The organism is Halorubrum sp. CGM4_25_10-8A, from assembly GCF_005435025.1.
In the GTDB taxonomy this organism is placed as follows: domain Archaea; phylum Halobacteriota; class Halobacteria; order Halobacteriales; family Haloferacaceae; genus Halorubrum; species Halorubrum ezzemoulense.
In genome coordinates this window covers 167,507-276,549 of the sequence record NZ_SGTX01000001.1, presented here as the reverse complement: position 1 = coordinate 276,549, position 109,043 = coordinate 167,507, and the positions used below count along the sequence as shown (strand labels likewise).

General features: G+C 69.7%; 116 protein-coding genes and 2 tRNA genes (2 of these 118 running past the window's edge). 66 read left to right on the top strand and 52 right to left on the bottom strand.

Features of this window, described 5'->3' with window-relative positions:
- Positions 1-740, top strand: the 3' portion of a protein-coding gene (locus tag EXE52_RS01425) for a methylmalonyl-CoA mutase (RefSeq protein WP_089307824.1). The gene continues 961 nt to the left of window position 1, outside the view; only the last 740 of its 1,701 coding nucleotides appear in the window; its start codon lies off the left edge, out of view; it ends in the stop codon at positions 738-740.
- Between the two features lie 57 nt (positions 741-797).
- Here EXE52_RS01425 and EXE52_RS01420 read toward each other — a convergent pair whose 3' ends face one another.
- Positions 798-1,034 (bottom strand): hypothetical protein, encoded by a 237-nt coding sequence (locus EXE52_RS01420; protein ID WP_049930038.1) that lies wholly within the window; start codon positions 1,032-1,034, stop codon positions 798-800.
- Positions 1,035-1,146: 112 nt separating this feature from the next.
- Between EXE52_RS01420 and EXE52_RS01415 the strand changes: the two genes are divergently transcribed.
- The 13 genes from EXE52_RS01415 to EXE52_RS01350 all read left to right on the top strand — a co-directional run bounded on the left by EXE52_RS01415 (position 1,147) and on the right by EXE52_RS01350 (position 13,689).
- Complete coding sequence (locus EXE52_RS01415; RefSeq protein ID WP_086216481.1) at positions 1,147-1,911, top strand: phosphopantothenate/pantothenate synthetase; 765 nt, start codon at positions 1,147-1,149, stop codon at positions 1,909-1,911.
- Positions 1,912-1,965: 54 nt separating this feature from the next.
- A complete protein-coding gene (locus EXE52_RS01410; protein WP_006113217.1) occupies positions 1,966-2,415 on the top strand; it encodes an Lrp/AsnC family transcriptional regulator in 450 nt (149 codons plus the stop codon).
- Between the two features lie 126 nt (positions 2,416-2,541).
- Positions 2,542-3,699 (top strand): DUF63 family protein, encoded by a 1,158-nt coding sequence (locus EXE52_RS01405; protein ID WP_089307823.1) that lies wholly within the window; start codon positions 2,542-2,544, stop codon positions 3,697-3,699.
- Between the two features lie 667 nt (positions 3,700-4,366).
- Positions 4,367-5,545, top strand: coding sequence for a bifunctional phosphopantothenoylcysteine decarboxylase/phosphopantothenate--cysteine ligase CoaBC (coaBC, locus tag EXE52_RS01395; RefSeq protein ID WP_049930028.1), 1,179 nt, complete (start codon positions 4,367-4,369; stop codon positions 5,543-5,545).
- A gap of 84 nt (positions 5,546-5,629) precedes the next feature.
- Positions 5,630-6,763 (top strand): monovalent cation/H+ antiporter subunit E, encoded by a 1,134-nt coding sequence (locus tag EXE52_RS01390; protein ID WP_089307821.1) that lies wholly within the window; start codon positions 5,630-5,632, stop codon positions 6,761-6,763.
- Positions 6,756-7,031 carry a cation:proton antiporter gene (locus tag EXE52_RS01385; RefSeq protein WP_049930024.1) on the top strand — a complete coding sequence of 92 codons (276 nt, stop codon included), beginning with the start codon at positions 6,756-6,758 and terminating at the stop codon, positions 7,029-7,031. The genes EXE52_RS01390 and EXE52_RS01385 overlap by 8 nt, the downstream gene beginning before the upstream one ends.
- A complete protein-coding gene (mnhG, locus tag EXE52_RS01380) occupies positions 7,028-7,345 on the top strand; it encodes a monovalent cation/H(+) antiporter subunit G (RefSeq protein ID WP_049930022.1) in 318 nt (105 codons plus the stop codon). The genes EXE52_RS01385 and mnhG overlap by 4 nt, the downstream gene beginning before the upstream one ends.
- Positions 7,342-7,881, top strand: coding sequence for a DUF4040 domain-containing protein (locus EXE52_RS01375; protein WP_049930020.1), 540 nt, complete (start codon positions 7,342-7,344; stop codon positions 7,879-7,881). Before mnhG ends, EXE52_RS01375 begins: the two co-directional genes overlap by 4 nt.
- Positions 7,878-8,372 carry an MnhB domain-containing protein gene (locus tag EXE52_RS01370; protein ID WP_049930018.1) on the top strand — a complete coding sequence of 165 codons (495 nt, stop codon included), beginning with the start codon at positions 7,878-7,880 and terminating at the stop codon, positions 8,370-8,372. Before EXE52_RS01375 ends, EXE52_RS01370 begins: the two co-directional genes overlap by 4 nt.
- Complete coding sequence (locus tag EXE52_RS01365) at positions 8,369-8,728, top strand: cation:proton antiporter subunit C (RefSeq protein WP_049930017.1); 360 nt, start codon at positions 8,369-8,371, stop codon at positions 8,726-8,728. The genes EXE52_RS01370 and EXE52_RS01365 overlap by 4 nt, the downstream gene beginning before the upstream one ends.
- A complete protein-coding gene (locus EXE52_RS01360) occupies positions 8,721-10,199 on the top strand; it encodes a monovalent cation/H+ antiporter subunit D family protein (protein WP_089307820.1) in 1,479 nt (492 codons plus the stop codon). The genes EXE52_RS01365 and EXE52_RS01360 overlap by 8 nt, the downstream gene beginning before the upstream one ends.
- On the top strand, positions 10,196-11,875 hold the full coding sequence (locus EXE52_RS01355) for a cation:proton antiporter (protein WP_086215349.1): 1,680 nt from the start codon (positions 10,196-10,198) through the stop codon (positions 11,873-11,875). The genes EXE52_RS01360 and EXE52_RS01355 overlap by 4 nt, the downstream gene beginning before the upstream one ends.
- Positions 11,875-13,689 (top strand): Na(+)/H(+) antiporter subunit D, encoded by a 1,815-nt coding sequence (locus tag EXE52_RS01350; protein ID WP_089307819.1) that lies wholly within the window; start codon positions 11,875-11,877, stop codon positions 13,687-13,689. Before EXE52_RS01355 ends, EXE52_RS01350 begins: the two co-directional genes overlap by 1 nt.
- Positions 13,690-13,713: 24 nt before the next feature.
- Here EXE52_RS01350 and EXE52_RS01345 read toward each other — a convergent pair whose 3' ends face one another.
- The 4 genes from EXE52_RS01345 to EXE52_RS01330 form a co-directional block, all read right to left on the bottom strand.
- Entirely contained in the window at positions 13,714-14,073 is a 360-nt protein-coding gene (locus tag EXE52_RS01345) for a hypothetical protein (protein ID WP_089307818.1), read from the bottom strand.
- 120 nt (positions 14,074-14,193) lie between these two features.
- Entirely contained in the window at positions 14,194-14,547 is a 354-nt protein-coding gene (locus EXE52_RS01340; protein ID WP_049930010.1) for a MarR family transcriptional regulator, read from the bottom strand.
- Positions 14,548-14,621: 74 nt separating this feature from the next.
- On the bottom strand, positions 14,622-15,506 hold the full coding sequence (locus EXE52_RS01335; protein ID WP_089307817.1) for a metallophosphoesterase: 885 nt from the start codon (positions 15,504-15,506) through the stop codon (positions 14,622-14,624).
- Between the two features lie 89 nt (positions 15,507-15,595).
- Positions 15,596-16,420, bottom strand: a complete 825-nt coding sequence (locus EXE52_RS01330; protein ID WP_089307816.1) for an NRDE family protein — start codon at positions 16,418-16,420, stop codon at positions 15,596-15,598.
- Positions 16,421-16,525: 105 nt separating this feature from the next.
- Here EXE52_RS01330 and EXE52_RS01325 point away from each other — a divergent pair, with 105 nt between their 5' ends.
- From EXE52_RS01325 to EXE52_RS01305, 5 genes are all read left to right on the top strand, one after another.
- The gene (locus EXE52_RS01325; protein ID WP_086215345.1) at positions 16,526-17,596 is read left to right on the top strand and encodes a glucose 1-dehydrogenase; all 1,071 of its coding nucleotides are present in this window, start codon (positions 16,526-16,528) and stop codon (positions 17,594-17,596) included.
- Complete coding sequence (gene gfcR / locus EXE52_RS01320) at positions 17,583-18,218, top strand: transcriptional regulator GfcR (RefSeq protein ID WP_049930004.1); 636 nt, start codon at positions 17,583-17,585, stop codon at positions 18,216-18,218. The genes EXE52_RS01325 and gfcR overlap by 14 nt, the downstream gene beginning before the upstream one ends.
- A gap of 82 nt (positions 18,219-18,300) precedes the next feature.
- On the top strand, positions 18,301-18,645 hold the full coding sequence (locus tag EXE52_RS01315; protein ID WP_049930003.1) for a glutaredoxin: 345 nt from the start codon (positions 18,301-18,303) through the stop codon (positions 18,643-18,645).
- A 165-nt stretch (positions 18,646-18,810) separates the two neighbouring features.
- Complete coding sequence (locus EXE52_RS01310) at positions 18,811-19,380, top strand: hypothetical protein (RefSeq protein ID WP_049930001.1); 570 nt, start codon at positions 18,811-18,813, stop codon at positions 19,378-19,380.
- 103 nt (positions 19,381-19,483) lie between these two features.
- Entirely contained in the window at positions 19,484-20,197 is a 714-nt protein-coding gene (locus EXE52_RS01305) for a diphthine--ammonia ligase (RefSeq protein WP_137703400.1), read from the top strand.
- 30 nt (positions 20,198-20,227) lie between these two features.
- On the opposite strand, the gene EXE52_RS01300 is transcribed toward EXE52_RS01305, so the two are convergent.
- Both EXE52_RS01300 and EXE52_RS01295 read right to left on the bottom strand, forming a co-directional pair.
- A complete protein-coding gene (locus EXE52_RS01300; RefSeq protein ID WP_089307814.1) occupies positions 20,228-21,481 on the bottom strand; it encodes a Glu/Leu/Phe/Val dehydrogenase in 1,254 nt (417 codons plus the stop codon).
- Positions 21,482-21,678: 197 nt separating this feature from the next.
- A complete protein-coding gene (locus EXE52_RS01295; RefSeq protein WP_089307813.1) occupies positions 21,679-22,542 on the bottom strand; it encodes a CoA ester lyase in 864 nt (287 codons plus the stop codon).
- Between the two features lie 87 nt (positions 22,543-22,629).
- On the opposite strand from EXE52_RS01295, the gene EXE52_RS01290 reads away from it, so the two are divergent.
- Positions 22,630-23,106, top strand: coding sequence for a MaoC family dehydratase (locus tag EXE52_RS01290; RefSeq protein ID WP_089307812.1), 477 nt, complete (start codon positions 22,630-22,632; stop codon positions 23,104-23,106).
- A 5-nt stretch (positions 23,107-23,111) separates the two neighbouring features.
- Here EXE52_RS01290 and cyaB read toward each other — a convergent pair whose 3' ends face one another.
- Complete coding sequence (gene cyaB / locus EXE52_RS01285; RefSeq protein WP_089307811.1) at positions 23,112-23,690, bottom strand: class IV adenylate cyclase; 579 nt, start codon at positions 23,688-23,690, stop codon at positions 23,112-23,114.
- Between the two features lie 176 nt (positions 23,691-23,866).
- Here cyaB and EXE52_RS01280 point away from each other — a divergent pair, with 176 nt between their 5' ends.
- Positions 23,867-24,802 (top strand): peptidylprolyl isomerase, encoded by a 936-nt coding sequence (locus EXE52_RS01280; protein WP_049929994.1) that lies wholly within the window; start codon positions 23,867-23,869, stop codon positions 24,800-24,802.
- A gap of 150 nt (positions 24,803-24,952) precedes the next feature.
- Positions 24,953-25,213, top strand: coding sequence for a hypothetical protein (locus EXE52_RS01275; protein WP_049929993.1), 261 nt, complete (start codon positions 24,953-24,955; stop codon positions 25,211-25,213).
- A 22-nt stretch (positions 25,214-25,235) separates the two neighbouring features.
- Here the strand turns inward: EXE52_RS01275 and EXE52_RS01270 are convergent, their stop codons facing one another.
- From EXE52_RS01270 to EXE52_RS01255, 4 genes are all read right to left on the bottom strand, one after another.
- Positions 25,236-25,856, bottom strand: coding sequence for a transcriptional regulator (locus EXE52_RS01270; protein WP_086215340.1), 621 nt, complete (start codon positions 25,854-25,856; stop codon positions 25,236-25,238).
- A 104-nt stretch (positions 25,857-25,960) separates the two neighbouring features.
- A complete protein-coding gene (locus EXE52_RS01265; RefSeq protein WP_089307810.1) occupies positions 25,961-26,659 on the bottom strand; it encodes a P-loop NTPase in 699 nt (232 codons plus the stop codon).
- A 93-nt stretch (positions 26,660-26,752) separates the two neighbouring features.
- Positions 26,753-27,127, bottom strand: a complete 375-nt coding sequence (locus EXE52_RS01260; RefSeq protein ID WP_049929990.1) for a YlbF family regulator — start codon at positions 27,125-27,127, stop codon at positions 26,753-26,755.
- A gap of 69 nt (positions 27,128-27,196) precedes the next feature.
- Positions 27,197-27,856: an alpha/beta hydrolase gene (locus EXE52_RS01255; RefSeq protein ID WP_049929989.1), complete on the bottom strand. Its 660-nt coding sequence runs from the start codon at positions 27,854-27,856 to the stop codon at positions 27,197-27,199.
- 230 nt (positions 27,857-28,086) lie between these two features.
- Between EXE52_RS01255 and dph2 the strand changes: the two genes are divergently transcribed.
- Positions 28,087-29,130: a diphthamide biosynthesis enzyme Dph2 gene (gene dph2, locus EXE52_RS01250; RefSeq protein WP_086215337.1), complete on the top strand. Its 1,044-nt coding sequence runs from the start codon at positions 28,087-28,089 to the stop codon at positions 29,128-29,130.
- A 61-nt stretch (positions 29,131-29,191) separates the two neighbouring features.
- Here the strand turns inward: dph2 and EXE52_RS01245 are convergent, their stop codons facing one another.
- Together EXE52_RS01245 and EXE52_RS01240 are read right to left on the bottom strand one after the other, a co-directional pair.
- Positions 29,192-29,404, bottom strand: coding sequence for a hypothetical protein (locus EXE52_RS01245; protein WP_089307809.1), 213 nt, complete (start codon positions 29,402-29,404; stop codon positions 29,192-29,194).
- Positions 29,401-29,601, bottom strand: a complete 201-nt coding sequence (locus EXE52_RS01240) for a hypothetical protein (RefSeq protein ID WP_049929984.1) — start codon at positions 29,599-29,601, stop codon at positions 29,401-29,403. The genes EXE52_RS01245 and EXE52_RS01240 overlap by 4 nt, the downstream gene beginning before the upstream one ends.
- Before the next feature lie 235 nt (positions 29,602-29,836).
- Between EXE52_RS01240 and EXE52_RS01235 the strand changes: the two genes are divergently transcribed.
- Positions 29,837-30,913: a HAMP domain-containing sensor histidine kinase gene (locus EXE52_RS01235; protein ID WP_089307808.1), complete on the top strand. Its 1,077-nt coding sequence runs from the start codon at positions 29,837-29,839 to the stop codon at positions 30,911-30,913.
- Between the two features lie 6 nt (positions 30,914-30,919).
- On the opposite strand, the gene EXE52_RS01230 is transcribed toward EXE52_RS01235, so the two are convergent.
- Complete coding sequence (locus EXE52_RS01230; RefSeq protein ID WP_089307807.1) at positions 30,920-31,369, bottom strand: TIGR00725 family protein; 450 nt, start codon at positions 31,367-31,369, stop codon at positions 30,920-30,922.
- A gap of 136 nt (positions 31,370-31,505) precedes the next feature.
- Here EXE52_RS01230 and EXE52_RS01225 point away from each other — a divergent pair, with 136 nt between their 5' ends.
- The 3 genes from EXE52_RS01225 (at position 31,506) to EXE52_RS18375 (ending at position 34,888) form a co-directional block, all read left to right on the top strand.
- Positions 31,506-32,162, top strand: a complete 657-nt coding sequence (locus EXE52_RS01225; RefSeq protein WP_049929980.1) for an HAD family hydrolase — start codon at positions 31,506-31,508, stop codon at positions 32,160-32,162.
- A 109-nt stretch (positions 32,163-32,271) separates the two neighbouring features.
- Complete coding sequence (locus tag EXE52_RS01220) at positions 32,272-34,641, top strand: ATP-dependent DNA helicase (RefSeq protein WP_089307806.1); 2,370 nt, start codon at positions 32,272-32,274, stop codon at positions 34,639-34,641.
- A gap of 94 nt (positions 34,642-34,735) precedes the next feature.
- Positions 34,736-34,888, top strand: coding sequence for a hypothetical protein (locus EXE52_RS18375; RefSeq protein ID WP_167373063.1), 153 nt, complete (start codon positions 34,736-34,738; stop codon positions 34,886-34,888).
- A 69-nt stretch (positions 34,889-34,957) separates the two neighbouring features.
- Here the strand turns inward: EXE52_RS18375 and EXE52_RS01215 are convergent, their stop codons facing one another.
- The 3 genes from EXE52_RS01215 to EXE52_RS01205 all read right to left on the bottom strand — a co-directional run bounded on the left by EXE52_RS01215 (position 34,958) and on the right by EXE52_RS01205 (position 36,991).
- Complete coding sequence (locus EXE52_RS01215; protein ID WP_089307805.1) at positions 34,958-36,133, bottom strand: Xaa-Pro peptidase family protein; 1,176 nt, start codon at positions 36,131-36,133, stop codon at positions 34,958-34,960.
- Positions 36,134-36,208: 75 nt separating this feature from the next.
- Positions 36,209-36,820 (bottom strand): translation initiation factor IF-2 subunit beta, encoded by a 612-nt coding sequence (locus EXE52_RS01210; protein ID WP_049929975.1) that lies wholly within the window; start codon positions 36,818-36,820, stop codon positions 36,209-36,211.
- A gap of 96 nt (positions 36,821-36,916) precedes the next feature.
- Positions 36,917-36,991 (bottom strand) — tRNA-Met (locus EXE52_RS01205).
- A gap of 335 nt (positions 36,992-37,326) precedes the next feature.
- Between EXE52_RS01205 and EXE52_RS01200 the strand changes: the two genes are divergently transcribed.
- Complete coding sequence (locus EXE52_RS01200; RefSeq protein WP_089307804.1) at positions 37,327-38,943, top strand: long-chain-fatty-acid--CoA ligase; 1,617 nt, start codon at positions 37,327-37,329, stop codon at positions 38,941-38,943.
- Between the two features lie 39 nt (positions 38,944-38,982).
- Here the strand turns inward: EXE52_RS01200 and EXE52_RS01195 are convergent, their stop codons facing one another.
- Complete coding sequence (locus EXE52_RS01195) at positions 38,983-39,354, bottom strand: DUF5779 family protein (protein WP_049929972.1); 372 nt, start codon at positions 39,352-39,354, stop codon at positions 38,983-38,985.
- Positions 39,355-39,466: 112 nt separating this feature from the next.
- Between EXE52_RS01195 and EXE52_RS01190 the strand changes: the two genes are divergently transcribed.
- The 4 genes from EXE52_RS01190 to EXE52_RS01175 all read left to right on the top strand — a co-directional run bounded on the left by EXE52_RS01190 (position 39,467) and on the right by EXE52_RS01175 (position 44,032).
- The gene (locus tag EXE52_RS01190) at positions 39,467-40,144 is read left to right on the top strand and encodes a thioredoxin domain-containing protein (protein ID WP_089307803.1); all 678 of its coding nucleotides are present in this window, start codon (positions 39,467-39,469) and stop codon (positions 40,142-40,144) included.
- 102 nt (positions 40,145-40,246) lie between these two features.
- Positions 40,247-41,584 carry an MFS transporter gene (locus EXE52_RS01185; RefSeq protein ID WP_241988188.1) on the top strand — a complete coding sequence of 446 codons (1,338 nt, stop codon included), beginning with the start codon at positions 40,247-40,249 and terminating at the stop codon, positions 41,582-41,584.
- 182 nt (positions 41,585-41,766) lie between these two features.
- The gene (locus tag EXE52_RS01180) at positions 41,767-42,540 is read left to right on the top strand and encodes a prephenate dehydrogenase (protein ID WP_086215328.1); all 774 of its coding nucleotides are present in this window, start codon (positions 41,767-41,769) and stop codon (positions 42,538-42,540) included.
- Positions 42,541-42,565: 25 nt separating this feature from the next.
- A complete protein-coding gene (locus EXE52_RS01175; protein ID WP_089307802.1) occupies positions 42,566-44,032 on the top strand; it encodes a small ribosomal subunit Rsm22 family protein in 1,467 nt (488 codons plus the stop codon).
- Between the two features lie 61 nt (positions 44,033-44,093).
- Here the strand turns inward: EXE52_RS01175 and EXE52_RS01170 are convergent, their stop codons facing one another.
- Together EXE52_RS01170 and EXE52_RS01165 are read right to left on the bottom strand one after the other, a co-directional pair.
- Positions 44,094-44,822: an SOS response-associated peptidase gene (locus EXE52_RS01170; protein WP_089307801.1), complete on the bottom strand. Its 729-nt coding sequence runs from the start codon at positions 44,820-44,822 to the stop codon at positions 44,094-44,096.
- A gap of 25 nt (positions 44,823-44,847) precedes the next feature.
- Positions 44,848-45,561 (bottom strand): glycerophosphodiester phosphodiesterase, encoded by a 714-nt coding sequence (locus EXE52_RS01165; protein ID WP_089308091.1) that lies wholly within the window; start codon positions 45,559-45,561, stop codon positions 44,848-44,850.
- A gap of 145 nt (positions 45,562-45,706) precedes the next feature.
- Between EXE52_RS01165 and EXE52_RS01160 the strand changes: the two genes are divergently transcribed.
- Positions 45,707-46,477: a ribonuclease H-like domain-containing protein gene (locus EXE52_RS01160; RefSeq protein WP_089307800.1), complete on the top strand. Its 771-nt coding sequence runs from the start codon at positions 45,707-45,709 to the stop codon at positions 46,475-46,477.
- A 56-nt stretch (positions 46,478-46,533) separates the two neighbouring features.
- On the opposite strand, the gene EXE52_RS01155 is transcribed toward EXE52_RS01160, so the two are convergent.
- Positions 46,534-47,415, bottom strand: a complete 882-nt coding sequence (locus tag EXE52_RS01155) for a hypothetical protein (protein ID WP_199237861.1) — start codon at positions 47,413-47,415, stop codon at positions 46,534-46,536.
- A gap of 263 nt (positions 47,416-47,678) precedes the next feature.
- Positions 47,679-48,803, bottom strand: coding sequence for a polymer-forming cytoskeletal protein (locus tag EXE52_RS01150; protein WP_089307798.1), 1,125 nt, complete (start codon positions 48,801-48,803; stop codon positions 47,679-47,681).
- Positions 48,804-48,929: 126 nt separating this feature from the next.
- On the opposite strand from EXE52_RS01150, the gene EXE52_RS01145 reads away from it, so the two are divergent.
- From EXE52_RS01145 to EXE52_RS01120, 5 genes are all read left to right on the top strand, one after another.
- Positions 48,930-49,109, top strand: coding sequence for a DUF5786 family protein (locus EXE52_RS01145; protein WP_049929958.1), 180 nt, complete (start codon positions 48,930-48,932; stop codon positions 49,107-49,109).
- 116 nt (positions 49,110-49,225) lie between these two features.
- Positions 49,226-49,483 carry a hypothetical protein gene (locus EXE52_RS01140; RefSeq protein WP_049929956.1) on the top strand — a complete coding sequence of 86 codons (258 nt, stop codon included), beginning with the start codon at positions 49,226-49,228 and terminating at the stop codon, positions 49,481-49,483.
- Between the two features lie 107 nt (positions 49,484-49,590).
- Complete coding sequence (locus tag EXE52_RS01135; RefSeq protein WP_086215320.1) at positions 49,591-49,788, top strand: DUF5800 family protein; 198 nt, start codon at positions 49,591-49,593, stop codon at positions 49,786-49,788.
- 324 nt (positions 49,789-50,112) lie between these two features.
- The gene (locus tag EXE52_RS01125; protein ID WP_086215319.1) at positions 50,113-50,496 is read left to right on the top strand and encodes a hypothetical protein; all 384 of its coding nucleotides are present in this window, start codon (positions 50,113-50,115) and stop codon (positions 50,494-50,496) included.
- A gap of 2 nt (positions 50,497-50,498) precedes the next feature.
- Positions 50,499-50,711 carry a helix-turn-helix transcriptional regulator gene (locus tag EXE52_RS01120; RefSeq protein ID WP_049929951.1) on the top strand — a complete coding sequence of 71 codons (213 nt, stop codon included), beginning with the start codon at positions 50,499-50,501 and terminating at the stop codon, positions 50,709-50,711.
- A 35-nt stretch (positions 50,712-50,746) separates the two neighbouring features.
- Here EXE52_RS01120 and EXE52_RS01115 read toward each other — a convergent pair whose 3' ends face one another.
- The gene (locus tag EXE52_RS01115; RefSeq protein WP_089307797.1) at positions 50,747-52,048 is read right to left on the bottom strand and encodes a PQQ-binding-like beta-propeller repeat protein; all 1,302 of its coding nucleotides are present in this window, start codon (positions 52,046-52,048) and stop codon (positions 50,747-50,749) included.
- Positions 52,049-52,162: 114 nt separating this feature from the next.
- On the opposite strand from EXE52_RS01115, the gene EXE52_RS01110 reads away from it, so the two are divergent.
- Positions 52,163-52,363, top strand: a complete 201-nt coding sequence (locus tag EXE52_RS01110; protein ID WP_049929948.1) for a hypothetical protein — start codon at positions 52,163-52,165, stop codon at positions 52,361-52,363.
- 216 nt (positions 52,364-52,579) lie between these two features.
- On the opposite strand, the gene EXE52_RS01105 is transcribed toward EXE52_RS01110, so the two are convergent.
- The 4 genes from EXE52_RS01105 to EXE52_RS01095 form a co-directional block, all read right to left on the bottom strand.
- Complete coding sequence (locus EXE52_RS01105; protein ID WP_049929946.1) at positions 52,580-53,209, bottom strand: glycosyltransferase family 2 protein; 630 nt, start codon at positions 53,207-53,209, stop codon at positions 52,580-52,582.
- A 111-nt stretch (positions 53,210-53,320) separates the two neighbouring features.
- A tRNA-Trp gene (locus EXE52_RS18185) sits at positions 53,321-53,495 on the bottom strand.
- A gap of 118 nt (positions 53,496-53,613) precedes the next feature.
- Positions 53,614-53,838 (bottom strand): DUF5795 family protein, encoded by a 225-nt coding sequence (locus EXE52_RS01100; RefSeq protein WP_049929945.1) that lies wholly within the window; start codon positions 53,836-53,838, stop codon positions 53,614-53,616.
- Positions 53,839-53,947: 109 nt separating this feature from the next.
- Entirely contained in the window at positions 53,948-54,964 is a 1,017-nt protein-coding gene (locus EXE52_RS01095; RefSeq protein WP_089307796.1) for a DUF5794 domain-containing protein, read from the bottom strand.
- 525 nt (positions 54,965-55,489) lie between these two features.
- On the opposite strand from EXE52_RS01095, the gene guaB reads away from it, so the two are divergent.
- The 3 genes from guaB (at position 55,490) to EXE52_RS01075 (ending at position 59,803) form a co-directional block, all read left to right on the top strand.
- Positions 55,490-56,977 carry an IMP dehydrogenase gene (gene guaB / locus EXE52_RS01085; RefSeq protein WP_089307795.1) on the top strand — a complete coding sequence of 496 codons (1,488 nt, stop codon included), beginning with the start codon at positions 55,490-55,492 and terminating at the stop codon, positions 56,975-56,977.
- A 201-nt stretch (positions 56,978-57,178) separates the two neighbouring features.
- The gene (locus EXE52_RS01080; RefSeq protein WP_049929939.1) at positions 57,179-57,766 is read left to right on the top strand and encodes a HalX domain-containing protein; all 588 of its coding nucleotides are present in this window, start codon (positions 57,179-57,181) and stop codon (positions 57,764-57,766) included.
- A gap of 72 nt (positions 57,767-57,838) precedes the next feature.
- Positions 57,839-59,803 (top strand): DEAD/DEAH box helicase, encoded by a 1,965-nt coding sequence (locus EXE52_RS01075; RefSeq protein WP_089307794.1) that lies wholly within the window; start codon positions 57,839-57,841, stop codon positions 59,801-59,803.
- Positions 59,804-59,853: 50 nt separating this feature from the next.
- On the opposite strand, the gene EXE52_RS01070 is transcribed toward EXE52_RS01075, so the two are convergent.
- On the bottom strand, positions 59,854-60,915 hold the full coding sequence (locus EXE52_RS01070; RefSeq protein ID WP_089307793.1) for a phytoene/squalene synthase family protein: 1,062 nt from the start codon (positions 60,913-60,915) through the stop codon (positions 59,854-59,856).
- A 177-nt stretch (positions 60,916-61,092) separates the two neighbouring features.
- Between EXE52_RS01070 and EXE52_RS01065 the strand changes: the two genes are divergently transcribed.
- The gene (locus tag EXE52_RS01065) at positions 61,093-62,238 is read left to right on the top strand and encodes an acyl-CoA dehydrogenase (protein WP_086215960.1); all 1,146 of its coding nucleotides are present in this window, start codon (positions 61,093-61,095) and stop codon (positions 62,236-62,238) included.
- A 28-nt stretch (positions 62,239-62,266) separates the two neighbouring features.
- On the opposite strand, the gene EXE52_RS01060 is transcribed toward EXE52_RS01065, so the two are convergent.
- Together EXE52_RS01060 and EXE52_RS01055 are read right to left on the bottom strand one after the other, a co-directional pair.
- Positions 62,267-64,267, bottom strand: a complete 2,001-nt coding sequence (locus tag EXE52_RS01060) for a PH domain-containing protein (protein ID WP_089307792.1) — start codon at positions 64,265-64,267, stop codon at positions 62,267-62,269.
- Positions 64,264-64,728, bottom strand: a complete 465-nt coding sequence (locus EXE52_RS01055) for a PH domain-containing protein (RefSeq protein ID WP_049929933.1) — start codon at positions 64,726-64,728, stop codon at positions 64,264-64,266. Before EXE52_RS01055 ends, EXE52_RS01060 begins: the two co-directional genes overlap by 4 nt.
- A gap of 195 nt (positions 64,729-64,923) precedes the next feature.
- Between EXE52_RS01055 and EXE52_RS01050 the strand changes: the two genes are divergently transcribed.
- On the top strand, positions 64,924-66,219 hold the full coding sequence (locus EXE52_RS01050; RefSeq protein WP_049929931.1) for a Glu/Leu/Phe/Val dehydrogenase: 1,296 nt from the start codon (positions 64,924-64,926) through the stop codon (positions 66,217-66,219).
- Positions 66,220-66,264: 45 nt separating this feature from the next.
- Here the strand turns inward: EXE52_RS01050 and EXE52_RS01045 are convergent, their stop codons facing one another.
- A complete protein-coding gene (locus tag EXE52_RS01045) occupies positions 66,265-66,999 on the bottom strand; it encodes a YqjF family protein (RefSeq protein WP_089307791.1) in 735 nt (244 codons plus the stop codon).
- 67 nt (positions 67,000-67,066) lie between these two features.
- A complete protein-coding gene (locus tag EXE52_RS01040) occupies positions 67,067-68,020 on the bottom strand; it encodes a cation diffusion facilitator family transporter (protein ID WP_089307790.1) in 954 nt (317 codons plus the stop codon).
- Positions 68,021-68,193: 173 nt separating this feature from the next.
- On the opposite strand from EXE52_RS01040, the gene EXE52_RS01035 reads away from it, so the two are divergent.
- Complete coding sequence (locus EXE52_RS01035; protein WP_049929926.1) at positions 68,194-68,895, top strand: HD domain-containing protein; 702 nt, start codon at positions 68,194-68,196, stop codon at positions 68,893-68,895.
- Positions 68,896-68,955: 60 nt separating this feature from the next.
- On the opposite strand, the gene EXE52_RS01030 is transcribed toward EXE52_RS01035, so the two are convergent.
- Positions 68,956-69,702 (bottom strand): TetR/AcrR family transcriptional regulator, encoded by a 747-nt coding sequence (locus tag EXE52_RS01030; RefSeq protein WP_049929925.1) that lies wholly within the window; start codon positions 69,700-69,702, stop codon positions 68,956-68,958.
- Between the two features lie 166 nt (positions 69,703-69,868).
- On the opposite strand from EXE52_RS01030, the gene EXE52_RS01025 reads away from it, so the two are divergent.
- Both EXE52_RS01025 and EXE52_RS01020 read left to right on the top strand, forming a co-directional pair.
- Positions 69,869-71,575, top strand: coding sequence for a COG1361 S-layer family protein (locus EXE52_RS01025; protein ID WP_049929923.1), 1,707 nt, complete (start codon positions 69,869-69,871; stop codon positions 71,573-71,575).
- Between the two features lie 108 nt (positions 71,576-71,683).
- Positions 71,684-74,182 (top strand): RND family transporter, encoded by a 2,499-nt coding sequence (locus EXE52_RS01020; protein ID WP_086215966.1) that lies wholly within the window; start codon positions 71,684-71,686, stop codon positions 74,180-74,182.
- Positions 74,183-74,225: 43 nt separating this feature from the next.
- Here the strand turns inward: EXE52_RS01020 and EXE52_RS01015 are convergent, their stop codons facing one another.
- Entirely contained in the window at positions 74,226-74,648 is a 423-nt protein-coding gene (locus tag EXE52_RS01015) for a hypothetical protein (RefSeq protein WP_049929919.1), read from the bottom strand.
- 283 nt (positions 74,649-74,931) lie between these two features.
- On the opposite strand from EXE52_RS01015, the gene coxB reads away from it, so the two are divergent.
- Positions 74,932-75,708, top strand: a complete 777-nt coding sequence (gene coxB, locus EXE52_RS01010) for a cytochrome c oxidase subunit II (protein ID WP_049929918.1) — start codon at positions 74,932-74,934, stop codon at positions 75,706-75,708.
- Positions 75,705-78,203, top strand: a complete 2,499-nt coding sequence (locus tag EXE52_RS01005; protein WP_049929915.1) for a cbb3-type cytochrome c oxidase subunit I — start codon at positions 75,705-75,707, stop codon at positions 78,201-78,203. Before coxB ends, EXE52_RS01005 begins: the two co-directional genes overlap by 4 nt.
- Before the next feature lie 37 nt (positions 78,204-78,240).
- Here EXE52_RS01005 and EXE52_RS01000 read toward each other — a convergent pair whose 3' ends face one another.
- Positions 78,241-78,714, bottom strand: coding sequence for a hypothetical protein (locus EXE52_RS01000; protein WP_089307789.1), 474 nt, complete (start codon positions 78,712-78,714; stop codon positions 78,241-78,243).
- 79 nt (positions 78,715-78,793) lie between these two features.
- Here EXE52_RS01000 and EXE52_RS18370 point away from each other — a divergent pair, with 79 nt between their 5' ends.
- Together EXE52_RS18370 and EXE52_RS00995 are read left to right on the top strand one after the other, a co-directional pair.
- Positions 78,794-78,934 (top strand): hypothetical protein, encoded by a 141-nt coding sequence (locus EXE52_RS18370; RefSeq protein ID WP_167373062.1) that lies wholly within the window; start codon positions 78,794-78,796, stop codon positions 78,932-78,934.
- Positions 78,935-78,993: 59 nt separating this feature from the next.
- Positions 78,994-79,986 carry an NAD-dependent epimerase/dehydratase family protein gene (locus EXE52_RS00995; protein ID WP_089307788.1) on the top strand — a complete coding sequence of 331 codons (993 nt, stop codon included), beginning with the start codon at positions 78,994-78,996 and terminating at the stop codon, positions 79,984-79,986.
- 52 nt (positions 79,987-80,038) lie between these two features.
- Here the strand turns inward: EXE52_RS00995 and EXE52_RS00990 are convergent, their stop codons facing one another.
- The 3 genes from EXE52_RS00990 to EXE52_RS00980 form a co-directional block, all read right to left on the bottom strand.
- Entirely contained in the window at positions 80,039-80,788 is a 750-nt protein-coding gene (locus tag EXE52_RS00990; protein ID WP_049929911.1) for a GNAT family N-acetyltransferase, read from the bottom strand.
- A 71-nt stretch (positions 80,789-80,859) separates the two neighbouring features.
- Positions 80,860-81,519, bottom strand: coding sequence for a thiaminase II (gene tenA, locus EXE52_RS00985; protein ID WP_086215972.1), 660 nt, complete (start codon positions 81,517-81,519; stop codon positions 80,860-80,862).
- 165 nt (positions 81,520-81,684) lie between these two features.
- Complete coding sequence (locus EXE52_RS00980) at positions 81,685-81,960, bottom strand: cytochrome C oxidase subunit IV family protein (RefSeq protein WP_049929908.1); 276 nt, start codon at positions 81,958-81,960, stop codon at positions 81,685-81,687.
- Positions 81,961-82,115: 155 nt separating this feature from the next.
- Here EXE52_RS00980 and EXE52_RS00975 point away from each other — a divergent pair, with 155 nt between their 5' ends.
- Positions 82,116-82,634, top strand: coding sequence for a hypothetical protein (locus EXE52_RS00975; RefSeq protein WP_089307787.1), 519 nt, complete (start codon positions 82,116-82,118; stop codon positions 82,632-82,634).
- 56 nt (positions 82,635-82,690) lie between these two features.
- Here EXE52_RS00975 and EXE52_RS00970 read toward each other — a convergent pair whose 3' ends face one another.
- Positions 82,691-83,236: a halocyanin domain-containing protein gene (locus EXE52_RS00970; protein ID WP_089307786.1), complete on the bottom strand. Its 546-nt coding sequence runs from the start codon at positions 83,234-83,236 to the stop codon at positions 82,691-82,693.
- 147 nt (positions 83,237-83,383) lie between these two features.
- Between EXE52_RS00970 and EXE52_RS00965 the strand changes: the two genes are divergently transcribed.
- Positions 83,384-83,974 (top strand): hypothetical protein, encoded by a 591-nt coding sequence (locus EXE52_RS00965; protein ID WP_086219841.1) that lies wholly within the window; start codon positions 83,384-83,386, stop codon positions 83,972-83,974.
- 43 nt (positions 83,975-84,017) lie between these two features.
- Here the strand turns inward: EXE52_RS00965 and EXE52_RS00960 are convergent, their stop codons facing one another.
- Positions 84,018-85,166: an acyl-CoA dehydrogenase family protein gene (locus EXE52_RS00960; protein WP_137703399.1), complete on the bottom strand. Its 1,149-nt coding sequence runs from the start codon at positions 85,164-85,166 to the stop codon at positions 84,018-84,020.
- Positions 85,167-85,311: 145 nt separating this feature from the next.
- Here EXE52_RS00960 and EXE52_RS00955 point away from each other — a divergent pair, with 145 nt between their 5' ends.
- Positions 85,312-86,109 carry an RIO1 family regulatory kinase/ATPase gene (locus EXE52_RS00955; protein ID WP_137703398.1) on the top strand — a complete coding sequence of 266 codons (798 nt, stop codon included), beginning with the start codon at positions 85,312-85,314 and terminating at the stop codon, positions 86,107-86,109.
- Positions 86,110-86,140: 31 nt separating this feature from the next.
- Here the strand turns inward: EXE52_RS00955 and EXE52_RS00950 are convergent, their stop codons facing one another.
- From EXE52_RS00950 to EXE52_RS00930, 5 genes are read right to left on the bottom strand one after another with little or no spacing between them, the layout of a single operon-like run.
- Complete coding sequence (locus EXE52_RS00950) at positions 86,141-86,893, bottom strand: ABC transporter ATP-binding protein (RefSeq protein WP_044965613.1); 753 nt, start codon at positions 86,891-86,893, stop codon at positions 86,141-86,143.
- A gap of 8 nt (positions 86,894-86,901) precedes the next feature.
- Entirely contained in the window at positions 86,902-87,690 is a 789-nt protein-coding gene (locus tag EXE52_RS00945) for an ABC transporter ATP-binding protein (RefSeq protein WP_049929902.1), read from the bottom strand.
- Entirely contained in the window at positions 87,683-88,864 is a 1,182-nt protein-coding gene (locus EXE52_RS00940; RefSeq protein ID WP_004596316.1) for a branched-chain amino acid ABC transporter permease, read from the bottom strand. Before EXE52_RS00940 ends, EXE52_RS00945 begins: the two co-directional genes overlap by 8 nt.
- Positions 88,861-89,820, bottom strand: coding sequence for a branched-chain amino acid ABC transporter permease (locus EXE52_RS00935; RefSeq protein ID WP_004596315.1), 960 nt, complete (start codon positions 89,818-89,820; stop codon positions 88,861-88,863). Before EXE52_RS00935 ends, EXE52_RS00940 begins: the two co-directional genes overlap by 4 nt.
- Before the next feature lie 9 nt (positions 89,821-89,829).
- The gene (locus tag EXE52_RS00930; RefSeq protein WP_089307784.1) at positions 89,830-91,101 is read right to left on the bottom strand and encodes an ABC transporter substrate-binding protein; all 1,272 of its coding nucleotides are present in this window, start codon (positions 91,099-91,101) and stop codon (positions 89,830-89,832) included.
- Positions 91,102-91,282: 181 nt separating this feature from the next.
- On the opposite strand from EXE52_RS00930, the gene EXE52_RS00925 reads away from it, so the two are divergent.
- A complete protein-coding gene (locus EXE52_RS00925; protein WP_089307783.1) occupies positions 91,283-92,149 on the top strand; it encodes a proline dehydrogenase family protein in 867 nt (288 codons plus the stop codon).
- Between the two features lie 517 nt (positions 92,150-92,666).
- On the opposite strand, the gene EXE52_RS00920 is transcribed toward EXE52_RS00925, so the two are convergent.
- Positions 92,667-93,404: a helix-turn-helix domain-containing protein gene (locus EXE52_RS00920; protein WP_049929895.1), complete on the bottom strand. Its 738-nt coding sequence runs from the start codon at positions 93,402-93,404 to the stop codon at positions 92,667-92,669.
- A gap of 89 nt (positions 93,405-93,493) precedes the next feature.
- Between EXE52_RS00920 and EXE52_RS00915 the strand changes: the two genes are divergently transcribed.
- Positions 93,494-95,014 carry an aldehyde dehydrogenase family protein gene (locus EXE52_RS00915; protein WP_089307782.1) on the top strand — a complete coding sequence of 507 codons (1,521 nt, stop codon included), beginning with the start codon at positions 93,494-93,496 and terminating at the stop codon, positions 95,012-95,014.
- 42 nt (positions 95,015-95,056) lie between these two features.
- On the opposite strand, the gene EXE52_RS00910 is transcribed toward EXE52_RS00915, so the two are convergent.
- The gene (locus EXE52_RS00910; RefSeq protein ID WP_089307781.1) at positions 95,057-95,989 is read right to left on the bottom strand and encodes a DUF5821 family protein; all 933 of its coding nucleotides are present in this window, start codon (positions 95,987-95,989) and stop codon (positions 95,057-95,059) included.
- A 130-nt stretch (positions 95,990-96,119) separates the two neighbouring features.
- Between EXE52_RS00910 and EXE52_RS00905 the strand changes: the two genes are divergently transcribed.
- Positions 96,120-96,917 carry an aldo/keto reductase gene (locus tag EXE52_RS00905; protein WP_089307780.1) on the top strand — a complete coding sequence of 266 codons (798 nt, stop codon included), beginning with the start codon at positions 96,120-96,122 and terminating at the stop codon, positions 96,915-96,917.
- Between the two features lie 24 nt (positions 96,918-96,941).
- Here the strand turns inward: EXE52_RS00905 and EXE52_RS00900 are convergent, their stop codons facing one another.
- Entirely contained in the window at positions 96,942-97,991 is a 1,050-nt protein-coding gene (locus tag EXE52_RS00900) for a phosphotransferase family protein (protein ID WP_089307779.1), read from the bottom strand.
- A gap of 143 nt (positions 97,992-98,134) precedes the next feature.
- Here EXE52_RS00900 and EXE52_RS00895 point away from each other — a divergent pair, with 143 nt between their 5' ends.
- Both EXE52_RS00895 and EXE52_RS18365 read left to right on the top strand, forming a co-directional pair.
- A complete protein-coding gene (locus EXE52_RS00895; RefSeq protein ID WP_089307778.1) occupies positions 98,135-100,282 on the top strand; it encodes a hypothetical protein in 2,148 nt (715 codons plus the stop codon).
- A 67-nt stretch (positions 100,283-100,349) separates the two neighbouring features.
- Positions 100,350-100,499 (top strand): hypothetical protein, encoded by a 150-nt coding sequence (locus tag EXE52_RS18365; protein ID WP_017342927.1) that lies wholly within the window; start codon positions 100,350-100,352, stop codon positions 100,497-100,499.
- A gap of 46 nt (positions 100,500-100,545) precedes the next feature.
- On the opposite strand, the gene EXE52_RS00890 is transcribed toward EXE52_RS18365, so the two are convergent.
- From EXE52_RS00890 to EXE52_RS00880, 3 genes are all read right to left on the bottom strand, one after another.
- Positions 100,546-101,001 (bottom strand): DUF5799 family protein, encoded by a 456-nt coding sequence (locus EXE52_RS00890; protein ID WP_089307777.1) that lies wholly within the window; start codon positions 100,999-101,001, stop codon positions 100,546-100,548.
- Between the two features lie 73 nt (positions 101,002-101,074).
- Entirely contained in the window at positions 101,075-102,193 is a 1,119-nt protein-coding gene (locus tag EXE52_RS00885) for an o-succinylbenzoate synthase (RefSeq protein WP_089307776.1), read from the bottom strand.
- Positions 102,190-103,119, bottom strand: a complete 930-nt coding sequence (locus tag EXE52_RS00880; RefSeq protein ID WP_089307775.1) for a 1,4-dihydroxy-2-naphthoate polyprenyltransferase — start codon at positions 103,117-103,119, stop codon at positions 102,190-102,192. The genes EXE52_RS00885 and EXE52_RS00880 overlap by 4 nt, the downstream gene beginning before the upstream one ends.
- Before the next feature lie 217 nt (positions 103,120-103,336).
- Here EXE52_RS00880 and EXE52_RS18660 point away from each other — a divergent pair, with 217 nt between their 5' ends.
- The 7 genes from EXE52_RS18660 to ilvB form a co-directional block, all read left to right on the top strand.
- Positions 103,337-103,486, top strand: coding sequence for a carboxymuconolactone decarboxylase family protein (locus EXE52_RS18660; protein ID WP_233125168.1), 150 nt, complete (start codon positions 103,337-103,339; stop codon positions 103,484-103,486).
- A 273-nt stretch (positions 103,487-103,759) separates the two neighbouring features.
- Complete coding sequence (locus EXE52_RS00870) at positions 103,760-104,038, top strand: hypothetical protein (RefSeq protein WP_089307774.1); 279 nt, start codon at positions 103,760-103,762, stop codon at positions 104,036-104,038.
- 299 nt (positions 104,039-104,337) lie between these two features.
- Positions 104,338-105,315: an aliphatic sulfonate ABC transporter substrate-binding protein gene (locus tag EXE52_RS00865; protein ID WP_089307773.1), complete on the top strand. Its 978-nt coding sequence runs from the start codon at positions 104,338-104,340 to the stop codon at positions 105,313-105,315.
- Position 105,316: 1 nt separating this feature from the next.
- Positions 105,317-106,186 carry an ABC transporter permease gene (locus EXE52_RS00860; protein WP_086215682.1) on the top strand — a complete coding sequence of 290 codons (870 nt, stop codon included), beginning with the start codon at positions 105,317-105,319 and terminating at the stop codon, positions 106,184-106,186.
- A complete protein-coding gene (locus EXE52_RS00855; RefSeq protein WP_089307772.1) occupies positions 106,170-106,922 on the top strand; it encodes an ABC transporter ATP-binding protein in 753 nt (250 codons plus the stop codon). Before EXE52_RS00860 ends, EXE52_RS00855 begins: the two co-directional genes overlap by 17 nt.
- Positions 106,923-107,314: 392 nt before the next feature.
- Entirely contained in the window at positions 107,315-108,475 is a 1,161-nt protein-coding gene (locus tag EXE52_RS00850) for a LeuA family protein (RefSeq protein ID WP_179235213.1), read from the top strand.
- 370 nt (positions 108,476-108,845) lie between these two features.
- A protein-coding gene (gene ilvB, locus EXE52_RS00845) for a biosynthetic-type acetolactate synthase large subunit (RefSeq protein WP_086215685.1) crosses the window boundary here: on the top strand, positions 108,846-109,043 show its beginning. Its footprint extends 1,614 nt past the window's final position; only the first 198 of its 1,812 coding nucleotides appear in the window; its start codon is at positions 108,846-108,848; its stop codon lies beyond the right edge, outside the window.

The window sequence follows — 109,043 nt, the reverse complement described above, 5'->3', positions numbered from 1 at the left end:
AGGCGTCGAAACAGCTGAAGTTCCACACCCAGACCGCCGGGCAGTCGCTGACGGCCCAACAGCCGCTCAACAACGTCGCGCGCGTCACGATCCAGGCGCTCGCGGGCGTGCTGGGCGGCACGCAGAGCCTCCACACCAACTCGTTCGACGAGGCGCTCGCGCTCCCCTCCGAGCAGGCGGTCCGCGTCGCGCTCCGGACCCAGCAGATCATCGCCGAGGAGTCCGGCGCGGCCGACATCGTCGACCCGCTCGGGGGCTCGTTCGCGGTCGAGTCGCTCACCGACGAGACGGAGGCGGCAGCGATGGAGTACATCGAGGAGATCAAAGAGATGGGCGACGGCTCCGTACGCGACGGCGTCCTCCGGGGGATCGAGCAGGGGTACTTCCACCGCGAGATCCAGGAGTCGGCCTACGAGTACCAGGAGCGCGTCGACGAGGGCGACGAGACGGTCGTCGGCGTCAACGCCTACGAGATCGACGAGGACACGCGGCCGGACCTGCTGAAGGTCGACGAGACAACCCGCGAGCGACAGCTCGATCGGCTCGAATCGGTGAAGGCCGAACGCGACGACGACGCGGTCGAGAGCGCGCTCGACGACCTCCACGACGCCGTCGAGGCCGGGGAGAACGCCATGCCCGAGATCGTCGCGGCGGTGAAGGCGTACGCGACGATGGGCGAGATAATGGCGGTGTTCGAGGAGGAACACGGCACGTACCGCGAGCGGATCGGCGTCGCCTGACGCGAAAAACCGAGGGAGTCGGACCGACTGCGCTGCGCCGTCCCGACCGGTCGCTCGCTACGCCGTCTCGACCGGTCGCGCGGACTCCGCGCACCACGCGTTGCCCCGGCGGCCCGCCCGCCTGAGGTCGAGTTCGACGACCGAGCCGGCGTCGAGCGCGGACAGCTCGGCCTCCACGTCGGGGTCGTCGTACTCGACGACGTACAGCGTCCCGTTGCGCGGGTACTCGCGGAGCGTGATCGCCCCGTGGTCGTTGCACGCGTCGACGACAGTGTACTTGCCAGTGCGGTCCATCCCGTCCCGAGCTACGCCGTGGTTTATGTTAACAGTTGTGCGTGTGGACGCGCCGACCGCACGCGACGGCCGCGAACGGTCCACTTTAATCGGCGCGTCGCCTCGCTCGCGTATGACGGAGACGGAGATCCCCGAGGACCACCCGCGGTACGCGTCGCTCGTGACGCGCCACCGGATCGAGGCGGGCGTCGAGCAAGGGATCACCTCGAAGCAGGGGCTGATCGCGCAGGGGCGCGGCGAGGCGTTCGACTACCTCCTCGGCGAGCGCACGCTCCCGAGCGCCGACGCGGCCGCGCGCGCCGCTGCCGCGACGCTCCTGCTCGCGGAGCGGCCCGTGATCTCGGTGAACGGGAACGTCGCGGCGCTCGCGCCGGCGGAGACGGTCGACCTCGCGGAGGCGGTCGACGCGGACTTGGAGGTGAACCTGTTCAACCACACCGACGAGCGCGTCCGGCGGATCGCTGACCACCTCCGGGAGCACGGCGCCGACGAGGTGAAGGGGCTCGCCGGCGACGGCGAGATCCCCGGGCTCGACCACGCCCGCGGCGTCGTCGACGCCGACGGGATCGAGGCGGCCGACGCCGTCGTGGTCCCGCTGGAGGACGGCGACCGCGCCGCCGCGCTCGACGCGATGGGAAAGACGGAGATCGTGATCGATCTCAATCCGGGAAGCCGCTCGCCGCAGACCGCCGACGTGCCGATAATCGACAACCTGCTGCGCGCGGTGCCGAACGTCGCCGCTCACGCGCGCGACCTCGCGGACGCGACGCCAGCCGAACTGGAGCGGATCGCCGACGAGTTCGACGCGGATGCGGCCCTCGACGCCGCCGAGGCGGCGATCCGCGAGGGGTCGTTCGCCGACGGGGACGGGGCGTAGTCCGGGCACAACCCTCGCCGGAAGGCAAAAGCCTCCGCCGCTCCTAGCGGGAGTATGGAACTCGACGAGACGGACCGGGCGATCCTGCGGATCCTCCAGGAGGACGCGCGGACCCCGTTCTCGGAGGTCGCACGCCGGATCGACATGTCCAGCGCCACCGTCCACGACCGGGTCAGCCGCCTCGAAGAGGCGGGCGTCATCCGCGGGTATCACGCCGACATCGACCCGAAGGCGGTCGGTCACGGCGTCGGCGCCTTCGTCGGCCTGCGAGTCGAACAGGGCCGCGAGGAGGACGCGCTCGAACGGCTCCGGGGAATCGACGGCGTGCGCGAGATACACCTCACCACCGGCGAGTGGGACGTCATCCTCCGCGTCGTCGCGGCCGACACCGACCGGCTCCGGGAGCTGATGTTCGAACGGATCGCGGAGACCGAGGGATTCTCGCGCTCGCAGACGATGGTGATCCTCGGCACCGACTACGAGCAGCCCGGACCGCCGTTATAACTCGACCCGGGGCGGGGACAGTCGTCGGGACCGCTCGGTCGTGTCGGCCCCCGGTCGCTCGTTCGCGCCCGCCTCCGGCCGTCCGGGACCGGAACGCTCAACTCGGGACCTCTCCGAACGGTGACCATGAGCACAGCTGTCGCGGACGGGCTCGACCTGTCCCCGGAGCGCGCGTGGGCGGCAGTCGTCGGGGGGGTCACGGCGCTTTTGGCGATCGGGTCGGTCGTCTTCCCGCGTGTCGTCTACGACCGGTTCCTCTGGCGCTACTTCTGGGGACCGGTGGTCGCGGACGGCGAGGGCGCGCAGTGCGCCGTCCGCGAGGCGGGCGGCACCACGGAGCTGCTCGGCAGCAGCGCGGCGTGCCAGTCGGCGCGGAGCGCCGGCGAGGTCGTCGCCGCTCCGGGGTACACCACCCTCTCGACGGTGAGCTACGTCGTGATCCTGTTGGCGATGCTGGTCGGCGTCGTCTTCCTCCTCCGCCGGCTCGACATCGCGACGGAGCTTCGGTTCTTCTACGCGCTGTTCCCGTTCATGCTGTTCGGCGGGGCGATGCGGACGGTCGAGGACGCGGGGGTCGCGGCGACCGCCGCCGGCGCCGAGCCGCTGATCCCGTTCCCGGCGAGCGCGGTGTTGATCAGCCCGTTCATCTACTTCACCGTGTTCCTGTTCACGCTGGCGTGCGTCCTCGCGGCGTACGGGCTCGAACGGCGCGGCGCCGTCGACGACTACGCGCGCCCGCTGTTCGGGTCGGGCGCCGCGGGGCTCGCGCTCGCGGTCGGCTACCTCGCGTACCTCGCGGCCACGACCGGCTACGTCACGTTCTACCCGCAGGTGCTCGTCCCGACGCTCGCCGTTGCGACCGCCGCGACCGCGGGCACGTGGGCGCTCGCGACGCGCCAGATTCCGACGATCCGACAGGGGACCGGTGCGGCGGGGGTCGTGATCATCTGGGGACACGCGGTCGACGGCGTCGCGAACGTAATCGGGCTCAACTGGATGCCCGCACTGACCGGCACCGCGAACCTCGTCCCGAAACACGTCGTCAACGCGCTCATCGTCGATTGGACCGGGCGGCTGCTCCCCGATTCGATCCTCGCCGTCACCGGCGACGCGTGGCCGTTCCTCCTCGTGAAGCTGGCGGCCGCGACGTTCGTCGTCTGGGTGTTCAACGGCGAGATGAAGGCGGAGTCGCCGCGCTACACGCTGCTGTTGTTGATTACCGTGCTGGCCGTCGGACTGGGCCCCGGGACGCGGGACATGCTGCGCGCGACGTTCGGGGTTTAAATGGCGGGCGGTTAATCCCCGTAGTTCAGGACGCTCGCAGATCCGCTCGTTTATCCCGAGATCGGATTACTGGCAGTCGGAAACCGAATTTGACACAATGAACGGGCACGCCAGAATTATGCTTCTCGGAAGTCTCGGTCTGATTATTAGCGTCCCCATTTGGTATACGATTATATCCTCCGAGGAATTTTTACCGGACGTTTTCTTGAATCCGAGCCTGCTATTCTGGCTGATATTCGGGTTTGTCGTTTTCCTGTTCGGGTATTACAACACCGATGTAGAGTAATTCGGGTCCACTCACGAGGCGATCGTTCCCGAAGGCTCACTCGCTCATTTATAGATGGCTAACCGCGGATCAGTGGCGGACTCCTCCAAAGCCCCGCCCGCACAGCAACCGCGCCTCACGCCTCCCCAGCCTCGTCACCGGACGACGTCCGGTTGTAAGCGAGAGCGGGGCTCTCGCCCTGTCGGTGGTCCTCCGCTTCGCTCCGGACCACGGACTCCCTCGCGCGTCCTGTCTCGCGGCCGCCGGGGGCGGCCGCTCGCAGGCACGCGCCACCGCACCGCATGTTTATGAATGAATCTCGGGACACCACGTCGCGATCGGTCACTCGGGTCGCTCCGCAACGGCATCTTATAAGCCGTCGCGGGGGGAACGGTCTCGGTAATGCTGGACGGGGTCAACGTCGCGCTCGGCGTCTCGGGGAGCATCGCGGCGGTGAAGGTCGTCGAACTCGCGCACGAACTGCGCCGCCACGGCGCGAGCGTCCGCGCCGTCATGTCCCCGGCGGCGACGAACATCGTCCACCCGTGGGCGGTCGACTTCGCGACCGACGAGCCGGTCGTCACGGAGATCACCGGCAGCGTCGAACACGTCGAGTTATGCGGCCGGGAGGGGTGGGCCGACGTGCTCCTGCTCGCGCCCGCGACCGCCAACACCGCGGGGAAGATCGCCGCGGCCGTCGACGACACGCCCGTGACGACCTGTGCGACGACCGCGCTCGGCGCGGACGTACCGGTCGTGATGGCCCCGGCGATGCACGAGCCGATGTACGACCACCCGGGCGTCCTCGACGCCCTCGACCGCTTGGAGTCGTGGGGGATCCGCTTCGCGGACCCGCGTATCGAGGAGGGGAAAGCGAAGATCGCCGCCGAGGAAGACATCGTCACGGAGGTCGCCCGCGCGACGACGCCCCAGACCCTCTCGGACGCGCATATCGTCGTCACCGCGGGCGCGACGAAGGAGCGGATCGACCCGATCCGCATCCTGACGAACCGCGCGTCGGGGAAGACGGGCCGCGCCCTGGCGCGGGCGTGCTACGTCCGCGGTGCGCGCGTGACGCTCGTTCAGGACGGCCCCGAGGTCCCCTACGCCGACGTGGTCGCCGTCGAGACCGCCGACGAGATGATGGACGCCTGTCGGCGGACCGCCGCGACCGCGGACGCGCTGGTGTCCGCGGCCGCCATCTCGGATTTCACCGCCGACGCCGTCGACGAGAAGATCCGGTCCGGATCGCCGCTGTCGGTCGATCTCAGGCCGACGCCGAAGCTCATCGACTCGGTGCGCGAGGCGTATCCCGACCTCCCGATCGTCGGCTTCAAGGCCGAGACGTCGGGCGACGACGCGGCGATGGTGGCGGAAGCGGAGCGCATCCGCGACCGCGTGGGGCTCTCGTTCGTGGTCGCCAACGACGCGAGCGTGATGGGCGAGGAGGCGACGCGGGCGCTGCTCGTCGGCCGAGGGGACACCCGCGAGTTCGTCGGTGATAAGGACGGGCTCGGCGCCCGTGTCGCCGACGAACTCGCCGGCGTCCTCGGGCGATCCGAGAGCGAAACCGTGGGATAACGAAATAGTTTTGACTTTGCCATTGTTTTGCCACACTGGATAGTCTCGCGTTTTTCGCACGAAGACGTGAGAGACAGTTCACACATGTCAGACACAGACGCCCGCCGAATACTCGTTCCCGTCGGCGACTCGGACAGCCTCCGAGACACTGTCTCGTACGTCGTCGACTCGGCGACCGAGACGGCCCCGGCGCCGGTCGAGATTCACTTGGTCCTCGCGGCTCGGACGCAGGCCGTCAGCCCCGACGCCCCGACGGAGCTCGGCACAGCCCGCGAACAGTTGGAACGCGTCGCCCTCTGGGTCGAGGAGGAGACGGCCGAGGGGACGGTCGTCGCTCGGGAGGACCGAGAGGCGGACGCGGCGGGCGAGTCCGAGGCGGACGCGGACGGCGAAGCGCCCGCCGGTGCGGCCGATGCCCCCGGGTGGCTCACCGTCGTCACCGACACCGTCGGAACCGACCGGTACCTGTTCAGCCCGGGCGACTACGCCGACGCGCTCCTCGAGTACGCGGCCGCGGCAGGTATCGACCGGATCGTCGTCGACCCGGAGTACAAGCCCGGCGGCACCGCGTCGATGCTCCAGCCGATGTCGGTGGAGCTGGCCCGCGGCGACGTGCCGGTCGAGACGGCGCCGGTCGACCGACCGACCGAGGGGGCGGTGCTCGCCCGCGCGGCGTCGCTGTCGAAGTACCTCTCCGTCTTCGTCGTCTCGTACCTGTTTTACATGTCGCTGAGCGCCTGGAAGCCGCTCGACTTCTTCACCGGCTTCGTGACGGCGTCGATCGTCTCCCTCGTCCTCGCGCCGGTCGTGGCGAACCGCTCCGCGCCGCTCGGGGTGACGCTCCGCCGGCTGGCCCGACTGCTGGTGTACGCCCCGTACCTGGTCAAGGAGATCGCAGTCGCGAACCTTCAGGTCGCGTACGTCGTCCTCCACCCCGACATGCCGATCGACCCGGAGGTCGTTCAGCTCCGCGCCGCGGTCTGGGGCGACGGCGCGGTGACGACGCTCGCGAACAGCATCACCCTCACGCCCGGAACCTTGACCGTCAACGTCTCCGAGCGCTCGTTCGACATCCACTCGCTGACCGCCGACTCGCGCGCGGACCTCTTCGACGGCGGGTTAGAGCGCGCGGTTCGGTTCGTCTTCTACGGCCGCGCGGCAGCCCGGATCCCGACGCCGCGCGAACGCGGCGACGCCGGGGAGGGACGAGATGGTTGAGTTCGAGACCGCGCTGCTGGCCATCGCGGCGGCCTTCGTCCTCTTCGCCGTCGTCGCGCTGTACCGGGTGTACGACGGGCCGACGACCCACGACCGCGTCATCGCGGTGAACGTCGCCGGGACGAACACCGTCATCGCCATCACGCTCGTGGCCGCGGCGTTCCAGCAGTCGACGTTCCTCGACGTGGCGCTCGTGTACGCCCTGCTGAACTTCCTCCTGTCGATAGCGTTCTCGAAGTTCAACGTCGAGCGCGGGGGTGTGCTGTGACGCCGACCGAGTGGGGCATCGTCGCCCTCGCGCTCGCCGGGGCCTTCTTCGGCGGCGTCGCCGCGGTCGGCCTCGTCCGACTGCCGGACGTCTACACCCGTTCGCATGCCGCCTCGAAGAGCGACACGTTGGGGGCGATCCTCGCGATCGCCGCCGCCGCGCTCGCGCTCCAGTCGGGGCTCTCGACGGCGAAGTCCGTCTTCCTCCTGTTGTTCATGTTCATCACGAACCCGACGGCAGCACACGCCGTCGCCCGCGCGGCGCAGGACCAGGGAATCGAACCGTGGACCGCCGACGAGGGTGACGAGCCATGACGCTCTCGCTGATCGAAGCCGTGCTGCTGGTGTTCGTCCTCGGCTGCGCAGTCGGCGCGGCCCTGCTGAAGGACACGCTGGCGGCGGTGATGGCGTTCGCGGCGTACAGTCTCGGCGTCTCGGTGCTCTGGCTCGTGCTTCAGGCGCCCGACGTCGGGCTCACGGAGGCGGCCGTCGGCGCCGGCATCATGACCGTGCTGTTCCTGCTGGCGCTGTCGAACACCGCCTCGCCGGATGTCGACCGCCTGTTCGAGTCGATCGGGTGGCAGACGGCGGCGCTCGTCGCCGGGTTCGTCCTGCTCGTCGGCGCGACGGTCCCCGCGCTCCCGGCCATCGGCGACCCGAACTCGGCGGTCGTCGGCGGCGAGGTGACCCAGTACTACCTCGAGAACGCGTACGACCAGACCGAGGTCAAAAACGCCGTGACGGCCGTCCTCGCCGCGTACCGCGGCTTCGACACGCTCGGCGAGGGCGTGGTCGTCTTCAGCGCCGTCGTCGTCACGCTGTCAGTACTGCGCCGCGAGGTGGTGGCATGAGCACCGGCGACGCGGACCCGGCGGCGGGCGACGACGAGGGGCCCGGGCTGTACGTCGAGTCGACAATCATCATGACCACCGTCCGGTTGGTCGCCCCGTTCATCCTCACGTTCGCGCTGTTCATCATGTTCCACGGGGCCGACTCGCCCGGCGGCGGGTTCCAGGGCGGCGTCATCGCCGGGTCCGTGGTGATGATGCTCGCCTTCGCGTACGGCATCGACTCGACCCGTCAGTGGCTCGACGTCCGCGTCGTCTCCGCGCTGGCCTCCGGGGGCGTGTTCGCGTTCGTCGGGATCGGTCTCGGCGCGATGGCGCTCGGCGGACAGTTCCTCCAGTACGCGGAGTTCGAGGCGCTGTTCGGCCACGCGATCAAGTACGCAATCGAACTCGTCGAACTCGGCATCGGCGCCATCGTCGCCGCTGTCGCGATCGGGCTATTCTTCCTGCTCGCGGCCGGCTTCGACGGCGTCGCCGAGGGGGACTCCTCATGACACTCGACTTACTCACGACCCACTACAACTACTACGCGGTCGTCCTGCTGCTCGGGATCGGGCTGTACACCGTGATCGAATCCAGGAACCTCGTGAAGAAGGTGATCGGGATGAACGTGTTCCAGACCGGGATCTTCCTGTTCTTCATCACGCTCGCGTACCGCGCAGGCGGCAATCCCCCGGTCGTCACCGAGGGCGCCGGCCCGTACGTGAGCCCGCTGCCGCACGTGCTCATCCTGACCGCCATCGTCGTCGGCGTGAGCCTGACCGCGGTGGCGCTCGCACTGGTCGTGCGCGTCTACTCCGAGTACGGCACTCTCGACGAGCACACCCTGGAGGAACTCTACCATGATTGACCACCTGATCGTCCTGTTGGTCGTCCTGCCGATCCTCGGCGCCGCGGTCCCGCCGCTGGCCAGTCTCCGCTACGACCGCGTCGGCTGGGCGGTCGCGACGGCGACAGCCCTTGGGCACGCCGCGATGGCCGGCGCGCTCGCGTGGACCGTCTGGACCGACGGGGTCGTTCGGTACGCGGTCGGCGGGTTCGTCGCCCCCTACGGGATCGAACTCGTCGCCGACGGACTGACGATCCTGCTCGTCGCCCTCATCAGCGCGGTCTCGCTCGGCGTACTCGCGTACGCACGTCACGCGGGCCCCCACGAGAACTCGTTCTACTCGCAGTTCCTGCTCCTCGTCGCCGGCCTGTCCGGGATGACCGTGACCGGCGACGTGTTCAACCTGTACGTCTTCCTCGAGATCACCGGGCTCGCGGCGTACGGGCTGGTCGCGAGCGGCCCCGGAGCCCGGTCCGCCGTCGCGGCCCTGAAATACCTCATCATCGGAACCATCGGCGCGTCGCTGTACCTGCTCGGCGTCGGCTACGCGCTCGCCGCCACTGGCACGCTGAACATGGCGGACCTCAGCGACAAACTCGCCGCCGCGGGATACGACTCGACGCTCGTCTTAACCGCGTTCGGCCTGATCGTCGCCGGACTCTTAGTGAAGGTCGCGCTGTTCCCGATCCACACCTGGCAACCCGACGCGTACGCGGACTCGCCGGACAGCGTGAGCGCGTTCATCTCGGCGCTCGTCTCCACGGTCTCCGCGTACGCCCTGGCGCGCGTGTTGTTCTCCGTGTTCACGGTCGACTTCCTCGAGGCGGTTCCGATCGCGCGCCAGGCGCTGGTCGCCGTCGCCTGCGTCAGCATCGTCGCCGGGAGCGCCCTCGCCGTCGCGCAGTCCGACGTTCAGCGCATGCTGGCGTACTCGTCGGTGTCGCAGTTCGGCCTCGTGATCGCCGGATTCGCGATCGCGACGCCGCTGGCGGTCGTCGGTGCGACCGTCCACCTCGTCGGGCACGCGGTGATGAAGGGCGGCCTCTTCGCCGCGACCGGGATCATCGAGCGGAAGACCGGCGCGACGACGGTCGGCGGGTACGCCGGGATCGCCGGTCGCGCGCCGGCCGCCACCGGCGCCTTCACGCTGCTGGCGCTCGCGATGGTCGGCGTTCCGCCGGCCGTCGGGTTCATGGGGAAGTGGTACATCGTCCTCGGCGCGGTGAACGCCGGGTCCTGGCCGGTGGTCGCCGTCCTCTTGGCGAGCACGCTGCTGACGCTGGCGTACTTCGCGCGGCTCGCCGAACGGCTCTACTTCGCCGAGGCAACTATCGCGCCGGAGGCGGTCGCCGCCGACGGGGGTGAGCGCGTCTCGACGGCCATGATCGTGACCGTCGTCGTCGCCGCCGTCCTCGCCGTGGGACTCGCGGCCGCCGTCCCGGTGATAGACCAGTTGATCGACATGACCGTGTTCGAGCTGATGCTCCAATGACCGACGTCACCTCCCTTCGACCGTTGTTCGCCGTGCTCGTGTCGGCCGTGGCCATCCCCGTCATCCTCTCGCTCCGATCGCGGCCGAACGTCCGTGAGGGCGTCACCCTCACCGTCGCCGCGACGAAGTTCGCCCTCGTCGCCAGCATGGTCCCCGGCGTCCTCTCGGGGACCACCTACGTCACGCGGATCGGCGAGCTGGGCGACGGTATCTCGCTCGTGCTCCGCGCGGACCCCCTCGGGATCCTGTTCGCGCTGCTCGCGAGCCTCCTGTGGATCGTCACGAGCTTCTACTCCATCGGGTACATGCGCGGACTGAGCGAACACGCGCAGACCCGTTACTTCGCCTCGTTCGCCGCGAGCCTCGCCTCGGCCGTCGGGGTCGCGTTCGGGGCGAACCTCGTCACGCTGTTCGTCTTCTATGAGCTGCTGACGGTGTCGACGTACCCGCTGGTCACGCACGACGAGACCGACGAGGCCCGCGCGGCCGGCCGGAAGTACCTCACGTACACCTTCGGCGGCGGCGTGGCCGTGCTCGGCGGGACCGCGCTCGTCTACGTGCTGACGGGCACCACGGCGTTCACGCCGGGCGGGATCGAGGCGCTCGCCGGCGCGGACCCGACGCTGGCGCGCGTGGCGTTCGGCCTCCTCGCCGGCGGGTTCGGCGTCAAGGCGGCGCTGATGCCGGTCCACTCGTGGCTCCCCGACGCGATGGTCGCGCCGACGCCGGTCTCGGGGCTGCTCCACGCGGTCGCGGTCGTCAAGAGCGGCATCTTCGGCATCGCCCGCGTCGTGCTTGACGTGTTCGGCACGGAGACGATGGCGGAGCTGGGCGTGGCGGCGCCGCTCGCGGTCGTCGCCGCGATCACGCTCCTGACCGCGAGCGTCATCGCACTGCGGCAGGACAACCTCAAGCGGCGGCTGGCGTACTCGACGATCAGCCAGCTGTCGTACATCGTCCTCGGGCTCGCGCTGCTGGAGGGCGAGGCGCTCGTCGGCGGGCTGCTCCACATCCCGGCGCACGCGTTCATGAAGCTCACCCTCTTCTTCTGTGCGGGCGCAATCCACGTCGAGACCCACACGGACGACATCAGCGACATGGCCGGCATCGGCGACCGGATGCCGCTGACGATGGCGGCGTTCGCCGTCGCAGCCGCGGGGATGGCCGGCATCCCGCTGATAGCCGGGTTCGTCAGCAAGTGGTACATCGTCATCGGCGCCCTGGAGGGCGGCGGCCTCGTGTTTGCCGGCGCGCTGCTGGTGTCCGGCGTCCTCAACATCGCGTACTTCTGGCCGATCGTGTACCAGGCGTACTTCGAGTCACCGGACGGGCACGACAAGAAGCCGCTCGTGACCGCGGCGCTCGGCGGCCGCGGGAGCCCCCGCGCCGACGGCGGCCACGAGGCCGCGACGCACGCGAGCGCTGGCGAGACCGCAGCGCACGGCGATGACCACGAGGCGGCGACGCACGAGGGTCACGACGACCACCACGGCGGCCCGCCGGCGGGCGGGTGGGACGTTCGTGGCTGGCGCGGCGCCGAGAGCACGTGGTTCATGCTCGGGCCGATCCTGACGGCCGCGAGCCTCTCGGTCCTGCTCGGCGTCGTCCCGCGGACGGCGGTGTTCCTCCGGATAATCGAGACCGTCGTCGGTTCGCTCCCGGGGGTGATGGGCTGATGACCGCCGCGCTCACCGCCCTCCCGCCCGGTCCGGTCCTCCTCGTCATCGCCGCGCTGATCGCCCTCACGCCCCGCCGCGTCGGGCACGCGCTGGGCGTCGCCGCGTCCGGGGTCGCGGTGGCTTGGGCGTGGACCGTCCCGGCGGGCGCGCACCTCCAGGCCACGTTCCTCGGCTTCGACGCCGTCCTGCTCAACGTCGACGAGTTCTCGCGGCTCATGGGGCTGATATTCGGGATCATCGGCGTCGTCGCCGTCCTCTACTCGTACGCGAGCGAGGCCGAGAGCATTCAGACCGCGTTCGCGTTCTCCTACGTCGCGACGAGCTTCGGCGCGGTGTTCGCCGGCGACTGGCTCACGCTGCTGTTCTTCTGGGAGCTGATGGCCGTCACCAGCACGCTGCTCGTCTGGCACTACCGCGGCGAGGCGGTCCGGGCCGGCTTCCGGTATGCGCTGCTCCACGGCCTCGGCGGGACGCTGCTGATGGCGGCGATACTCGGTAACTACGTCGCGAAGGGAACCTTCCTGTTCGCCACGGTGCCGGGCGGCCCCGAGACGGCGGGGATCGTGGCAGGGCTCCCGGCCGCGCTCGCCGCCGTCGGCATTGGCGTCAACGTCGGGTTCATCGGCCTCCACGCGTGGCTCCCCGACACGTATCCGCGCCCGCACATCGCCGCCAGCGTCTTCCTCTGCGTGTTCACGACCAAGACGGGCGTCTACGGGATGTACCGGGCGTTCCCCGACGGGCACGTCGCGATCGCCTACATGGGCGGCGGGATGGCCGTGTTCGGGGCGACGTTCGCGCTGTTCCAGAACGACATGCGGCGGCTGCTCTCGTACCACATCCAGTCGCAGGTCGGCTACATGATCGCCGGCGTCGGCATCGGGTCGGCCCTGTCGCAGGCCGGCGCGTTCGCCCACGTGTTCAACCACATCCTCTACAAGGGGCTGCTCTTCATGACGGCCGGCGTCGTCGTCTACCGGACCGGCGAGGAGAGCCTGAAGAAGCTGGGCGGGCTGGCCCGCGACATGCCGGTCACCGCCGGCGCGTTCACGATCGCCGCGCTGTCGATCGCGGGGTTCCCCGGGTTCAACGGCTTCGTCAGCAAGGGGATCATCATCTCCGGGAGCCACTACACCTTCCCGAAGGGCCCGCTCCCGATCGGCGACTTCCATACGCTCGAATGGCTGCTCCTGCTCGGCGGGATCGGGACGTTCATGTCGTTCATCAAGTTCGGCTACTACGCGTTCTTCCACGGGAGCTACGACGGCGACGTGCGGGACGCCAACCGGGGGCAGAGCGTCGCGATGGGCGCGGTGGCGGTGCTCTGCGTCGCTTACGGCGTCCTCGTTCCCACCTCGCCGCTCGCGGCGGTCGTCCCGGCCGACGTGGGACTGTTCGGGATCCTCCCGTTCGACGTGACGAGCGAGGCCGTCGTCGAGAAGGTGTACAAGACGTACACCGTCGACCACCTGATCGAAGGCGTCGCCCTCGCCGTCCTCGGCCTGATCGGCTTCGCGCTCACCAAGAGGCCGCTCTCGAAGCTGGGGCGGGTCCCGGACGTCGACTCGCTGTACAACCCCGCCGTGTTCTACGGCACCCGCGGGCTCGTGGTCGGCGTCACGGATCTTTACGCCGCCGTCGACCGCGCCGTCGTCGGGCTCACGACGGCGACCGTCCGGACGGTCACCGACCCGCAGGCGGCCGTCCGACGCGTCGGCAGCGACGTCGAGATCAAGTCCGGGATCGGCCGCAGCGTGCTGATACTGACGCTGGCGGTCGGGATCGCACTGTTCGGAGTCCTGTTCCTCTGACCGCAGCCAAGCGCCGCCGCGGCCTCATTCTCCGCCGCCGCGACGGCGGCGCGCCTGTTCGCTGAGGGTGAGGAAGGCGACCGCGCCGAAGAACGCGATCACGAAGCCGAACACCGTCGCGTCGCCGCCGCCGGCGGACTGCGCGAACAGGATCGGGGTGACGCTCAGTCCGAAGAGGCCGACGCCGTACCCGAGCCTGTCGCTGCGGTCGTCGAACCGCGGTGCGGCGGCGAGCAGCGAGATGTCGAACGCGAAGTAGAAGTACGCCGCGCCGACGTAGACGGCGGCGGTTCCGAGCGCGGTCGGGACCGACGAGACCAGCGCGTACACACCGAGTGCGGAGACGACGCCGACGCCGAGTGCGAGCGGGAGGGCCCTGTTCATACGGGATCGATCCGGATCCGATCGAGTAAAACCCTCGGGGCAGCGGTGGGCTGCGAACGTCGATGAAACTGGCAGGACCGTATTCGAAGCGGGGCGGCGCAGAGTCGCCCGCCGCCGGCCTCAGTACTCCTCGTACGCGAGGTTCATCATCCACTGCGAGAAGGCGTCCGCCTGCGCGTCGACCTCCTCCTCGCCGATGAACGGCGAGAGCATGTCGTCGGCCATAAGCAGCGAGAAGTCGAGGTCGCGCGGGGCAGGCTCCAGGTAGTAGGTGTTGTGGCCGTTGTAGACGGTGTCCTCCCGCTGGATCAGGCCCGACTCCTCTAACGCATCGGCGATGCGGCTCCCCTTCCGCGACGAGACATCGAGTTCCTTCCAGAAGTCGCTCTGGTGGATGCCGCCGGTCTCGCGGATGAGTTCGAGACCGGCGCGCTCGTCCGCCGACAGGTCGGACTCGATTTCAGACGCGCTCATACTCTCTCACGCCTCCCGAATCGGTTAAAACTGGCCTTCCGCTCGGCCCGCCCCGAGCCCGCGCGAGCGCCGCCTCACCAGCGCGTGAACGCGAACTCTCCCCGCGCCGGGCCGACAGTCACGACGCCGACGCCGCGGAAGCCGAGGTTGAGCAGGTGCGGTCGACCGCCGTCGCCGTCACCGGGGTCGTACCCGAACGCGTGCGAGTGACCGCTGAACGCGGCGAACACGTCGTGGTCTCGGACCGCGAGGGCGAGCGCAATCGACCCGGTGTGGAGGTGCTCGCGGTCCGTCTCGCGCGTACCGACCGCGTGGTGGCGATCGAAGGACGTACCGAACGGCGGCACGTGCGTCGCGAGCAGCACGTCGGAACGGCGCCGCAGGCGGTCCGAAAGCCGCTCGTACGTCGTCTCGATTTCGGCCATTCCGCGGTGGAACGCGACCGCCTCCTCGTCCGCGATGCCCAGCGACGCGGCGACCTCCTCGGTCGACGCCGCTCCGCTGACGACGCGGTGACACGCGTCGAGCAGGTCGTCCGCGAGACGGTCGGCGGCGTGTCTCCGGTCCTCGCGAGGGGCCGTCCGCGGGTCGAGCGCGTCGAAGTCGGTCTGCGGGAGCGACGGGGCGAGCGACCGGCGCTCGCAGCCCCACCCGACCACGGTGAGGTTCCCGAGCGTCCGCGCGCTCAGGTGCTCCGCGGTGGCCCCGAGAGCGGTGTCGACCACTTCCCTCGGCATCGGCGCTGGGTCGTGGTTCCCCGGGACGTAGACGACCGGCACGTCCGGCGCGAGTCGCCCGATGAACCGGCGGGCCAGCTCGGCATCGTCGTCGCCCGCGCGGTGCGTGAGGTCGCCGAGGACGAGCGCGGCGTCGACGTCCGCCGGCGGCGACACCGCGGCGAGGTCGTAGTCGTCGGCCGCGGGCTTCAGGTGGAGGTCGCCGAAGACGAGGAGCCGCATGACCGCTACGTCTGTCTCCGAGGTAAAAACGTCCCGCCCGTCTCGGTACCGAGTCGCACGGCGGCCGGGGTACGCTCCGCTCCGCCCCGCTACGCCCGGCCCGTCGCGAAGTCGGCCGGGAGCGGCACCGCCTCGGCCGGCGTCTCGCAGGGCGGTCCGTCGGCGTACGCGACGGCGGGGTCGCCGCCGGTCCGGATCCGGGTGAACGAGCGCGTTCCGAACCCGTCGCCGTGGAGGCAGGCGCCGTACTCGTGGTCCGCGAGGACGGCGCTCGCGCGGTCGAGCCACGACGCTCCCGACTCCCCCGGCTCCGGGGCGAGCGCGGCCGCGATCTGCCTCGTGCTGTCGGCCCGCTCCTCGCCGAACGCCCGGCGTCGCTCGGGGACCGCGAACCGCTCCGTCCCGTTGACCACGCCGCCGACGTTGCCGATCACGTGGACGCCCGGGTCGAGCCGGGTCACGGCGAGGCCGCCGTCGTACGCCAAGAGGAACGCCGCGCGGTCGTCGGCGAGGACGAGGTTGAAGCCGTCGTACGCGCGCTCGTCGAGTTCGCGCTCGACGGTCCGCACCGCGTCCTCCGCGGAGGCGGCCGTCAGGCAGTCGCGCACGAGCAGCCCGCGGGAGCGGTCGCCCTCGCGGTCGGCGTCGAGCCAGCGGTTCGTGACGGCGACGACGAGACCGTCCTCGGAGAGGCCGATCCACGTACCGCCGGCCTCGGCGTCGCGCGGGGCCACGTACCGGCCGCCGCCGTCGAACCCCTCGCCGTCGTCTCCGCCGTCACCCTGCCCGCTATCGCCGTCGCCCTCTCGGAGTGCCGGCGGTTCGCTCGGGCGGTCGTGCGCCTCGTCGCGGGTGGCGGCGAGCGCGACGGGGGCGTCGCCGAACGTCCGCCACGCCAGAGTCAGTGTACACACGCCAGCGAGTACGGCCGACCGGGTGAAAACTCCACGGTGGAGTCCCCACGCGTGTTTACTCGAAATAAAAGAAATCTTTTGAGGGCCGACCGCTTGGGTCGTGGTATGGACGCGATTGCCGTCTACGAGGGAGCCGACGAACCGGTCGTGACAGAGAGACCGCGACCGGAGCCCGCGCCCGGCGAGGCGCTGGTTCGGACGCTCCGGGTCGGCGTCGACGGGACCGACCATGAGGTCATCGCCGGCGGACACGGCGGGGCGCCCGCGGGCGAGGACCACCTCGTGTTGGGTCACGAGGCCGTCGGCGTGATCGAGGAGCCGAACGACACGCCGTTCGAGGTCGGCGATGTCGTCGTCCCGACGGTCCGCCGCCCGCCGAACGGCGCCAACGAGTACTTCGCGCGCGGCGAGCCCGACATGGCGCCGGACGGCGAGTACCACGAGCGGGGCATCGTCGGGGCGCACGGGTTCATGGCGGAGTACTTCACCAGCCCGGCAGAGTTTCTCGTCGAGATCCCCCCGGCGCTCGCCGAGTGGGGCTTCCTCGTCGAACCGGTCTCGATCGCGGAGAAGGCGATCGAGCACGCGTACGCCAGCCGGTCGGCGTTCCACTGGGAGCCCGAGTCGGCGCTCGTGCTGGGGAACGGGTCGCTCGGCCTGCTGACCGTGGCGACCCTCGACGAGTCGTTCGACCGGATCTACTGTCTCGGACGGCGCGAGCGCCCCGACCCGACGATCGAGATCATCGAGTCGCTCGGAGCGACGTACGTGAACTCCAACGACACCGCGATCCCGGAGGTGCCAGAGGTGTACGAACCGATGGACCTCGTCTTCGAGGCGACCGGCTACGCGCCCCACGCCTTCGAGACGATCGAGGCGCTCGCGCCCAACGGCGTCGGCGCGCTCCTCGGCGTCCCGGGGGACTGGGAGTTCGAAATCGACGGCGGCCGGCTCCACCGGGAGTTCGTCCTCCACAACAAGGCGCTCGTCGGCAGCGTCAACTCCGGGTACGGGCACTTCGAGTCGGCCGTCGAGTCGCTCTCGCGACTCTCCGACGGGTTCCTCGATGATCTCGTGACCGGCGTCCACGGGCTCGACGACTTCGAGGCCGCGTTCGCGGATGACGACACGACTATTAAAACGGCGGTCGAATTTGCCGCGTATGAAGAACGTTGACGACCTCATCGACAGCGCTGCCGAGCTCGCGGAGCGGGGGCTCTCGAAGGGAGAGATCGCGGACGAACTGAACGTCTCCCGCGAGACGGCGAGCTGGCTGGTCGAGCGCGGCGGCGGCGCCGAGACGGACGAGGCGGCCGCGGACGCGGCGGCGTCGGCCGACATCCACGTCGACTGGTCGGCGCTCGGGCGCGACTCGACCCGCCTCGGCTTCGCGGCGAGCGCGATGGCGGACCTGCTGGCCAAACAGGGCGAGGCGGTCGACCTGACCGTCGGCATCGAGAAGGCGGGCGCGCCGCTCGCGACCGCGGTCGCCGACCGGCTCGACACCGACCTCGGTACGTACGCCCCCGCGAAACACCAGTGGGATGAGGGCGACATCGACGAGCACGGCGGCGGCTTCTCGCGGAACTTCGCCGCGATCCGGAACCGCGACTGCTACGTCGTCGACGACATCATCACCTCCGGGACGACGATGCGGGAGTCGATCGACGCGATCCGCGAGCAGGGCGGCGAGCCGGTCGCGTGCGTCGTCCTCGTCGACAAGATGGGGTACGACGACATCGACGGCGTTCCGGTCTACTCGCTCGTCGACGTGGTGCGCGTCGACCGCGAGGAGTAAGCGCCGAGCCGGTCGGCGGTCGGCCCGTCACGTCGCCCGCCCGTGCGGAACCCATTTGCCTCGGCGTCGCGTATCGAGCCGTATGACGTTCAGTCCCGAAGCCGACGCCGACGCCGAAGAGATCGAACAGCGAGTCGAGACGGTCCTCGCCGACAACGACGTGGTACTCTTCATGAAGGGGAACCGTCTGATGCCCCAGTGCGGCTACTCCCAGCGCGCCGTCGAGCTGATCTCCCAGCACGTCGAGGAGTTCGAGACGGTCGACGTGTTGCCCGCGCTGCCGCAGTACCGCGAGGCGCTGGAGTCTCACAGCGGGTGGGAGACGATTCCGCAGACGTTCGTCGACGGCGAGTTCGTCGGCGGCAGCGACGTGCTCGGCGAACTCGACGAGCGCGGCGAGCTCGCCGCGGAACTGGGCGCCGAGTGAGCCGTCGCCCCCGCCGTTGATCCTCCGGTCCGGGCGCGACGTGCACGCGGATCCTGACACCTCGAAGGGCAGTCCATATAAACCTACGGTGCGTAGCTACGGTAGGTGCGGCCGTTGCCGCCGCCGCCGTGACCACCGGTTCGACCCCACCGCATTCCACAAACAATGACAGGCCGCGTGTTCCGACTCCATTCGACGCTCGAACTGCCACTCGAAGACGTAGAGACGTACTTCGACGAAGACCCCGATCTGCCGGAGGAGATCGACGACATCGACATCACGCGTCGAAACAACACACTCATCATCAAGGCCCTGTCCGACGACGAGTCGATCAGCAAGTACACGCCCACGGCGCAGCTGAAGGCGTCGGTCACGGAGACCCGCGTCTGGGAGGAGGAGCCGCCCCGCGCCGGCGGCCCCCAGTGGATGGACGACGAGGAGGAGGAGATCCCCTCCGAGCTCGTCGAGTTCGCCTGCTTCAAGGGCGACCGCGAGACCGTCCTCCAGAACTCCGCGCTACAGTACCCGATGTTCCGCGTGCTCCGCAAGATCGCGACGCTCTCCGAGAAGGGGACGCTGACCGCGATCACGGAGGAGGACGGCGAACTGGAGGCGACCCGGATCGTCGAAGGTGAACCCCGCCCCGCCAGCATCGAGGTCGTCGAGAGCCCGCAGGGCGCCGGCGAGGGCGACGGCGGCGTCAACTGGCGCGACAACGAGTTCATCTCCGACTGAGGCGGCGCGTTCGCCGCGGCCGGTCCCGCGTGCGGCGTGCGATTCGCGGCTCCCTCGCCGTCCGACCGCCGACTCTTTATCCGCGCGACTCCCTCTCCCGCTCATGAGCAACTGGGTGAGCCTCTTCTCCGGCGGCAAGGACTCCTCGTGGGCCCTGTACCGCGCGCTGGAGGAAGGGCTCGATGTCTCGCGGCTGCTGACCGTCCACCCCGCCGGCGACTCGTACATGTACCACACGCCGGCGACCGAGCTCGCCGAACTCGCGGCCGAGAGCGTTGGTGTCGACCTCGTTGAGGTGTCGCCGGACGACTTCGGCGCCGCAGACGTCGACAACGCCGGCGCGCAGGGTGACGCGGAGCTGGAGCCGATGGAGGCGGCGCTCCGAGAGATCGCCGCCGCGGACGACCTCGACCTCGCCGGCGTCACGGCCGGCGCCGTCGAGAGCGAGTTCCAGACGGACCGGATTCGGGGGATGTGCGACCGGCTCGGGATCGACCTGTTCGCCCCGCTGTGGCAGCGGGACCCGGTCGAACTCGCGGAGGCGATGTTCGACGCCGACTTCGAGATCCGGATCATCCAAGTGGCGGCGTACGGGCTCGACGAATCATGGCTCGGACGACGGTACGACGCGGACGCGCTCGACGACCTGCTCGCGCTCCGCGAGGAGTACGGCGTCCACCCGCTCGGCGAGGGCGGCGAGTTCGAGACGTACGTCGTCGACGGCCCGCACATGTACCGCCGCATCGACCTGACGTACGACACGGTCTGGGAGGGTGACCGCGGTCACATCGAGGTCCGCGACGCGACGCTGGAGTAGAGCGCCCTTTGAAACGGCGAAAGAGTCCCGTTACGGCCAGTTTCCGGCCTGATCGTACGCGTCCACGATCCGACCGATACCGACGACGTACGCCGCGGTGCGGAGGTTGCGGACGTCGTTCGACTCGTAGGTGTCGACCAGCGTGTCGAAGGCCTCCGTGATCACGCGTTCCAGTTCCTCGTTGACGCGCGCCTCGGTCCAACTGAACCGCTGTCGGTTCTGGACCCACTCGAAGTACGACACGGTGACGCCTCCCGCGTTCGCGAGGATGTCGGGGACGACGTTGACGTCGCGGTCGGCGAGCACGTCGTCGGCGTCGGGCGTGAGCGGACCGTTCGCCGCCTCGACGATCAGGTCGGCGCCGACGTCCGCCGCGAGCTCGGCGTCGACCGCGTTCTCCAGCGCGGCCGGGACGAGGCAGTCGACGTCGAGCGTGAGCAGCTCGTCGTTCGTGAGGCCGTCGGCGCCGGGGTAGCCCGTCACCGACCCGGTCTCGGCCTTGTGCGCCTTCACGTCGCGGGGGTCGAGCCCTTCCGGGTCGCGGATCCCGCCGGCGGAGTCGGAGACCGCGACCACGTCGGCGCCGAGGTCGTCGAGCAGCGCCGCCGCGATCGACCCGGCGTTGCCGTACCCCTGAACCGCGACGGTCGCGTCCGCGACGTCGCGGTCGAGCCAGTCGAACGCCTCGCGGGCCGACAGCGCGACGGAGCGACCGGTCGCCTCGACGCGACCCTCGCTGCCGCCGGAGTCGAGCGCCTTCCCCGTGATGACGCCGGGGGCGGTGGTGTTTTCGAGGGTCTCGTAGGTGTCTTTGATCCAGTTCATCTCCCGCTGGCCGGTGTTGACATCCGGCGCGGGGATGTCGCGGTCCTCGCCGATCAGCGGCCGGAGTTCCGTCGCGAACGCCCGCGTGAGTCGCTCCAGCTCGGACTCGGAGTAGTCCGCCGGATCGATCGCGATGCCGCCCTTGCCGCCGCCGTACGGGACGTCGACGACGGCGCACTTGTACGCCATCCAGCCCGACAGCGCCTTCACCTCGTCGCGGGTGACGCCCGGGTGATAGCGGATCCCGCCCTTGTACGGCCCCCGGTCGCCGTTGAACTGCGCGCGGTACGCGCGCACCGTCTCCAGCGAGCCGTCGTCGCGCTCGAACGTCAGGTTCGTCTCCAACACCCGTTCCGGGTTCTTCAGGCGCTCGATGACGCCCGAGTCGGCGTCGACGACCGCCGCGGCGTCGTCTACCTGCTCCCGCAGGCTCTCGAACGGATTCGCCTCCGTAGTCATACGATCAGTCTCGGTGGGCGGTGGTTAACTGTGGCGACCGGTACGGAAATTGTGCGTGCCGACACCGTCCGAACGACGCGCATCGACGCCGATCGAGCGATGTCCGCCGACGCCGATCGAGCGATGCGGGTCGACCCCGTCCACAGCGACAGCCGGGCGGATCGCGACCCGAACGCCGGCCGGGCCACCGATCCGACTCAGCGGGTCCCGTCGGGCGCGCGGTCGAGGATCCGCTCCGCCTGCGCGATCAGCGGCGCGTCGATCATCTCGCCGTCCACCTGGAAGACGGCGCGTCCCTCCCCCTCCGCCTCGTCGCGGGCGTCGAGGACCGCCGCGGCCCACTCGACGTCGTCCGGGTCCGGGGTGAACGCCTCGGTGATCGGGCCTACCTGCGCCGGGTGGATCGCCAGCTTCCCGTCGTAGCCGAGCCGGCGCGCGAACGCGGCGTCCTCCCGGAGCCCCGACTCGTCCGAGAAGTCCGTGTAGACCGTGTCGAGCGCGTCGACGCCGGCCGCGCTCGCGGCGAGGACGACGTGTTCGCGGGCGTACAGCACCTCCGTCCCCTCGTCGGTCCGGGTCGCGCCCACGTCCGCGGCGAGGTCTTCGGCGCCGAACGCGACCGCGTCGGTCGCCTCCGCCGCCGCGATCGCCTCCGCCGCGAGGACGCCCGCCGCCGTCTCGACGAGCGAGAACACCGCGGGATCGCGGCCCCGCTCGGCGCACAGTTCGGCGACGCGCTCGACCCGACCCGCGCCCTCGACCTTCGGGAGCATCACCGCGTCGAGGGTGACCGCGTCGCCGCCCCCCTCTCTGTCGGTACCGATCACCCCGTCGAGGTCGGCCGCGGGCGACTCGGCGGTGAGCCGGACGCAGACCTCCGCGTCCGGGTCGAAGGCGGGGTCCGCGAGCACCTCGCGGACCGCCGCCCTCGCCTCGTCCTTCCGGCCGGGCGAGACGGCGTCCTCGAGGTCGAAACAGATCACGTCGGCGCCGGTTCCCGGCGCCTTCCGCATGAGTTCGGGGCTGTCGCCGGGCGAGAACAGCAGGCTTCGGCGTGGCATGTGCGGGGGTGCGCGGGCGGGCGGCTAAAACCCGACGGCCGCCCCGAGAGCGGTACCGATTTCACGCCGCCGGTCGAGCGGGGGCCCATGCCCGGACTGTACTACGAGGAGTTCGAAGTCGGCGAGACGATCGACCACGCGACGCGGCGGACGATAAGCGAGGCCGACAACCAGCGCTTCTGCGACATGACGATGAACCAGCAGCCGCTCCACCTCGACGCCGACTTCGCCGCGGAGACGGAGTTCGGCGAGCGACTGGTGAACGGACTGTACACGATGTCGCTCGCGGTCGGGATGTCGATCCCGGAGACGAGCGACGGCACCATCGTCGCGAACCTCTCGTACGACGGCGTCGAACACCCGAACCCGGTGTTCCACGGCGACACGATCCGCGCCCGCTCGACGGTCACCGACAAGCGTGAGACGAGCGACGGCGAGCGCGGCGTCGTCACCATGCGCGTGGAAGCGTTCAAGATCGTCGACGGCGACGACGACGTCTTAGTCTGCGAGTTCGAGCGGACGGTCCTCTCCGAGAAGCGGCCGACGGGGGACGGGGACGGCTGACTGCCTCAGTCGTCCTCGCCGGCGAGCAGCAGCCCGAGGTAGGAGGTGCGAACCTGGTCGTCGGCGTCGAGGCCGAGCCGGTCGAGCGCCTCGATCGCCGCCTCGCGCGCCGCGTCGACCTCGCCTTCGGACTCGACGGCGCGTTCGATCTCGACGTACTCGTCGAGCCCGGTGACGGCGTCGAGCGTCACGGTGAACCCGTCGTACGCCCAGAACTCGCGCCGCTTCTCCACCGTCGCGGCCGGCTCGAAGCCGAGCCCGGAGAGGGCCGCCGCGAGCGCCTCTCCGTCGTCGACGCCCGTCTCGTGTTCGGCGCGGGTCTTCGAGGCCTCGTCGAGGAGGGGTCCCTTATAGGTGATCGTCGCCGCCGGGTCGTCGGCGGAGGACGCCGACCCCTCGCCGTCCGACAGCGGCATCTCGCGCCGGATCCGGAGCGCCTCGTCCGTTTCGGCGAACTCGCGGTGCGGCGCGTCGTAGTACGTGTCGCGCTGTCGCTTGGCGGCGACGTGCTCGGCCCCGACCTCGCGGAGGCGCTCTCGCGTCGCGTCCAGGTCCGCCGGTACCTTGATCTCGACCTCGTACATGCCCGGCACTGCGGTCGGACCGCTCATAAGGAGCGCGGGACGCCGCCGTGCTCCGCGACGAACCGCCGCGACCCGTAGGCCGGCGCGTCGGCCGCCGAATCGCCGCTGTCGCCCGCTCGTCGGCGGGCTTCGGGCCGAACCGTGCTTCTTAAGGGTGTAACAGGTGACCTTCAGGTATGAGCGATCAGGAGCAAGCGGACGCGGCCGCCGAGGCCGAGGAGACCGAGACCGAGACTGACGCTGACGGACTCGAAGACGGCGACTTCGTCCGCGTCGCGTACACGATCCGAACGGCCGACGACGACCGCGTCATCGACACGACCGACAAGGAGACGGCCGAGGACGCCGAGATCGACGTCGACGAGTACGACTTCGAGCCCCGGATCATCGCGCTCGGTGCCGGCCACGTGTTCCCCTCCGTCGAGGAGGCGTTCATCGGCGGCGCCGTCGGCGACGAGGGAACGGTCGACGTCCCGGCCGACGACGCCTTCGGCGAGTACGACCCCGACGAGGTCGAGACCGTCAAGGCCGACAAGATCCCGGAGGACAGCCGCTACCCCGGCGCGCAGGTCCAGATCGACAATCAGCAGGGCCACCTCGAGACGATCATCGGCGGCCGCGCCCGCGTCGACTTTAACCACCCGCTCGCCGGCGAGGACCTCGAGTACGAGTACGAGATCCTCGAAGCCATCGACGACCGCGAGGAGCAGGCCGCCGGCATGCTCGGGATGTACCTCCAGGAGGCGCCCGAGGTCCGCATCGAGACGGAGACCGAGGAGGAGGAGACCGTCACGGAGGACGAGGACGGCGAGGAGACCGTCGAGACCGAGGAGGTCGAGAAGGACATCCTCTACGTCACCGCGACGCAGGCGATGCAGATGAACCAGCAGTGGATGTTCCAGAAACAGCAGATCGCGCAGGACCTCATGGACCGCCTCGACCTCGACCGCGTCGTGATCGAGGAGGTCATCGAGGGCGGCGGCATGGGTGGCCTCGGCGGCATGATGGGCGGCATGGGCGGCGCCGGCGCCGGCGATGTCGACATCGAGGAGGCGCTCGAGGACGTCGACGTCGACGCCGACGAGATCGTCGACGAGATCGACGAGGAGTAACGGACCCCGTCGCTGCCGAGTTTCGCTTCTTCGAGACGCTGGTGCCTCGAGCGGCCGCGCTACGCCGCCACTCACTCCGGTGGCTCAGCCCGCAGCGTCAGGTCGACCGACGAACGGATCGCTTTTGCCCGACGCCGCGCCCACACCGGTATGGAGATCGAACGGGCACGCGAGGACGCGCTCGTCGCCGCGGTCGCGGGCGCGACGACCGTCGCGGTCGCGTTGTTGTCGAGCTTCACCGCCGTCGTCTCGGTTGCGACGCTCCCGACGCTGGCGCCGCTCGCCGTGTACGCGTCGTACCTCTTCTCGCGGAAGGGCGGGCCGTACGGAGCGTTCGACACCGCGCGAAACTGGGCGATCGCTTCGGCCGTCGTCGGCGCGCTGACACTTCTCGCGTCCGTCGTGTCGTAGCCGAATCAAGCGATCGGCCGCGTCAGGCGATGTCGCGGCTCGTGTCGACGGCGACCTCGTCGGTTAGTTTCAGCTTCAGCGGCTCCTCCAAGGCGGCGCCGCCGCGGAACTTGGCGACGACGAGCCGGTTCGCGATCTCGGTCCCGGTGACCGTCGTCCGGAGGTCGAACACGATGTCCGCGACCTGTTCCGTGATCCGGCGCGCCTGCGGGTCCTCCCCGCCGCGGAGCGCGTGGAGCAGCGCGACGCCGTCGGCGTCGTCGACCCGAGCACGCACGCCGTCGAGGAACTCGGCGTACGCCGCCGGAGACGCGCCGCGCTCCAGCGGCTCCACGGAGTCGACGATCAGCGTTCCCTCCTCCGGGAGATCGGTCGTGAGCGACGCCGCCTCGTCGAGGTCGCCGACCTCGTCGGTGGCCTCCACCGTCGTCTCCCCGTCCCCGTCGCGGCTGAGCGCCGCCTCCACCGCCCCGGCCGATCGGACGGTCGTGAGGTAGCGGCACCTCCGAACGCGGGCGAACCGGTCCAAGATGAGCTCGGACTGGCTGTCGGGGTTCGCCTTCAACACGACGACGCTACCGCTCGGGAACCCCCCGCCGAACTGTCGGTCCAGCACCGAGACCCCGGTCGGAAGCGTCTCCATACGATCGCTGCCGCCCGTGGAGGTTTGGGTCTGTCGGTGGCGGCTCTCTCGACCGGTCTCGCCACCGAAATCCGCCGCCCCGGAGTCGGCCGCGTCCGTGATTCTCACGCGATCTGCCACCCGTCCGCCGCCGCCGTCTCGCCGAGTCGCCGAGCGAGTTCGTCGTACGCGCTCCGGACCGCGGGGTCGGACAGCGGCTCGGCTCCGCCGTCGGGAACCGCACCGAGGACGGGACAGCCGAGCAGCGTCGCAACCGAGTCCGGTACGCTCGCCTCGCCGACGGCGACCGCCCCGACCGGCGGGCAGTCGAGGCGGCGAGCGATCGCCGCCGTCTTCGCGGCGTCACGGAGCGCGGCGCGGCGGAGCGGCGTCGCGATCAGCGCGCGGTCCGCGGCCCGAAGCGGCGCGGCCGCGTCCGCCGACGCGCCCGCCGGGCAGTCGAGCAACACCGGCGCGCCGTCGGGCGTCGCGCCGTCGAGCGCCGCGAGCGCTCCGAACGCGTCGACCGATCGCGGCGCGTCCGGGGCGGCGAGAACGGTCGGCTCGGAGCGGTCGGGACGGACCGGAACGGTCCCGCGGACCGCGTCGCGGACCGTCGTCTCGTCCTCTGGACCGCCAGGGAGATCGGGATCGGCCGGACCGCCGTCGGTCGCGGTCTCCGCTGCGAGCCGCGCGAGGTTCGGCAGATCCCAGTCGGCGTCGGCCGCGATGGTCCGCGCGCCGCGCCGCGAGAGTGCGCGCGCGAGCCCGAGGGTGGTGGTCGTCTTTCCGCTTCCGCCCTTGCCGCCGGCGACGGCTATCACGGGGGTGGTGCGTCGGTATTCGTCATAAGGAGCGGGCCGGTCGCCGGGGGTGCGGGCGTTCGGCTCGCCGGAACGACGGGCGTAGTCCGCGAGTCAGTCCTGACAGCAGCCGCCGGCTTCCCCGCCGAAGTCGACCGCGAGGGGCTCCGAGATGGCTTCGTTGATCGCTTCGAGGGTCTCGTTCAGCTCGTCTTGCGCGTCGAGGTACTCGCTCATCACCGGCATCGAGTGGAGCTCGTCCTGCGCCTCCTGAACGCGCTGAAGTTCGGCGTTCGTCGCCTGCCCGGTCTGGCGGGCCTGCATGAACTCCGCGCGAAGCTGCTCGAACTCGTCGATCGCCGCTTGTACCTCCTCGTCTCGCTGGACCGCGGCCCTCGTCTCCTCGAAGCGCTCGTACTCCGGGGTTTCGGCGATGCGTTCGCCGAGCTCTCGACCGAGGTCCTCGATGGAGACCTGTTCGACGCTCATGTTCTGACATCGTGGCCGAGCGGTTTGAACCTGCCGGAGCCGGGGCTCGGCGGCGACGTTCGGGGTTCGCTACGCCGTCCGAGACGCGACGAACTCGACGACGGCATCGAGCTCTTGCGGGCCGATGCCGTGGCCGCCCGGGAAGCTCCCGCTCGCGACATCGGCGTCGAGAGTTTCGAACCGTTCGACGGCCGCGGTCGTCCGCGACTCGGGAATCACCCGGTCGCCGGCGCCGGCGCCGACGAAGACCGGCTTCCCCTCGATCCCGTCCGGGTCGAGGTCGGCGTGCGACTCCGCGAGGTACCCGTGGAGGGCGACGACCCACGCGTAGCGGTCAGGGTCCTCCAAGAGGAGCGAGAGGCTCGTTATCGCGCCCTGACTGAACCCGAGCAGCCCGAGCCGGTCGGCGTCGAGTCCGTAGGCGTCGACCGCGCGCTCGACGCTCTCACCGATCAGGTCGAGGCTCCGCCGGAAGTCGTCGGCGTCCGGTTGGCTGGACTCCAGCCCGCCCGCCGAGAGGTCCAGTTCGTACCACGTGTACCCGCCCTGAAGCGGGTCGGGAGCGCGAAGGCTGACGACGTGGAGCTCGTCGGGCAGTTCGGCCGCGACCGGGAGGAGGTCCTCCTCGTCGGCGCCGCGCCCGTGGAGGACGAAGACGGCGGGCGCGGGCTCGCCGCCGGACTCCTCGTCGGGGGCGACGTGAACGTGTTCGAGCGGAATCTCGGTCATCGGTGCGGGGTTAGCGAGGGCGGCTGTTAGGTCCGTCGACCGCGGCAGCGCGTCGGTTCGGCGGGCCGCTCGTCGTCTCAGGATCGGCCGACTTGGACGCCGAGTGCGACGCGTCGAGACGCCGTGACGACCCCGGCGCGGGGCGAGGGATTCCGACGATCACGAACGTCTGGGACGAAACTCGGGGTCGAACGCGCCGTTTAACCGTCCTGCCGCACAATCCGGTCGACATGAGCGGCTCCACCGAGGGCGACCTGACGAAGACGGGGATGGCCCTCAAGCACGACCGCGAGTGGGACTACGAGCTCGACCGAATCTTGGAGGCCATCGAGGAGCGCGACGCTTCGAAGGTCGGCTTACAGTTCCCCGAGGGGCTCAAGCGCCGCGGTCCGAAGGTCGCGGACGACCTCCGCGAGGTCGCACCCGACGACGTCACGTTCATGCTCTCGGGGCAGCCCTGCTACGGGGCCTGCGACCTCGACACGTACCTGATGCGGCGGACGGACGTGTTCGTTCACTTCGGCCACACGCCGATGAAGGAGTCCGACAGCATCGTTTACGTCCCGCTGTTCTCGAACGTCGACCCGTTCCCGATCATGGAGGACGCGCTGGAGGAGGAACTCGCGTCCCCCGAAGAGGACGCCGACGTGGGCCTCGTCACGACCGCCCAGCACATGAACCGGTTCGAAGAGATGACGGACTGGCTGGAGGAGCGCGGCTACGAGGTCCACACCCGCCGGGGCGACGACCGCCTCACGAAGGAGGGGCAGGTGCTCGGCTGTAACTACGCCTCCGCGGACATCGACGCCGAGCAGGTGCTGTACGTCGGCGGCGGGAAGTTCCACCCGGTCGGGCTGGCGATGGAGCACCCGGACAAGCGCGTCGTCATCGCGGACCCGGTCAACAACGCCGTCTCGGTCGCCGAACACGACCAGTTCCTCAAGCAGCGCTACGCCGCGGTCCACAAGGCGATGGACGCCGAGAAGTGGGGCGTCATCTTCTGTACGAAGATCGGGCAGGGCCGCTGGGAGAAGGCCCAGGAGATCGTCGACAACAACGACAACGCCTACCTGATCACGATGGACGAGGTGACGCCGGACCGCCTCCGGAACTTCGACATGGACGCGTTCGTCAACACCGGCTGCCCGCGGATCACGACCGACGACGGCCCGCGGTTCCACAAGCCGATGCTGACGCCGGGCGAGTACGAGGCCGCGATCGGGGAGAAGCCGCTCGACTCGATCGAGTTCGACACGTTCCACGACACCTGGTAGGGCGGCGCACGGAAGCAGGAGACGCTATTTTTTGGGTACCGTCCTCGGAGGGGAATCGCCGTCACGCTTCGTTCGGCGGATGGAAAAAGAGCCCGTCGACCACGAGGGCCCCGGCCGCGAGCGACGCGCCAGCGACGGGAACCGCGTTCCCTTGCGCGAGGAGCGACCCGACCGCGTACACGGCGCAGAACGCGAGCGGGATCGCGAGCAGGACGAGGTCGGCGCGGTCGAGGCCGTCGAGGACCGCCCCCTGTCCGCGGTGGCTCCCGCTCATTCCATGTACCCGAGGTCGCGGAGCTTCTGTGCGATCTGCTTCGCCTCCGCCTCGGAGACCCCGTCGTCCGACTCCATCTCCTGAACAACGACGTGTTTCACGAACTCCTTGACGGAGCCGAACGGTTCGTCTTCGATGTACTCCTCCACGTCCGCGACGAACTCCTTCCGCAGCGAAATCGTGGTGTACTCGCTCATTGGCAAACATCTCCCGCTCCGCCGACAAAAATTTAATTATATCTAATTAGGCCGTTCCGCGGCCCGACACGCTCGATCGGTGAGCGTTCGTCGAAGGGGCCGGCCTCGCGAGCGATCGGCTCGGCGAGCGCCGAGCGGCGAACGACCAACATTCGATGGAAGCGGCCCTGCCGGCGCGCGTCGGAACAACGTTTATCTGCCGAGCGGACGGGCGTTGAGGGTAAGGTTCTCCGTGATGTCCACACCCAGCGGTTCGATCACCGTCGTCCTCGCCGCGGGAACGCCCGACCGAGCCGCGGAGCTGAAGGACTCGCTTGAGCGCGCGGACGACCGCCTCGCCGTCGAGCCGGTCGCGGGGGCCGACGCGGCCGCGGAGATAATCGAGGACTCGCCCGTCGATTGTCTGGTCACGGTCGGCGACCCGGCGGAACGGACCGGCCTCTCCCTCGTTTCGACGGCCCGCGATCGGCACCCGGAGCTTCCGATCCTGGTTTGCCCCGACCAGACGCTCGACGCGCCCGCCGTGTCCGCGGCGTTCGACGCGGGCGCCACCGACGTCGCGAGGGCGTGTCCCGATTCGGACCGGACGCCCGTCCTCGTTCACCGGATATCGAACGCCGTCGCGTCCGCCCGCGCCGTCGCGGAGGCGGAGCGGCAGCGCGACCGGTTCGAGGAGTTCGTCCAGGGCGTCTCTCACGACCTGCGGAGTCCGCTCAACGTCGCGCAGGGTCGGCTCGCGATGGCGCAAGCGGAGGGCGGCGGCGAACACGTCGACGACGCGGCGTCAGCGGTCGACCGGACGCTGGAACTGCTCTCCGACCTGTTGACGCTCGCGGAACAGGGCGAGCGGCCGGAAGACCTCGATCCGGTCGAACTGGCGGCCCTCGCCGACGAGTGTTGGGCGAACGTCGCGACCGGCGACGCCACGCTGACCGTCGACACCGACCGGCGTATCCTCGCCGACAGCGGGCGGCTGAAGCGGCTGTTGGAGAACCTGTTCCGGAACAGCGTGGAACACGGCGGCGACGACGTGGTCGTCGTTATCGGCGACATCTCCCCGATGTACACGACGACGCGCGCCGGCGCGGTCCTGCCGGCGGGGTTCTTCGTGGCGGACGACGGGCCGGGAATCTCGCCGGAAGCGCGCGACCGCGTGTTCGAGGTGGGGTACACGACGGGCGCGAACGGGACCGGCTTCGGACTGAACATCGTCAGCGAGGTCGCCAGGGCCCACGGGTGGGAGGTCACCGTCTCCGAGGGGGCGCGAGGCGGTGCCAGGTTCGACGTGACCGGCGTCGAGTTCGACGACTGACCGGCTTCAGTCCGCACCCGCGGCCCGCTCGACGTACGTGACCGCCGCCGTTGGCGAGTCGACGGCCTCGACGCCGTCCACGTCGTGCGTGTCGATTCCGGCCACCGGACGGCCCTGCGCGAGTGCGAGCCCGATCTCGGAGAGCGTGCCCCCCGCCCCGTCGACCGCGACCGCGGCATTCCCGTTCATGACGACGAGGGCGTTACGCGCGTGGCCGAGCCCCGTCGCGATCGGCGTCGTGACGTGGGGGTTGGCGTCTCTCCGGTCGTCGGTCGGGAGGATCCCGATCGTCTCGCCGTCGGCCGCCCGGGCCCCGCGACAGACAGCCGCCATGACGCCGCCGAGGCCCCCGCAGACCACGGCGTGGCCCCGCTCGGCGAGCCGCTCGCCGAGGGCCTCCGCGACCGCCGCCGTCTCCGGACCGATCGTACTCCCGCCGATGACGCTGACGCGCATGGCCCGTCGGTGGGTCCGGCGCCGGGTAAAATCGGTCGGTCGCGGGCGGGAGGGGCGTCGAGACGGGCTCCCCGCCGATTCTCGTCGTCGAGACGCCCACTGAAACCCTTATCCCTGCCGGCCGTGAATGAGGGCTATGACGTACGATACCGTCGTGTTCGACAACGACGGTGTCCTCGTGGGCCGCACGCGCTTCGACGTGCTCCGGGATGCGACCCGGAACGCGTTCGAGGAGTGCGGCGTCGAGGAGCCCGATCCGGACGACGTAGAGCAGATGACCATCGGTGCGACCCCCGGTAGCGTCGGCACCGTCTGTCAGACGTACGACCTCGACCCGGGGTCGTTCTGGCGGACGCGCGACGACGTGGTGTCGCGGGCCCAACAGCAGGAGGCCCGTCAGGGACGCAAGACGCCGTACGACGACCTCGACGAGCTCCAGGACCTCGACGTCCAGATGGGGATCGTCTCGTCGAACCAGCAGGCAACCGTCGACTTCCTCGTCGATCACTTCGACGGGTTCGACCGGATCGGCGCCGCGTACGGTCGCGAGCCGACGATCCACTCGCTCCAGCTCCGCAAGCCGAACCCCCACTACATCGAGCAGGCGCTCGGCGACCTCGACGCGGACAACGCCCTGTTCGTCGGCGACAACGAGTCCGACGTGCGCGCCGCCGAGAACGCCGGGATCGACTCCGCGTTTATCCGCCGTCCCCACCGCCGCGACTGGGAACTGAACGTCTGGCCGACGTGGGAGATCGACCGGCTCTCCGACCTCCACGACATCGTGGAGTGAGGCCGAGCCCCTTCCGAGCGTCCGCTTTCCGGCAGCGACGCGTCGACGACGACCGCGGGCCGCGTCCGGCGATGAAGCGTTTAAATCGCATGGTGCGTAACTCGCCTCCGTGACCGACTCGCCCCCGTGGGCCGACCTCTTCGGCCATCCCGAACCGTACCCCGAGCAGGCCGACGGCATCGACGCCGCCGTCGACGCCGCCGCGGACGGCGGCTTCCTCGCCCTCGAAGGCGCCTGCGGGACGGGGAAGACGATGCTCGCGCTCACCGCCGGGCTCGACCGCGTCCGCGACCCCGACTCCGACTTCGAGCGGGTCTTCGTCCTCACCAGCGTCAAACAGCAGCTGCGCCAGTTCGAGACGGATCTGCGGGCGGTGAACGAGAACCTGCCGAGCGACTACGACCCCGTCTCTGGTCTCACCCTCGTCGGGAAGGCCGACGTCTGTCCGTACGCCCGCGAGAACCGGGGCGGGATCGACCGCGAGAACGTGTACGAGCGCTGCGAGGGGCTCCGCGAGCGGACCCGGAACCTCGTCGGCGACGGCGGCGCGACGACGACCGCGAACCTCGTGAGCGAGGCGCGGAGCCAGCAGGTGGGACTCATGGACTCGGGGTCGGCGGGACCCGCCGGCGGGACTGCCGCCGCCGACTCGGGCGCGCCCGACGCCGACTACCTCTCCGTCGACGGCGAGCCGACGCCGTATCGCCCCGACACGGAGGAGTACGACGACGTGGAGTTCTGCCCGTTCTACGCCGGCTTCCTCGACGACCTGCCGGAGGACGGCGAGCCCGCCGAGGCGGTCCCGTTCGACGTGACCGAGCTCGGCCACGTCGACGCCGACGAACTCGTCCGGCTCGCGGCGGGCCACGGCTCGTGTCCGCACTCGATCATGGGCGCGCTCGTCCCCGAGGTCGAGGTCGTCATCGGCAACTACTATCACGCGTTCGATCCGGTGACCACGGGGACGTTCACCGGCGCGCTCCTCGACGACTCGACGTTCGTCGTCTGCGACGAGGCGCACATGCTCGAACCGCGCGTCCGGGACCTCGTGAGCGACGCCGTCGCGGACGCGAGCCTCCGCGACGCGGAGAACGAGCTCACGCGCGTCGTTCAGCCCCTCTCGTTCGAGAGCGCGGGCGCCGAGTCGGACGACGCCGCCCTCGTCCGCGGCGAGCTGGAGGACGCGGACGTGACCGTCGAGGAGATCGAGGCGGTCCGAGAGTTCTACGCCGACCTCCGCGGCGAGCTCGACCGCCGCGTGACCGCGCACCTCGACCGCGAGCGCCCCGACTGGCGGGCGTCGATGCGCGACCTCGACGACGAGGAGATCCCGCTCCGCGACCCCGAGGAGCCGGGCGAAGACGCGATCACCGAGTGGGCCGACGGCGAGGGGTACGGCGAGCGCGTCTGGGCGCGCGCCGAGCAGGTCGGCGCGGTCGTCAAGCGCGTCCTCGACTCGCTCGAAGACGAGGACAAGCAGCGCGCCGCGCCCGGGGTCGGCCGCACCCTCAACGCCTGGTATCGCCAGGGACACACCGACTTCTTCCGCGCGATCGAGCTCGAACGCACGTTCGACGAGACGGAGCCGCCGGACTCGTGGCGGCGCGCGTACAACGCCCGCCTCGCGCTCCACAACTGCCTTCCGAGCGAACCGATCGGCGACCGGCTCGCCGAGTTCGGCGGCGGCGTCCTCATGAGCGCGACGCTGGAGCCGATGGACCTCTTCCGCGAGGTGACCGGACTCGATCACCTGGCCGAGCGCGGCCGCCCGGTCATCGAGCGGACGTACGGCCTCTCGTTCCCCGAGGAGAACCGCGCGAGCCTCGCGGTCGACGCGCCGAAGTTCACCCACCAGAACCGCGGCGCGCCGGGGGAGGAGAACCCGACGCGGCTCGCGCACCTCGACGCGACGACCGCGGTCGCGCGCCGCGACGGGAACGTCCTCGTCGGCACCCCGAGCTACGCAGAGGCGACGTGGATGGCGGAGTCGCTCTCGGCGCGGCTCGACAAGCCTGTCCTCTTAGACGAGTCCTCCGGCGACCGAGAGACGGAGTCACTGAAGGACGACTTCTTCGCCGGCGACGGCAAGGTGCTGGTGACGAGCCTCCGCGGCACCCTCACGGAGGGCGTCGACTACCGCGGGGACCGGCTCTCGGCGGCCGTCGTCTGCGGCGTCCCGATCATCAACACGGCGCGACCGCAGACGCGGGCGGTAATCACCGCCTACGACCGCCGGTTCGAGTCCGGCTTCGAGACGGCCCTGACGGTGCCCGCCGTCAGAAAGGCGCGGCAGGCGGTCGGCCGCGTCATCCGCGGACCGGACGAGCGAGGCGTCCGCGTCCTCCTCGACGCCCGGTACGCCCGCGACTCGTGGAACGCGGTCAGGGAGTACCTGCCCGATCACGAGCGGGAGGAGTACCAGCCGGTGAGTCCGGACATGCTGGATGTCGCGCTCGACCGGTTCGAGTCGCGCCGGTAGCCGGTGACTAACAGCGCGTTCAATGCGAGTAGGGAGCGCGTTCAATGCGAGTAGGCAGCGCGTAACTACGTCTCCGGGGAACGTGTGTCAACGTATGGAACCACCATCTCCCGGCGAACTGTACCACGTCGTCTGTCGCGAGTGCCCCTTCGAACGGCTGATCGGAATCGCGGGAGACGCGGACGACTACGGCCGCAACCACGCCGCAGACACCGGTCATCGAGTGGTGATCGACCGGGTCGAGTGAGTCTCGGCTCGCCCGGCCCGACGGTCTCGAGCGGGCCCGGTCACCCCGGCCAAGGCGTTTGAACGACCCTCAGACGACGTTCGAGTCGATGTCGCGCGGGAAGTTCGTGAGCCGCTCGGTCCCCGACTCGGTGATCGCCACCGTGTCGGAGTGTCGGTAGCCGTACTCGTCGGTGTACAGCCCGGGCTCGATCGTGTACACGTGGCCGGGCGCCATCACGGCGTCGTCGCCGTCGTAGCGCTCGTCCCAGCCGCGGTCGATGTACGGCGGCTCGTGGGCGCCGAGCCCGATGTTGTGGCCGACGTGGTGTTGCGCCAGGTCGGTCACGCCCTGTTCCTCGAGGTAGTCCCAGACGACCCGATCGACCTCGGCCACCGGGACGCCGGGACCCAAGGCGTCGATCGCGAGCGTCTGCGCTTCCAGCATGAGCTCGAAGTAGTGCTCCTGTTCGTCGGTGTAATCGCCGACGAACATCGTCCGTTCTAACTCCGAGCGGTAGCCGTCGACGTTCGCGGTCGCGCCCGTAACGAGCACGTCGCCCTCGGAGAGCCGCTCGTTCGGGGTGTGCCCGTGCGGGAGCGCGGTCTCCTCGCCGGAGATGTAGCCCGCGTGGACCGGCCCGTCGCCGCGGACGCGGACGCTGTAGGCGTCGCCGAGCGCGTCGAGCATAGCGCGCGACGCCTCCGTGGACGCGCGCTGCGAGACGGTCGCCGGGTGCGCGCCCGGTTCGGAGAAGTCGGCGAGGTAGCGGTGGCCGAGGTTCGCCCACTTCGCGGACTCGCGAATCAGGTCGACCTCTGCGTCGGACTTCGCCCAGCGCATCCGGTCGACCCACGCTTGGGCCCTGACGTCGACCGAGTCGGAAAACGCGGGCCCCTCGTACCCCATCACGCCCGGCGGGCCGTCGGCGTCGGCGGCTATCGTCTCGGCGCCGAGGTCGCGCAGCATCTCGACGGCGACCGAGACGGGCTCGCCACCGGGATAGTCGAAGTAGTGGTGGACGGCGTCGATCCGCGGGTTGGGCTCGACGCGCTCGACCTCCAGCCTCGGAACGGTTATCTCGACGCGGTCGTCGGTGACCGCGAGGACGACCGGCCGCTCCGTCTGGATGTGGTGGAAGCCGGTGAGGTACTCTATCGCCGTCGCGCCGACCCACGTCGCGGCGTCGGCGTCGGTGTCGGCGAGCCGGTCTCGGACGGCGGCGAGCCGGTCGTCGAAGGCCGACTCGGGAAGTCGCGTGGCCATGGCTCAGGGATGTGCGAACGCGCGCATAAAAAGTCGGGTAGCGGAACGCGAAGTACGGGCGTCTTCGGCGCCGGCTCAGCTCTCGCGGCGAGCGAAGGCGAGGTTGCCGGAGACGTTCTTGATGTAGGCGGTCACGGTCTCGCCCTCCTGCGCGCCGGGGACGAAGATGGTGTACTCGCCGCGCTCGGCGACCCCGTCGCCCTTGCGGCCGGTGCCGACGATCTCGAGCTCGTAGGTGTTGCCCGACTCGACGGCGTCCTCCTGCCGCTGGGTGTCGGAGGTGTTCTGCTTCGCCACCGGTCGGAAGGCCCCGCAGGCCTCACAGCGGAGCATCGGCGTCCGGTTCTCGGTCTCCAGTCGCGTGTCGGGGAGGCCGCACTCCGAGCAGGTGACGAACGACTCGATGTACGAGTCGATCGCGGCTTGGAAGTCGCGCTCGCGGAAGTTCCCGCTGTAGCGCGCGCGGCCGTCCTCGTACTGCCCGGCCGTCCCGAGCTCCTGCTGTATCTTCGAGTGGACGTGTTCGGGGTCGCGGCTCAGCGCGTCGGCGATCGCGGAGAGGTTCGTCAGTCGCGTGAACGCCCCGTCCTTCTGCGTTTCGGGGTCGGGTACCGACAGCCGCTCGTCGGAGCCGCCGAGGTCCGGCACCTCCTCCATCGCGCGGTCGAGGCTCGATTCGTAATCCATACGCGGTGGAACGACAGCGCGACGGAAATCGCTTCCGGGTTCGGAGCGGCGGCCCGGAATGGACCCGGTACTAGGAGAGTGGCAGTCGGCCAGAAGTAGCGGGAGGTAGATTTGAACTACCGATCTCCGGGTTATGAGCCCGGCGGAATCTCCTGGCTATCCCATCCCGCTATCGTAGCACAATCGCGTGTGACTGTTAAGGGTTCTGATCCCGCCGCCGGTGTGCGATTCGTCCACGCGTCTGCGCCGTTCGCGTTCCCCCGAATCGGTGCCGCGGGGACGTTCGATCACTCCTCGCTCGCGGCTTCGCCGTCCTCCGCTCGCGCCGCGATGGCCCTGATCCGTACTCGCAGCGCGAGAACCGCATATCCATCGCTGAACACCGATCCGACGGACCCGTCGATCACTTCCCGACGGTCCGCGGCCGAGCGTAAAAATGATCCCGGGACCGCCCCTCCATTGCGTCGGCCGCAAACAATTTCACACATCATAGATAGTGATAGACGATGTACAAGCCGCTGTTGACGACGGACTTTCTGGACCGGGCGCGACGCCACTACGCCGACGAGGAGGCCGTCCTCGCGGTCGACGGGACGCGGTACACGTACGCCGAACTCGGCGACCGCGCCGACCGCTTCTCCGCCGCGCTTCAGGCGCGCGGGATCGAGAAGGGCGACCGGGTCGCGGTGTTGGACCCGAACACGCACTACCACTTGGAGGCCGCCTACGGCGCGATGCAGGTCGGGGCGATCCACGCCCCGCTGAACTACCGGCTTACGCCGGACGACTTCTCGTACATGCTCTCCGACGCCGGAGTCGACGCCATCTACGCCGACGCCGAGTACGCCCCGAACGTCGAGGCGATCCGCGACGAGGTGCCCACGGAGACGTTCCTCACGAACGACGCCGACGCGGTCGAAGGCGACTGGGAGTCGTTCGACGCGGCGCTCGACGACGCGGACCCGGACGCCTACGAACGGCCGGCAATGGACGAGGACGACGTGATCACGATCAACTACACCTCCGGCACCACCGGCGACCCGAAGGGCGTGTGTCGGACCCACCGGGCCGAGACGCTCCACGCGTACCTCATCTCCATCCATCAGGAAATAACGGACGACGACGTGTACCTCTGGACGCTACCGATGTTCCACGTCAACGGCTGGGGCCACATCTACGCGATCACCGGGGCCGGCGCTCGCCACGTCTGTACCCGCGGGGTCGACGTCGCCGAGACGTTCGACCGGATCCGGAGCGAGGACGTGTCGTACTTCTGTGCGGCGCCGACCGTCCTCAACATGCTCGGCGACCACCACGCCGAACACGGCGGCGCGACGGCCGGCGACAACGACGTGCGGGTCGCCACCGCGGGCGCGGCGCCGCCGGAGGCGACGATCCGCACCGTCGAGGAGGAGTTCGGCTGGGATCTCAAACACGTGTACGGCGCGACCGAGACGGGGCCGCTGATCACCACCTCCGACGCGAAGCGCCACTTCGAGGCGGACTCGGACGACCGCTTCGCCGTGAAGAAGACGCAGGGGATCGGCTACCTCGGCACCGACGTACGCGTCGTCGACGAGAACGGTGAGGACGTGGCCGCGGACGGCGAGACGATCGGCGAGATCGTCGTCCGCGGTAATCAAGTGATGGACCGCTACTGGAACAAGCCCGAGGCCACCGATGAGGCGTTCTCCGAGCGGTTGGAGGGGTACTACCACATGGGCGATCTGGCCGTCGTCGACGAGGACGGGTTCGTCTCGATACAGGACCGCAAGAAGGACATCATCATCTCCGGCGGGGAGAACATCTCCTCGATCGAACTGGAGGACACACTCTTCGAGCACGACGTCGTCTCCGACGTGGCCGTGATCCCCGCGCCCGACGAGCGGTGGGGCGAGACCCCGAAGGCCTTCGTCGTCCCCGAGGGCGGTGACCCCGACGACGCGGGCGCGACGCCCGAGGAGCTGAAGACGTTCGTCCGCGAGCGCGTCGCGGACTACAAGACGCCGGGCGAGGTGGAGTTCGTCGCCGAACTCCCGACCACCGCGACCGGCAAGATCCAGAAGTACGAACTGCGCGAGCGCGAGTGGGACGAGGAGGACCGGATGGTCGGCGAGGGATAACCGGCGCCTCTCCCGCGGTCGTACGAGAAAAGAAACCGTTCAGACCTCTTCGACGCCTTTCGGCTCTGCTTCGTCGGCGTCGTCCGCTTCGCCGGTCTCCGCCTCGGCGCCGCCGGAGTCGCCCAGTCGGTCCGTGTCGATGCTGACGCCCGGAGGAGTCACCACGAGGAAGCCGCGGAAGTGCATCAGCTCGCCGTCCATCTCCTTCACGTCGCGCGCGAAGGGGGCGGCGAGCTCGTTGAGGTCGCCCTCGATCGACAGCACCAGCGTGTTCCCGTAGTCGACGCTGCGGACCCACTCCTCCGGGTCGGTCGTGCCGTCCAGCACGCCGAGGACGACGTCGCCGGCCGCCGCGAACGCCTCGTCCATCTTCTCCTCGGCGTCCCGCAGGTCGAGGTCCCAGTCGCTCATACGTGGTCGTCGACAGGCGGCGGCAAAAACGTTCGGACGCGCGCCGCGTCTCCGCTCCGAGCCGCCGTCCGGTCGCGGAGTGGTTAAGTACGCACCGACCCCAGCGATAGGCATGGAACGTACGCGGCGGTCCCTGCTCGCGGCCGGGGCCACGGCCGGCGTCGTCGGTGTCGCCGGCTGTCTCGGCGGCGGAGGCGGCGACGGAAACGGCGGCGAACTCAGCCTCGACACGGGGTCGTACGACTGCTCGCTCTCTGAGCCGACGGACCCCAACCTCGACTACCGGCCGACGCTCGGGGACCCGGACGCGGACGTGGTCGTCCGGGCGTTCGAGGACTTCACCTGCGGGCACTGCGCGACGTACAACCTCGACCACTTCCCGACGATCCGAGAGGAGTACGTCGACCCCGGACGGGTCCGCTACGAGCACTGGGATTTCCCGATCCCGGTCAACGAGCGGTGGGCTGTCCCGGTCGCCAGCGCGGCCCGCGGGGTCGGGATCCGTCACGACGACGAGGCGTTCTTCGAGTTCGCGAAGGCGGCCTACGAGTCGCAGGGAAACTACAGCGGCGAGGCGCTCGGGGCCGCCGCCGAGACCGCCGGCGCGGACCCTTGTGCGGTGTTGTCCGACGCGGAGTTCTCCACGTACGAGGCGGCTACGCAGGACGACAGGTCGGAGGGCTCGTCGATGGGCGTCGAGGGGACGCCGACGATCTTCGTGAACGGCGAGCCGGTAGAGGGCGGGTACGCCGCCGAGACGGTCGCCGCGGCGATCGACGCCGAACTCTGAGGCGCGTGACGGCCCCGACCGGACCCGAGTCGTGAGGGGACTCTCCGGCCGATACTCTGCGGAGCGTCGGTCTTTTGCCCGTTCGTCCCGTCGTACCCGCAGATGAGCGACGGCGATTCCTCCGCCGCGACCGCGGCCGGCGGCGACCGCGCGGCCGAGATCGACACCGCCGGAGCCGCGGCCGACGCGACCGACCGCCGCCGGCTCGGCGCGGTCGTCCTCGCGGTGCTGATCTCGCAGGTCCTCCTCTACCCGGGCGTGCCGGACCTCGTCGTCGCGCTCGGCGCCCCGGCCGGCATCGACGCCGGGATGTGGTTCCTCGTCGCGGAGTTCGGCGCGTTCGTGACGTTCGCGGTCGTCTGGGGCGCGCTCTCGGACGCGCTCGGGACGCGAGTTCCGCTGATCGTCACCGGCGCGCTCGGCGGCGCGGCCTCCTACGTCGCGCTCGCGTCGCTGCCGGGACTCGGGCTCGGCTTCGGGGCCGCGCTCCTCGTCAGGGTCGTCGGGGGCGCCCTCACTATCGGCGCGTTCTCGCTGTCGATCACGCTGTTGATGGACCTTCGCGGCGGCAACGGCCGGAACATGGGGACCGCCGGGTTCGCCATCGGCCTCGGTGCCGCGGTCGGCTCCGTCGTCGGCGGTTCGCTCGCTGGCCTCGGCGCGCTGTACCCGGTGTACGCCGGGGCGGTCGTGCTGGCGGCGGCGGGGCTGTTGGCGGCGACGGTCGACGACCGAAGGAGGACCGCGGCCGCGAACAACTCGGAGGCGAGCGACTCGGGGGCGAGCGACTCGGCGAGTGAGACCGACGGGGGCGGCTTCCGGGACGTGCTCGCCCGCGCCCGGACGACGCCCGGCCTCCTCGTCCCGCTCGCGTTCGGCTTCGTCGACCGACTGACGGCGGGCTTCTTCGCTTTGGTCGGCGTCTACTACTTCCAGGACCCGGCGACGTTCGGGCTGTCAGCGGCCGGCGCGGGCGCGACCCTCGCGCTCTTCTTCGTCCCGTTCGCGCTCCTCCAGTCGCCGTTCGGCGCGCTCTCGGACCGGATCGGCCGCTTCCTCCCTGTGGTGGCCGGGTCGCTCGCGTACGGCGTCGCAACGGTCGGCGTCGGCGTGGCGCCCGCGTACCCAATCGCCGCGGCGCTGATGGTCCTCGTCGGCGTCTGCGGCGCGCTGATGGCCCCGGCGACGATGGCGCTCGTCACCGACCTCGTCGAGCCGGAAGTGCGGGGCGCGGCGATGGGGCTGTTCAACGTGTTCGGCTCGCTCGGCTTCCTCGCCGGTTTCCTCGTCGGCGGGAGCGCCACGGGCGCGTTCGGGTACACGCCCGCGTTCCTCGCGGTCGGCGGACTGGAACTGGCCATCGCGCTCGCGCTGCTCCCGGCGGTCCGGTCTCTCTCGCCCGGCGCGGGCGTGATCGGTCGACTCGGCGCGGAGGGGTGAGACCGACCGACCCCCCCGGCCCGGAGCGTCGCGTCGGGAGTCCTGCCGAGTCGGATCCCACCGCGCCCCAATCTCCGTCGCGTCCGAGCCTCCGTCGCGTCTAAGCCTCCGGCGCGTCCGATCCCTCGCCCGCTTCGAGGCGAGTCCTTTTAACCGGCGCGTCACCTCCGTTCGCGTAACCGATGGACCTCCTCGTGGTCGGCGCCGGCGAGATCGGTCGCTGGGTCGCCGACACCGTCTCGGCCGACGCCGCGCCGGTCGACGCGACCGTCGCGTTCGCCGACCGCGACCCGGCCGTCGCGGCCGACGCCGCCGCGGACCGCGACGCGAGAGCGGTCGCCGCCGACGGGGACACCGCCCACGACGCCGTCTGCCTCGCGGTGCCGATGTCGGCGGTCCCCGCGGCGGTCGAGGCGTACGCGCCCCGCGCGGAGCGGGCGATCGTCGACGTCTCCGGCGAGATGACCGACGCGCTCGCGGCGATGCGCGAGCACGCCCCCGGCCTCGAACGCGCGAGCTACCACCCGCTGTTTGCCCCGCCGCGCGTTCCGGGGAACGTCGCGGTCGTCGTCGACGAGGGCGGCCCGACGGTCGACGGGCTCACCGACTCGGTCCAGGCGGGGGGCAACGACGTGTTCGAGACGACCGCGGACGAACACGATGCGGCGATGGAGACGGTCCAAGCGGGCGCGCACGCCGCGGTGCTCGCGTGGCGGCTCGCCGCGGACCCGGTCCGCGAGGAGTTCCACACGCCGGTGTCGGCCGCGCTGGAGGAGGTCGCCGACACGGTCACCGAGGGCTCGCCCGCGGTGTACGCGGAGATTCAGCGCGCCTTCGACGGCGCGGACGGGGTGGCCGACGCCGCGGCAGAGATCGCGGCGGCCGACGACGAGGCGTTCGCCGCCCTCTACGAGCGCGCCCGCGGCGACCGCGAGGGGCGAGACCGGCTGGAGTGAGCCGACGCGAAGCAGACGAGAAACCATGATCGACAGAACCGCGGTCCGGAACAACGCGAACTACCTGCGCAACGTCAGACCGATCGACCCCGAGGAGATCGCCGAGTACATCGAGGGGACGCCGCACCCGGCGGTCGTCCGCGAGACGCTCCGCGAGGAGGCGTTCGACCTCCGGCTCCGCGAGCGCGAAGACGGGGCGTTCGTCCCCGTCGAGGAGTCGCCCGTCGACCCACCGGGCTGGGCCCCGGAGGCGCTTCCGGAGGCGTACGCGTTCGCGGTTGAGGACCTGCTCGTCCGCGAGTACGGCGCCAACTGGCACCGCGGCGAGTCCGGCGACGAGCTCCGCGAGCGGGTCCGCCAGCTGAAGACGGACTACCTCTACGAGAACGAGGTCGAGTACGACCGCGTCGCGGCGCTCGGCTACGCGATCTACCACCTCCCCGCGTACTACGCCACGGTCGGCCACGTCCTCGACGACCTGACCGAGAACGGCCTGCTCGACCGGACGCTCCGCGTCCTCGACGTGGGAGCCGGCGTGGGCGGCCCCGCGCTCGGCCTCCACGACTACCTCCCCGACGACGCGATCGTCGAGTACCACGCCGTCGAGCCGAGCGCCGCGACCGACGTGCTCGACCGGCTCTTGGAGGAGACCGGCCGCAACTTCCGGACGACGCTCCACGAGGCGACGGCCGAGGCGTTCCTCGGTCTCGACGAGGGCGAATCGCCCGCCGCAGCGACCGACGACCCCTTCGACATCGTGATATTCGGTAACGTGCTCTCGGAGCTCGCCGACCCGGTCACGGTCGCCGACGCCGCCCTCGACGCGCTCGCGCCCGACGGGAGCCTCGTGGCGTTCGCGCCCGCCGACCGGAACACCGCGGTCGGGCTCCGGCGGGTCGAACGGGCGCTCGTCGCGTGCGACGGGGACGGCGCCGGCCCGGGACGCGACGCCGAAATGTACTCGCCGGCGCTCCGACTGTGGCCCGACGCGGTCCCGAGCGATCCGGGGTGGTCGTTCGACGTGGCCCCGGACCTCGCGGTCCCGCCCTTCCAGCGCCGGCTCGACGAGGCGACGGCGCGCGGCGAGACCGACGAGCCGGGCGAGTTCGTCAACGTCGATGTCCAGTTCGCTTACTCGATACTCCGCCCCGACGGGCGGCGACGGGTCGACATCGAGGCGAGCGCGGAGCGGTGCGCGCGCATGGCCGAGTCCGAGCGCCACGTCACCGACCGGGTGAACCTGCTTGCGGTGAAGCTGAGCCACGACCTGAGCGAGGGGGACAACGCGCTCTACCGTGTCGGCGACGGCTCGCAGGCGACCGACCACTACCTCGTCTGTACCCGCGAGACCGCGCTGAACCGCGACCTCCGCGAGGCCGACTACGGGTCGGTGGTCTTCGTCGAGAACGGGCTCGTCCTCTGGAACGAGGACGAGGGCGCGTACAACGTCGTCGTCGACGACGAGACGGTGGTCGACCTCGTCGCGCCCTGAGCGGTCGCGGGCGCCGGGTCCGACGAGCCGGACCGCTCCGGCTCAGCCGTTGGCGTACGGTTCAGTCGCTGGCCACCGGTTCGATCAGGTCGGGCGCGTCGACGCTCGGCGAGTTCACCCGCGTCGACACCGGGTGCGCGGTGAGGTCGTCGCTCGGGTACGGGTCGAGCAGCGCTGCGGCCTCGTCGGGGCCCCCGTGGAGCCACGTCTCCTCCTCGCCCGCGTCGGGGTCGAGTATCACCGCCATCCGGTGGTGGAGGTCAGCCACGAGGTCGTTCGGCTCGGTGGTGACGATCGAGAACGTCTCGACCGCGTCCGGTTCGTCGCCCGTCTCGCCGCCCTCAGCCCCGCCGCCGAATGCGCCGAGCCCCGTTTGGGTCGTCTCCGGCGTCGGCGGCTCCCACCGCTCGTAGATCCCCGCCATCGCGAACGGGCGGTCGTCGTCGAACGCGACGCGGTAGGGGGTCTTCCCGCCGCCGCGGTCGCCGCCGACCCACTCGTAGAAGCCGTCGGCGGGGACGAGACAGCGCCGGCGCTCGAAGGCGTCGGCGAAGCTCCGCTTCTCCCGCACGGTCTCCGCGCGGGCGTTGATGAGGTCGAACGACTCGTCCGCCCACGACGGGGTCAGCCCCCACTCCATCCGGGTCGTCTTGCCGGGATCCCGGTCCGCGATCACCGGTAGCGACTGCCCAGGCGCGCAGTTGTAGCTCGGCTCACGGTCGCCGAAGTCGGCGTCGAACCGCGCTTCGAGGTCGGCGGTGGGGGTGAAGAGGGTGTAGCGGCCGCACATATCGTCGCGTTGGAGCGGGAGCTACTTAGTCCCGCGACGACCGCCCCGGCTCCGGGAGCAGGTCCCACCGGTCGGCGATGATCCCGTCGACGCCGGCTCCGAGGAGCCGCTCGACCTCGTCGCGGTCTGTCGCGGTCCACGCGTTCACCCGCAGCCCGGCCTCGTGTACCGCATCGACGAACCCCGGCTCGGTCGCGACGTCGATCGGGGGGTGGACCGCGACGCAGCCGAGGTCGGTCGCCGCCTCGACCGCGCGCTCGGCGTCCCCGCCCGCGACGAGCAGCGCGCGCGCAGTCTCGGGGTCGCGGTCCCGCAGCGCCGCGAGCGCCCGAGGGTGAAACGACGAGAACAGTACTTCGTTCGCCGCCCGCCGGGCCGCGTCGAGCGCGTCGCCCGCGACGGCCGGCTCCTTGACCTCGACGTTGACGGTGAGGTCGTCGGGCGCGGCGTCGAGCGCGCCGTCGAGCCGCGGGATCGACTCCTCGGAGCCGAGGACCGTCAGTTCGCGGAGTTCGCTCCAGTCGGCATCCGCGACGGGTCCGGACGCGTCGGTCAGTCGGCCGAGATCCGCGTCGTGGACGACGACGAGTTCGCCGCTCGCACACCGTCGCACGTCGAGCTCGACGGCGTCGACGCGCGGTGACGCGCGCTCGATCGCTCCGACCGTGTTCTCCGGGTACTGGTCGGCGCAGGCGCGATGCCCGATCAGCGTGACATCGTCTGGGTCTGTCCGTGTCATCGCGGCGCTCGCGCCTCGCCCTCCCGTCGGTTCGCTCGCTCGATCACGCACGGCCCTCGGGCCCGGACCGTGTTAGCTCTTCGTCGGTCGGGGCCGCCCGCCCGCTCCCGTCGGCTTTTTAGCTACGCGTCGCGCCGGAACGGACATGCGCATCGAGAACAGCTTCATCCCCGTCGAGGGGGTGGGCGAGACGACCGAACGACGCCTCTGGGGGCGGGGCGTCACCACGTGGGAGGCGTTCGACCCCGGGGTCGACGTCGCGGGCGTCGGGACGACGACCGCGGACCGGATCGAGTCGTTCATCGCGGAGGCGCTGACGCGGCTCGACGACGGCGACGCGACCTACTTCGACCGCGAGTTCCCCTCCGGCGAGCGCTGGCGGCTCTACGAGAACTTCCGCGAGGAGACCTGCTTCTTTGACATCGAGACCACCGGCCTCGACGAGCGCCGCGACCGCGTGACGACGGTCAGCTTCCATCAGGGCGGCGAGACGACGACGCTCGTCGCGGGCGAGGACCTCACCGCGCGCCGGCTCCGGGAGCAGTTCGCGGACGCGAGCCTGCTCGCGACGTTCAACGGCGCGCGCTTCGACGTCCCCTTCCTCGAAACATCCTTCGACGTCGAAATCGACACGCCCCACCTCGACCTGATGTACCCGGCCAAGCGGATCGGCCTCTCGGGCGGGTTGAAACCGATCGAGAAGGAACTCGGGATCGACCGCGACCGCCCGGACATCTCCGGCCGCGACGCGGTGCGCCTCTGGCGTGAGTACGAGCGCGGCGACGAGGAAGCGCTGGAGACGCTCGTCTCGTACAACCGCGAGGACACCGTGAACCTCCGGGCGCTCGCAGACGCGGTCTGCGAGGCCCTCGACGATGAAGTGTTCGTCGCCGCCCCGGACGGAGACGGCGACTGAGGGGGATCCGATAGCTCGGCGGGTATGGACCGATCGAGTGGCCGTCGCCGAGGCCGTTACCGACGCAGGACGGTGCCGCTGGATCCGACGACGACCGCGTCGCCGTCGACGTCGACCGCGTTCAGGTTCTCGCCGGTCGGCGTGTCGAGGACGATCCGGTCGTCGGCGGTCGACTCCTGAACCACCCCGCCGCTGCCGACGACGTAGCCGGCCTCGCCGTCGGTCTCGACGTCGACGAGGTCGGCGTCGCCGAGGGCGTCGGGCGTCCAGTTCGCGCCGTCGTACGTCAGGAGCGTCCCGTTGCCGCCGGAGACGGCGACGTCGTCGGGGGCGTCGCTGTCGAGGCCGTAGAACGTCACGTTCGCGTCTTCGATGCCGATCGCGTTCCACGTGACGCCGTCGTCGGTGGCGAACACGCGCCCGTTCGTATCGATCGCGTGTCCGCCTCGGGGGGCGTGGAAGTCGATCGCGGGGAGCGCCGAGCCGCTCCCGGGCGTGACGTAGTCCCACGTCCCCGTCGCGCCGTTCTCGAAGCTGTAGTAGATCTTCCCCGAGTCGCCGGCGACGTACACGTTCGCCTCGCCGGCGGCGCCGGTGACCGCGACGTCGTTGTAGTTGTTCGTGTTGTCCATCGGCGCGGAGCGGTCAACGAGCGTGTCCGTCGCGGGGATGTACTCGCCGATGGCGCCGCTCGCGCCGACGAACCAGACGCGCTCGCCGTCGTCGGTGACCGACGCGCCGTAGAGGTTGTTCCCGTTTCCGGTCGGGCCGCCGTCGCGGAGCGTCAGCCAACCCTCCTCGGCGGGCGCGGTGAGCACGCCGCCGCCCCCGACCGCGAAGCGACCGGCGTTCGCCGACACCACGTCGTGAAGCGTGCTGTCCGTCTCTGTCGCCTCGACGGTCCAGTCCCTCTCCGCGGCCGCGGCTACGCTTGTCACGCTTCCCGATGCGACGATCGCGCCCAGCCCCGCCAGCGTCGCGCGGCGGGTCGCCGTCAGTGATCGGCTCATGTCGCACTCGGCCGTTTCGGCGGCCGTTGTAAGTGCCTTGTGTCCGTTCAGATAATTTGTGAAATTAAAACGGCTAAAATCGGGTTAAACGTCCGCCGAACTGGCGGCTCATCTGCGTTAATGTGTCTCTTCAGGCTTCGATACAGCTGTTCTGGGATCGGCGGGTACTGGCCGAAGACGTTCTCTCCCGGTCAGGAGTCGTTCTCTGACTCGACCGCCTCCGTCGCCGCCCCGGCGTCGGCGGTCACCGCTGCGGTCCCCTCGGCGTCGGACTCGCCGTCTGTCTCGGGGGCGTCGTCCTCGCGCGCGGACTCCGTCGTCTCGTTCTCGGTCCCGTCGCCCGGATCGGCGTCGTCATCTCCGACTCCGTCCGACTCCTCACTGTCGACTCCGTCCGGCTCCTCGCTGTCGACTCCGTCTGACCCTCCGGCTTCGGCTCCTCCCCCTTCCTCGACTTCGTCCGCCTCGGTCTCGGGGCCCGTCCGCTGTACCAACTTCATCTCGCCGCGCGCCCTGAGCGTGCCCTGTATCTCCGCGCCGTCGTACACCACGAGGTCGCCGGCGGAGACGTCGCCGAGGACGCGCGCGCCGGCCTCGACGGTCACGGTTCCGCCCCGGGTCGTCACGTCGCCGTGAATGACCGTCTCCGCGCCCACGGTGATGTCCTCGCGGGCGCGCAGCGAGCCGAACACCTCGTTGCGCTCCCCGACGCGGATCGACGCCGCGCGGAGGTTGCCGTGGAGCCGGCAGTCGTCGCCCACGGTCGCCGGCGTCGACACGCGCCACGCGTCGTCGGCGATCTCGGTGCTCCGCGGGATCAAGAGTGGGTCGCGGACGTCGTCGCCGTCGGCGAGCGCCTCGGCAAGTTCGTCGGCCGCGTCGGTCTCGCCGACGCGCAGCAGCTGCGAGAGGACGATGAAGTAGAAGACGATCGTCGGCACCGGGTTGCGGATGACGATCCAGCCGTTGGCCTCGAACCCCTCCTCGATCGTCACGTCGTCACCGATGTCGAGGTCGCCCGACACCATCAGGCGCCCGGTGACGGTGACCCGCTCGCCGAGGTACGCGTCCTCGCCGACCAACACGTTGCCGTCGACGGAACACCAGGTGTCGAGCCGGCAGTCTCCCTCGGCCTCGATGTCGTCGCCGACGCTGACGCGCTCGCCGATCGCGACGTTGCGGCCGCGGACGCCGAGCTCGACGGTCGACTGGCCGCCCACGAGCACGTCGCCGTCGACGACGACGTCGTGCTCCTCGACGGTCGTCCCCGAGGGGATCGCGAGCTCCTCTATCGGGCCGCCTCCTCGCAGCGACACACCGGGAGCAGTCGCCCCGCGCGTATAAACGGTACGGGGCGTCGGACGAACGTCGGACGCGAGTGAATCGCTCTCGCACGGGATCGCGGTCGCGGTGCTTTTCAGTGCGCCGCCAAACGGACAGGTATGGGATTCGGATCGTACGACGAGAGCGAACAGAAGGACCAGGACGTCGATACCGACGAGGACGACGCGGTGAACGTCCACGAGAACGACCACGACGGTGAGGTCTCCATCGAGGGCGACGCCGACACCGACGACCTCGTCGGCCGCCTCTCCGAGATGCGCGACGAGGACGACGACTGAACTGCCCCTCTCCTGTCACGCTTCGACGCGACTCGCCGCCGACCGGCCGTGGCCGATGTGCGTACAGTTCGCACACCTGATTCGGATTTATCTGTTTCCGCGGCGTGTGTTACTCTATGCCACGGAGGCACAAACTATCGAACCGATCTAGCCGTTCGACGCGGAGCAACCGCCGGAAACGGACGCGCGGTCCCGATCGGCTCGCCGCCGCCGACTCGGAAGATAGCGACGGCGAGGACGCGAGCGCCGATTCCACTTCGGCCGCGACGGTCGCGCTCGCTCGCCGCCTCTGCGCGAACGGGAACGAACAGGCCTGCGAGACGCTCGAACGACTCTGCGAGTCCGGCCACGACACCGCCTGTAACGCGATCTGACCCGGACCCACGGCCGACCCGCCGCGGGCAGGTCTCGTGATACACCTCGAAACCGCCGACTCCCTGTGTTCGTGCCGCTTATCCCCTCTCGTCGAGTATCTGAGCGCATGCGTACCGAACTGACGTTCACCGACCGCGGGGTCGACGTCGTCTACGAGGGGACCGAGTTCGAACTGGAGAAGACGCTGATCGAGGAGGCCACCGGGAAGTCGTACCGGGACGTCACCGACCACGAGGTCCTGACGATCGTCGCCGAGGACCCGGAACTCGACGGCGAACCGGTCCGGATCGGCGATGTGTTGTGACTTCTCCCACGACTACACTCGTGGGCTTTCCTCACTGAGGGGTAGGTCCACGTCTTCGGGAGTTCGCAGGTTCCATCTCACCGCTGGTTCCTTCGAGTATGACCTGCCTTGCGGGCTGGGCCACGACAGCCCCCGCCGTCGATAGCGGGCTCGTGATCTCCTTACCGACGGCCCGCTGCCCGATATTTGACGCAATCCTCGCGAGGAACGGGTCTCGCGCCGGTTAGTAGAGTAAGAAATATATAACGTTAGATCGAATTTACATCTAGAGGTGACCACTCCATGCGACCTCAGACGCGATACCGCATCGGACGAGCCGTTCACATGCTCGTGACGGTACTGACCCTCAACCTCGGACTGGCCCGCGAATCGGCCCCGCTCATCGCGGGCGGCGCGGTGCTGTTCGTCGCGTTCTTCCCGGTCAGCCGGACGCTCGCCGACCGCGTCGGTCACACGCCGATCGACGAGCGCACCCGCGAGATCACGCGGACCGCCGCGAGCCGCGCCGTGATGCTGCTGTTCGGGGCCGCGCTCGCCGTCTTCCTCCTCGGGTCCGCTCTGGAGGCGACGGGCGGACTCGCCGGCGTCGCGGCGACCGCCTACGCGCAGGCCCGCGTCGTGGTGGTGTGGGCCGCCGTCGCGATCTGCGTCTCCTCCGTCGCCCACGGCACGCGGGCTTGGGTCCGACGGCGGGGCGTGGAGGCGTGACCGTGGAGTTCGAGACGCGTATCCGGGAGCTCCGCGAAGAAGCGGGGTTGACGCAGGCCGAACTCGCCGACCGCGTCGACGTGACCCGGCAGACGGTCCTCTACGTCGAGAAGGGTGAGTACAACCCCTCCCTGGAGCTCGCGTGGCGGATCGCGCGAGAGTTCGACGCCCGAATCGAGGAGGTGTTCGAGCTACCCGATCGACCGCGGCCGTGAGCGGTCTCGGCGGTCCTCCACCGCAGCCACGCCGCTCACTCCGCGGCGACGAGCTTGTACCCGCCGCCGTCGGTGTCTCCCCCCTCCGGGTCGGGCGCGCGCTCGGCGTAGTAAATCTCCCCGTCGACGACGCGTGGCGCGCTGGTGATCCAGCCCTCGTGGTCGACGCGCCACACCTCGTCACCGGAGTCGGCCTCCAGCGCGTAGAGCGTGCCGTCCTTCGACCCCGTCAGCACGCGGTCGCCGGCGACCGTCGCGCAGCCGGTGAGCGGGCGGCCGGTCCGGAAGCGCCACTCCACGTCCCCCGTCGCCGCGTCGAGCGCGTACAGGTGGTCGTCGTGACTGCCCATGTACACCACGTCGCGCTCGGGGTCGATCGCGGGCCCCGTCATCGAGAGGTCGCCCGTCTCGAAGCGCCAGTCCTCCTCGCCCGTCTCCAGGTCCACGCGGTACACGTTGAAGTCCCACGAGCCGAAGAAGGCGGCGCCGTCGTACGTCGCGATCGGGCCCTTGATCTCGCCGTCGTTGGACGCGGGCGGGTCGGTCGCGAAGCGCCACTGGAACTCCAGCTCCGGGAAGCTCCAACAGTAGCAGTAGCCGTCGTTCGACCCGCACACCATCCGGCCGGCGGCGAGCGAGATCGCGGGCGAGGAGTGGGGGTGGTCGGTGGGACGGTGGTCGGGCTCCTCCCACGTCACGTCCCCCGTCGCCGCGTCGACCGCGAACAGCCGCCCTTCGGGGTTTGGAAACTCGACCGAGACGTACAGCTCCCCGTCGAGGTACAGCGGGCTCGACCCGATCGAGCCGCCGAGGTCGGTCGACCACTCCAGGTCGCCGGAGTCGAGCGCGAACGCGTAGAGGACGCCGTCGTACGCGCCTACGTAGGCGCGACCGTCCGCGACCGCGGGCGTCCCGTGGATCCCGCGCCCTCCCGCATCGGTCTCGCCGCGCCAGCGAACGTCCCCGTCGGTCGTTATCGCGAGGAGGTCCCCCGTGTCGCCCGGGAGGACGACGCCGCCGTCCGGGGTCGGCACCGCGCTCGCCTTCGCCGCGCTGTGGTCGCCGGTATTGACCGCCGGGATCCGCCACGCCTCTTCGACCGCGTCGGCCACCGTCTCGTCCGGGTAGTACCCCCACCGCTCCAGCGAGCCGCGGAACTGCGCCACGCCCGGAGGTATCGTCTGTCGCGTCGCGTCCCCCGCGCCGGGGTCTACGTCCGGGGCCTCGCGGGGCCCGTCCACGGGCGGGTTGTCGAGCGAGGCACAGCCGGCCGCGGCGGTGGTCGTCGCTGCGCCGACCGCGGCGAGCCACTCGCGTCGGGAGCGGGCGTCGGTCATCGGGCTAGCCCTCGGGTCGGTGTCGCTTTAGTGTGGCGGCCCCGTCGGCGGCGAGCGCGTCGATGGCGCGCGTCCGACCGGACGACTTTTTCCGACGGTGGCCGAAGCGAGGGTATGGACCTCGGATTCGATCTCGGCGCGAACGTCCCGTCTGGCGTGTTCACGCTTCACGCCGTCATCGCCGTCGTGTTCCTAGGACTGGCGGGCCTGAACGGGGCGAACGGCGAGGCGATCGGACTGGCGATCTACCTCGCGATGGCGGGCATGATCGCGCTCGTCGGCTTGCTCGCCGGGCGGATCGTGGCTCGCCGCTGACCGGAACTTTGCCGACGCTTCGCGAGACGCGGTCGATACCCGTCGAAGCCGTCTCGACCGATCACTCCCGTCGGCCTCGGTGAGCGCGATCCGCCGTCGGGGACAGGCACCACGGCGCCCACAAGGGGGGGGGGCGAGAAGCTCTCGAACCCGTTCGTCGACGCGTAGGGATCCAGACACAACGTCCCCGATACGTATCGCGACTGCGTCCAGCGCCTACGACCGACGTGGGGCAAGCATCAGGTACCGCAGCACGTGGAAGAGCTGTCTGCCGTGTTTCCAAGCGATCCCGCGCGGTTTCTGAATCGAGCGCGTCTCTGCGGGAACCTCTCCGATCCTCGCCCCGTTGGCGGCCGCCTCTAACACGAACGTCCCACAGGTACAGGCCGTGTCGAGATCGAGCGACACGGCCAGTTCGCGACGGAGCGCGCGGAACCCCGTACCCGAGTCCCGCACGTCGATCTTCAACCGCGCCAGTTCGTTGAGTAGCCGTTCCGAGGGGCGCGGAATGGTCGATCTGGCACCGAGAACCAGATCCAACTTGCCGTCTCTGACCGGTCGAACGAGACGGTCGACGTCTTCGGGACGGTGTTCGCCGTCGGCGTCGAACGTGACGACGATCTCGGACGTCGCCTCTCGGAACCCGCGTTTCAGCGCGCGGATATAGCCCGCGTTCTCCGGCTGTCGAACGACGTCCGCTCCCGCGTCCTCGGCCTCCGCCGCCGTGGCGTCCGTCGAGCCGTCGTCCACGACCAGCACGGCATACTCGTCGACGAGATCACGAACGACCGGCCCTATCCGACCCGCCTCGTCGTAGGCCGGAACGACAACGGTGACATCGTCCATGAGCTATATTGCCAACACCTGCTCCTATATGTAACGTGTATACGCCGGCTCCCAAGCACGCACTCACCGAGCTACTGTAGTCCGCCGATTGGGACCTCTGAAGCAAGAGTATGGGGCCGGAGGGATTTGAACCCCCGATCGACTGATATCTCCGGTGCGCCTCGGAACTCCAGAGGGTCGTCAACGCGACCGATGATCAGTCGGCCGCTCGGTATATCAGTCTGGAGTGTCGTCCCGGGCGCAAGCCTCTGGAGTCAGTCGCCATGCCTGGCTTGGCCACAGCCCCGCGTGATCTCGCATTCGACCGTTGCCGAAACGCGGATAAAGGGGTTTCGATCACGGACGATCCGACGACGCGGCGGCGGCGAGCGAACGCGCGCGACACGGCGGCGATCCGACCGGCGTTACTCTCGGTCGTCGTCGCTCCAGTCGCAGTCTTGGCACTTGTACCCGGTGACGAACTCGGTCACGCTCGGCATGTACCCGACCGAGATGACGTCCCCGCCGCACTCCGGGCAGTCGCGGTCGGCGTCCGCGATCGATTCGGCCTCCAGCACGGACTCTCCTTCGATCAGCTCTGCGAGCTTCTCGGGCGTCACCATCCGCCCCTGAACGACGCGGTTCGACATACCGTCCGTTCGGGGTCGAGTACCTAAACCCCGGCGACACGCGGGGCGATCACGGAGCCGTGCGATCCGGGGCAGAAATCGGATATGTCGGTCGCCGGCTACGCCGGGCTTACAGCCACGGCGCGCGGGAGTCGTCGTCGGTGAACGGGTCCGCCCCGTCGTCGTCGGCGTCCCGGCTCTCGCCGCCGTTCGCGAGGACGGCGACGTCGTCGTCGACGATCGGGGAGGGCCCCTCAGGCGGCGCGTCGAGCGGCGGTTCGCTCGGCGCTTCCTCCGACTCTTCGTCGGCGTCGGCGGGGTCGGCGTCCGACTTGTCCGCGCCGTCGACGCGACCGTCCGGCGCGTCGTCGTCGGGCGCCTCGTCGTCCCCGGCGGCGCCCTCCTCTCCCTCCGAGTTCGGGTCGTACGCGAACAGGGTCGTCACCGCGAGCACCGCGAGCGCGACGGGCGCCTCCGTCTGCATGAGGTCGAACGGGCCGAGCAGGATCGGCAGCGCGAGCACGCCCAGCGCGACCGCGGAGCCGAACCGGAACCGATCGATGTCGACGCGGCCGCGGAGGTGCGGCGACAGCAGCGCGATCGACAGCGCGAACGCCACGCCCACGGCGGCGGCCGCGGTGCCGTTGACGACGTACTCGGTCGAAGTCCGCAGGGCGAACCCCGACGGCTCGAAGCTCGCGACGAGGCCGAGTCCGATGATCACGCCCGGGCTCGGCAGGTATTCGCCGATTTCCGAGCTAGCGGTCTTCGCGGCGATCGTCAGGATGACAAGCCCGGCGAACCGCTCGAAGACGGGCAGGTTGAGCAGCTCCTGGAGAGTTGGCGCGAGGGCCGCCTCGACGGCGGCGACCGGGATGATCACCGCGCCGATCAGTAGCACGGACGCGACCATCTCCCGACGGGTCCCGTCCATCTCCGCGAGGATCACCGCAGCGGTCGCGGAGCCGCCGAAGATCAGGATACCGGTCTCGACGACGCCGGTGGCCGATCCGAGGACGCCGGCGACGACGAGGGCGGGGAAGATGCCGTCGATGAGCGGCAGGACCATCACGGTCGCGAGCAACTTCGTCGCGCTCCCGACCTGCTGTTCTAATCGCAGGGCGACCGGGTGACGTGACGTGCTCATTTAGGGACGATAGCCCTGACCGTCGGGGTGGCGGTGGGACGCGTGCGACTCGCAGTGGTCCGGGGACCAGCACGCGGAGTCCACGCCGCGGGAGGTCCGACGAGCCCATGTAAAGGGTTTGCGCGGATTGCCGGCTGTGAAGCGGACGCCGAGGTCGGCGTTCGACTGGCCGGCGATACGCGCGTTCACGGGACTGTCGGAGTCCATACCAGATATACGTGTTTCGGTCGCGTTAAAGGTTGTGTGAGACGCGTCCGCATGACACGACGTATCCACGGTGAACGCGTGGCTCCGACGAGGAACCGTCGCCGCTTTCGGGGCTTCTCCGATCATCTCTCGGCGCCGGCTCTCACTCCGGACGCAGAGCGGCTTCGACGGGCCGAACGGACTCAATCGTTCTCGAACCGATCGCGTCTCGGCCGATTGATAGCCATGATCATGTATATAATAGGTATTCGAATGTGAGCAACAACCACGTCCGTGCCGTCTCGCAACGCTTTTCATCGGCCGTTCATGACGGATTATATGGCGACAGATTCTGGCCGATTCTCGGCGAAGCTCGATGTCCCGGAAGCGCTGACGTTCGACGACGTGCTCCTCCGTCCGAAAGAGAGTCGGGTCGAGCCCGACGACGCGGACCTGACGACGCGCGTGTCGAAGCACGTCGAACTCACCGTCCCCGTGCTGTCGGCGGCGATGGACACCGTCACCGAGAGCGACCTCGCGATCGCGATGGCCCGCGAAGGCGGCCTCGGCGTCCTGCACCGCAACATGACCGCCGAGGAGACGGCCGCCGAGGTCGAGCGCGTCAAGCGCGCGCACGAGCTCGTCATCCGCCGCGAGAACGTCGTCACAGTCTCGCCCGACGACACCGTCCGCGAGGCCGACGAGGTGATGGAGCGGCAGGGCGTCTCCGGCGCGCCGGTCGTCGCCGACGACGACACGGTCCTCGGTATCATCTCCGGAACCGACATCCGGCCCTACCTCGAAGTCGGCGAGGACGACGCCGTCCGCGAGGCGATGACCGACGAGGTGATCACCGCCCCGGACGACGTCGATGCGCGCGAGGCGCTCGAACTGATGTACGATCATAAGATCGAGCGCGTCCCCATCGTCGACGGCGACGAGCGGCTCGTCGGGCTGGTGACGATGCAGGGGATCCTCCAGCGCCGCGAACACGAGGACGCCGCCCGCGACGACCGGGGGCGCCTGCTCGCCGGGGTCGCCGTCGGCCCCTTCGAGGAGGAGCGCGCCGTCGCGGCGGATCAGGCCGGCGTAGACGTCATCTTCATCGACTGCGCGCACGCCCACAACCTCAACGTGCTCGACTCGGCGGAGGCGATCAAAGCGACCGTCGACGCCGACGTGGTCGTCGGCAACGTCGGCACGCGCGAGGCCGCCGAGGCCGCGGTCGACTTCGCCGACGGGCTGAAGGTCGGCATCGGACCGGGCTCTATCTGTACCACGCGCGTCGTCAGCGGCGCGGGCATGCCCCAGATGACCGCGGTCGCGGAGGTCGCGGACGTCGCCGCCGAGCACGACGTGCCCGTGATCGCCGACGGCGGGATCCGGTACTCCGGCGACGCGATCAAGGCGATCGCGGCGGGCGCGGACGCCGTGATGCTCGGCTCGTACTTCGCCGGCACCGACGAGGCCCCCGGCCGCGTCATCACGATGCAGGGGAAGAAGTACAAGCAGTACCGCGGGATGGGGTCGGTCGGCGCGATGAAGTCCGGCGGCGGCGACCGCTACCTCAAAGAGGAGGACGAAGACGAGGAGTTCGTCCCCGAGGGCGTCGAGGCGGCGACCCCGTACAAGGGGAGCCTCGCCTCCGAGCTCCACCAGCTCACGGGCGGGATGCGCTCCGGGATGGGGTACGTCGGCGCGGAGACCGTCCCCGACCTCCACGAGCGCGCGGAGTTCGTCCGCGTCTCGACCGCGGGCCAGAGCGAGAGCCACCCGCACGACGTGATGATCACGGACGAGGCGCCCAACTACAGCCCGGACGAGTAACCGGAACCGACCGCCGACCGAGCGCGGTCCCTGTCGGGTCGCGCCCCACCGCGTCGCGCTGCGCCTCGTCGACTCCGGTCGCGTCTCGTCCGATCGCGTCCGGCCGGGCGACCGATCAGCGTGGCGCTTCGAAGAGGTATTTTAATATAGCCAGCGGAGAGACGAAACGTGTGAGCGAACACCCCCTCGCTCCCGTCATCCATGAGTGAGCAACCGCCGCTGGTCCTCGTGGTCGAGGACGAACCCGATCTGGCCGACCTGTACGCCGCTTGGCTCGGCGACGAGTACCGCGTCCGGACCGCGTACGGCGGCCGCGAGGCGCTCGACCAACTCGACGAGGTCGACGACGAGGTCGACGCGATCCTCCTCGACCGACGCATGCCGGGTCTCTCCGGCGACGAGGTCCTCACGGCCGTCCGCGAACGGGGCATCGACTGTCGGGTCGCGATGGTCACCGCCGTCGAGCCAGACTTCGACATCCTCGAGATGGGGTTCGACGACTACCTCGTCAAGCCCGTCACGAGCGAGACGCTCCGAGAGACCGTCGAAGGGCTGTTACGGCGCGGCGAGTACGACTCGGAGGTCCAAGAGCTGTTCTCGCTGACCTCCAAGAAGGCGATGCTGGAGTCCGAGAAGAGCGCCAGCGACCTCGCGGACAACGAGGAGTACCAGCGGCTCACCGGTCGGATCGACGAGCTCCGCGAGCGGGCCGACGAGTCGCGCGACGCGGTCGCGACCGACGACGAGGACTACGAGAAGCTGTTCCAAGACTTCGACGCCGACGGGTAGTCGGCGACCGAACGGGTTCGAGAGGGGGCGCCGCGGACTCTTTATCAGCGATCCGGCCGAAGGCGTGTTCGTATGCGCGTCCGGGACCTGCCGCTTTCGTCACGCGTCGTCGACCACTTCGCCGAGCGCGGCGTGCGCGAACTGTACCCGCCGCAGCGCGCGGCGGTCGACGCGGGCGTCTGCGACGGCGCCGATGTCGTCGCGGCGGTGCCGACCGCCTCGGGCAAGACACTCGTCGCACAACTTGCGCTCCTGACCGCCGACGGCCCCGGGCTCTACGTCTGCCCGCTCCGCGCGCTCGCCCGCGAGAAGTACGAGACGTTCGCGGCGCTCCCCGGCGTCGACGTCGGCATCTCCACCGGCGACTTCGACGCGACGGGCGAGGCGCTCGCCGGCAACGACGTGGTCGTCGCCACGAGCGAGAAGGTCGACTCGGCGATCCGCAACGGCGCCTCGTGGGTCGACGCGCTGGCCTGCGTCGTCGTCGACGAGGTCCACCTGCTCGGCGCGACGGGGCGCGGACCGACCCTCGAAGTGACGCTGGCGACGCTCCGACGCCGGAATCCGGACCTCCAGACGGTCGCGCTGTCGGCGACGGTCGACAACCCCGAGGCGATCGCCGACTGGCTCGACGCCGCGCTCGTCGAGTCCGAGTGGCGGCCGGTCGACCTCCGGACCGGCGTCGCCGTCGGCGGCGAGGTCGACTTCGACGACGGCACGAGCCTCTCGGTCGACCTCGACGAGACCGAAATCGACGGCGACGGGGACGCTGACGACGAGAACGATCCGACCGAGGTCACGGCCGCGCTGGTCGCCGACGCGGTCGCGGACGGCGGCCAGTGCCTCGCCTTCGTCCGCTCTCGCCGCGAGGCGGTCGACCTCGCCGAGCGGCTCGCCGAGGACGGCCTCGCCGCGGAGTTGGGGATCGACGAGGCGGCCGCCGCGGCGGCCGAGGAGGCGACCGACGTGGACGGCACGCTCACCGGCCGACAGCTCGCCGACTGCCTGCGGACGGGCGTCGCGTTCCACCACGCCGGGCTCCGGTCGGGTCACCGCGCCGTCGTCGAGTCGGCGTTTCGCGAGCGCGACGTGGCCTGTATCTGCGCCACGCCCACGTTGGCGGCCGGCGTCAACGTGCCCGCGCGCCGCGTCGTCGTCCGCGACCAGCGCCGGTACGGGGAGGGCGGCATGGCGTGGATCCCGACGCTCGAGGTCCACCAGATGTGCGGCCGCGCCGGTCGGCCCGGCCTCGACCCGCACGGGGAGGCGGTCCTCGTCGCCGACGCAGACACTCGAGGGGAGGTTCGCGAGCGCTACGTCGAGGGCGAGCCCGAGGCCGTCGAGTCGCAGCTCGCCGAGCCGGGCGCGCTCCGGACGCACGTGCTCGCGGCGGTCGCGACGGGGTTCGCCGCGACCGAGTCGGAGATCCTCGACGTGTTCGAGGGGACGTTCTACGCGCGAGAGACGGGGGCGGGCGGGCTCGCCGACGCCGTCGCCGTCGCGGTCGACGACCTCGTTGCGGCCGAGATGGTCGCGCGGGAGACGGGCGGGGTCGAGGACTATCGCCTCGTCGCGACGGCGGTCGGCGAGACGACCTCGAAGCAGTACGTCCGCCCGGAGACCGGCGAGCGGATCGTCGCCGGCCTCCGCGCGGCGGCCGACCTGTCCGAGGCGACGACGCTCACCGCCTTCGAGGTGATCTGCGACACGCCGGACATGCAGGACACCTACCTCGGCAACGCAGAGCGGGCCGACATCTACCAGTTCGCCCGGAGCAACGCCGCACAGCTGACGACGGACATGACCGACCCGGACGACTTCGAGGGGTGGCTGGAGTCGGTGAAGACCGCCCGCATCCTAGACGAGTGGATCGGGGGCGCGACCGTCGAGGAGCTGGTCGAGCGGTACCGGATCGGTCCGGGAGACCTCGACTCCCGTGTCGAGCGCGCGGAGTGGCTGCTGAGCGCGGCCGAGGCGCTCGGGGAGACGACGGGCGTGCGCGTTCCCGCGGTGTCCCGGGCGCGGTCGCGGCTGTGAGCGACGAGGGATGCCGGGGAAAAACGAAAGCGGCGGCGACGCGCGGCGGCTCAGTCCGCCGAGCCGACCGCGCGGTGGAACGGCGTCCGGGCGATGGTCTGGCGCAGTTCCGCGAGCGAGTCGCGGCCGACGTCGCTCGCCGCGGACATCACCGCGAACACCTCCTGTCTGGACACCTTCACGCCGGTCTCGGTGAGCGCGTCTTCCGGGCGGCTCCCGAGCTCTCGGAGGGTACCGACCGCGAGCAGGTACGGGACCGTCCACGCCTCCATCGTGTTCCCGTTCGACAGCGGCATCGTCTCCAGGTACGCCTGCGCGTCGTCGAGGAACGAGCGGGCGTAGTCCGCGGTCTGGCCGACGACCCGCGCGGACGACTCGCGGTTCTCGGGGTGGACAACGCGCTCCTGCTCGACGCCCTCGGCCTCGAGCCACTCGGCAGGGAGGTAGACGTTGTTCTCCTCGGTGTAGTCGTCGTAGACGTCCTTCGAGACGTTGACGAGCTGGAGGAGGAGGCCGAACTCCTCGGCGGTCTCCCGCAGTCGCGTCGCGCGCTCCTCGGTGAGGTCGCCGCGGGTGAGCAGGTTCGTGATGAGGTTGCCGACGGTGCCGGCCGCGTAGTAGCAGTACTGTTCCAACTCGTCGCGGTCGTCGATGCGGAGTCCGCCCTCGGTCGCGTGACGCTCGACGAACATCGCCATCCCGTCGACCATCTCCAACACCGGCGGGACGATGGCATCCTGGGCCTCCGGGTCGAGCTCTTCGAACGTCGCAGCGATCGTGGGCGCCTCGGCGACGACGGTCCAGTCGTCGTCGCGCTCCGCGGGCAGCCACTCGTCGACCGACGCGCGGAACGCCGCGATGTCCGTCTCGTCGTCCGGATCGATCGATCGCCGGTACGTCCGCAACACGTCGCTCTGGGCGTCCGGCGGGATATGACCCGCGTCCTCGACCGTGTCGGCGACGCGGCAGAGGAGGTAGCCGACGCAGATCTGCGACGCCATCGGCTCCTCTAACACGTCGACAGTCAGCGCGAAGGTCCGCGAGACCCCCTGGACCGCCTCGTGACACCACTCGAGGTCGGCCTCGCCGGGGCCGTGTTCTCGTCCGCTCATTCAGTTGCCGGTATTTACGGCACAACGCATAAAAACCCTCGTGGAACGTCCGCCGGGCGTCGACCGCGGGACGGGCGGCCGAAATCGCACGACTCGACTCCCGTCAGCTCCGACGAACCGACGACCCGTGTACAATCGTGTGGAAACGGCTAAGTCCGCCCGGCCAAAGGCTCGGGTATGGAGTTCACGCTCACCGAAGAGCAGCGTCAGATACGCGACACCGTCGCGGAGTTCGTCGACGAGGAGGTCGTTCCGCGCGCGGCCGAGATCGACGAGACCGACGAGTTCCCCGCCGACCTGGTCGAGGAGATGGCCGACCTCGGTCTCATGGGCATGCCGTTCCCGGTGGAGTACGAGGGCGCGGGCCTCGACTACCACAGCTACGCGATCGGGCTCGAAGAGATCTCCCGCGGCTCCGGCGGGCTCGGGACGGTCGTCGCCGCCCACACCTCGCTGGCCGGCAACATGCTCTACGAGTTCGGCGACGAGGCCCAGAAGCAGGAGTACCTCACCGCGTTAAACACCGCCGAGGACATCGGCGCGTTCGCCCTCTCGGAGGCGGAGGCCGGCTCCGACGTGCCGGCGATGTCGACCACCGCGGAACGCGACGGCGACGGCTACGTCGTGAACGGCGGCAAGCTCTGGATCTCGAACGGCTCCGTCGCTGACACGGTCACCCTGTTCGCCAAGACCGACCCCGACGCCGGCCGGAACGGCATCTCCTCGTTCGTCGTGCGCCCCGAGGAGGACGACGGGTTCATCGTCGAGGGGACGGAGGACAAGCTCGGCGACAAGGGATGTCCGACCGCGGAGCTCCGGTTCGACGACATGTGGATCCCCGAGGACCGGCTGCTCGGCGAGGAGGGCGACGGGTTCGTCCACGCGCTGAAGACGCTCAACGGCGGGCGCATCACCATCGCGGCCCGGTCGGTCGGGATCGCGCGCGCGGCACTTAACGAGGCGAAATCCTACGCCCAACAGCGCGAACAGTTCGACCGCCCCATTTCCGACTTCCAGGCGATCCAGCACAAGCTCGCCGACATGGACACGAAGGCGCGCGCCGCGGAGCTGCTGATGCACGAGGCGGCCGACCTGAAGATGCGCGACGAGGACTACATCAAGGAGGCCGCGCAGGCGAAGCTGTACGCCTCGGAGATCGCCCGGGAGGTCGCCAACGAGGGCATCCAGATCCACGGCGGCTACGGCTACACCAAGGACTTCCCCGCGGAGCGGTTCTACCGCGACGCCAAGCTCTCGGAGATATACGAGGGAACGAGCGAAGTGCTCCGCAACACGATCGCACAACAGCTCCTCGACGAGTGAGCGGGCGGGGCCGCGCGGGCCACGCCCCTCAGCGGTCGTCTGGAGTCTCGCCCTCCCCGTCGCGGTCGCCGTCCGCGATGTCGCGATCGCCGTCCGCCGCGTCTCCGTCTGCCTCGCGCTCCTCGCCGGATCCCGGCCCGTGCGCCACGTCGGCGTCCGACGGGTTCTGGTCGACCGCGTACTCTCCGGTGTCGATCCGCTCCGCGGGCTCCGAGTAATCGCGATCGCTCGGCGAGAAGTCGGGCCGGACGACGCCGTCCTCGGGGATATCGAGGTCCTCCTCGGACGACGCCTCGCTCGCAACGTCGTCCGCCTCGGCGTCGGCGACCACGTCGTCGTCGGGTTCGTCGCCGGCGTCCTCGCTCTCTACGCCACCCTCGTCGACGCCGCCCCTCTCGTCTCCCGCGGGCTTCTCGCCTCCAGGGGGCTCCTCGTCTTCGGCGGGCTTCCCCTCCTCTGTGCGACTCCCGACGCTTCCGTCCGTCTCGTCGACTCCGTCCTCTCCCCCGTCGTCGCCGTCGAGCCATTCGAAGGAGTCGGCCCCGTCGCTTCGGCGGGCCGCGACGGCGGTCGCGAGGCGCTCGGTGAGGGTCTGCTTCAGCGCCTCGGCCTCGCCGACCTCGAAGTCGACGGCGGCCGCGTCGCTGCCGGTCAGCGAACCGGTGCCCGCCGTGTCGGCGACGATCGTCGCCACGCCCCACCGGCGCTGGAACACGGTCCGGCTGTCGATCACGTTCTGGATCCGGTAGTACGGGACGACGGCGACGGTCCGGCTCCAGAACCCGTTCCGCGTGAGCAGGTGGTCCTCGCCGACCCAGTAGCCGCGGTGTTTCCACTTCAGGTGCGCCGCGGGCGGGACGGCGAGGAGGAGGGCGGCCGCCCCGTACCAGGGGATCGACGGCGACACGTACCAGTTCACGCCGTACGCGATCCCGGTGAGGACGCCGACGATCAGCGTGTACCGGATGACGTACCGCCAGCGGATCCGCTTCGGCGGGCGGTTGAACTCCGGCGTCCCGAACGACTCGACCTCGTGTGCGAGCCGGTAGACGCGGTCGGTGGCGGCGATCGGGACGGCGGACTGGTTGCCCGACTCGCTCCCCTGTCCGGGGGCGTATCCCGCCGTCTCGATAGAGAGGCTCGCGTAGCCGAGCGCGCGCTTGGCGGGGTTGTCGGTGATCCGCAGCGCCTGGATCTTCTCCGTCGGGATCGACCCGCTGTATCGCCGGAACAGCCCGCGTTCGTAGCGCAGCTCGTCGCCGGCCCGCGAGAGCCGGAACCCGTAGTAGTTCGAGAAGGCGACGCCCGCGCCGATGAGCCACGACGCGATGAAGAGGGCCGCGACCCCGACGATCGCGGTCGCGGTCAGCGCGGCGGCCGAGGTCTCCGGCAGGAAGCTCGACAGCACCGGGAACGACCCGGAGCTGAGGAACGCCAGCAGCCCGATCAGGCGCCCGTCGAACGACAGCGCGCCGACCATGGCGAGCTCGCCGGGCGAGATGGCGAACAACACTTCCTCGTCGGGGCCGAACGCGTCGTCTCCACCGGGGTCGACCGCGTCGGCGTCGGTCCCCGACGCCTCGGCGTCGTCGTCTCGGCTGGCGCGTCCGGACTTCCGGCGCTGGACTTCGCGCTGGAGCCGCGTCGCCTCGTCGGGCGTGACGAAGCGGATCGACCCCTCGGTGCTGGAGCCGCCGGCGGTCTCTAAGTCGACCGCGGCGACGCCGATCGCCCGCTGAATCACGCCGCGGCTCACGTCGACGTTCTGGATCCGCCGGTACGGGATCTCTCGCTCGCGTCGCGAGATGACGCCGGAGGAAATGTCGAGCGTGTCCTCGGTGAGGACGTACTCGAACCGGCGGTAGTACGCGACCTCGTAGGCGAACGTGACGAGGAGGATGGCGGCGCCCCCGCCGACCGCCAACGGGAGCCCGAAGCCGCCGCTGTTCACGATCACGAACAGCGCGACGGCGGTCCCGGCCGCCTTCTGGAGCGCGCGGTACGGGACCGACTGCGGCGCCAGCTTCACACCGCGTCCTCCCCGTCGGCGCGGATCGCCAGCCGCTTCAACTCCTCGCGGAGGTCGCTCGCGCCGTCCGGCGTGAGTCCCGGGATCCGCACGTCCGCGCCCCGCGATCCGGCGGTGTACACCACGCAGGAGGCGAGCCCGACCGTCCGTTCGACCGGGCCGCGGCGGGAGTCGACGTGTTGGATCCGCACCAGCGGTACCGTCGTCCGGACCTGCGTGACCACCCCGCGGTCGAGGTAGATCGCGTCCTCGCGGATCTCGTAGCTCCAGCGTCGGTACCGCAACAGCGCGTGGGCGACGGTGAGCGTCAGGACGACCCCCCCGACGGCGACCGGTGCCCACCGCGGGAGGTACTCGAAGTACGCGCCGCCGACGAAGGGAGCGGTGACGAGCGCAGACAGCAGCACCGCGCGGAGGACCCACACGACCTGGACTCGGGGATGGAGCGTCTGTGCCGTCATCGACGGTCCCCCGTCGCGTGTCCGTGTGTCATGTCCGCGGCTTGTTCCCCCCGACGTATAAGTCCGGTCGGACGTGGCCGGAAGGCTTCGACGTGCGAGCGCCGATCCGCGGGCGTCGATTGCCGTGATTGTTATCATTTATCAAAGGAGAAACTTGCCGAAACCAATATCACGAACGATCGAGTCGTGGTCGCCATGGCCGACGATCCGTTCGAGAACATGCTCGCCCAGATGGACCGCGCCGAGGAGTACGCAGACGTGGACCACGGGGTGTTCGAGCGGCTCAAGCACCCGGAACGCACGCTGAAGGTGACGCTCCCGGTGGAGCTGGAGTCCGGGGAGGTCGAGGTGTTCGAGGGGTACCGCTGTCAGTTCGACAGCGCCCGCGGGCCGTTCAAGGGCGGCGTTCGGTTCCACCCGACGGTCACGCAGCGAGAGGTCGAGGCGCTCGCCGGGTGGATGACGTGGAAGACTGCCCTGGTCGACCTCCCGTACGGAGGCGCCAAGGGCGGCGTGATCTGCGAACCGAAAGACCTCACCGAACGCGACCTCGAACGGCTCACCCGGCGGTACACCGAGGGGATCCGTCGGATGATCGGTCCCGAGATCGACGTGCCCGCGCCGGACATGAACACGAACCCGCAGACGATGGCGTGGATGATGGACACCTACTCGATGTACGAGGGGTACTCCGTCCCGCAGGTCGTCACCGGGAAGCCGCTTGAGATCGGCGGGACGCCGGGTCGCGTGGAGGCGACCGGTCGCGGCGTCTCGCTCGTCACGGAGCGGCTCTTCGAGTACCTCGACCGCGACCTGTCGGACGCGACGATCGCGATTCAGGGATTCGGGAACGTCGGGTCGAACGCGGCCCGACTCCTCGACGAGGGGGGCGCCAACGTGGTCGCCACCTCGGACGTGTCGGGCGCGGCCTACGACCCCGACGGGCTCGACGTGGCCGCGCTCGGCGCGCACGTCGACGCCGGCGGACTGGTCGAGGAGTATGTCGCGGGCGAGATCCGCGGCGGCGCGAGCACCGCCGACTCCCGCTGGGACGACCCCGACCAGATCACCAACGCGGAGCTGCTCACGCTCGACGTCGACGTGCTCATCCCGGCCGCCGTCGAGGGCGTGATCACCGCCGACAACGTCGACGACCTCCGTGCGTCGGCGGTCGTCGAGGCGGCGAACGGCCCGACGACCGTCGCGGCCGACAAGGCGCTCACCGAGCGCGACATCCAGGTCGTGCCGGACATCCTCGCGAACGCGGGCGGCGTCATCGTCTCCTACCTGGAATGGGTCCAGAACGCGCAGGAGTTCTCGTGGCCGCTGGAGACGGTTAACGCCGAGCTTGAGCGGCGCATCGGGAGCGCCTTCGACAAGACCGTCGAACAGTACGACACGAAGGAGCTCCCCGACCTGCGGACCGCCGCCTACACGCTCGCCTTGGAGCGCACCGCGAAGGCCCACGAGTACCGCGGGCTGTTCCCGTAGCCGGCTGGTCGCGGTCGCTTCCGGCCGCGGACGCTCCGCTCGGCGTCAGGCCCGGCTGATCCGGTCGGCGGTGACCGCGATCGGCTCGGCGTAGTGGAGGATCGGGTCGCCGTCGGGGGCCTCGAAGCCGTTCGCCGCGAACAGCGTGTTCGCCCGGATATCCGCCTCGGCCGGCCGCAGCGTCCACGGGTCGTGTTCGATCTCGCCCACGTACAGCCGCCCGCTCTCTCCCGCGGTGTAGAACCGGTAGTTCTCCAGTAAAAACGCCGGCAGCGACCCGAGATCCGGGGTGAACGCCTCGCCGGCCGGCGCGTAGGTCGCGTCGAACCGCGCGTGCGGGACGCCCTCGTGGACGCGACGGCTCGCGAAGCGGACGGCGTCGCGCGCGTCCGCGTCAACGCCTCCCTGCCCCGCGCCGCCGCTCGCCGCGGTGCCCCGAACGTCGGTCTCGGCGCGGTAGTACGGGAGCCGGAACAGCCCGCGGGCGACCGCGACGCCGAGACGATCGTCGGCGTCGAGGCTGTGGAAGTAGACGCCGGGACCGTTCGGCCCCTCGACGTAGGTCCGGAGGTTGAGTTCGGGGAACGACAGCCCTCGCGGGACCCCGCGCGGACGGATGTCCTCCATCACGAACGGGACGACGCCGAGGTACGCGTCGCCGTCGTGAGTCGCGACCGAGAGCCCGTCGGGCAGCGCCGCGGCGACGGTCGACGGGTCGACGGGCCAGTGTGCGAACAGTCCGTCCCGCCACGTCATCTCCAGCCAGCGGCGACCGAGCATACCGATCTGTACGTGACGAGGGGGCAAAACCCGCACGACACCGGCGGTTTCGGACCCCCGCCGACGGTCACTCTCGCGGGCCGGCGTCGTCCCCGCGATCGGCCGCGGAGTCGGGCGCCTCCGGCGCGTCCTTCCACTCGCCGAGGCCGGACGGATCGAGGTGGACGTGGACGTCGCCGATGTCCTCCAGTCCGCGCAGGGTCGTGACGAGCTCCGTCTCCACGCTGTGGGCCTCTCGGAGCGTCATCTCCCCGTCGACCTCGACGTGGACCTCGACCTCCAGGTCGGTTCCGTCGTAGAACACGGTCAGGTCGTGGACGCCCTCGACGGCGGGGTTGTCGCGGAGGGCGGCGACCACGCGCTCGCGGTCGCCCGGCGGCGGCGCGCCCCCGACGAGGTACGTGACGTTCTCGCGGCCGATCTCGATTCCCTGGTAGACGACGAGGAGGCTGACGAGCGCGCCGGCGACGGGATCGAGAACGGGCACGTTCAGGAACACGCCGAACACGCCGACCAGGGCGGCGATCGTGGTGTAGATGTCGTTGAGACAGTCGACCGCGAGGGCGGCGAGCGCCGTCGAGCCCAGGTCGGCGTTCACCAGTTCCGTGTACCGATACAGCAGGTACATGTCCGCCATCGCGAACAGCAGCGCCCCGGCGAGGAGGAGGCTCGCCCGCACCTCCACCGGGCCGACGAACCCGAGCACGGACTCGCGCAACAGGAGCAGCCCGAGGACCGCCACCGTCGCGCCGACGAACAGCGCCGTCAGCGGCTCGATCCGCTGGTGGCCGTGCGGGTGCGTCTCGTCCGCGCTCTCGTACCGCGATCCCCCCCAGACGAACACGACCGCGCTGGCGACGAGGTCGGCGACGGAGTGCGCGGCGTCGGCCAGCAGCGCCACGCTGTTGAACGCGAGCCCCGTCGCGCCCACGACGGCTATCTTCGCCGCGTTGCCCGCGACGTTCACCGCCGCGGCCCGCTGGAACCGAGCGCGGTCGTCGTTCCCGAAGGGACTCAACATAGCAGTCGGTGCGCCCGCGACCCTGTTAAGCGTCTCGCGTCGCGTCAACGCTCGCCGCATCGCCGGAAGGCGGCCGCTAGCGACGGCCGTCTCGCGCCCGAAGACTCCGTCGTAACGCCTAAGACCGAAACGCTCCTCGCCTACGGTAATGAATCACGATCTTTTCGCCCGAGGTGGTCCCGGTGGGCGTCGAAATTAAGGAAACGGAGGTGAGCGACGAGGATTTCGAGGAGATGAAAGGCTTCGTCCGCGACTACCTCGCGGCCAGCGTCGAAAGCGAGGACGACGGCGGGCGCATGCGCTGGTACCCCTGGCACTCGGCGTCGTACCGGTTCAACCACATCCTCAACGTCGTCGACCTCGCGACAGAGATCGCCGAGGCGGAGGGCGCCGACGTGGACGTGGTCCGCGTCGCGGCCGTCTTTCACGACGTCGCCAAGCTGGAGGCGGAGCAGGACGTCCACGCGGAGGCCGGCGCGCGCGTCACCCGCGAGTACCTCCAGAGCCGCGGCAACTACCCCGAGTCGTTCATCGAGGAGGTGTGCGGGGCGGTCGTCGACCACTCGTACACCGGCGACCTCGACGACGTGCCCCTCGAGAGCCGGTGTCTGATCGAGGCCGACGTGCTCGACAAGGTCGGCGCCAACGGCGCGGTCCTCATGCTGTTGCGCATGGGGTACGAGTCGCGCACGCACATGGACTCCGCGAAGATGGTCGACCGCGTGCTCCAGCGAGCGCACGACCATACCGACCGCGTCGTCTCCGACACCGCCGAGAGCATCGCCCACCAGCGGATCAAACGCGTGAAGTGGCTCCGCGAGTGGCTCGAAGAGGAGGTCTCCAAGATGGACGCCGACGGCGTCACCGACCGCTGAACCGGTCCCCTTCCTCCCGGCAGCCGCCGGAAACGAGGCCAGTCGCCGCCGAGAGCGAACTCAGTCCGCTTCGTCCGTCTCCACCAGCGGCAGGACCCGTTCGAGGTACCCGTCGATCCCGGCACGGGAGTCGTCGACCCAAGCTCCTCCGTTGGTCGTCGTCCAGCGGAACATCCCCCCGGTCGCGAACGTCTGGAGGGTCGCAACGACCTCCTCAACAGGTACCGATGGTGGGCTGGCTCCCGCTGCGTGCCCGTCGGGCGCCTCCGTCTCGGCCGCGGCCTCGCGGACGAGCCGCTCTAGGTACTCGCCGAAGACCCGGTCGCTGCGGTCGAAGTGCTCGCGGTACGCCTCGTCGTTCGCGGCCTGCGCGCGGAGCTCCGTCATCACCGTGACGAACTGCGCGTCCGGTGCGTAGGCGCCGTCGAGGGACGCGGGATCGACCGCTGCCGTGAGGTAGATGTCGAGCTCGTCCCGGGCCGAGCGCTCCGGAGGCGCCTCGGCGCCGTCGCTGTTCGCGCTCGGAGCCGACTCGTCGACCGGCTGCGAGTCGCCGCCGCTGACGGGCGGGGGGTCGCCGCTGTCGGAAATCGAGGCCTCGAACTCGTCGAGCAGGAACCCCATGAGGTCGACGAGCAGGTCGTCTTTGCCGTCGTAGTGGTGGTACACCAGCGACGGGCTCTTGTCGAACTCGTCGCCGATCCGCTGGATCGTGACGCTCGCGTACCCGTGCTTCCGGAGCGCGCGGAACGCCGCGCCGAGGATCGCTTCCCGCGTGTTCGTCGGCTCCGCGAACGGTCCGTCCATGTTCTGGATACTGGCGCCGACTATATATCGGCCCTGATTGAACGTTCATTCAACACGCTTATGTCGATGGCGACTGACAGGAACCTATGACTCGTCACGCTCCGCCGCGGTACGACCGGTCGCCGTTCGCGACCAAACGCACCCCAAGCGACGGCGGAGGTGACCGATGAGCCGGCCGACGCGGCTCGCGACGGCCGCGCTCGCCGTCGTCGCGGCGAGCGCACTGCTCGTCGGCGTCTCGCTCGCCGGCGCCGCGGCGCCGAGCGCGGGCGCGCCGTCCGGCGGCGACGTCGCCGCGTTGTCGGGAGTCGACGGTCCGACCGCCGACGGCACCGTCGCGCAGACGGAGTCGAATCCGACCCCCAGGCAGGTCCGCGGGTCGCCCGTGCTGGAACTGTTCGCCACCCAGCGGACGGTTCCGAGCGGCGCCGAGTCGACCCTCACGATCGACATCGTCAACACCGGCGAGATGTCGATCGGCAACCAGCTTGACTCCCGCGTCACCACCGCTCGCGGGCTCACCCTCGAGATCGACGACGGCGGCGTGCCGATCGACGTGGAGGACGGCAAGATCCCGGTCGGAGACGTTCGGACCGCCGCGAGCCCAGTCTCCGTGCCGCTCGACGTGACGGTGCCCGACGACGTGCCCGACGGCCGGTACGAGGTCGAGGCGACGGCCCGCTACCGGTACACCTTCGAGATCATCCCCGAGTTCAACGACCACAAGGACCGCCGCGGGATCGAGGACTTCGACCTGACCATCGTCGTCGACGACGGCGCCCGCTTCGCGGTCATCGAGACCGACACCGACGCGCAGGTCGGCGGCAGCGGCGACGTGGCCGTCACGCTGTCGAACGTCGGCGACGAGACCGCGCGCGACGCGGTCGTCTCCGGCACCACGACCGCGCCCGGCGTCACCCTCGGGCAGGGCGGCGGGCAGGCGTTCGTCGGCGACTGGGCGCCCGGCGAGAACCGGACGGTAACGTTCGACTCCTCCGTGGCGGAGTCGTTCCCCGGCGGCGCCTACGCGCTCTCCTCGACCGTCGACTACCGCGACCCGAACGGAATCGACGCGACCGCGGCGGCCGCCCGCGCCGGCGTCGTTCCGATCCGTGAGCAGTCGTTCGCGCTGCGCAACGTCTCCGGCACGCTCGAAGTCGGGTACTCCGGCACGGTCTCCGGCACGATCACGAACGAGGGCCCGCTCGACGTCGAGAACGCCGTCCTCGTCGCGGACTCCGGGAGTAACCGCGTGAGCCTTGGCGAGAGCCGGTACGCGCTCCCGACGATCCCGGCCGGCGAGTCGGCGACCTTCACCTTCGACGCCGACGTGAGCGGGAGCGCCGACCCCGGCCCCCGACAGTTCCGGTTCACCACCGAGTACGACAGCGGCGACGCGACGCTCTCGGTCGAGAAGACCCGCCGCGTCGAGGTGGCGCCCCGGCAGCCCGAGTTCGAACTGGCCGTCGAGAACGCCACCGTCACGGCGGGCGAGACCCGGCGAATCAACGCCACGATCACGAACCGGCGGCCGGAGACGCTCTCCTCGATCAACGCCGGACTCTACGCCGACAGCCCGCTGACGGCGGTCAACGACGAGGCGTTCGTCGACGAGCTCGAACCCGGCGAGTCCGCTGAGATCTGGTTCGAGGTGTCCGCCGCTTCGGGGGCGAGCGTCGAGGACCACCCGATCGAGCTCGACTTCCGGTACGAGGACGAGCGGGGCAACGACCGCATCTCCGACATCACGCAGGTCCCGGTCACGGTGACCGCCGCCGTCGACGACGGCGGGCGCCCCGTCGGCCTGATCGCCGTCGCCGCCCTGCTCGTCGTCGCCGCGGCCGGCGGCGCCGTCTGGTACCGACGGCGGTGATCCGATGAGGGGACACGCCACCGTTCGCGCGACGGAGCGCCACCGCCTTCGCTCCCCGTCGGCCAGCCTTCCGTCGCCGACGAGTGAACGTCCGACAGCGGGGCGACCGTGACCGCCGTCGACCGGCTGATCGAGGAGATCGACCGCGTCGTCACGGAGCGGCCGCTGGCGGTCATCGCGGTCTTCATCCTCGTGACCGCCGCGTTCGCGGGCGGTCTGACCGGCATCGAGACGAACGCTGGCACGGACCAGTTCACGCAGGACATCCCCGCACAGCGGGCGCTCGACGACATCGACGAGGAGTTCGAGACGTCGATCGGCGGCTCCGCCACCTCCGCGCAGGTGATCGTCTCCGACGACAACGTCCTCTCTCGCGACGCGCTGCTACGAACCTTGGAGACCCAACACCGGCTGGAGTCGCGGTCGACGCTCCGGGTCGCGTCGACGTCGAGCCACGCCGACGCGGTCGCCCGACAGCTGGACTCGACCGCCGCGAGCGCGGCCGAGCGACGCGACGCCGTGGCCGAGGCGACGCCCGCCGAACTGCGGGCCGCCATCGCCGACGCCGACGCGACGGGCGCGATCGCGGCGCAGGTGTCCGTCGACTACAACCCCACCGCGCAGGCGGCCGACACCGCGATCGTGGGGATCACGTACGACCTTCCGGCGTCGGCGACGACGGCGCGGGTGACGGAGCTCCAGACCCGCAGCGTCGACGTCGTCGACTCCGTCCCGGGCAACGTCGCCGGCGAGAACGCGATCCTCTTCGGCGACGGCGTCCTCCAGTCCGAGATAACCGCGCTGTTGACCGACACCGCGATCATCGTCTTCCCGGCGGCGCTCATCCTGATCGTCGGATTCCTGATCTTCTCGTACCGCGACCCGTTCGACATGGCGATCGGGCTGTCAGCACTGCTCATGTCGCTCCTGTGGACGTTCGGGTTCATGGGGTACGCCGGGATCCCCTTCTCCAACTCGCTCGTGACGGTGTTTCCGCTCCTGCTCGCGGTCGGGATCGACTTCGGCATCCACATCGTCAACCGCTACCGCGAGGAGCGGGCGACCGGGGCCGGGATCGAGCGGTCGATGCGGACCACGACCGACCAGCTGCTCATCGCCTTCCTGCTGGTGACGATCACCACCGTGTTCGGGCTCGTCTCCAACGTCGCGAGCCCGTTCGACCCCAACCGCGACTTCGGGATCGTCGCGGCCGCCGGGATCACGTTCACGCTGATCATCTTCGGCGTCTTCCTCCCGGCCGCGAAGGTGTTCTCTGACCGGTGGCGCGAGGGGCTCCCGATCCCGGAGTTCGGCACGAGCGCGCTCGGCACCGGCGGCTCGCGGATCGCGCGCGTCCTCCGCGTCGGCGTCGACCTCTCGCGGATCGCTCCGGTCGCGGTCGTCGTGCTCCTCCTCCTCGGCGGCGCCGCCGGCGGCGCCTACGGCTCCGGCGTGGACACGGAGTTCTCGCAGGAGGCCTTCTTCCCGGATCAAGACCGGTTGGAGACGTACGCGGAGCTGCCAGAGCCGTTCGCGCCGACCGACTACACGTTCCTCGACGTGCTGACGCTGTTCGAGGAGGAGTTCGAACAGGACTTCGTGGGGTCGGTGACGCTGTACATCGACCAGTCGGTGAGAGACGACGACGCCCTAGAACTGATCGACCGGACCGCGCGGAACCCGCCGGAGACCTTCGCGACGACCGACGAGCGCCGCGCGCAGGCGACGAGCGTCGTCACCGTGATCGACGACCGCGCGTCGCGTGACCCCGAGTTCGCGGCGTTGGTAGAGCGCAACGACCGCCTCGGGAACGGCGTGCCCGACCGCAACGTCGACGAGGTGTACGACGCGCTCTTGGACTCCTCCGCGGAGAGCCGCGCCCGAGGATACGTGGCGGCCGACCGCGGCAGCGCGCGCGTCGACTTCACGATCAAACCTGGCGTCGACGACTCCGAGGCGGTCGCCGACGTGCGCGACCTCGCCGAGCGCACGCCGCTCGAAGCGGTGCCGACCGGCTCCCTCGTGGTCAACGAGGCCGTGATCGACCTGCTGACCGAGTCGGCGATCCGGAGCCTGTTCGCCGCCTTCGGGCTCACGGCGCTGTTCTTGGCGCTGTCGTACGCGTACTTGGAGGGGAAGGCCGTCTACGGCTTCCTGAACCTCGTTCCCGTCCTCGTCACCGTCGGGCTGCTCATCGGGTCGATGCGGCTGTTCGACATCCCGCTGACGCCGATCAACGCCCCCATCCTCTCGGTGTCGATCGGGCTCGGGGTGGACTACACCGTCCACTTCGTCCACCGGTTCGTCGACGAGTATCAAGAGGGGCTCCCGATCGACGAGGCGCTCGACGTCACCATCGCCGGGACCGGCGGCGCGCTCACAGGCAGCATGCTCACCACGGTCTCCGGGCTTGGCGTCCTGTGGCTCGCGGTGATCCCCCTGCTTCGCGACTTCGGCGTCCTGCTCGCGCTGGGCGTGTTCTACGCCTACCTCTGTTCGATCCTGCTCGTGCCGTCCCTCGTCGTCGTGTGGGACCGGTACGGCTCGCGCGTCGGGCTCGGGCTCGACGACGGGCTCCGCGGTTCCGGCGCCGAGAGCGGGCGCTGACGGTCGAAGGGTTTCGCCGGGGAGAGAACGCGTTTCCCGTCGATCAGCCGACGACGCCGACGAGGAGCTGGACCGTGACGAGGACGAGGAACGCGGCGCCGGTCGCGAGGGTGCCGGCGGCGACGCCGTGCGCGTTTCCGAGTCCGCGGCTCCGCGTCGCGAAGTACGCGCCGAGGAAGACGAAGCCAACGAGGAGCAGCCCGACGATCAGGTACGCGACGTTCACTAGGGTGCCGGCGAGCCCCTCCGGGATACCGAAGCTCCCGACGCCGAGGATGATGCTGCCGCCGAAGAGGACGGTGACGCCCACGAACGAGATCGCCCACACGACTGGCGTCCGGGCGATGTCGCCGAGCGTCTCGACGATCGCCTCGTAGCTACCGCCGCCGCCGTCGCGACCGGGCGCCGCTCGCTTCGCGCCGATCTCGGCGACCGCGACGAAGGTGGCGACGACGAGGAGGCCCATCAGCCCCGTACTCAAGAGGGTTAGTGATGTCATGGATATCCGTTGTTAGGGCCTCCGTTCGCGCGTACAAATACCCTTCGACGCGCGAGTTCCCCGCGTTCCGACACGTGCGCCCGCGCCGTTCGCTGCGTGTCCCGCTCGACCGTCGCCGGGTTCGTCGGCGGAGCGGCTCCGGCTCCGCTCGGGTGCCTGAATCGCTGCCTCTCTCGTCCGATCGCCCGGCCCGCTACACAAGAGATAAGTGTACCATCGCCAAGGGAGGTACAAGGGCAGACAGACGAACATGATAGATCCAGTTATCCTACAACAGGGGAGTGACTGGCGCGCACAGGCGGAGGTCTTCGACGAGATCTTCTTCGTCTTCCTCGCGCTCGGCACCCTCGTCGGCACCATCGTCGTGGCGTACACGCTGTGGAACGTGTACAAGTACCGCGACGACGGGAACCGGTCGGACGAAGAGTTCGACGCGCCGGTCGTCGGCGAGCTCCCCACGGGACAGGGCGGTCCGAAAGCGAAGAAGCTCTTCCTCTCGTTCGGGTTGAGCGCGATCGTCGTCATCAGCCTCGTTGTGTACGCGTACGGGCTGCTCCTCTACGTCGAGGACGGACCGGACACCGGCGACGAGGGCGACATCGAGATCATGGTCGAAGGCTACCAGTACGGGTGGGCGTACGAGTACCCAAACGGACACACGGAACGGGGTGAGCTGATCGTGCCGGCCGACCAGCGGATCGACCTCAACATCACGTCGAGGGACGTGTGGCACAACTTCGGCTCGTCGGACTTACGGATAAAGTCCGACGCGATCCCCGGAGATCACAGCGAGACGTGGTTCGCGGTGAGCTCCGAGGACGTCGAGGCGCAAGGCGGGGAGGCGACCTACCGCGTCGAGTGCTTCGAACTGTGCGGCCCGGGTCACTCGCAGATGAAGAGCCAGATCACGGTCCTCCCGCAAGACGAGTGGGAGGAGTGGTACGCGGGAACCGGCAACAGCTCCGCGAGCGCCAACGTTCAGGCGCCCGGAGCCGGCGTCACCGCGCCTAGCGGGGTGAGCGCATGAGCGGACTCCCGCCGACGACCTCCGTCAAGCGGTGGCTCGTCACGACCAACCACAAGGACATCGGGATCCTGTACACGATCACCGCGCTGTTCTTCCTGCTGTTCGGCGGCGTGATGGCGCTGCTCATCCGCCTCCAGCTGTGGGACCCGACGAGCCAGATCCTCTCCGGACTGGCGTACAACGAGGCCGTCACCGCGCACGGGCTGATAATGGTGTTCTGGTTCCTCTCGCCGTTCGCGTTCGGGTTTGCGAACTACTTCGTGCCGCTTCAGATCGGGGCGGACGACCTCGCGTTCCCGCGGCTGAACGCCGTCTCGTACTGGCTGTACCTGTTCTCGGGCGTCCTGCTCGCGGTCAGCTTCTTCCAGGGCGGGACCCTCTCTGCGGGGTGGACGATATACGCCCCGCTCAACGTGCCGATGTACACCCCGAGCATCGGGTCGACCGGCGCGGTCCTCGCGCTCGCGATGTTCGTCACCGGCACGACGACGTCGACGGTGAACTTCCTCACCTCCATCCACCACTCCCGCGCCGAGGGGATGGGGATCATGGACATGCCGATGTTCACCTGGTCGATGCTCGCGACCGTGTGGATGATGCTGTTCGCGTTCGCCGCGCTGCTCGCGGTCGGGCTCATCCTCGCGGCCGACCGCGTCCTCGGCAGCGTCTACTTCTCGGCGACCGAAGGCGGGTCCCTCCTGTGGGGCCACCTGTTCTGGTTCTTCGGTCACCCCGAGGTGTACATCGTCTTCTTCCCGGCGCTGGGCGTCATGCTAGAGCTGTTCCAGACGTTCTCCGGGCGTCGCCTGGTCGGCCGGAAGTGGGTGATCATCTCCATCTGTCTGATCTCCGTCCAGTCGTTCCTCGTGTGGATGCACCACATGTTCCTGACGACGATCAACCTGGAGATCAAGACGCTGATGATGGCGACGACCATCGGCATCTCCTTGCCGTTCGACCTGGTCGTCTTCGCGCTGATCTACACGCTGATCAAGGGGCGGATCCAGTTCACGACGCCGTTCCTGTTCGCGTTCGGGGCGCTGCTACTGTTCATCCTCGGCGGGATCACCGGCGTCTTCCTCGGCGCCATCGTGCTCGACTACGAGTTCCGCGGCACCTACTGGGTGGTCGCGCACTTCCACTACGTGATGTTCGGCGGCGCGACGGCGCTGTTCGGCGGGGCCTATTACTGGTTCCCGAAGATAACGGGGAAGATGTACGACGAGTTCCTCGGGAAGCTCCACTTCGTGATCTTCTTCATCGGCTTCAACGCCGTCTACTTCTCGATGTTCCTCGGCTGGGAGACCCCCCGCCGGGTGTTCGAGTACAACCCCGAGTTCCAGATCTACCACCAGTTCGGGACGATCGGTGCCTTCGTGCTCGGGTTCTCGTTCTTCATCATGTTCTACAACTTCGCGAAGTCCTACGTCTCCGGCGAGCCCGCGGGCGATAACCCGTGGGACTACTCGCGGACGGCGGAGTGGGCGGTCTCCTCGCCCCCGCCGCTGGAGAACTGGCCGAACCGGCCGTCGTACGCCTCCGGGAAACTGGAGTTCGTGAAAGACTACGTGCCGGACGGCGGCCCCGCGATGAAGACCGACGACAACGGCGACGTCGCCACCGACGGCGGCGACAGTCACTCGGCGCACATCTCGGAGTACCCCTACTGGGACAAACACCCGAGTCACGCGAGCATCTGGCCGTTCGCCCTCGCGCTCGCGCTCGGCGTCACGCTGTTCGGCTTCTCCGGCTTCGCCGAAGCGGTCACCGTGGAGCTGGGTGAGACGGCGCTGCAGAGCAACGTCGTCATCTCCAACGCGATGTATCCGATCGCCATCGTGGCCGGCCTCGTCGGGCTCCTCTACACCGGCGTGAAGTGGGGACTCGAAGACTTCTACGCCCCGCCGACCGAGTTCGCCGAGCGCTGGCCGTTCAACGGCGTCGAGAAGGTGAAGCTGGGGATGTGGTTCTTCTTGGCCTCCGACGTGATCGTCTTCGGCGCGTTCCTCTCGGCGGCCATCTTCGTCCGCTACAACGCGGGCTGGATGACTTGGTCGCCGCTGACCGAGTCGCTGCCGGGGCTCATCAACACCTTCGTGCTGATCACCTCCTCGTTCACGGTGATCCTCGCGCTGGTCGCGGCCCGCCGCGAGAGCCGGCAGGGGCTGCTGGCGACGCTCGGGACGACCATCCTGCTCGGGTTCACGTTTATGGCCATCAAGCTGTGGGAGTGGAACCACGAGATATTCGACCGCGGCGTGACGATCTCGGCGAACGCCCACGGCGACCCGATTCAGGCGTCGATCTACTACGTCACGACCGGACTCCACGGGATCCACGTGCTGCTCGGCTTAGTGATCGCCATCTTCCTGTTCGTCAGGGCCTACCAGGGTCACTACCTCGACGACGAGCGGCCGATCGAGTACTTCGGCCTCTACTGGCACTTCGTGGACATCGTCTGGGTGTTCATCTTCCCGCTGTTCTACCTCTTCTGAGGTCGGTCGCGGTCCGGTCTTTTTCCCTTTCGTCCACTCATGTAGCGTCGTCGCCGAGCGGCTCGGCGCACCACTGACAGAAGTCGACGGTCGGGTCGGTCTCCTTGCCACACTCCGGACAGCGCACGGTCTCGTCGCTCGTCGTCTCCGTTGACGGCGCGGCCGGGCCGTCGACCGTTCCGCCGGCGGTCGGCTCCGCGGCGTCGGCCGAGCGGGCCGCGTCGCGTTCCCGCTCGTGTTCGCGGTTGTTGCGGAGCGCCACGACGTACGCGTCGATGACGCTCGCGCCGACGACCGCGGCGGCGGGGGCCACGTCCCGAAGCGGCGGGGGCTCGCCGGCGAGGACGCCGGAGATCGCCGCCTCGGGGACGAACACGAAGACCGCGGCGGTGACCGCGACGTACCAGCCGAACGCGCGGGCCCACCGGCGGAGGTATGCGTGGCCGAGCCCGGAGACGACGAGCGCGAGCAGGGCGGCGAGCCAGGGTCGCCGACGCGTGTGGTCTGTCATGAGCGCCCGTACGGGTTCCCGCCCCGAGAACCTACCCCTCTCTCGGAGCGTTTATGTGGCGGACGCGCCGAACCCGGGTATGTTCGGCGTTCCGCTCGGTGAGTTCCTCTCGGGGGTCGCGTTCGCGGTGTTCGGCGTCGGCACTTGGGGGATCGGCCTCGGCGTCGCGTACCTCCTGTATCGCCGGTGGCGCGGCGACGGGCCCCGCGGCGACGACTGAGCCGGCCCGTCGCCTTCCGGTTCGGCCACGTTTTTTACCTCGCTCATCGGATCTCGGGTATGACAGACACGGCGCTCGTCGTCGGCGGCACGCGGTTCATCGGGCGACACACCGTCGAGGAACTGCTGGCACACGACTACGAGGTCGCGATATTCAACCGCGGGAACCACGAGAACCCATTCGCGGACGACGACCGCGTGACCCACGTCGAGGGGGATCGGAAAGACGAGACCGCGCTGCGCGCCGCGAAGCTGTCGGTCGAACCGGACGTCGTGATAGACTGCGTCGCCTATCAGCCGGCCGACGTGGAGACCGCGACCGAGATCTTCGCCGACGTCGACGGCTACGTGTACATCTCGTCGGGATCCAGTTACGCGGCCGAGGAGATCCCCAAGCGGGAGGGCGAGACGCCGCTGGAGCCGTGTACCGACGCGCAGGCCACCGACGACGCCCACGAGACGTACGGCAATCGGAAGGCCGAGGGCGACCGCGCGGTGTTCGCGGCCGCCGAGGACGGCGTGTCCGCGACGGCGGTTCGCCCGTGTATCGTCTACGGGCCGCACGACTACACGGAGCGGCTCGACTACTGGATCGACCGCGTGCTCTCGCACGACCGCGTGGTCGTCCCCGGCGACGGACAGAACCTCTGGCACCGGGCGTACGTCGAGGACGTGGCGAGCGCGCTGCGGATCGTCGCCGAGCGCGGCGAGCCGGGCGCGGCGTACAACGTCGGCGACCGACGCGCGCTCACCCTACGAGAGACGTTAGAGACGATCGCCGACGCCGCCGGCGTCGACTGTGAGGTCGTCCCGGCGAGCGACGACGCGCTCGCGGCCGGCGGGCTCGACGCCGACGACTTCGTCCTCTACCGCGAGTACCCGCACCTGCTCGACACCTGCGGGCTCGCCGACCTCGGCTGGGAGTCGACGCCGGTCGACGAAGCGATGGCACGGACCGTGGAGGAGCACCGCGAATCTGACCGCGACGGGAGCGAGTGGGACCCCGGCCGCGAGGCCGAGGAGCGGGTCATCGGCGTGAAACAGACGCTCTGAGAGAGTGGTCTCGGCGTAGCGCGGAGCGACGTTCTCCGCGGGCCGGAGCGTGTCAGTACGCGGCGTCCCACCGCGTCGGCTTCCGGCGGTTGCCGCAGTTGCGACACTCCATCCGGTCCATCGTGTCGATCGCGACGTCCGTTCCCTCGCAGTTGCCGCAGAGGTAGCCGTACCGGCGCTCGTGGTCCGCGTCGACGTAGGCGACGTAGAACGGCGCCAGCGACCCGCGCTCGCTCTCGTCGAAGGCGACGTGGACCCGGTCTCCGTCGTCCGTCTCGTAGATTGCCTCAGAGATGCCGGTGAGGCGACCGATCTGCTTCCGGTACTCCCGTTCCGCGAACGGCTCGCCGCCGATGTCGACGTCGCGCTCGCCGGCGAGCTCGTACCCCTCTCGCTGGTAGAACGCCGTGCCGGCCTCGTTGTCGGCGAGGACGCGCGCCTCGATCCGGTCCACGTCGGCATCCCGGAGCGCGGACTCGACCCGTTCGAGGAGCGCGGAGCCGATGCCGGACTCCCTGTGGTCGGGGTGGACGTGGAGCCAGTCGATCTCGCCGACCCGCTCGCGGCGGCCGACGACGTAGCTCTCCGCGAACCCGACCACGTCGCCGTCGACGGCGGCGACCGGGAACACCGCGTCGTCGTCGTCGATGTCGTCCCCGAGGTCGTCGGCGTCGTACCACTCCTCGACGGCCTCGTCCAGCAGCTGTTCGCCGACGGCGTGTCCGTACGACGCCACGAGCGACTCGCGGGCGACCGACCGGACCGCGTCGACGTCTTCGACCGTTGCGGCGCGTAGGTCCATGCGGACGGATCACGCTCCGGCTACAAAAAACTCGGTCGGCGTTCCCGCCATCGGCGCGACTGCTCCTCGACTCAGACCTCCCACGTCTCCCGGGTGTAACACATCTCCCAGAACGCGTGTTCGAGGCGGGCGCTCCGCAGGAACGCCGCGCGCATCGCGTCGCGCTCGCCCGGGTACGCCTCGCCGTACCGGTCCACGAGGTCTCGCATCCACGCGACCGTCTCGCGGAACGCGTCGCTGTTGTACTTCTCGATGAACGGCGTGTACCGGTGGGTCTCGGTCGCGAGGCTCGCCATGTGGTCGGCGACGTCGAGGTACCCCTGCCCGCACGGGTAGATCGCGGCCGCGATCTCCGCGATCGACCCCTCGTGGGCCGTCCGGACGAGGAAGTCGGTGTAGGCGGCGCAGGTCGGCGCCTTCTCGACCGCGTCGAGGTCGTCGACGGAGAGCCCGTAGTCGGCGGCGAACGACCGGTGGAGGTCCATCTCGTCGTCCAGCGTCGCGTGCGCGGTCGCCGTCAACCGCCGCGTCGTCTCCTCGTCGTCGGCCTTCGTACCGGCGAGCGCGAAGACGCGCGCGTAGTCGAGCAGGTACCGGTAGTCCTGTTTCACCCAGTGACGGAACGCGCCCTCGTCGAGCTCACCCTCCGCGAGTTCGACGACGAACGGGTGTCGCTTCTGTGCGTCCCAGATCTCTGATCCGGCCTCGAGGAGTCGGTCGCTGAAACCCATCGCATCGGCCCCTCGTCTTGCGGCGAGTTATAACTAACTAATACCACTAGGTGGTGGCAGCAGAAAGACCCTCGTCGGGACCGTGCTCGGTCGAGCGAAAACCCGGCGAAAGTGCCGGGAAAACGGTTCGGAGGCGTTCGAGCGAGAAAGAGACGCCGCGAGTCGTTACGAGATGGAGTACGTCGCGGCCGCCATCAGCAGCATGGTGAGCGCGAGCGCGAGCCCCATCAGGTAGGTCAGCGAGCGGTTCTCCCACTTCAGGTGCTGGAAGTACGCGACGATGAGCAGCGTCTTGACCGTCGCGATCACCAGCGTGCCGCCGAGCGCCTGCGCGTAGGTGAACTCGATGAACGACGTCTCGAAGAGAGCGAAGTTCAGCGTCGCCGCGACTAGGAGGGCGACGTATATCGCCGAATACATTTTCACGGAGTCGTGCGCCATCTTACTCACCCCTTCGTCCCTGCGCTTAAAGAATTAACCATCCGGGGTACCCGCTGCGGCGACGGCGAGGTCCGTCTCGGCGTCTCGGATCCCGAAACGCCTATCAGCGCGACGACCCCATCTGCGTCCGGTCGCAGCCCCGACCGGTACCCCTCGTGACTCCGCTCGAACCGACGGACGACCTGCTCGAATCGCTGTACGTCGTCAACAAGGTCGCGAAGCAGTTCGCCGACGAGGCCACCGCCGCCTACGAGCGCGGCGACGTGACCGAGAGCAACGTCCGCTCGGCGCGGAAAGACGCCCTCTACCGGCTCAAAACCGCTGTCCTCTCTAGGATCGTCGCGTACGACGCCGACGGCGTCACCGGCGAGTACCACGCCATCAACGGCGACGTGTGGCTCTTCCTCACGGTCGGCGACTGGCACTTCCACCAGCCGCCGCACGCGATCGGCGGCGACCTCACCGACGCGATCGCGATCTCGAACTCGCCGGCGGACCCGATCGACGCCCCCTACGAACGCGACGCCAGCGTGGAGCGCTCGGAGCGCACGCTGGAGGAGGCGCTGTCGCGGCTCGCCGAGGCCGGCGCCAACGCCAACGACCACCTCGCGCGGCCCACGGTCACCAGCGAACGCGACCGGATCGTTGACGTGCGCTGGTCGTTCCTCTCGTGAACGCCGAGCAGGCGTGAAAAAATCCGCTCGCGTTCGAACCGCGCGAAGTGAGCCGCTTACGCTTCGACGACTTCGATGGCGCCGAGCATCCCGTTCGCCTGGTGGGGGGTACACTGGTACAGCTGGATCCCCGTGTTGTCGAACGACTGCTCGAACGTGTGCCCCTCCTCGGAGACGGAGTCGCCGCTGTTGAAGTCGGACTCGGACCCCTCGACCGAGGCCACGTTGTGCGCGCCCCCGTTGCCGGTCCACTCCCAGACGACGGTCGTGCTGGAGTCGATGCGGATCGCCGCCGGCGAGAAGGCGAACCCGACGTCGCCGGCGCCGACCTCGACGGTCACCTCGTCCTGTCCCGTGAAGTCCATGATGGTGCCCTCGTACATCCGGGCCTCGGACAGGTACTCGTCTATCTCGCTCGGGACGTCCTCGACGGCGCTGCCGCCTCCGCCGGAGCCGTCGGAGCCGTCGGAACCGTCGGAACCGTCGGAACCGTCCGACCCGTCGGAGCCGTCACCGCCTCCGGAGCAGCCCGCGAGTGTCCCGATGGTCAACGCGGCGCCGGTTCCGGCGAGATACCGCCGTCTGGACAGTTTATCAGACATCACTTTTCGTAGGGGTCGAAGCCTTACAAACCCCGTGATAGCTTCCGGTTCGCAGGAATTTCCCGAGCGGCTATGACTCCGGTCGGCGGGCGGTCGCAGCGCGCCGCGAAGGGCGGACTTATCGCCCTCCGACGCCTCGCGAGAGCCATGCGCGAGGACGCGCTCGCGACCCGGCTCGTCGAACACTACGAGGCGACGGCCGAGTCGCCGGCGATCCGGCTCGAGGAGCCGTACGACGCCGACGGGCGGCAGGGGGTCGTCGACCTCTTCGTCCGAACCCGAACGCCCGAACCGGTCGACCGCGTGATCGAGCTCAAGGCCGACGCCGCGGTCCGCCGCGCCACCGGCGCGAACGAGATCCTGCGCCAGTACCGCCGGATGGAGCGGTACTTCCACGTCGACGAACGCCACGCGCTCCGCCCCAAGCTCGGTCGCACCGAGCCGGGCGCGCGCTACCTCCTGTGTTTCGCGCCGACGCCGACCTGCGTCCACCACGTCGCGGAGAACCGCACGCTGTACGGCTCCATCGACCCGGACGCGCGGGCGGGCGACGTGCCCGCGGTCCGCACCGTCGCGTTCCTAACGGGACTCGACGGCGACCCCGTCGACCTCGGGCTCGTCTCCGTCAACGGTGAGGCGGCGTTCGGCTCGGCGCCGTTCCGGCGGGCGGTCCCCGAAGGCTCGCGGCTCGCGGAGAGCCTGCGCGCCGTCGACGACGACCTGATCGAATTCCCCTGAGGCGCGCCGAGCGCCCGGCGTCGCTGACTGACGACTCGCCCGACTAGAGGCCGAGTTCGCGCCCGATGACGACGTGCTGGATCTCGCTGGTCCCCTCGCCGATCTCCATCAGCTTCGCGTCGCGGTAGAAGCGCTGCGGCGCGAAGTCGGTGGTGTAGCCGTAGCCGCCGAGCGTCTGGACCGCCTCCTCGGCGACCTCGCGGGCCGCCTCGCTGGCGTCGAGTTTCGCCAGCGCCGACTCCCGGGTGACCGACTCCCCGGCGTCGTACTTCGTCGCCGCCCGGTGGGTGAGGAGTCGGGCGCGCTCGATCTGCCGGTACATGTGGACCACCTTGTCGCGGACCGCGTCGAACTTCGATATCGGCTTGCCGAACTGCTCGCGTTCGCCGGAGTACTCCTTGGCGGCCTCGTAGGCCCCCTGCGCAAGCCCGACCGAGAGCGCGGCGATGGAGATGCGCCCGCCGTCGAGCGTCTTCATCGTCTGTGTCCACCCCTCGCCCTCCTCGCCGAGCAGCCGGTCCTCCGGGATCCGCACGTCGTCGAAGCTGATCTCGCAGGTCGGCGAGCTGTTGAGCCCCATCTTGTCCCAGACCGTCGTCACCTCGAACCCGTCGTCGTTCTCGGGGTCGACGATGAACGTCGAGATGCCGTCGTAGCCGGCCTCGGGGTCCGTCACCGCCTTCACGAGGACCGAGTTCGCGACGTTCGCGTTCGTGATGAACTGCTTGGTGCCGTTCAGCACGTACTCGCCCGCCTCGGCGTCGTACTCCGCGGTCGTGTCCATGTCGGAGGCGTCCGAGCCGCTCCCGGGCTCCGTGAGCGCCCACGCGCCGAGCCCCTCGCCCTCAGCGAGCGGGCGGAGCCACTCCTCCTTCTGTTCGTCGGTGCCGAACAGGTCGATCGGCTTCGCGCCCAGAGAGGTGTGCGCGGCGTACGAGAGGCCGATCCCGCCGGAGACGCGGCCGAGCTCCTCCGTGACCAGGGCGTACATCAGCTGGTCGCCGCCGAGCCCGCCGTACTCCTCCGAGACCGGAATCCCCATCATGTCCAAGTCCGCGAGCGACTCGAACACCTCCTCGGGGAAGCGGTGTTCGTCCTCGATCTCCTGGGCGATCGGCGCGATCTCCTCCTCGCAGAACTCTCGGACGGTGTCGCGTATCATCCGGTGTTCGGCGGGTACCTCGAAGTCCATGAGCAAGAATTGCGACGCGTGGGCATAAACGATGCGAACGACCGTGATGGACTGTAGCGGGGTCGGCGGTGTCGCCCCGCGCCGACGACTTATCAGGCGCCGCCGCGAGCCGACGACTTATCAGGCGCCGCCGCGTGCCGTCGGTATGGAGTTCCGCGAGCTCGTCCGGGGGCGCGTCGACTGGCCCGACGTCGAGCGCGTCGCGCGCGAGCTGGCGGACCAGTACGACCGCGATACGATCCGGGTCCGGTTTCTCGACGCCGACAACTGGCTGTCGACGCCGATGGTCGTCGACGACGACCTCTTCGTGAAGGTGATCACCCGGCAGAACACGCTCGTCCACGCGCTGTTCACCACCGGGCGGAACCTCGGCGCGGTCTCGTCCGGCACCGAGGGGTTCTTCGAGCGCCACGAGACCCCCTACGAGATGGCGCGTCACGAGCTGGAGGCGACCCGCCGGGTCCGCGAGCTCGGCGTCAACGCGCCGGAGCCGGTCGAGGCGTTCGAGGTCGGCGACCTCGGCGTGCTGGTGTTGGAGTACCTCCCCGAGTTCCGCACGCTGGGCGAGCTCGACGCCGACGCCGTCGCCCGGCTCGCGCCAGAGCTGTTCTCGACGCTGCGGACCGTCCACGACGCGGGGCTCGCGCACGGCGACCTCCGGGCCGAGAACGTCCTCGTCGCCGACAGCGACCTCTACGTCATCGACGCGACCCGCGTGAGCGAGGACGGGCGCGAGGCCGCTCGCGCGTACGACCTCGCGAGCGCGCTCGCGGCGCTGGAGCCGATCCTCGGCGCGGCCGACGCGATCGCCGCCGCGCTGACGAGCTACTCGACCGACGAGCTGCTCGCGGCGCGCCGATTCCTCGACTTCGTCGCGATCCGTCCCGACCACGACTTCGACGCCGCGGAGCTGACGGGCGAGCTCGAGAAGCGCACGGCGTGAGACGCCGCGAGAAAGCGGACCGACCGGAGACTCAGCCGCCCAGGTACAGCTGCGAGACCTCTTCGTCGTTCAGCAGCTCCTCCGGCGTCCCCTCGAACCGGACGGTCCCCTGGTCGAGGACGTAGCCGCGGTCGGAGATGCCGAGCCCCTTCGTCACGTTCTGCTCGACCATGAGGATCGCCGTGTCCATGTCGTTGACCTCCTTGACGTCCTCGAACACGTCGTCGGCGGTGTTCGGTGCGAGCCCCGCCGACGGCTCGTCGATGAGCAGCACGTCGGGCTCCATCACCAGCGCGCGGGCGAACGCGAGCACCTGACGCTGGCCGCCGGAGAGCGTCTTCGCCTTCGAGCCGCGCTTCTCGTCGATGATCGGGAACCGGTCGTACAGCGTCTCGATGACTTCCTCGAGGCTCCCGTCGCGGGCGACGCCCCCCATCCGGAGGTTCTCGTCGATCGTCAGCGAGCCGAACACGTTGTCGGTCTGGGGGACGTAGCCGATCCCCTCGCGGACGATCTCCTCGGGCGCCATCCCGCCGATGTCGCGGCCGTGGTACTCGACGGTCCCCGTCCACGGAGTCAACATCCCGAACGCGGTCTTGAGCACCGTCGACTTCCCGGCGCCGTTTGGCCCGACGAGACAGACGATCTCGCCCGGGTCGAGCCGGACCGAGCAGTCGTCGAGCACCTGCACCTCGCCGTACCCGCTGTCGACGCCCGACAGCGAGAGCACGGGGTCGGTTCCGCCGTGAGGCCCGTCCGCGGCCCCGGTCGTGTCGTCTGTCATACCGTCGCTCATCTTCCGCCTCCGAGGTACGCGTCGATGACGCGGTCGTCGTTCCGGACCCCCTCCGGCGTCCCCTCCGTCAGGACGTGTCCCTGATCCAAGACGACGATCGGGTCCGCCAGGTCCATCACGAACTCCATGTCGTGTTCGATGAGCAGGAACGTCGTTCCCTGCTCGTTGAGCCGCCGGATCTGGCCTTTGAGCTTCTTCGCCAGCGTCGGGTTCACCCCCGCCACCGGCTCGTCGAGCAGCAGCACCTCCGGCTCGGCGAGCATCGCCCGCGCGAGCTCGACGAGCTTCATCTGGCCGCCGGAGATGTCGGTGGCGGGCTGGGTCGCGAGGTGGTCGATCTCGAAGTCCTCCAGTATCCGCTCCGCCTCGGCGAGGTTCGCCGACTCGCTCTCCGCGACCGTCCCCGGCGAGGTGAAAAGCGTGAGGAACGACTCGCCGGGCTGTTTCCGCGGGCCGACCAGCATCGCCTCGCGGACCGTCATCCCCTCCAGCTTCCGGGGCGTCTGGAACGTCCGGATGAGCCCGTGTTCCGCGACTTGGTACGGCTCCATGCCGGTCACGTCGGTCCCGTTCACCTCCACGGTCCCGCCGTCCGGCTCGTAGAAGCCGGAGATGAGGTTGAAAAGCGTCGACTTCCCGGCGCCGTTCGGGCCGATGAGCCCGGTGATGGTTCCGCGCTCCACCGCGAACGTCGCGTGGTCGGTCGCCGCGAGCCCGCCGAACGACTTCTGGAGGTCGTCGACGCGGAGGACCGCGTCCTCCTTCGGAAGCGCGCCCTCACTCATCGTCACCACCTCCCTTCCGCTCGCGGACGCCGCTGTCCGGCGTCTCGGGCGTTCCGCCACCGCCGACCGCGCTCGGCCAGATCAGCTCCCGCTGCGGCGGGAGGACCCCCTGCGGCCGGTAGCGCATGACGGCGACGATGACGACGCCGATCAACAGCAGTCGCAACGGCGCGGGGTCGATCGGGAGCGCCACGTCGTTCAGGAAGCGCGTCCCCTCGCGGATCGTGACGATGACGATCCCGCCGAACAGCGCTCCACGGTTGGAGCCGCTGCCGCCCAAGATCACCGCGACCCACGCGTAGAACGTCGTGATCGGGTCCAGGTCGCCCGGCCCGACGTAGAGGTTCAGATGCGCGTAGAAGACGCCCGCAAGCGCCATTATCAGGCTCCCGAGGACGAACGACTGCATCTTGAACGAGTAGGTGTTCTTGCCCAGCGCCCGCGCGAGGTCCTCGTCGGAGCGGATCGTGCGTAGCACGCGCCCCCACGGCGATCGGTGCGCGCGCCGGAGGACGAAGTACGCCGCGCCCGCGAACGCGAGCACCAACAGGACGTTCAGCGACGCCTGCCAGAACGCCGTCTCCAGGATCACCGGCGACCCGGGGATCACCTCCAGCCGGAGCCCCGGCATCGCTTCCGGGAACGTCGAGAGCACCGGCCACCCGTCGAAGAAGCCCGGGATGCCGCGCAGCCCCGCGCTCCCGTTCGTCAGCCAGCGCTCGTTTAACACGATCAGCCGCACGACCTCCGCGAGCCCGAGCGACGCGATGGCGAGGTAGTCGGCCCGGAGCCTGAGCGTCGGGATGCCGATGAGCAGCGCGAGCGCGAGCGCGACGACGAGCGCGACGGCGAGCCCGACGAGCGGACTGAATCCGCCGGCGATCGGCGAGCCGCTCGCGGTCATCAGCGCGGTGCCGTACGCGCCGATGCCGAAGAACGCGGCGACGCTGAAGTTGATCAGTCCCGTGAACCCCCACTGGGCGTTCAGCCCGAAGGACAACAGCGCGTACATCCCCGCCAGCCCGACGAGGAACAGGAAGTACGTCGGACCGAGCGCGCCGGTGAGCATCGCGACGAAGAGGAACAGTACGAACGCGACGCTGACGCCAAGCACCCACCCCTCCGGGCGGGAGAGGTCTGCGAACGCCGCTTTCGGGTCGTCGAGGAGGCTCACGTCGCGCCCTCCCCGGCGATCCCGTTGGGCCGGACCAACAGCACGACGACCATGATCACGAACGCGATCGCGTTCGCGTACTCGATGGTGATCATGTTCTCGATCACGGTCGCGAGCCAGTTCGGACGGATCGGTAGCGCCTCGACCACGTTGGAGAAGAACGGCGTTAGCTGGTTTATCATGCCGATGAGGAACCCGCCCGCCATCGCGCCGTAGACGGAGCCTATCCCGCCGAGGATCACCGCCGCGAAGATCACCAACAGGAGGTTAAAGCCCATCCGGGGCGCGAGCTGATTGAACAGTCCGAGGAACACGCCGCCCGCGCCGGCGAGCCCGGCGCCGATGACCCACGTCCACAGCTTGACCCGCTTCGTCCGGATACCGCTAACCCGCGCGAGGTCGGGGTTGTCCGCCATCGCGCGCATCTTCCGACCGAGGTCGGTGTACTGGAGCAGGACGTGGAGCCCGACGACGAGCGCCACCGCCGATCCGAATATCGCGACGTCGTGGAGCGTTATCCGGACGCCGTACGGCACCAGCGCCTCGATCGGCCGCAGCGGCCGGACGTCGAACCGGGTGAAGTCGGAGCCGAACCGGATCTGGATCACCGCGCGGTAGATGAACGCGATCCCGATCGACGTGATCAGCAGGCCGATCGAGTCGACGTCGAGCGGCTCGTAGATGAGCTTCTCGGTGGCGACCGCCACGACCGCGGCGACTGCGATCCCGACGACCAAGGCCAGGAAGAAGCCGTACGGGAGCCCCAACACCGCGCCGCCGAGCCCGCCGACGGCGCCGAAGGTCACGAGCGCCGAGTACGCACCGATCGTCATCGTGTCGCCGTGCGCGAAGTTCGCGAAGTCCGCGATGCTGTACACCAGCGACAGCCCGATGCTGCCGAGGACGATGATGCTGCTGAACACCAATCCGTTAGCCAGGTATCCGAGGACGGTCATCGGTCGGGATTAGCCTTCGATGAAGTCGATGCCTTCGTACGCGTGGTCCTGGACCTCCAGGACCTGAAGAAAGCCGATCGGGTCCCCGTTCTCGTCGAAGTCGATGGGGCCGCTGACCCCCTGGTAGTCGACGTCGTCCGGTCCGCCGCCGTCCGCGAGGATCCCGCTCGCGGCCTCGAACGAGGTCACCGTCTCGCCCTCCGGCCCGGAGACGCGCCGGACGGTGTCCTGGAGCGCCGCCCCCGTGAACTCGTCCGCGGCCTGGATCGCCAAGGCGGCGTTGATCACGCAGTCGTACGCGTACGCCGCCCACGAGGTCGGCTGCCGGCCGTACTCCGACTCGAAGGTGTCCGCGAACGACTGGTAGTTCTCCTCCTCGACGGGCGCGGACGGAACGACGATCTTCATCCCCTCGATGCTCCCCTCCGGGGTGTTCTCGAGCACGTTGTCGCCGGAGACGGAGTCGGCGCCGTAGAACTGCGCCTCGTACCCCGAGGAGAACACCTCGTTGACCATCGTCGCGAACTCGGCCTGGTAGGTGATGAACAGCCACGCGTCGGCGCCGGAGCTGTTCATCTCCGAGATGACGCTGGAGTACGACTGCTGGTCCTGATCGTGCGGCGTGTTGTAGACGACCTCGCCCTCGTACGCGTCGACGAACGCGTCCGTGAGGCTCTGGCCGTAGTCGTTGTTGACGTAGGTGATCGCAACCTCGTCGTAGCCGTCGTCGCTGATGAGGTTCGAGAGCGCGAGCGACTGGCTCCGCCCCGACGGCGACATCCGGAGCAGTCCCGGGAACTCGGTGAGGTTGAGCCCGGTGGAGTTCTGGCTCAGCTGAACGACGTCCGTTCCTTCGATGACGCTCTCGTAGATGGCCAGCGAGACGCCGGAGCCGACCGCGCCGATCAGGAACGGCACGCCGTCCTGATTGACGAGCTTCTGGGCGGCAGCGATCCCGCCCTGGTTCTCGCTCTCGGAGTCCTCGACGACGATGTCGAGGTCTCGCCCGTTAATGCCGACCTCGTTGACCATCGAGAGGGCGAGGTCGACGCCGCGCTGGTTCCGCTCGCCGAACGCCGACAGCGACCCGGTCTGGGAGTCGACCATCCCGATCTCGTAAGCCACGGTCGAGTCGCCGCCGTCGCCGCCGTCGCTGCCGTCACTGCCGTCGCTGCCGTCGTCAGTCGTGCTGAGACAGCCCGACAGTCCGACGAGTCCCGCACCGCCGGTCAGTTTCAGCAGCGTCCGCCGATCCGTCATGCCCGTGGTATTCCGTGACATATGTTTCCGATAGTCCCGAGCACATTCGGCTACCTTAACCCCGACCCGTCCATGGTCGGTGAGCGCGCGGCAGATCGATGAATCGGCTGGTAGTGGGACTGAAAGAATTTTATACAGGAATATGTCTTCGGAACAATTGGTCGGGTGCCATTATATACCGCTCCGGATCCGCAGTGATCGCATGATCCCGCCCATCGCGAGCAACTTTGTCGCCGGGGAGACGCCGGAGGCGGCGCTCGCTCACGTCGAGGGGCTCAACAACCGCGGCGTGGCCGGCATCCTGAACCTGCTCGGCGAACACTACGAGGAACGGCCCCCCGCCGACGCCGACGCCGACGCGTACGTCGACCTCGTCGAGGCGATCGCGGAGCGCGGCGTCGACGCCTGCGTCTCGGTCAAATCGAGCCAGATCGGCCTCGACATCGCCGACGACGTCTTCGAAGAGAACCTGGCGCGCATCGTCGAGGCGGCTAACCCGCCGTCCGCGACCGGGCCGGACGGGACGGGCACCTTCGTCTGGATCGACATGGAGGACCACGAGACCACCGACGTGACGCTCGACGCGTTCGAACGGCACGCCGTCGAGACGGACGGCAACGTCGGCGTCTGCGTACAGGCGAACTTGAAGCGGACCCGCGAGGACCTCGAACGGCTCGCCGACCTCCCGGGGAAGGTCCGACTCGTCAAGGGTGCGTACGACGAGCCGGCCGAGATCTCCTACAAGAAGAAGGCGCGCGTCGACGAGTCGTACCGCGACTGCCTCGCGTATATGTTCGAGGCGTTCGACGACGGCGTCGCCGTCGGGAGCCACGACCCCGCGATGATCGACTACGCGAAGCAGCTGTACGCCGACCACGGGACCCCCTACGAGGTCCAGATGCTGACCGGCGTCCGGGAGTCGGCGCAGTTCGAACTCGCGGCCGAAGACGACGTGAAAGTCTACCAGTACATCCCGTACGGCTCCAAGTGGTTCTCCTACTTCTACCGGCGGATCCGGGAGCGCAAGTCGAACGCCCTGTTCGCGCTGCGCGCGATCGTCGGGAACTGAACGAACCGGGGCAAAGACCGGCGATCGGGCGCTACGATTTATCAATCGGCGTGTAAGTTTTCCGTCCGCCGTTTATCAGCGATTGAACGACCGACGACGGACGCCTCCAAATTCCCGGCCGCTCGGTAATAAATGGTCGCTAGCAGATCGGCGGCAAACAGTTCCAAGGCCCCAGTCGCGAGGACGGCGCACGCTCGCTGCGGTCCTCAGTCGCTCGCTTCGCTCGCTCCTTGCGGTCCTTACGTCACCTGCGCCGTCCTCGCGACTGCCCCTTCGAGTCCCTACCCGACCGCGACCGCACGGCGCCTCACGCCTCCCCAACCTCGTCAGTCGCCGTCGCTTCGCTCCGGCGACTGACTCCCTCGCGCGTGCTGACTCGCGGCCGCCGATAGCGGCCGCTCGCAGGCACGCGCCACCGCCTTCATTCATAACCAATCGGCGCTGTCGCTCGCGGATATTTAAATACCGTACCGCGCTCGACGCGCTGTAACACTCGCTCCGCAGTCGACACTGCCGTTCACGGGTCCAGTAGCTTCGACTCCGCCTTCCGCAGGTGTTCGAGCAGCGTCGTCTTCGAGACCTCCATGTCGTCGGCGAGCTCGCGCGTCGACGCCTCTCGGGGCCACTCGTAGTAGCCCGCTTCGCGGGCGTGTTCGTACACCTTCCGCTGTGTCGTGGTCAGCGTGTCGAGCCGCTGCTCGCGGGGGGTCCGCCCGGCGTGGCCCGACGACGACATCGACTCCACCGTCACCTCCGCGCCGGCCGCCTCCTGAACCGCGTCGAGCGACTCCCGGATCTCGGTGCGCTCGCCGACGAAACACACCTGCCACTCCTCCCGTCCGCCCTCGATCCGGACCGGCGCGCTGTGGACGAAGCCGTGTTCCAAAAGCGTCGGACACACCATGTCGCCCGGGTCGTACTCCAAGAAGAACTCGCGGACGACGTTGCCCGGGGCGTCCCGAGCGCGCCCGAACCGCTCCTGTAGCTCCAAGAGGTTCCCCGCGCGGTCGGACTCGCGGATCGCGTCGAGCAATGCTTCGACCTCCTCGTTCGTGTCTCCGAACGCCGTGAACAGGCCGTTCACCGTGTTCGGCGCGTCGCTTTCGGCCATCGGTGAGTTGTAGATCGCGTGTGCGAGGACGCCGCCGCCGGTCTTTTTCGTCGCCTCGATCGCCCAGCAGTTCGGATGCCAGAGGTCGAGCGTGAGCCGGGTTCCGGCCCACTCGCTCGCCCCTTCTGGTTCGGTTGTCGCCATTGGTACCGCATGTTTGGCACTACATCACAAAGACCTTACCGACCATGGTAGGGTGGGTTATTTGGACGTGCCGACCGGATGTCTCAAACATGGCGCAGCCCTACCAGCACTACATCGACGGCGAGTGGGTCGACGGCGACGGGTCCGAGACCTTCGAGAGCGAGAACCCCGCGACCGGCGAGACGCTCGGAGAGTTCCGTCAGGGGACCCCCGAGGACGTCGACCGCGCGGCCGACGCAGCGGACGCGGCGTTCGAGGAGTGGCGCGAGCTCTCGCGGATCCAGCGCGCGGAGTACCTCTGGGACGTGTACCACGAGCTCCGCGACCGGACCGACGAGCTCGGGGAGATCGTCACCAAGGAGTGCGGGAAAGAGATCAGCGAGGGGAAAGCGGACGTGGTCGAGGCCGCGCACATGGTCGAGTGGGCCGCTGGCGACGCCCGGCATCCGAAGGGAGACATCGTCCCCTCGGAGATCCCCTCGAAGGACGCGTACATGCGACGGAAACCGCGCGGCGTCACCGGCTGTATCACGCCGTGGAACTTCCCGGTCGCGATCCCCTACTGGCACATGGCCATTGCGCTGGTCGAGGGGAACACCGTCGTGTTCAAGCCGGCCGAGCAGACGCCGTGGTGCGCGCAGATCATCGCAGAGATGTTCGACGACGCCGGCATCCCCGACGGCGTGTTCAACATGGTACAGGGGTTCGGCGACGCGGGCAACGCGATCGTCGAGAACGACGACGTCGACACCGTTATCTTCACCGGTTCGGCCGAGGTCGGCCACCACATCCAAGAGAAGCTCGGCGGCGTCGCCGGCAAGCGCGCCGCCTGCGAGATGGGCGGCAAGAACGGGATCGTGGTCACCGAGGAGGCGGACCTCGACGTCGCGGTCCACTCCGCGGTGATGTCCTCGTTCAAGACGACCGGTCAGCGCTGCGTCTCCTCCGAGCGCCTGATCGTCCACACGGACGTGTACGACGAGTTCAAGGAGCGGTTCGTCGAGGTCGCGGAGTCGGTCGCGGTCGGTGACCCCCTCGACGAGGACACCTTCATGGGGCCGCTCATCGAGGAGGAACACCGCGAGAAGGTCACCCGAAACAACGAGGCGGCCCGCGAGGAGGGCGTGAACGTGCTCGTCGACCGGACCGAGCTCGACGACGAGGAGATCCCAGACGGCCACGAGGACGGCTACTGGGTCGGTCCGTTCGTCTACGAGGCCGACGCCCACGCCGACCTGACGTGTACTCACGAGGAGGTGTTCGGACCCCACGTCGCGCTCATGGAGTACGACGGCGACATCGAGGAGGCCGTCGAGATCCAGAACGACACCGACTACGGGCTGGCTGGCGCGATCATCTCCGAGGACTACCGACAGATCAACTACTACCGCGACCGCGCCGAGCTGGGGCTGGCGTACGGCAACCTCCCGTGCATCGGCGCCGAGGTCCAGCTCCCCTTCGGCGGCGTGAAGAAGTCCGGCAACGGCTACCCCTCCGCCCGGGAGGCGATCGAGGCCGTCACCGACCGCACCGCATGGACCCTGAACAACTCGAAGGAGATCGAGATGGCGCAGGGCCTCTCGGCGGACATCAAGACGAAAGACGACTGATCCGTCCGGAATGACGCCCGGTGACGGGCGTCCGAACGCTTCTCACCCTGTTACGCCGCGAACCGCCGCGACCGTCTCTTCCGCCGTCTCCGCCGCCGCGAGCGCGCCGCGCGCCGCGAGCCGCTCGCGCGGGCGCCCGACCGGTTGCGGCTCGGAGACGGTCTCGATCAGCTCGGCCTCCCGCAGGAGCCGTTTTATCCGCGTGAACGTCGAGGGGCTCCCGAGACCCGCGTCCTCGCAGGCCCGCCGGAGGGTGCGGTCGAGGGCGCCTTCGCGGGCGCCCACCGCGTAGGCGCGGACGCGGGTCTCCTCGGAGTCTGGACCCGCGGCTCCGCGCGAATCGGCGCCGACCTCGGCATCGAGCGCGCGGAGCACCGCCGCGGCGACCGATTCGTCACACCGCGTCGCGAACCCCTCGTACACCCGCCGTCGGCTCGGCGTCCGGAGCCGGTACGGCTCGGCCGCCGCGAACCGCGGCGCGTACCGCTCGCGGAGCGTGGCGTCGTCGCCGATCCGGTGCCACCGACTCACCGCTCCGGTCGTCTCCTCGCTCGTCTCCCCGCCCGCCCCGTCGCGTTCGCTTCCGATCAGCGCGAACCCCGTCTCCGCTCCCACCAGCACGGGGTTCGGCTGCGGCGTGTCGAGGACCCGGAGGTCGATCGCGTCGGCGTCGAGGAGCGCCGCGAGCCGGCTCGCAGGCCGGAACCCGGCGGTCATGGCGTCGACCGCGGGCTCGCCTGCGAACACGTTCAGCGGCGGGAGACCGGACGGGTCGCGGTCTCCCTCCCCGCCGTCCCCGTGCGCCTCACCGGCAAGCTCCGCGACGCTCGGCTCGACGAGCACCGGGGCGGCCTCCCGGTACGCCTCGACGACCGCGCGGAGCAGTCGCGGTCCGGGGTCGACGAGGATCGGGTCGGAGAGCGCGCCCAGCGGGAGCGGATCCGGGGTCGAGGGGAGCGCGGGTCCGGTCGCCATCGACCCGTCCTACGGTCGCGACGGATTAAGGGTGCGGGGCGCGACAAGCGCACGGGACGCGCACGGAACTGCGGGATCGTGACGTGCCGGCTCGCGCGCCTTTTTCACCCGGCGGCCGGAACGCGAACGCGTGCCACCGCTCGACCTGTCGATCGGGCTCGGAACGTCCGGGCTCGACGACCCCGAGACCTGTACCGACACCGTCGCCGCGGCGCTGGACGCCGGCTACCGTCACGTCGACACCGCGCAGATGTACGACAACGAGGCGGCGGTCGGCGAGGGGATCGCCGCGAGCGACGTCGATCGCGACGACGTGGTCGTCGCGACGAAGGTCCACCCCGAGAACCTCGCGCCCGACGACGTCCGCGAGACGGCGCGGGCGAGCCTGGATCGGCTCGGCCTCGACCGCGTCGACCTCCTGTACGTCCACTGGCCGATCCGAGCGTACGACGCGGAGACCACGCTGCTCGCGTTCGACGAACTCCGCGATGAGGGGATGACCGACCACGTCGGCGTCTCGAACTTCACGCCCGATCTGCTGCGCGAGGCCCGCGAGATCCTCGACGCGCCGATCGCGGCCCACCAAGTCGAGTGTCACCCGCGGTTCCGGCAGCCGGAACTGCGCGCCCTCGCCGACGAGTTCGACCACCGGCTCGTGGGCTACTCCCCGCTCGGCCGCGGGGAGATCCTCGACGATCCGGCGATCCTCGAAATCGCCGAGCGAAACGACCTCTCGCCGGCGGTCGTCGCGCTCGCGTGGGCGCTCGATCGCGGTATCGTGCCGATCCCGAAGGGGCGAGGCGACCACCTGCGGGAGAACCTGCGCGCAGTCGACGTCGACCTGCCCGACGAGGACCTCGATGAGATCGATGCGCTCGATCCGGGGGAACGTCAGATCGACCCCGACGACGCGGCGTGGAACCGCTGACGGGGCGGCCGGCTGACACCGCGATCAGACCGCGTCGAGCCGCGCCCGCAGCTCGGCGTCCGCCCGATCGACCAAGGCATCGAGGGGCTCGTCGAGGTACGGTACCCACTGATCGATGAATCCCGAGCGTCCGAGCATTCTGACGACCTCGTAGACGGGGCGCCGCCGTTCGAACCCCTCGGGAAGCCCCCCGGCGCGCTCGCGGTATCCCTCGCGGAGGGCCGCGGCGAACCGTTCCGAGCCGGTCGAGTCGAACCCGTTGAGCAGCTGGTCCTCCGCGCGCACCAGGTCCCGAGCCGGGTCGCCGACGTGCGACAGCTCCCAGTCGATCGCCGCGACGCCCGGGCCGTCGGTAGCGTCCGCCCCGTCCCCTTCGGCCGTCACGAAGAGGTTCGGCTTCGTGATGTCGCCGTGGAGCAGCGCCGCCGGCGCGCCGTCGAGCAGGTCCCGGTTCGCGCGCACGCAGTCGACGACGGCGTCGTAGTGGTCGGCGAGCCGCTCCGAGGTGCCGATCTCGCGCGTCCGCTCGACCGTCGCGAGCAGCACGTCCGTCCACGGCGCGAACTCGATCGCGAGTCCGGTCTGCGCGTCGGGTCCCGCGGTCGCCGCTCCTTCCGCCGCGCTCCCGCGCTCCGTCCCCGCGCCGACGATCTCCCCGTGGCTCGCGAACCGGTCGGCGTGGAGCGCGGCGAGCGCGCCCCCGACGCGGCGGAGCAGTCGCTCGCGCTCGTCGTCGCTCGCGGCCTCGTAGGCCTCCAGCAGCCCGCGGCCGGGGGCCGGCGCCGTCGCGAGGTACGCCGGGTCCCCGTCCGGATCGGCCGCCAGCACCTCGGGGACCGGGAGGAGGCCGTGCGCTCCGACGTATCGGAGCACGGCGCGCTCCCGGGTGAGCCGGTGGCTCTCGTCGGCGAGCGCGACTTTGAGGAATGCCCAGGAGCCGTCCGCGAAGGCGACGCCGACCGTCTCGTTGGCGCCGTTCCAAGAGGGGCCGACGCCGGTCAGCCGGTCGACCTCGCGGTCCGGAAACGCCGCAGCGAGCGCGCGGTCGATCGGTTCCGATCCGGGCCCGTCCATGCGTGCTCGTCCGAGTCGGCCGATGTTAAGATTGTTGTCAGGGCTGGTCTAAAGCGAGCAAGAACCACGGTAGCACGCTTCAGAACTCCGAAACGAGATAATTACCAACAACCTCATACGTGTTGGCGAATCAGACTAATCTAGTGAACGACGGGTCATCCGAGGGGCGTATCGCGTTCGAGGTCGACGGGACGACGCTCACCGTCCGAGACGTGATCGAGGGCGAGGAGCTGCGGCTCGGCGTCGACCGCGAGCCGGATCTCCGCCCGGCGCTGCCTGCGCTGTTCCCCTCTCCGGTGGACCGCGCGGTCAGCTTCGAAGCGGAATCGCTGGTGCTACTCGACTACGCGTCGATCGTCTTCCGGGACGTTAACGGTGACCACGTCGCCAGACACAACGATTCGATAGAGCTCGAACGCGGCTCGTACTGTATCGAAGTGAACGGGGTGACGAAGGTACTCATCCGCGTGACGGACGTTGAGGTCTCGGCGACCAGTGGCGGAGGTCCCGACCCGGTTACTATCTCGTTCGACCGCCCCCGGACCGTCTCGGTCGGTGCGCGCTCGTTCCACACGCGCCCCGAGGCGACGATCACCGTCCCCGACGACCCGGCAGCGCTGACCGAGGCCGTGTCGCTGCTCGGGTCGTCAGTCAAAGAATTCACCCCGGAGCGGTCGTGGCCGACGTTGCGCGGCTATCCGCCTCGGATCGAGCCCGGCGACTCCCTCGACGTCCCGAGCCCGCTGTCGGTACCCGACACGGGCGTCGAGGTCGTCGTCCGACCGACGTACGCCGACGTGTACCGCCTCTCGACGCTGTCGTACTACCTCGGGGCTCGAATGGTGACGGGCGACGCCCCGGCGATCCGACTGGACACGGGGTACGAGGAACGGCTCCCGACGGAGGGGGAAGCCCTCGGGGAACGGGTCACGGAACTGTTCCGAACGTGGTTCTTCCTCGACACGCTCGCGCGGACGGAGGGGTATGTCCCGTCGGACCGGTACGAGTACGACGCGGTCGGTCCCGATCTCCCGTTTTACCCTCCGAACCTCGCCGACCGCTCCATGAGCGAGCGGCTGATGGAGTACCTAGAGGTCGATCCCGAGACGGTCGAACCTCATCTGCCGGCGTGGCCGACCGAGGCCGTCCTCCGGCCGGTTCCCGCGTCCGCGGAACTGCTGCCGCACCTCGCTCACGTCCTCGCGCCGGTCCGCGTCCGGGGCGACGCCGGTTCCTCCGCGTCGGACGCGCCAGTGGGGATTGCGACATCGCCTCAGGCGTCAGCGGATCTGTCCGCCTTTGGCCCTTCGAACACCTCATCGGGACCGGGAAAGACGGCTCCCTCTCGTTCGAGTCGGGTTCCGTCTCCGGACGCGGACCCGATTCCTGCGGGCGCATCCGTGATATCCCCCGACGCGTACGAGAACCGACTTCGGAGACAGATCCCAGAGCGCGGCACCCTCTCGGTCGTGTTCCTCTTCGAGGACGAGGAACGCGCCCGATCCCTTCGGGGGTCGATGGTCGAACCTGCGGAACTCGATGGTATCGGGTCGTTGGACGTGATCGGTTCGCCGTCTCGCGACGCGGTCGTCGAGACGCTGTCCGACCCCGAACTCGACATCGTACTCTGCGGGGCTTCGGTAACCGCCGGCGCCGTGGGACCCGACGGTTCCCTTCCTCTCGACGGGAGGACCGAGGCACCGAAACTGACCGTGTTCGAAGGCACGAGGGACACCGCCGCCGGCATCGACGCCGTCGAGCGCGGCGGGTCGAGCGCGATTCACCTCAGCGACGTCGTGTCCCCGGAGCGGCTCCGGACCATGATCGGCTTGATCGCGGCCGGATCCCCGCTCAGAGTGGCGACTCGACTGAGTCTCCGCGACGGACCTGTGACCGCTCGACACGTCGGTGACCCGGGGACCGCGATCGCCGTCGACCGCGGACTTACGACCCAGCTGTATTCCTGCCGATCACAGGCGAACGACACCTATCGCGTGGGCTGTTGGTCGTTCCTCTCGACCGAAGTGTTGATCGGGAGCGAGTACCGGTTCACCGGGGTTTTCAGCGACCGGAAATCGATCCTGAACGGAACGGGCGTGAAGGCCGGGATCACTGACGCTTCGGGGATTCTCGATATCCACAGCGACAAGTCACCCGTCCTCGAGTTCTCGGACGAACTCGTCCTCTGGAGCGACGATCTCTCCGCGGATGAGATCGCAGCGATGGCCCGAAGCCGACGGTCAGACGTCAGCTCAACCGAAGCCGCGTGCGAAGCGGGTAGAGAGGAGTGAATGGCCGCACTCTCGGGACCTCGTTTCCGTCGACATCTTTTATTCTCCGGACGACGAACCGCCGCGTATGCCCCAGATACACCTCGACGAGGAGACGGTCGAGCGGCTGGACGCGCTCCGGGTCGACGACGAGGAGTACGACGAGATCGTCAGCGAGCTCATCAGCATCTACGAGGCGGAGGAGCTCACCCTGTTCCGCGGTAGCGACGTGGAGTAACGAGCCGGGGCGAGCGTCCGCCCGCCGGTCGGACGGCGACCGCCGGCTACTCTTGGTACGCGACGCGGACCTGTTCCCACTTGCCGACTTCTTCGAGGTGCGCCTGTAGCTCGTCGGCGTACTCCTGAACGAGCCGCTCGGCGGCCTCCAGCTCCTCGTCCGAGGGACCGCCGGATCCGCCCCCGCCGCCGAGCCCGAGTGCGCCCTTAATCGAGTCGACCACGCCCCCGCCGGACCCGCCGGAGTCGCCGCCGGGAGCGCCGCCCATCCCCGCCATCTGCGACCGGAGGTTCTCCAGTTCCGGCATGATCGCGGGGAGGTTCGACGTGTCCGCGACGACGCGGGCGGCGTCGGGGTCGTCGGCGTTCTCGATCTCCAGATCGGTGGCCGTCATGATCAGGCCCCACTCCTGGCTGGAGAAGCGCGACGCGGCGACGCGCTCGTTGAACTGGTTGTCGACGGTCATCCGCTCGCCGACGATGGCGTCGGTCCACTCGCTCATGCGACTCCGTTCGCCGGTCGCGGTGAAAAGTCCGTCCCCCTCGCGTCAGGGTGCGGACGCCGACGGGGCGCGCTCACGACCGCCGGAGATCGTCGAACGCGGCGCCCGCGAGTCCGGGTCCCAACGGCACGGCGACCGCGCCCTCTGCGACCGGAGAGGGATCGGGGGCGAGGTCCTCGTCGAGCAGCGTCCCGGTCGCGAGCCCGCAGGGCGACACCTCGGGGACCGCGGCCGCCACGTGGACGGCGGCCGTCCGCGCGACGACCGCGTCGATCGTGGTGGTGACCACCGGGTCGACGCCGGCCGACCGCGCCCGTAGCGCGGCCGCCAGCGCGCGGTCGGGGCCGCCGAGCGCCATCGGCTTGAGGACGACCGCGTCGGCGGCGTCCGCTTCGAGGACGGCGTCGACCCCGTGGACCGCGACCGACTCGTCGGCGGCGATCGGGACCCGCTCGCCGCCACCGTCGCGGCGAAGTTCCGCCAGCCCGCCGAGGTCGTCCGCCGGGAGCGGCTGCTCGACGTACGCGAGGTCGAACGCCGCCAGCGCGCCGAGCGCGTGACGCGCCGTCTCCCGGTCCCACGCTCCGTTCGCGTCGGCCCGGAGCGCGACCCGGTCGCCGACCGCGTCGCGGACCGCGCGGAGGCGCTCGACGTCGGCGTCGACGTCGCGGGCGCCGACCTTCAGCTTCAGGCAGTCGAACCCCTCCTCGACCGCACGCGTCGCCTCGGCGGCGGTCTCCGCCGGCCCGCCGTCCCCGACGGTCGCGTTGACCGGGACGGCGTCAGCGGGCGTCGCGGTCACGCCGGCCTCGACGGCGAGTTGCTCCGCGAGCGGCCGTCCCGCGTCGCGAGCTGCGGCGTCGGCGAGCGCGAGCGAGACGCCGTGTCGCGCGGCTGGCGTCGATTCCGCGTCCGGCACTCCCGGGACCGGTTCGGACATGTTCCCGGCTTCGAGGTCGCCGAGCGCCGCCGCACAGGCGTCGCGCGACTCCGTCCACCCCGGGAGCGGAGTCGCCTCGCCGAGGCCGACCGCGCCTGACTCGTCGCCGCCGCGTCTAGCCGTGATCACGAACCCTTCCCGGCGACGGATCTCGCCGCGTGCGGTTCCGAGCGGTCGGGTCAGGTCGAGCGCGAACGGGCGGTGGCGCACGACCGTGACCGAGGCCTCGCCGCGAGGGTCGTCGTCGGTCACACCGCCAACCCGACGGCGAACGCGACGGCGTACGCCGCGAGCAGTTTGCCGGTCGACTCTAACGCGGGGTTGAGCGCCTCGCCCGAGGTCTCGGTGAGCACCGTCCGCGCGACGGTCGCCGCGAGCGGGAGAGTGACGAGCGGGAGCAGCGTCGCGACCCCGTCGCCGCGCGCGGCGAACCAGACGGGGACGAGGTACGCGACGGCGAGCAGCGCGAGGTACTCGGCGCGAGCGAACCGGTAGCCGAACCGGACGGCGAGGGTGCGCTTGCCCGTCGAGGCGTCCTCCTCGCGGTCGCGGAGGTTGTTGACGACGAGGATGTTCGTCGACAGCGCGGCGATCGGGAGGCTCGCGACCACCGCCGCGAGCGCGACGGTGCCCTCCGGGGGCCCCGCCGGGAACCACCCTGCGAGCAGCGCGGCGGCCTGAACGTAGTAGGTCCCCGTCACCGCGATCACGCCGAAGAAGACGAACACGAAGAGGTCGCCGAGCCCGTGGTAGCCGAGGGGGTACGGCCCGCCGGTGTAGGCGATCCCGGCCGCCACGGAGGCGAGCCCGATCACGAGGATGGGGACGCCGCCGACGGCGACGAGGTAGGTCCCCACGAGGATCGCTGCCGCGAAGGTGAGCCACATCGCCCGCTTCACCTCGGCGGGCTCGATGAGGCCGCTGGCGACGACGCGCGTGAACCCCTCGCGGTCGTCGGTGTCCGCCCCTTGGATCGCGTCGTAGTAGTCGTTCGCGAAGTTCGTGCCGACCTGGATCAGCGCCGCGCCGACGAGCGCCGCGAGCGCGGGCAGCGGGGCGAACACCCCGTCGGCGAGCGCGAGCCCGACGCCGACGATCACCGGCGCGGCCGCGGCAGGGAGCGTCTGCGGCCGAGCGGCGATAACCCACGCGCGCCGACGGGTCACCTCGGTACTCATTGCCGCCGATTGGCGCGTGGCGTCCCTTAAGCTTGCTATCGCGGATCCCTGCGGACCGGCCCGAACCGGTCGCGGCGAACGGTACCGAGTGGCGTACACCTATGCCTCGCGGGTGCGAGCCCTTCGCCATGGCCCGCGTTCCCTACGCAGAGGCGTCTGACGTGCCGGACGAGTACGGGGAGCTCTCGGGGTCGTCGCTTCAGGGGAACCGCTTCACGTGTGCCGGTCGCTCGGCAACAACCCCGCGGTGCTCGCCGGCCTCTGGTCGTTCCCCGAGTCGCTGTGGACCGACAGCCGGCTCACCGAACGGGAGCGTGAACTGGTCATCTTGGCGGTATCGAGCGAGATCGGCAACCGGTACGAGTAGCACCAACGCGGTACCATCGCCCGCGGGGTCGGGACCGACGACGAAGCGATCGTCGACATCGCCGCGGTCGCCGAGGGTACGACACGCTCGGCGGCGTCATCGACGCGTTCGACCCCGAACTGGAGTCGGGGAGCGAGTTCAACGGGTGGGACCCGCGCTAGCTCCGCGGCCGCGGGCCGCCCGGCACCGGGGCCACGGCACCGGACGGCTCGCGACCGATCGCCCGGTCTCGGCGACCGACAGGTTCGACAGGGACCGGCCCGTAACGCCTGTATGACCGACACGGAGGCCGCGTCGGCGAACGGCATCGAGGCGCGGTACGAGGAGACCGACGGCGAGCGACGGCTCACCTTCTCGCGGGACGGTCGGGAGGCGACCGTCGCGCAGAACGCCGACGGATACGCGATGTTGAAGATCCGGACCGGCCCGGACGGCGACGAACTGGAGCGCTACTACGGGTTCGACATGGCGCTCGACCACGCGGCCGAGCTGCTCGGCGCCGCCGTCCCAGACCTCCCGGTGCCGGACGCCGCCGCCGATATGGGGATGTAGCCGGAACGCCGGCTCTCTCGGCACGCCGCCGCCGTCGTTCTCTGATCTCCCCCGAGCGGACAGCGCGATCAACCGGCAGCATGATCCGGGGCCCGGAACGCGAGACGAGCGGCTCCGTTCCCGATCGCCCATCTGTCGAAAGCGCCCGTCCGCCCGTCAGCACCCGTGTCGCGACCGTCGACGCCCGTGCCACCACGACGCACGACCCAGTAACGAATAACTCAGGAACATCATAGACGCGATTGAATATTCTCCATAGCCATATTGGCTTATGAGTGGCACCGGTATGCGGAAGTACGATGGAGCGAAGACAGTTCCTCCGCGGCACCGGCGCGGCGATCGGCGGTTCGCTGCTCGCCGGCTGCGCGGGCGGAGGCGGCGACTCGGGCACAGTGACGGTCGATTACGCGTACTACAACCCGGTCAGTCTCGTGTTGCGCGAGAAGGGGTGGCTCGAAGCGGCGTTCGCCGACACCGGAACCAACGTCGAGTGGGTGTTGAGCCTCGGGAGCAACCAAGCGAACGAGTACGCCCAGAGCGGCGAGGCCGACGTCTCCTCGACCGCCGGAATCGCGGCGCTGATGGCCCGCACGAACGGCGTGCCGATAACGACGCCGTACGTCTATTCGGAGCCGGAGTGGACGGCGCTCGTCACGTTCGAGGAGACCGGGATCGAATCGGTCGAAGACCTCGAAGGGAGCCGCGTCGCCGCCACCCGCGGGACGGACCCGTACTTCTTCCTGCTTCAGGCGCTCGACGACGCCGGGCTGAGCGAGGAGGACGTCGAGGTCGTCAACCTCCAGCACCCCGAGGGACAGTCCGCTCTCGTCCGGGGAGAGGTCGACGCGTGGGCCGGACTCGACCCGCACATGGCCGAGTTGGAGCTCGAACACGACGGCGCGGAGCTGTTCTTCCGCGAGCCGCGGTACAACACGTACGGGTTCCTGAACTTCCTCGACGGGTTCCTCGCCGACCGGCCCGAGGACGCGCGTCGCGTGATCGAGGCCTACGAGCGGGGCCGCGAGTGGGCGATCGGGAACCCGACGGCGACCGCCGGGATCCTCGCCGACGCCTCCGAGATGTCCGAGCCGGTCGCGGAGCGCGTGTTCACCCAGCGGAACGACCTCTCGGAGCCGATCCCGGGCGAGCCCCACCGCGAACTGCTCGCGGACCTCTCGCCGATTCTCGAACGCGAGGGGCTCGTGACCGACGACGCCGACCCCGCCGGCAACGTCGACGACCTGATCGACTCCGAGTTCGCGAGCGAGGTCGTCTGAGATGGCCGCCGACACCCGCCGGGAGTCCGGGGTGTCCCGCGACTCCGACTCCGGCCGTGGGTCGACGGCCGGCGAGTCGGCCGGCGGCGCCGAGTCTCGCAGCCTCGGCCCGGTTCCCCTCCCCGCCGCCAGCCGGTTCCGGCCCCTGCTCGGGCTGCTCGTCCCCGCCGCGCTCGTCGTCGTCTGGCACCTCGTCGTCGCGACCGGGATCATCGCGGCGTACCAGCTGCCGACCCCGCTGCGCGTGGCGGAGACGCTCTACGGGATGGCCGCTACCGGCGAGCTGTGGGGCCACGTCGCGATCACGGTCCAGCGCGTCGTTCTCGGTGCCGGCCTCGGCATCGTCGTCGGAACCGTCTTCGGGACCGCCACCGGGCTCTCGCGGACCGCGAGCGACCTCCTCGACCCGCTCCTCCAGAGCCTGAAGAACATCCCGTCGCTGGCGTGGGTGCCGCTGTTCCTCCTCTGGTTCGGCATCGGCGAAAGCGCGAAGGTGCTGCTCATCGCTGTCGGCGCGTTCTTCCCGGTGTACCTCAACCTCTCGACCGGCATCGCCGCGGTCGACGAGGAGCTGTTGGAGGTCGCCGAGGTGTACGACCTCGGGCGCGTCGAGTCGCTGCGCCGGGTCGTGTTCCCGGCCGCGCTCCCGGACCTGCTCGTTGGGATCCGCGGCGGCGTCGGACTGGCGTGGATGTTCGTCGTCGCCGCCGAGCTGATCGCGGCGAGTCAGGGCATCGGATTCCTGCTGAGCGACGGGCGGACCCTCGCGCGGCCCGACATCATCGTGGGGTCGATCCTGCTGTTCGCGTTCCTCGGCAACTGCTCGGATGTCGCGGTCAGAGAGGTGAGAGACCGTGTCGTCGGACGCTGACCCCGTCCTCGCGGTGGACGACCTCCGGAAGCGGTACGGGGACACGGTCGCGCTCGACGGCGTCGACCTCGCGGTCGCGGACGGCGAGTTCGTCGCGGTCGTCGGCCCCTCCGGGTGCGGGAAGTCGACGCTGCTCCGCGTGCTCTCCGGACTCGAAGCCGAGTTCGCCGGGCGCGTCGCCGTCGACGGCGCGGACGTCAGGGAGGGGGGCAGCGACGCCGTCGGGATGGTGTTCCAGGAACCGCGGCTGCTCGACTGGGCGGACGTCCGGGAGAACGTCGCCGTCGGACTCCCGGCCGACGTCGACCCGGACACCCCGGCGGCTCGCGAGCGCGTCGACGACCTGATCGAGACGGTCGGGCTCGACGGGTTCGCCGTGAGCCGCCCGGACGAGCTCTCCGGCGGGATGGCTCAGCGCGTGTCGCTCGCGAGGGGGCTCGCCTACGACCCCGCCGTGCTGCTGCTCGACGAGCCGTTCTCCGCGCTCGACCGGCTGACGAAGGCGGACCAGCAGGACCACCTGCTCGACGTCTGGGACGCGCGCGGGACGACCGTCGTCCTCGTCACGCACGACGTGGAGGAGGCCGTCTACCTCGCGGACCGCGTCGTCGTGCTCGGCGGGCAGCCCGGGAGGGTGGCGTCGGTCGTCGATGTCGAAATCGACCGGCCCCGCGAGCGGGCGGACCCCGACCTCGTCGCGCTCCGGCGCGAGGTGACCGACGCGCTCGGTCGGTAGCGGCGCGTCCGCCGGTCGACCCGGATATCGGTGCGGACCGACCGCCGATCACGGTGGAGATGGCGCCGTGAGACTCGCTGACTCGTCTCGCGCGTGAACCGCCGGCCGCCCGCAGTACGAACGAAACGAACGTCGAGATCACTTATTAACTAACTTCCGAATCGGAATACGTGCCGGATCCCCGGTGTGTGTATTACCTCCTTAAGGTGTATTGACACCGCCGCAGTCATGCGATCTACTGCTCTTCGCCTCTTCGGCTCCGAACTGCCGGTCCGCACCGATTTTGCGATTGTCCAAACGATTAAGTACTCGACCGTCTTGTCGTGAATCGATGACAGACATCACGGAGGCTTCGTCGGACACCCCGGCGGATCGAGTTCTTCCAGGGCACGATAGCTTCTAACGTCGATATCGGTCCTGTCAGGATCTTCGACACGACCCTGCGAGACGGAGAACAGTCACCACGGACATCGTTCAGCTACGACGAGAAACGCCGCATAGCGGCGACGCTGGACGACATGGACACCCACGTTATCGAGGCGGGGTTCCCGGTCAACTCGGACGCGGAGTTCGAGGCCGTCAGCGACATCGCCGCCGCGACGGACACCACCGTCTGCGGACTGGCCCGGGTCGTCGACGGCGACATCGACGCCGCCATCGACTCCGGCGTCGAGATGGTCCACGTGTTCGTCTCCACCAGTGATGTCCAGCTGGAGGACTCGATGCACGCGACCCGCGAGGAGGCGAAGGGGCGCGCGGTCGACGCGGTCGAGAAGGTGAAAGACGCCGGCGTCGAGTGTATGTTCTCGCCGATGGACGCCACTCGAACGGACCCGGACTACCTGATCGACATCGTCGAGGCCGTCTCCGACGCCGGCACCGACTGGATCAACATCCCCGACACCTGCGGCGTCGGGATGCCGACCAGCTTCGGCGAGACGGTGAACGCCGTCGTCGAGGCCACCGACGCCCGCGTCGATGTCCACACCCACGACGACTTCGGGATGGCCGCGGCCAACGCCGTCGCGGGCTTCGAGAACGGCGCGGAGCAGGCGCAGGTGTCGGTCAACGGTATCGGCGAGCGCGCCGGCAACGCCGCCTACGAGGAGGTCGTCATGGCCGTCGAGTCGGTGTACGGCGTCGACACCGGCATCGACACGACCCAGATCACCAAGCTGGCCCGGATCGTCGAGGAGGCCTCGGACATCCCGGTGCCCGCGAACAAGCCGATCACCGGCCGGAACGCGTTCGCCCACGAGTCCGGCATCCACGCCGCGGGCGTCATCGAGAACGCCGACACGTTCGAGACCGGCGTGATGACTCCGGAGATGGTGGGCGCCGAGCGCGAGTTCGTGCTGGGCAAACACACCGGCACCCACAGCGTGCGCAAGCACTTGGTGGAGGCCGGCTTCGACCCGACCGACTCCGAGGTCCGGACGATCACGAAGCGGGTCAAGGAGTACGGCGCCGGCAAGCGGCAGGTGACCGCGGGCGACGTCGAGCGGTTCGCCGAGGAGGCGAACGTCACGCGCGAGGAGGAGGTCCGGGTCTGATGACCCACTCCCCGACCGGAGCGCCCCCCGAGCGACCGCGAGGGCGGTCGCGGGAGCAGTCCCGACGGCGTTCCGTTCCGGACGCCCGACAGGAATTTATACCCCGGCCGCGTTGCTTCGGGCGAGATGCGACGGCACACCGCGCTCGCGGAACGCGCTACCGCGTTCGGAGCCGTCGCGCCGATCATTGTAGGGGTATAAGCCCCTACATTACCCCTTCCTCACCGACGCGACGCGCCGCCGAACGTCGGCGGCCGAGCCGTTCTCGACGCGCGAAGCCGCGCCCCCGAGGGACGCGGCGCGGGCCCGCCCGTCGCGCGTTCGCAGCGACCCACACGACGACCCACCAGATGCCACACCAACCACGACAATGAGCGACACAGCAGCACAGCCGCGATCCGACGCGGACGAGTCGGACGACGGCTCGACGGCGGCCGCGACCGAGGAGCCGACCGAACCGGACGAACACCAGACGGCGGGGCCCGTCTCGACGGGCGCCGAGTCGGTCGTCGCCGCCCTCGAGGCCGCGGGCGCGAAGACCGCCTTCGGCGTTCAGGGCGGCGCGATC

What these genes read in the sequence shown, in the direction of transcription:
- EXE52_RS01185 (WP_241988188.1), top strand. Translation starts at nt 40,247, where the DNA reads ATGAGCGACGGCGATTCCTCCGCCGCGACCGCGGCCGGCGGCGACCGC.
- EXE52_RS01100 (WP_049929945.1), bottom strand. Translation starts at nt 53,838, where the DNA reads ATGTCGAACCGCGTCGTTCAGGGGCGGATGGTGACGCCCGAGAAGCTC.
- EXE52_RS00960 (WP_137703399.1), bottom strand. Translation starts at nt 85,166, where the DNA reads ATGGACTTCGAGGTACCCGCCGAACACCGGATGATACGCGACACCGTC.
- EXE52_RS01280 (WP_049929994.1), top strand. Translation starts at nt 23,867, where the DNA reads ATGAGCGATCAGGAGCAAGCGGACGCGGCCGCCGAGGCCGAGGAGACC.
- EXE52_RS00955 (WP_137703398.1), top strand. Translation starts at nt 85,312, where the DNA reads ATGGAGTTCCGCGAGCTCGTCCGGGGGCGCGTCGACTGGCCCGACGTC.
- EXE52_RS01240 (WP_049929984.1), bottom strand. Translation starts at nt 29,601, where the DNA reads ATGAGCGAGTACACCACGATTTCGCTGCGGAAGGAGTTCGTCGCGGAC.
- EXE52_RS01405 (WP_089307823.1), top strand. Translation starts at nt 2,542, where the DNA reads ATGAGCACAGCTGTCGCGGACGGGCTCGACCTGTCCCCGGAGCGCGCG.
- EXE52_RS01255 (WP_049929989.1), bottom strand. Translation starts at nt 27,856, where the DNA reads ATGACCGAGATTCCGCTCGAACACGTTCACGTCGCCCCCGACGAGGAG.
- EXE52_RS01125 (WP_086215319.1), top strand. Translation starts at nt 50,113, where the DNA reads ATGCTCGTGACGGTACTGACCCTCAACCTCGGACTGGCCCGCGAATCG.
- EXE52_RS01345 (WP_089307818.1), bottom strand. Translation starts at nt 14,073, where the DNA reads ATGAACAGGGCCCTCCCGCTCGCACTCGGCGTCGGCGTCGTCTCCGCA.
- EXE52_RS01175 (WP_089307802.1), top strand. Translation starts at nt 42,566, where the DNA reads ATGATCGACAGAACCGCGGTCCGGAACAACGCGAACTACCTGCGCAAC.
- EXE52_RS01375 (WP_049930020.1), top strand. Translation starts at nt 7,342, where the DNA reads ATGACGCTCTCGCTGATCGAAGCCGTGCTGCTGGTGTTCGTCCTCGGC.
- EXE52_RS01270 (WP_086215340.1), bottom strand. Translation starts at nt 25,856, where the DNA reads ATGGAGACGCTTCCGACCGGGGTCTCGGTGCTGGACCGACAGTTCGGC.
- EXE52_RS01275 (WP_049929993.1), top strand. Translation starts at nt 24,953, where the DNA reads ATGGAGATCGAACGGGCACGCGAGGACGCGCTCGTCGCCGCGGTCGCG.
- EXE52_RS00990 (WP_049929911.1), bottom strand. Translation starts at nt 80,788, where the DNA reads ATGGACCTACGCGCCGCAACGGTCGAAGACGTCGACGCGGTCCGGTCG.
- EXE52_RS01195 (WP_049929972.1), bottom strand. Translation starts at nt 39,354, where the DNA reads ATGAGCGACTGGGACCTCGACCTGCGGGACGCCGAGGAGAAGATGGAC.
- EXE52_RS00925 (WP_089307783.1), top strand. Translation starts at nt 91,283, where the DNA reads ATGATCCCGCCCATCGCGAGCAACTTTGTCGCCGGGGAGACGCCGGAG.
- EXE52_RS01230 (WP_089307807.1), bottom strand. Translation starts at nt 31,369, where the DNA reads ATGCGCGTCAGCGTCATCGGCGGGAGTACGATCGGTCCGGAGACGGCG.
- EXE52_RS01300 (WP_089307814.1), bottom strand. Translation starts at nt 21,481, where the DNA reads ATGACTACGGAGGCGAATCCGTTCGAGAGCCTGCGGGAGCAGGTAGAC.
- EXE52_RS01335 (WP_089307817.1), bottom strand. Translation starts at nt 15,506, where the DNA reads ATGCGGCTCCTCGTCTTCGGCGACCTCCACCTGAAGCCCGCGGCCGAC.
- EXE52_RS00970 (WP_089307786.1), bottom strand. Translation starts at nt 83,236, where the DNA reads ATGTCTGATAAACTGTCCAGACGGCGGTATCTCGCCGGAACCGGCGCC.
- EXE52_RS01040 (WP_089307790.1), bottom strand. Translation starts at nt 68,020, where the DNA reads ATGTTGAGTCCCTTCGGGAACGACGACCGCGCTCGGTTCCAGCGGGCC.
- EXE52_RS01310 (WP_049930001.1), top strand. Translation starts at nt 18,811, where the DNA reads ATGACAGGCCGCGTGTTCCGACTCCATTCGACGCTCGAACTGCCACTC.
- EXE52_RS01340 (WP_049930010.1), bottom strand. Translation starts at nt 14,547, where the DNA reads ATGAGCGCGTCTGAAATCGAGTCCGACCTGTCGGCGGACGAGCGCGCC.
- EXE52_RS01235 (WP_089307808.1), top strand. Translation starts at nt 29,837, where the DNA reads ATGTCCACACCCAGCGGTTCGATCACCGTCGTCCTCGCCGCGGGAACG.
- EXE52_RS01095 (WP_089307796.1), bottom strand. Translation starts at nt 54,964, where the DNA reads ATGAGCACGTCACGTCACCCGGTCGCCCTGCGATTAGAACAGCAGGTC.
- EXE52_RS01055 (WP_049929933.1), bottom strand. Translation starts at nt 64,728, where the DNA reads ATGACGGCACAGACGCTCCATCCCCGAGTCCAGGTCGTGTGGGTCCTC.
- EXE52_RS01080 (WP_049929939.1), top strand. Translation starts at nt 57,179, where the DNA reads ATGAGTGAGCAACCGCCGCTGGTCCTCGTGGTCGAGGACGAACCCGAT.
- EXE52_RS01415 (WP_086216481.1), top strand. Translation starts at nt 1,147, where the DNA reads ATGACGGAGACGGAGATCCCCGAGGACCACCCGCGGTACGCGTCGCTC.
- EXE52_RS01200 (WP_089307804.1), top strand. Translation starts at nt 37,327, where the DNA reads ATGTACAAGCCGCTGTTGACGACGGACTTTCTGGACCGGGCGCGACGC.
- cyaB (WP_089307811.1), bottom strand. Translation starts at nt 23,690, where the DNA reads ATGTACGAGGTCGAGATCAAGGTACCGGCGGACCTGGACGCGACGCGA.
- EXE52_RS01045 (WP_089307791.1), bottom strand. Translation starts at nt 66,999, where the DNA reads ATGCTCGGTCGCCGCTGGCTGGAGATGACGTGGCGGGACGGACTGTTC.
- EXE52_RS01295 (WP_089307813.1), bottom strand. Translation starts at nt 22,542, where the DNA reads ATGCCACGCCGAAGCCTGCTGTTCTCGCCCGGCGACAGCCCCGAACTC.
- EXE52_RS01145 (WP_049929958.1), top strand. Translation starts at nt 48,930, where the DNA reads ATGGGATTCGGATCGTACGACGAGAGCGAACAGAAGGACCAGGACGTC.
- EXE52_RS01350 (WP_089307819.1), top strand. Translation starts at nt 11,875, where the DNA reads ATGACCGCCGCGCTCACCGCCCTCCCGCCCGGTCCGGTCCTCCTCGTC.
- EXE52_RS18375 (WP_167373063.1), top strand. Translation starts at nt 34,736, where the DNA reads ATGGAACCACCATCTCCCGGCGAACTGTACCACGTCGTCTGTCGCGAG.
- EXE52_RS01115 (WP_089307797.1), bottom strand. Translation starts at nt 52,048, where the DNA reads ATGACCGACGCCCGCTCCCGACGCGAGTGGCTCGCCGCGGTCGGCGCA.
- EXE52_RS00950 (WP_044965613.1), bottom strand. Translation starts at nt 86,893, where the DNA reads ATGACAGACGACACGACCGGGGCCGCGGACGGGCCTCACGGCGGAACC.
- EXE52_RS00995 (WP_089307788.1), top strand. Translation starts at nt 78,994, where the DNA reads ATGACAGACACGGCGCTCGTCGTCGGCGGCACGCGGTTCATCGGGCGA.
- EXE52_RS00890 (WP_089307777.1), bottom strand. Translation starts at nt 101,001, where the DNA reads ATGAGCGAGTGGACCGACGCCATCGTCGGCGAGCGGATGACCGTCGAC.
- coaBC (WP_049930028.1), top strand. Translation starts at nt 4,367, where the DNA reads ATGCTGGACGGGGTCAACGTCGCGCTCGGCGTCTCGGGGAGCATCGCG.
- EXE52_RS00980 (WP_049929908.1), bottom strand. Translation starts at nt 81,960, where the DNA reads ATGGCGCACGACTCCGTGAAAATGTATTCGGCGATATACGTCGCCCTC.
- EXE52_RS01370 (WP_049930018.1), top strand. Translation starts at nt 7,878, where the DNA reads ATGAGCACCGGCGACGCGGACCCGGCGGCGGGCGACGACGAGGGGCCC.
- EXE52_RS01365 (WP_049930017.1), top strand. Translation starts at nt 8,369, where the DNA reads ATGACACTCGACTTACTCACGACCCACTACAACTACTACGCGGTCGTC.
- EXE52_RS01075 (WP_089307794.1), top strand. Translation starts at nt 57,839, where the DNA reads ATGCGCGTCCGGGACCTGCCGCTTTCGTCACGCGTCGTCGACCACTTC.
- EXE52_RS01225 (WP_049929980.1), top strand. Translation starts at nt 31,506, where the DNA reads ATGACGTACGATACCGTCGTGTTCGACAACGACGGTGTCCTCGTGGGC.
- EXE52_RS01065 (WP_086215960.1), top strand. Translation starts at nt 61,093, where the DNA reads ATGGAGTTCACGCTCACCGAAGAGCAGCGTCAGATACGCGACACCGTC.
- EXE52_RS00930 (WP_089307784.1), bottom strand. Translation starts at nt 91,101, where the DNA reads ATGTCACGGAATACCACGGGCATGACGGATCGGCGGACGCTGCTGAAA.
- EXE52_RS01420 (WP_049930038.1), bottom strand. Translation starts at nt 1,034, where the DNA reads ATGGACCGCACTGGCAAGTACACTGTCGTCGACGCGTGCAACGACCAC.
- EXE52_RS01210 (WP_049929975.1), bottom strand. Translation starts at nt 36,820, where the DNA reads ATGGATTACGAATCGAGCCTCGACCGCGCGATGGAGGAGGTGCCGGAC.
- tenA (WP_086215972.1), bottom strand. Translation starts at nt 81,519, where the DNA reads ATGGGTTTCAGCGACCGACTCCTCGAGGCCGGATCAGAGATCTGGGAC.
- EXE52_RS01355 (WP_086215349.1), top strand. Translation starts at nt 10,196, where the DNA reads ATGACCGACGTCACCTCCCTTCGACCGTTGTTCGCCGTGCTCGTGTCG.
- EXE52_RS00880 (WP_089307775.1), bottom strand. Translation starts at nt 103,119, where the DNA reads ATGAGTACCGAGGTGACCCGTCGGCGCGCGTGGGTTATCGCCGCTCGG.
- EXE52_RS01390 (WP_089307821.1), top strand. Translation starts at nt 5,630, where the DNA reads ATGTCAGACACAGACGCCCGCCGAATACTCGTTCCCGTCGGCGACTCG.
- EXE52_RS01015 (WP_049929919.1), bottom strand. Translation starts at nt 74,648, where the DNA reads ATGGGCCTCCTCGTCGTCGCCACCTTCGTCGCGGTCGCCGAGATCGGC.
- EXE52_RS01070 (WP_089307793.1), bottom strand. Translation starts at nt 60,915, where the DNA reads ATGAGCGGACGAGAACACGGCCCCGGCGAGGCCGACCTCGAGTGGTGT.
- EXE52_RS01260 (WP_049929990.1), bottom strand. Translation starts at nt 27,127, where the DNA reads ATGAGCGTCGAACAGGTCTCCATCGAGGACCTCGGTCGAGAGCTCGGC.
- EXE52_RS01025 (WP_049929923.1), top strand. Translation starts at nt 69,869, where the DNA reads ATGAGCCGGCCGACGCGGCTCGCGACGGCCGCGCTCGCCGTCGTCGCG.
- dph2 (WP_086215337.1), top strand. Translation starts at nt 28,087, where the DNA reads ATGAGCGGCTCCACCGAGGGCGACCTGACGAAGACGGGGATGGCCCTC.
- EXE52_RS01050 (WP_049929931.1), top strand. Translation starts at nt 64,924, where the DNA reads ATGGCCGACGATCCGTTCGAGAACATGCTCGCCCAGATGGACCGCGCC.
- EXE52_RS00860 (WP_086215682.1), top strand. Translation starts at nt 105,317, where the DNA reads ATGGCCGCCGACACCCGCCGGGAGTCCGGGGTGTCCCGCGACTCCGAC.
- EXE52_RS01325 (WP_086215345.1), top strand. Translation starts at nt 16,526, where the DNA reads ATGGACGCGATTGCCGTCTACGAGGGAGCCGACGAACCGGTCGTGACA.
- EXE52_RS00965 (WP_086219841.1), top strand. Translation starts at nt 83,384, where the DNA reads ATGCGCGAGGACGCGCTCGCGACCCGGCTCGTCGAACACTACGAGGCG.
- EXE52_RS01165 (WP_089308091.1), bottom strand. Translation starts at nt 45,561, where the DNA reads ATGACACGGACAGACCCAGACGATGTCACGCTGATCGGGCATCGCGCC.
- EXE52_RS01305 (WP_137703400.1), top strand. Translation starts at nt 19,484, where the DNA reads ATGAGCAACTGGGTGAGCCTCTTCTCCGGCGGCAAGGACTCCTCGTGG.
- EXE52_RS01215 (WP_089307805.1), bottom strand. Translation starts at nt 36,133, where the DNA reads ATGGCCACGCGACTTCCCGAGTCGGCCTTCGACGACCGGCTCGCCGCC.
- EXE52_RS18365 (WP_017342927.1), top strand. Translation starts at nt 100,350, where the DNA reads ATGCCCCAGATACACCTCGACGAGGAGACGGTCGAGCGGCTGGACGCG.
- EXE52_RS01030 (WP_049929925.1), bottom strand. Translation starts at nt 69,702, where the DNA reads ATGGACGGACCGTTCGCGGAGCCGACGAACACGCGGGAAGCGATCCTC.
- EXE52_RS18370 (WP_167373062.1), top strand. Translation starts at nt 78,794, where the DNA reads ATGTTCGGCGTTCCGCTCGGTGAGTTCCTCTCGGGGGTCGCGTTCGCG.
- EXE52_RS01410 (WP_006113217.1), top strand. Translation starts at nt 1,966, where the DNA reads ATGGAACTCGACGAGACGGACCGGGCGATCCTGCGGATCCTCCAGGAG.
- EXE52_RS00900 (WP_089307779.1), bottom strand. Translation starts at nt 97,991, where the DNA reads ATGGACGGGCCCGGATCGGAACCGATCGACCGCGCGCTCGCTGCGGCG.
- EXE52_RS00920 (WP_049929895.1), bottom strand. Translation starts at nt 93,404, where the DNA reads ATGGCGACAACCGAACCAGAAGGGGCGAGCGAGTGGGCCGGAACCCGG.
- guaB (WP_089307795.1), top strand. Translation starts at nt 55,490, where the DNA reads ATGGCGACAGATTCTGGCCGATTCTCGGCGAAGCTCGATGTCCCGGAA.
- EXE52_RS01005 (WP_049929915.1), top strand. Translation starts at nt 75,705, where the DNA reads ATGAGCGGACTCCCGCCGACGACCTCCGTCAAGCGGTGGCTCGTCACG.
- EXE52_RS01110 (WP_049929948.1), top strand. Translation starts at nt 52,163, where the DNA reads ATGGACCTCGGATTCGATCTCGGCGCGAACGTCCCGTCTGGCGTGTTC.
- EXE52_RS01360 (WP_089307820.1), top strand. Translation starts at nt 8,721, where the DNA reads ATGATTGACCACCTGATCGTCCTGTTGGTCGTCCTGCCGATCCTCGGC.
- EXE52_RS00870 (WP_089307774.1), top strand. Translation starts at nt 103,760, where the DNA reads ATGACCGACACGGAGGCCGCGTCGGCGAACGGCATCGAGGCGCGGTAC.
- EXE52_RS01190 (WP_089307803.1), top strand. Translation starts at nt 39,467, where the DNA reads ATGGAACGTACGCGGCGGTCCCTGCTCGCGGCCGGGGCCACGGCCGGC.
- EXE52_RS01170 (WP_089307801.1), bottom strand. Translation starts at nt 44,822, where the DNA reads ATGTGCGGCCGCTACACCCTCTTCACCCCCACCGCCGACCTCGAAGCG.
- EXE52_RS01180 (WP_086215328.1), top strand. Translation starts at nt 41,767, where the DNA reads ATGGACCTCCTCGTGGTCGGCGCCGGCGAGATCGGTCGCTGGGTCGCC.
- EXE52_RS01105 (WP_049929946.1), bottom strand. Translation starts at nt 53,209, where the DNA reads ATGGACGATGTCACCGTTGTCGTTCCGGCCTACGACGAGGCGGGTCGG.
- EXE52_RS01290 (WP_089307812.1), top strand. Translation starts at nt 22,630, where the DNA reads ATGCCCGGACTGTACTACGAGGAGTTCGAAGTCGGCGAGACGATCGAC.
- EXE52_RS00915 (WP_089307782.1), top strand. Translation starts at nt 93,494, where the DNA reads ATGGCGCAGCCCTACCAGCACTACATCGACGGCGAGTGGGTCGACGGC.
- EXE52_RS01245 (WP_089307809.1), bottom strand. Translation starts at nt 29,404, where the DNA reads ATGAGCGGGAGCCACCGCGGACAGGGGGCGGTCCTCGACGGCCTCGAC.
- gfcR (WP_049930004.1), top strand. Translation starts at nt 17,583, where the DNA reads ATGAAGAACGTTGACGACCTCATCGACAGCGCTGCCGAGCTCGCGGAG.
- EXE52_RS01160 (WP_089307800.1), top strand. Translation starts at nt 45,707, where the DNA reads ATGCGCATCGAGAACAGCTTCATCCCCGTCGAGGGGGTGGGCGAGACG.
- coxB (WP_049929918.1), top strand. Translation starts at nt 74,932, where the DNA reads ATGATAGATCCAGTTATCCTACAACAGGGGAGTGACTGGCGCGCACAG.
- EXE52_RS01135 (WP_086215320.1), top strand. Translation starts at nt 49,591, where the DNA reads ATGCGTACCGAACTGACGTTCACCGACCGCGGGGTCGACGTCGTCTAC.
- EXE52_RS01385 (WP_049930024.1), top strand. Translation starts at nt 6,756, where the DNA reads ATGGTTGAGTTCGAGACCGCGCTGCTGGCCATCGCGGCGGCCTTCGTC.
- EXE52_RS00935 (WP_004596315.1), bottom strand. Translation starts at nt 89,820, where the DNA reads ATGACCGTCCTCGGATACCTGGCTAACGGATTGGTGTTCAGCAGCATC.
- EXE52_RS00910 (WP_089307781.1), bottom strand. Translation starts at nt 95,989, where the DNA reads ATGGCGACCGGACCCGCGCTCCCCTCGACCCCGGATCCGCTCCCGCTG.
- EXE52_RS01140 (WP_049929956.1), top strand. Translation starts at nt 49,226, where the DNA reads ATGCCACGGAGGCACAAACTATCGAACCGATCTAGCCGTTCGACGCGG.
- EXE52_RS00945 (WP_049929902.1), bottom strand. Translation starts at nt 87,690, where the DNA reads ATGAGTGAGGGCGCGCTTCCGAAGGAGGACGCGGTCCTCCGCGTCGAC.
- EXE52_RS00865 (WP_089307773.1), top strand. Translation starts at nt 104,338, where the DNA reads ATGGAGCGAAGACAGTTCCTCCGCGGCACCGGCGCGGCGATCGGCGGT.
- EXE52_RS01315 (WP_049930003.1), top strand. Translation starts at nt 18,301, where the DNA reads ATGACGTTCAGTCCCGAAGCCGACGCCGACGCCGAAGAGATCGAACAG.
- EXE52_RS01000 (WP_089307789.1), bottom strand. Translation starts at nt 78,714, where the DNA reads ATGACAGACCACACGCGTCGGCGACCCTGGCTCGCCGCCCTGCTCGCG.